Origin of the sequence: Pedobacter cryoconitis (genome assembly GCF_014200595.1) — a bacterium.
Lineage (GTDB): Bacteria > Bacteroidota > Bacteroidia > Sphingobacteriales > Sphingobacteriaceae > Pedobacter > Pedobacter cryoconitis_C.
Window position 1 is genome coordinate 1 of the sequence record NZ_JACHCG010000007.1, and the last position, 115,343, is coordinate 115,343.

General features: G+C 39.5%; 95 protein-coding genes and 2 tRNA genes (1 of these 97 running past the window's edge). 45 read left to right on the forward strand and 52 right to left on the reverse strand.

The genetic code is table 11. The features are described 5' to 3' along the window. The first annotated feature begins 289 nt into the window (after positions 1-289). Both HDE70_RS26070 and HDE70_RS26075 read left to right on the forward strand, forming a co-directional pair. Positions 290-1,270 carry an acyl-ACP desaturase gene (locus HDE70_RS26070; protein WP_183867249.1) on the forward strand — a complete coding sequence of 327 codons (981 nt, stop codon included), beginning with the start codon at positions 290-292 and terminating at the stop codon, positions 1,268-1,270. Positions 1,271-1,536: 266 nt separating this feature from the next. Continuing rightward, positions 1,537-3,192 (forward strand): lectin, encoded by a 1,656-nt coding sequence (locus HDE70_RS26075; protein ID WP_183892296.1) that lies wholly within the window; start codon positions 1,537-1,539, stop codon positions 3,190-3,192. Positions 3,193-3,246: 54 nt separating this feature from the next. On the opposite strand, the gene HDE70_RS26080 is transcribed toward HDE70_RS26075, so the two are convergent. The 11 genes from HDE70_RS26080 to pyrR all read right to left on the reverse strand — a co-directional run bounded on the left by HDE70_RS26080 (position 3,247) and on the right by pyrR (position 19,930). Then, complete coding sequence (locus HDE70_RS26080) at positions 3,247-6,639, reverse strand: methylmalonyl-CoA mutase family protein (RefSeq protein WP_183892297.1); 3,393 nt, start codon at positions 6,637-6,639, stop codon at positions 3,247-3,249. Positions 6,640-6,830: 191 nt separating this feature from the next. Next, positions 6,831-8,489 carry an alkaline phosphatase PafA gene (pafA, locus tag HDE70_RS26085; RefSeq protein ID WP_183867252.1) on the reverse strand — a complete coding sequence of 553 codons (1,659 nt, stop codon included), beginning with the start codon at positions 8,487-8,489 and terminating at the stop codon, positions 6,831-6,833. 47 nt (positions 8,490-8,536) lie between these two features. Continuing rightward, a complete protein-coding gene (locus HDE70_RS26090) occupies positions 8,537-9,823 on the reverse strand; it encodes a bifunctional folylpolyglutamate synthase/dihydrofolate synthase (RefSeq protein WP_183892298.1) in 1,287 nt (428 codons plus the stop codon). A 45-nt stretch (positions 9,824-9,868) separates the two neighbouring features. Next, on the reverse strand, positions 9,869-10,690 hold the full coding sequence (locus HDE70_RS26095) for an energy transducer TonB (RefSeq protein ID WP_111635952.1): 822 nt from the start codon (positions 10,688-10,690) through the stop codon (positions 9,869-9,871). Continuing rightward, positions 10,690-11,091, reverse strand: a complete 402-nt coding sequence (locus HDE70_RS26100) for an ExbD/TolR family protein (RefSeq protein ID WP_068402964.1) — start codon at positions 11,089-11,091, stop codon at positions 10,690-10,692. Before HDE70_RS26100 ends, HDE70_RS26095 begins: the two co-directional genes overlap by 1 nt. Next, on the reverse strand, positions 11,091-11,801 hold the full coding sequence (locus tag HDE70_RS26105; RefSeq protein ID WP_183867254.1) for a MotA/TolQ/ExbB proton channel family protein: 711 nt from the start codon (positions 11,799-11,801) through the stop codon (positions 11,091-11,093). Before HDE70_RS26105 ends, HDE70_RS26100 begins: the two co-directional genes overlap by 1 nt. Positions 11,802-11,803: 2 nt before the next feature. Further along, positions 11,804-13,348: a hypothetical protein gene (locus tag HDE70_RS26110; protein ID WP_183892299.1), complete on the reverse strand. Its 1,545-nt coding sequence runs from the start codon at positions 13,346-13,348 to the stop codon at positions 11,804-11,806. A gap of 74 nt (positions 13,349-13,422) precedes the next feature. Next, on the reverse strand, positions 13,423-15,201 hold the full coding sequence (locus HDE70_RS26115; protein WP_183867256.1) for a TonB-dependent receptor: 1,779 nt from the start codon (positions 15,199-15,201) through the stop codon (positions 13,423-13,425). An 11-nt stretch (positions 15,202-15,212) separates the two neighbouring features. After that, the gene (locus HDE70_RS26120) at positions 15,213-18,233 is read right to left on the reverse strand and encodes a tetratricopeptide repeat protein (RefSeq protein WP_183867257.1); all 3,021 of its coding nucleotides are present in this window, start codon (positions 18,231-18,233) and stop codon (positions 15,213-15,215) included. A gap of 212 nt (positions 18,234-18,445) precedes the next feature. Next, positions 18,446-19,378 carry an aspartate carbamoyltransferase catalytic subunit gene (locus tag HDE70_RS26125; protein WP_111635947.1) on the reverse strand — a complete coding sequence of 311 codons (933 nt, stop codon included), beginning with the start codon at positions 19,376-19,378 and terminating at the stop codon, positions 18,446-18,448. A gap of 3 nt (positions 19,379-19,381) precedes the next feature. Then, on the reverse strand, positions 19,382-19,930 hold the full coding sequence (gene pyrR / locus HDE70_RS26130; protein ID WP_183867258.1) for a bifunctional pyr operon transcriptional regulator/uracil phosphoribosyltransferase PyrR: 549 nt from the start codon (positions 19,928-19,930) through the stop codon (positions 19,382-19,384). 238 nt (positions 19,931-20,168) lie between these two features. Between pyrR and HDE70_RS26135 the strand changes: the two genes are divergently transcribed. Continuing rightward, a complete protein-coding gene (locus HDE70_RS26135) occupies positions 20,169-20,564 on the forward strand; it encodes a thiol-disulfide oxidoreductase DCC family protein (protein WP_183867259.1) in 396 nt (131 codons plus the stop codon). A 102-nt stretch (positions 20,565-20,666) separates the two neighbouring features. Here HDE70_RS26135 and rpsA read toward each other — a convergent pair whose 3' ends face one another. Both rpsA and cmk read right to left on the reverse strand, forming a co-directional pair. Then, complete coding sequence (rpsA, locus tag HDE70_RS26140; RefSeq protein ID WP_111635945.1) at positions 20,667-22,601, reverse strand: 30S ribosomal protein S1; 1,935 nt, start codon at positions 22,599-22,601, stop codon at positions 20,667-20,669. Between the two features lie 159 nt (positions 22,602-22,760). Continuing rightward, entirely contained in the window at positions 22,761-23,447 is a 687-nt protein-coding gene (gene cmk / locus HDE70_RS26145; RefSeq protein ID WP_183892300.1) for a (d)CMP kinase, read from the reverse strand. Between the two features lie 70 nt (positions 23,448-23,517). On the opposite strand from cmk, the gene HDE70_RS26150 reads away from it, so the two are divergent. Beyond that, complete coding sequence (locus HDE70_RS26150; protein ID WP_183892301.1) at positions 23,518-23,940, forward strand: peptide chain release factor-like protein; 423 nt, start codon at positions 23,518-23,520, stop codon at positions 23,938-23,940. 18 nt (positions 23,941-23,958) lie between these two features. On the opposite strand, the gene HDE70_RS26155 is transcribed toward HDE70_RS26150, so the two are convergent. Beyond that, positions 23,959-24,912 carry a lipid A deacylase LpxR family protein gene (locus HDE70_RS26155; RefSeq protein ID WP_183892302.1) on the reverse strand — a complete coding sequence of 318 codons (954 nt, stop codon included), beginning with the start codon at positions 24,910-24,912 and terminating at the stop codon, positions 23,959-23,961. Between the two features lie 70 nt (positions 24,913-24,982). Further along, entirely contained in the window at positions 24,983-27,457 is a 2,475-nt protein-coding gene (gene lon, locus HDE70_RS26160) for an endopeptidase La (protein WP_183892303.1), read from the reverse strand. 276 nt (positions 27,458-27,733) lie between these two features. On the opposite strand from lon, the gene HDE70_RS26165 reads away from it, so the two are divergent. Further along, positions 27,734-28,360, forward strand: a complete 627-nt coding sequence (locus HDE70_RS26165) for a tetratricopeptide repeat protein (protein WP_068402936.1) — start codon at positions 27,734-27,736, stop codon at positions 28,358-28,360. Positions 28,361-28,409: 49 nt separating this feature from the next. On the opposite strand, the gene HDE70_RS26170 is transcribed toward HDE70_RS26165, so the two are convergent. From HDE70_RS26170 to HDE70_RS26180, 3 genes are all read right to left on the reverse strand, one after another. Next, on the reverse strand, positions 28,410-28,940 hold the full coding sequence (locus HDE70_RS26170; protein WP_221302131.1) for a hypothetical protein: 531 nt from the start codon (positions 28,938-28,940) through the stop codon (positions 28,410-28,412). After that, on the reverse strand, positions 28,940-30,460 hold the full coding sequence (gene gpmI / locus HDE70_RS26175) for a 2,3-bisphosphoglycerate-independent phosphoglycerate mutase (protein ID WP_183892304.1): 1,521 nt from the start codon (positions 30,458-30,460) through the stop codon (positions 28,940-28,942). The genes HDE70_RS26170 and gpmI overlap by 1 nt, the downstream gene beginning before the upstream one ends. Positions 30,461-30,575: 115 nt before the next feature. After that, complete coding sequence (locus tag HDE70_RS26180; protein ID WP_183892305.1) at positions 30,576-31,925, reverse strand: alpha-L-fucosidase; 1,350 nt, start codon at positions 31,923-31,925, stop codon at positions 30,576-30,578. Positions 31,926-32,055: 130 nt separating this feature from the next. On the opposite strand from HDE70_RS26180, the gene HDE70_RS26185 reads away from it, so the two are divergent. From HDE70_RS26185 to HDE70_RS26200, 4 genes are read left to right on the forward strand one after another with little or no spacing between them, the layout of a single operon-like run. Next, positions 32,056-32,451 (forward strand): DUF4783 domain-containing protein, encoded by a 396-nt coding sequence (locus HDE70_RS26185; RefSeq protein WP_183892306.1) that lies wholly within the window; start codon positions 32,056-32,058, stop codon positions 32,449-32,451. A 48-nt stretch (positions 32,452-32,499) separates the two neighbouring features. Beyond that, complete coding sequence (nadC, locus tag HDE70_RS26190; RefSeq protein ID WP_183892307.1) at positions 32,500-33,342, forward strand: carboxylating nicotinate-nucleotide diphosphorylase; 843 nt, start codon at positions 32,500-32,502, stop codon at positions 33,340-33,342. 3 nt (positions 33,343-33,345) lie between these two features. Further along, entirely contained in the window at positions 33,346-33,999 is a 654-nt protein-coding gene (plsY, locus tag HDE70_RS26195; protein WP_111635935.1) for a glycerol-3-phosphate 1-O-acyltransferase PlsY, read from the forward strand. Between the two features lie 6 nt (positions 34,000-34,005). Then, positions 34,006-34,833, forward strand: a complete 828-nt coding sequence (locus tag HDE70_RS26200; protein WP_183867268.1) for a M48 family metallopeptidase — start codon at positions 34,006-34,008, stop codon at positions 34,831-34,833. 15 nt (positions 34,834-34,848) lie between these two features. On the opposite strand, the gene HDE70_RS26205 is transcribed toward HDE70_RS26200, so the two are convergent. The 4 genes from HDE70_RS26205 to HDE70_RS26220 form a co-directional block, all read right to left on the reverse strand. Continuing rightward, positions 34,849-36,108, reverse strand: a complete 1,260-nt coding sequence (locus HDE70_RS26205) for an anthranilate synthase component I family protein (protein WP_183892308.1) — start codon at positions 36,106-36,108, stop codon at positions 34,849-34,851. A gap of 78 nt (positions 36,109-36,186) precedes the next feature. Next, positions 36,187-37,464: an adenylosuccinate synthase gene (locus HDE70_RS26210; protein WP_111635932.1), complete on the reverse strand. Its 1,278-nt coding sequence runs from the start codon at positions 37,462-37,464 to the stop codon at positions 36,187-36,189. Between the two features lie 35 nt (positions 37,465-37,499). Beyond that, positions 37,500-37,988, reverse strand: coding sequence for a Fur family transcriptional regulator (locus HDE70_RS26215; RefSeq protein WP_183867270.1), 489 nt, complete (start codon positions 37,986-37,988; stop codon positions 37,500-37,502). Between the two features lie 142 nt (positions 37,989-38,130). After that, positions 38,131-40,338 (reverse strand): RelA/SpoT family protein, encoded by a 2,208-nt coding sequence (locus tag HDE70_RS26220; RefSeq protein ID WP_183867271.1) that lies wholly within the window; start codon positions 40,336-40,338, stop codon positions 38,131-38,133. A gap of 110 nt (positions 40,339-40,448) precedes the next feature. Here HDE70_RS26220 and HDE70_RS26225 point away from each other — a divergent pair, with 110 nt between their 5' ends. The 10 genes from HDE70_RS26225 to HDE70_RS26270 all read left to right on the forward strand — a co-directional run bounded on the left by HDE70_RS26225 (position 40,449) and on the right by HDE70_RS26270 (position 52,911). After that, a complete protein-coding gene (locus tag HDE70_RS26225; protein ID WP_183867272.1) occupies positions 40,449-41,069 on the forward strand; it encodes a DUF4294 domain-containing protein in 621 nt (206 codons plus the stop codon). A gap of 2 nt (positions 41,070-41,071) precedes the next feature. Beyond that, positions 41,072-41,569, forward strand: a complete 498-nt coding sequence (locus HDE70_RS26230; protein WP_183867273.1) for a glutathione peroxidase — start codon at positions 41,072-41,074, stop codon at positions 41,567-41,569. A 38-nt stretch (positions 41,570-41,607) separates the two neighbouring features. Continuing rightward, positions 41,608-42,342, forward strand: coding sequence for a bacillithiol biosynthesis deacetylase BshB1 (bshB1, locus tag HDE70_RS26235; RefSeq protein WP_183867274.1), 735 nt, complete (start codon positions 41,608-41,610; stop codon positions 42,340-42,342). A 55-nt stretch (positions 42,343-42,397) separates the two neighbouring features. Then, positions 42,398-43,759 (forward strand): acyl-CoA dehydrogenase family protein, encoded by a 1,362-nt coding sequence (locus HDE70_RS26240; protein WP_183892309.1) that lies wholly within the window; start codon positions 42,398-42,400, stop codon positions 43,757-43,759. Positions 43,760-43,868: 109 nt separating this feature from the next. Beyond that, the gene (locus tag HDE70_RS26245) at positions 43,869-45,002 is read left to right on the forward strand and encodes a TlpA disulfide reductase family protein (RefSeq protein ID WP_183892310.1); all 1,134 of its coding nucleotides are present in this window, start codon (positions 43,869-43,871) and stop codon (positions 45,000-45,002) included. Between the two features lie 175 nt (positions 45,003-45,177). Next, entirely contained in the window at positions 45,178-45,729 is a 552-nt protein-coding gene (locus tag HDE70_RS26250) for an RNA polymerase sigma factor (RefSeq protein WP_183867277.1), read from the forward strand. Between the two features lie 77 nt (positions 45,730-45,806). Further along, positions 45,807-46,832 carry a FecR family protein gene (locus HDE70_RS26255; protein WP_183892311.1) on the forward strand — a complete coding sequence of 342 codons (1,026 nt, stop codon included), beginning with the start codon at positions 45,807-45,809 and terminating at the stop codon, positions 46,830-46,832. A gap of 91 nt (positions 46,833-46,923) precedes the next feature. Beyond that, the gene (locus HDE70_RS26260; protein ID WP_183867279.1) at positions 46,924-50,217 is read left to right on the forward strand and encodes a SusC/RagA family TonB-linked outer membrane protein; all 3,294 of its coding nucleotides are present in this window, start codon (positions 46,924-46,926) and stop codon (positions 50,215-50,217) included. 10 nt (positions 50,218-50,227) lie between these two features. Further along, a complete protein-coding gene (locus HDE70_RS26265; protein ID WP_183867280.1) occupies positions 50,228-51,592 on the forward strand; it encodes a RagB/SusD family nutrient uptake outer membrane protein in 1,365 nt (454 codons plus the stop codon). A 62-nt stretch (positions 51,593-51,654) separates the two neighbouring features. Beyond that, entirely contained in the window at positions 51,655-52,911 is a 1,257-nt protein-coding gene (locus HDE70_RS26270) for a YdcF family protein (RefSeq protein WP_183892312.1), read from the forward strand. 322 nt (positions 52,912-53,233) lie between these two features. Here HDE70_RS26270 and HDE70_RS26275 read toward each other — a convergent pair whose 3' ends face one another. The 3 genes from HDE70_RS26275 to HDE70_RS26285 form a co-directional block, all read right to left on the reverse strand. Beyond that, positions 53,234-53,638, reverse strand: coding sequence for a hypothetical protein (locus HDE70_RS26275; RefSeq protein WP_183867282.1), 405 nt, complete (start codon positions 53,636-53,638; stop codon positions 53,234-53,236). A 6-nt stretch (positions 53,639-53,644) separates the two neighbouring features. Beyond that, positions 53,645-54,976 (reverse strand): L-lysine 6-transaminase, encoded by a 1,332-nt coding sequence (gene lat / locus HDE70_RS26280; protein WP_183892313.1) that lies wholly within the window; start codon positions 54,974-54,976, stop codon positions 53,645-53,647. A 197-nt stretch (positions 54,977-55,173) separates the two neighbouring features. Further along, positions 55,174-56,052 carry a 1-aminocyclopropane-1-carboxylate deaminase/D-cysteine desulfhydrase gene (locus HDE70_RS26285; protein WP_183892314.1) on the reverse strand — a complete coding sequence of 293 codons (879 nt, stop codon included), beginning with the start codon at positions 56,050-56,052 and terminating at the stop codon, positions 55,174-55,176. A 172-nt stretch (positions 56,053-56,224) separates the two neighbouring features. Here HDE70_RS26285 and HDE70_RS26290 point away from each other — a divergent pair, with 172 nt between their 5' ends. Both HDE70_RS26290 and HDE70_RS26295 read left to right on the forward strand, forming a co-directional pair. Next, positions 56,225-57,253: an RluA family pseudouridine synthase gene (locus HDE70_RS26290; protein ID WP_183867285.1), complete on the forward strand. Its 1,029-nt coding sequence runs from the start codon at positions 56,225-56,227 to the stop codon at positions 57,251-57,253. Positions 57,254-57,260: 7 nt separating this feature from the next. Next, positions 57,261-58,100, forward strand: coding sequence for an aminotransferase class IV (locus HDE70_RS26295; protein WP_183867286.1), 840 nt, complete (start codon positions 57,261-57,263; stop codon positions 58,098-58,100). 8 nt (positions 58,101-58,108) lie between these two features. Here the strand turns inward: HDE70_RS26295 and fmt are convergent, their stop codons facing one another. After that, complete coding sequence (gene fmt, locus HDE70_RS26300; RefSeq protein WP_183892315.1) at positions 58,109-59,017, reverse strand: methionyl-tRNA formyltransferase; 909 nt, start codon at positions 59,015-59,017, stop codon at positions 58,109-58,111. A gap of 114 nt (positions 59,018-59,131) precedes the next feature. Here fmt and HDE70_RS26305 point away from each other — a divergent pair, with 114 nt between their 5' ends. After that, positions 59,132-60,181 carry a DNA topoisomerase IB gene (locus HDE70_RS26305; RefSeq protein ID WP_183867288.1) on the forward strand — a complete coding sequence of 350 codons (1,050 nt, stop codon included), beginning with the start codon at positions 59,132-59,134 and terminating at the stop codon, positions 60,179-60,181. A gap of 7 nt (positions 60,182-60,188) precedes the next feature. On the opposite strand, the gene HDE70_RS26310 is transcribed toward HDE70_RS26305, so the two are convergent. Then, positions 60,189-60,938: a DeoR/GlpR family DNA-binding transcription regulator gene (locus tag HDE70_RS26310; protein WP_183867289.1), complete on the reverse strand. Its 750-nt coding sequence runs from the start codon at positions 60,936-60,938 to the stop codon at positions 60,189-60,191. An 88-nt stretch (positions 60,939-61,026) separates the two neighbouring features. Here HDE70_RS26310 and HDE70_RS26315 point away from each other — a divergent pair, with 88 nt between their 5' ends. Next, positions 61,027-61,578, forward strand: a complete 552-nt coding sequence (locus HDE70_RS26315) for a 5' nucleotidase, NT5C type (RefSeq protein WP_183867290.1) — start codon at positions 61,027-61,029, stop codon at positions 61,576-61,578. A 58-nt stretch (positions 61,579-61,636) separates the two neighbouring features. Here HDE70_RS26315 and HDE70_RS26320 read toward each other — a convergent pair whose 3' ends face one another. Continuing rightward, positions 61,637-61,849 (reverse strand): hypothetical protein, encoded by a 213-nt coding sequence (locus HDE70_RS26320; RefSeq protein ID WP_183892316.1) that lies wholly within the window; start codon positions 61,847-61,849, stop codon positions 61,637-61,639. A gap of 17 nt (positions 61,850-61,866) precedes the next feature. Then, positions 61,867-63,123: an exo-beta-N-acetylmuramidase NamZ domain-containing protein gene (locus tag HDE70_RS26325; RefSeq protein WP_183892317.1), complete on the reverse strand. Its 1,257-nt coding sequence runs from the start codon at positions 63,121-63,123 to the stop codon at positions 61,867-61,869. Positions 63,124-63,228: 105 nt separating this feature from the next. Here HDE70_RS26325 and HDE70_RS26330 point away from each other — a divergent pair, with 105 nt between their 5' ends. Continuing rightward, positions 63,229-64,449, forward strand: a complete 1,221-nt coding sequence (locus HDE70_RS26330; RefSeq protein WP_183892318.1) for an ABC transporter permease — start codon at positions 63,229-63,231, stop codon at positions 64,447-64,449. A gap of 72 nt (positions 64,450-64,521) precedes the next feature. Here the strand turns inward: HDE70_RS26330 and HDE70_RS26335 are convergent, their stop codons facing one another. Continuing rightward, complete coding sequence (locus HDE70_RS26335) at positions 64,522-66,930, reverse strand: alpha/beta hydrolase family protein (RefSeq protein WP_183892319.1); 2,409 nt, start codon at positions 66,928-66,930, stop codon at positions 64,522-64,524. 183 nt (positions 66,931-67,113) lie between these two features. On the opposite strand from HDE70_RS26335, the gene HDE70_RS26340 reads away from it, so the two are divergent. Further along, positions 67,114-68,418: a DEAD/DEAH box helicase gene (locus HDE70_RS26340; protein WP_183867295.1), complete on the forward strand. Its 1,305-nt coding sequence runs from the start codon at positions 67,114-67,116 to the stop codon at positions 68,416-68,418. A gap of 70 nt (positions 68,419-68,488) precedes the next feature. On the opposite strand, the gene HDE70_RS26345 is transcribed toward HDE70_RS26340, so the two are convergent. The 5 genes from HDE70_RS26345 to mnmD all read right to left on the reverse strand — a co-directional run bounded on the left by HDE70_RS26345 (position 68,489) and on the right by mnmD (position 73,356). Further along, the gene (locus tag HDE70_RS26345) at positions 68,489-69,394 is read right to left on the reverse strand and encodes an Rpn family recombination-promoting nuclease/putative transposase (protein WP_183892320.1); all 906 of its coding nucleotides are present in this window, start codon (positions 69,392-69,394) and stop codon (positions 68,489-68,491) included. 117 nt (positions 69,395-69,511) lie between these two features. Further along, positions 69,512-70,318: a nucleoside triphosphate pyrophosphohydrolase gene (mazG, locus tag HDE70_RS26350; RefSeq protein ID WP_183892321.1), complete on the reverse strand. Its 807-nt coding sequence runs from the start codon at positions 70,316-70,318 to the stop codon at positions 69,512-69,514. An 88-nt stretch (positions 70,319-70,406) separates the two neighbouring features. Beyond that, complete coding sequence (locus HDE70_RS26355; RefSeq protein WP_183892322.1) at positions 70,407-71,519, reverse strand: AI-2E family transporter; 1,113 nt, start codon at positions 71,517-71,519, stop codon at positions 70,407-70,409. A 92-nt stretch (positions 71,520-71,611) separates the two neighbouring features. Beyond that, positions 71,612-72,568, reverse strand: coding sequence for an aldo/keto reductase (locus HDE70_RS26360; protein WP_183892323.1), 957 nt, complete (start codon positions 72,566-72,568; stop codon positions 71,612-71,614). 98 nt (positions 72,569-72,666) lie between these two features. After that, positions 72,667-73,356, reverse strand: a complete 690-nt coding sequence (gene mnmD / locus HDE70_RS26365) for a tRNA (5-methylaminomethyl-2-thiouridine)(34)-methyltransferase MnmD (protein ID WP_183892324.1) — start codon at positions 73,354-73,356, stop codon at positions 72,667-72,669. Between the two features lie 75 nt (positions 73,357-73,431). Here mnmD and HDE70_RS26370 point away from each other — a divergent pair, with 75 nt between their 5' ends. Then, positions 73,432-74,448, forward strand: coding sequence for a hypothetical protein (locus HDE70_RS26370; protein ID WP_221270643.1), 1,017 nt, complete (start codon positions 73,432-73,434; stop codon positions 74,446-74,448). Positions 74,449-74,502: 54 nt separating this feature from the next. On the opposite strand, the gene HDE70_RS26375 is transcribed toward HDE70_RS26370, so the two are convergent. Continuing rightward, positions 74,503-76,542, reverse strand: coding sequence for a M13 family metallopeptidase (locus HDE70_RS26375; protein WP_183867301.1), 2,040 nt, complete (start codon positions 76,540-76,542; stop codon positions 74,503-74,505). A gap of 344 nt (positions 76,543-76,886) precedes the next feature. Here HDE70_RS26375 and HDE70_RS26380 point away from each other — a divergent pair, with 344 nt between their 5' ends. The 3 genes from HDE70_RS26380 to HDE70_RS26390 are packed head-to-tail and all read left to right on the forward strand — an operon-like array spanning position 76,887 to position 82,314. After that, entirely contained in the window at positions 76,887-79,040 is a 2,154-nt protein-coding gene (locus tag HDE70_RS26380) for a S9 family peptidase (RefSeq protein ID WP_183892325.1), read from the forward strand. Positions 79,041-79,044: 4 nt separating this feature from the next. Beyond that, complete coding sequence (locus HDE70_RS26385; protein ID WP_183867303.1) at positions 79,045-79,590, forward strand: GNAT family N-acetyltransferase; 546 nt, start codon at positions 79,045-79,047, stop codon at positions 79,588-79,590. A 51-nt stretch (positions 79,591-79,641) separates the two neighbouring features. After that, a complete protein-coding gene (locus HDE70_RS26390) occupies positions 79,642-82,314 on the forward strand; it encodes a valine--tRNA ligase (RefSeq protein ID WP_183892326.1) in 2,673 nt (890 codons plus the stop codon). Between the two features lie 497 nt (positions 82,315-82,811). Here the strand turns inward: HDE70_RS26390 and HDE70_RS26395 are convergent, their stop codons facing one another. Beyond that, the gene (locus HDE70_RS26395) at positions 82,812-83,273 is read right to left on the reverse strand and encodes a type I restriction enzyme HsdR N-terminal domain-containing protein (protein WP_183867305.1); all 462 of its coding nucleotides are present in this window, start codon (positions 83,271-83,273) and stop codon (positions 82,812-82,814) included. 54 nt (positions 83,274-83,327) lie between these two features. On the opposite strand from HDE70_RS26395, the gene holA reads away from it, so the two are divergent. Beyond that, complete coding sequence (gene holA, locus HDE70_RS26400; RefSeq protein ID WP_183892327.1) at positions 83,328-84,353, forward strand: DNA polymerase III subunit delta; 1,026 nt, start codon at positions 83,328-83,330, stop codon at positions 84,351-84,353. A gap of 83 nt (positions 84,354-84,436) precedes the next feature. Then, complete coding sequence (locus tag HDE70_RS26405; RefSeq protein WP_183867307.1) at positions 84,437-84,841, forward strand: EVE domain-containing protein; 405 nt, start codon at positions 84,437-84,439, stop codon at positions 84,839-84,841. Here HDE70_RS26405 and HDE70_RS26410 read toward each other — a convergent pair. After that, positions 84,838-86,028, reverse strand: a complete 1,191-nt coding sequence (locus HDE70_RS26410) for a sodium:proton antiporter (RefSeq protein ID WP_183867308.1) — start codon at positions 86,026-86,028, stop codon at positions 84,838-84,840. The two genes, HDE70_RS26405 and HDE70_RS26410, sit on opposite strands and share 4 nt — an antisense overlap. A gap of 24 nt (positions 86,029-86,052) precedes the next feature. After that, positions 86,053-86,574 (reverse strand): acyl-CoA thioesterase, encoded by a 522-nt coding sequence (locus HDE70_RS26415; RefSeq protein ID WP_111635595.1) that lies wholly within the window; start codon positions 86,572-86,574, stop codon positions 86,053-86,055. A gap of 76 nt (positions 86,575-86,650) precedes the next feature. On the opposite strand from HDE70_RS26415, the gene amyA reads away from it, so the two are divergent. Then, a complete protein-coding gene (gene amyA / locus HDE70_RS26420; RefSeq protein ID WP_183867309.1) occupies positions 86,651-88,141 on the forward strand; it encodes an alpha-amylase in 1,491 nt (496 codons plus the stop codon). A 9-nt stretch (positions 88,142-88,150) separates the two neighbouring features. Here the strand turns inward: amyA and HDE70_RS26425 are convergent, their stop codons facing one another. Both HDE70_RS26425 and HDE70_RS26430 read right to left on the reverse strand, forming a co-directional pair. Beyond that, positions 88,151-89,419, reverse strand: a complete 1,269-nt coding sequence (locus tag HDE70_RS26425; RefSeq protein ID WP_183867310.1) for a DUF5103 domain-containing protein — start codon at positions 89,417-89,419, stop codon at positions 88,151-88,153. Between the two features lie 7 nt (positions 89,420-89,426). Then, entirely contained in the window at positions 89,427-91,337 is a 1,911-nt protein-coding gene (locus HDE70_RS26430) for an ABC-F family ATP-binding cassette domain-containing protein (protein WP_183867311.1), read from the reverse strand. A gap of 157 nt (positions 91,338-91,494) precedes the next feature. On the opposite strand from HDE70_RS26430, the gene HDE70_RS26435 reads away from it, so the two are divergent. Next, on the forward strand, positions 91,495-92,523 hold the full coding sequence (locus HDE70_RS26435) for a quinone-dependent dihydroorotate dehydrogenase (protein WP_183867312.1): 1,029 nt from the start codon (positions 91,495-91,497) through the stop codon (positions 92,521-92,523). 103 nt (positions 92,524-92,626) lie between these two features. On the opposite strand, the gene HDE70_RS26440 is transcribed toward HDE70_RS26435, so the two are convergent. From HDE70_RS26440 to HDE70_RS26450, 3 genes are all read right to left on the reverse strand, one after another. Beyond that, positions 92,627-92,809: a spore protein gene (locus HDE70_RS26440; protein WP_068402833.1), complete on the reverse strand. Its 183-nt coding sequence runs from the start codon at positions 92,807-92,809 to the stop codon at positions 92,627-92,629. Positions 92,810-92,847: 38 nt separating this feature from the next. Further along, positions 92,848-92,918 (reverse strand) — tRNA-Cys (locus HDE70_RS26445). Between the two features lie 49 nt (positions 92,919-92,967). Next, positions 92,968-93,717 carry a TrmH family RNA methyltransferase gene (locus tag HDE70_RS26450; protein ID WP_183892328.1) on the reverse strand — a complete coding sequence of 250 codons (750 nt, stop codon included), beginning with the start codon at positions 93,715-93,717 and terminating at the stop codon, positions 92,968-92,970. Between HDE70_RS26450 and HDE70_RS26455 the strand changes: the two genes are divergently transcribed. Next, positions 93,708-96,083: a BamA/TamA family outer membrane protein gene (locus tag HDE70_RS26455; RefSeq protein WP_183867314.1), complete on the forward strand. Its 2,376-nt coding sequence runs from the start codon at positions 93,708-93,710 to the stop codon at positions 96,081-96,083. The two genes, HDE70_RS26450 and HDE70_RS26455, sit on opposite strands and share 10 nt — an antisense overlap. Positions 96,084-96,142: 59 nt before the next feature. Here the strand turns inward: HDE70_RS26455 and HDE70_RS26460 are convergent, their stop codons facing one another. From HDE70_RS26460 to HDE70_RS26470, 3 genes are read right to left on the reverse strand one after another with little or no spacing between them, the layout of a single operon-like run. After that, a complete protein-coding gene (locus HDE70_RS26460) occupies positions 96,143-96,673 on the reverse strand; it encodes a hypothetical protein (protein ID WP_183867315.1) in 531 nt (176 codons plus the stop codon). A gap of 43 nt (positions 96,674-96,716) precedes the next feature. After that, the gene (locus HDE70_RS26465) at positions 96,717-99,035 is read right to left on the reverse strand and encodes a patatin-like phospholipase family protein (RefSeq protein WP_311676446.1); all 2,319 of its coding nucleotides are present in this window, start codon (positions 99,033-99,035) and stop codon (positions 96,717-96,719) included. A 32-nt stretch (positions 99,036-99,067) separates the two neighbouring features. Further along, complete coding sequence (locus tag HDE70_RS26470) at positions 99,068-99,556, reverse strand: TspO/MBR family protein (RefSeq protein WP_183867316.1); 489 nt, start codon at positions 99,554-99,556, stop codon at positions 99,068-99,070. Between the two features lie 92 nt (positions 99,557-99,648). On the opposite strand from HDE70_RS26470, the gene HDE70_RS26475 reads away from it, so the two are divergent. Next, positions 99,649-100,203 carry an acyl-CoA thioesterase gene (locus HDE70_RS26475; RefSeq protein WP_183892329.1) on the forward strand — a complete coding sequence of 185 codons (555 nt, stop codon included), beginning with the start codon at positions 99,649-99,651 and terminating at the stop codon, positions 100,201-100,203. 14 nt (positions 100,204-100,217) lie between these two features. Here HDE70_RS26475 and HDE70_RS26480 read toward each other — a convergent pair whose 3' ends face one another. Next, positions 100,218-100,988 (reverse strand): DeoR/GlpR family DNA-binding transcription regulator, encoded by a 771-nt coding sequence (locus tag HDE70_RS26480; RefSeq protein ID WP_183867318.1) that lies wholly within the window; start codon positions 100,986-100,988, stop codon positions 100,218-100,220. Positions 100,989-101,272: 284 nt separating this feature from the next. Here HDE70_RS26480 and HDE70_RS26485 point away from each other — a divergent pair, with 284 nt between their 5' ends. From HDE70_RS26485 to HDE70_RS26500, 4 genes are read left to right on the forward strand one after another with little or no spacing between them, the layout of a single operon-like run. Continuing rightward, positions 101,273-102,859, forward strand: a complete 1,587-nt coding sequence (locus HDE70_RS26485; RefSeq protein ID WP_183892330.1) for a glycerol-3-phosphate dehydrogenase/oxidase — start codon at positions 101,273-101,275, stop codon at positions 102,857-102,859. 43 nt (positions 102,860-102,902) lie between these two features. After that, positions 102,903-104,417: a glycerol kinase GlpK gene (gene glpK, locus HDE70_RS26490; RefSeq protein WP_183867320.1), complete on the forward strand. Its 1,515-nt coding sequence runs from the start codon at positions 102,903-102,905 to the stop codon at positions 104,415-104,417. 24 nt (positions 104,418-104,441) lie between these two features. Further along, positions 104,442-105,170 carry an MIP/aquaporin family protein gene (locus HDE70_RS26495; protein ID WP_183867321.1) on the forward strand — a complete coding sequence of 243 codons (729 nt, stop codon included), beginning with the start codon at positions 104,442-104,444 and terminating at the stop codon, positions 105,168-105,170. 40 nt (positions 105,171-105,210) lie between these two features. Further along, positions 105,211-105,987 carry a hypothetical protein gene (locus tag HDE70_RS26500; RefSeq protein ID WP_183892331.1) on the forward strand — a complete coding sequence of 259 codons (777 nt, stop codon included), beginning with the start codon at positions 105,211-105,213 and terminating at the stop codon, positions 105,985-105,987. A gap of 285 nt (positions 105,988-106,272) precedes the next feature. Here the strand turns inward: HDE70_RS26500 and HDE70_RS26505 are convergent, their stop codons facing one another. Then, positions 106,273-106,641, reverse strand: a complete 369-nt coding sequence (locus HDE70_RS26505) for a hypothetical protein (RefSeq protein ID WP_183892332.1) — start codon at positions 106,639-106,641, stop codon at positions 106,273-106,275. A gap of 152 nt (positions 106,642-106,793) precedes the next feature. Here HDE70_RS26505 and HDE70_RS26510 point away from each other — a divergent pair, with 152 nt between their 5' ends. From HDE70_RS26510 to HDE70_RS26520, 3 genes are all read left to right on the forward strand, one after another. After that, a complete protein-coding gene (locus HDE70_RS26510; protein WP_183892333.1) occupies positions 106,794-107,039 on the forward strand; it encodes a DUF3253 domain-containing protein in 246 nt (81 codons plus the stop codon). Positions 107,040-107,155: 116 nt separating this feature from the next. Further along, on the forward strand, positions 107,156-107,743 hold the full coding sequence (locus HDE70_RS26515) for a Crp/Fnr family transcriptional regulator (RefSeq protein ID WP_183867325.1): 588 nt from the start codon (positions 107,156-107,158) through the stop codon (positions 107,741-107,743). A 250-nt stretch (positions 107,744-107,993) separates the two neighbouring features. Continuing rightward, a complete protein-coding gene (locus tag HDE70_RS26520) occupies positions 107,994-108,752 on the forward strand; it encodes an SDR family NAD(P)-dependent oxidoreductase (protein WP_183892334.1) in 759 nt (252 codons plus the stop codon). 232 nt (positions 108,753-108,984) lie between these two features. On the opposite strand, the gene HDE70_RS26525 is transcribed toward HDE70_RS26520, so the two are convergent. After that, positions 108,985-109,056, reverse strand: a tRNA-Arg gene (locus tag HDE70_RS26525). 199 nt (positions 109,057-109,255) lie between these two features. Between HDE70_RS26525 and HDE70_RS26530 the strand changes: the two genes are divergently transcribed. The 3 genes from HDE70_RS26530 to HDE70_RS26540 are packed head-to-tail and all read left to right on the forward strand — an operon-like array spanning position 109,256 to position 113,767. After that, positions 109,256-110,146, forward strand: a complete 891-nt coding sequence (locus HDE70_RS26530) for a UbiA family prenyltransferase (RefSeq protein WP_183892335.1) — start codon at positions 109,256-109,258, stop codon at positions 110,144-110,146. Further along, positions 110,143-112,695 carry a PEP/pyruvate-binding domain-containing protein gene (locus HDE70_RS26535; protein ID WP_183892336.1) on the forward strand — a complete coding sequence of 851 codons (2,553 nt, stop codon included), beginning with the start codon at positions 110,143-110,145 and terminating at the stop codon, positions 112,693-112,695. The genes HDE70_RS26530 and HDE70_RS26535 overlap by 4 nt, the downstream gene beginning before the upstream one ends. Position 112,696: 1 nt before the next feature. Further along, positions 112,697-113,767: a hypothetical protein gene (locus tag HDE70_RS26540; RefSeq protein WP_183892337.1), complete on the forward strand. Its 1,071-nt coding sequence runs from the start codon at positions 112,697-112,699 to the stop codon at positions 113,765-113,767. Here the strand turns inward: HDE70_RS26540 and HDE70_RS26545 are convergent. Together HDE70_RS26545 and HDE70_RS26550 are read right to left on the reverse strand one after the other, a co-directional pair. Continuing rightward, positions 113,760-114,920 (reverse strand): aminoglycoside phosphotransferase family protein, encoded by a 1,161-nt coding sequence (locus tag HDE70_RS26545; protein ID WP_183892338.1) that lies wholly within the window; start codon positions 114,918-114,920, stop codon positions 113,760-113,762. The genes HDE70_RS26540 and HDE70_RS26545 overlap by 8 nt on opposite strands. A gap of 5 nt (positions 114,921-114,925) precedes the next feature. Beyond that, positions 114,926-115,343, reverse strand: the 3' end of a protein-coding gene (locus HDE70_RS26550; protein ID WP_183892339.1) for a DUF3419 family protein. 692 nt of this gene lie beyond the right edge of the window; the window shows 418 of its 1,110 coding nt (coding positions 693-1,110); its start codon lies beyond the right edge, outside the window — the gene reads right to left on this strand; its stop codon occupies positions 114,926-114,928.

Genomic DNA, 115,343 nt, shown 5'->3' on the forward strand with positions numbered 1-115,343 from the left:
GATGGTACTGCGGTAACACGTGGGAGAGTAGGTCGGTGCCAAATCTTAAAGAAAGCCTGTAGGAAACTACAGGCTTTTCTTGTTATAGGACATTTCTAAATGCATTTATAACCTTTTTTTATAACAATCAGACCCTTTCATACGTTGTATGAACAGATCCACGAAATTCTTTAATAATTTAACCTTATGCAATAACATTTTTTAAGCTTAATCTGCTATTAAATGGTGTCAGAAAGGCATTATGAAATAATTTTGGTTATCTTTGGTGTTAAACTAAAACACACATATAATGAGTTTTTTTGCTGAAAAAAGACGGGAAGTAATGCTTCACATTGAGCAATATATGCTTGATATGATGGATACTTACCTGAAACCGATTGATACTAATTGGCAGCCAACTGATTTTTTGCCTGTTTCTACCAGTGATACTTTTATTCAAGACATAAAATCCCTTCGCGAAACTGCAAATGACCTTTCATACGATCTTGTTGCCGTGCTAATTGGCGATACTATTACAGAAGAAGCTTTACCTACTTATGAATCATGGTTATCCATGGTTGATGGTATTTCAAGAAATGAACAGGGTGGTTGGATGAAATGGGTACGTCACTGGACTGCTGAAGAGAACAGACATGGAGATTTGTTAAACAGATACCTTTATTTATCAGGTCGTGTTGATATGCGCCAAATGGAAATCTCTACGCAATATCTGATTGCTGATGGTTTTGACATTGGTACTGGACATGATCCTTACCGTAACTTTATTTATACAAGTTTTCAGGAACTTGCAACAAATGTATCTCACCGCAGAGTAGCTTCTTTAGCTAAAAAAGACGGTGATACTTTACTTTCCAAAATCTGTGGTGTCATTGCCTCTGATGAAGCAAGGCACGCCAAGGCTTATAAAGACTTTATGTCTAAAATCTTTGAAGTAGATCCTAGTGAAGCTATGATTGCTTTCGAAGATATGATGCGGATGAAGATTGTTATGCCTGCTCACTTCCTGAGAGAAATGGGGATGAAAATGGGACAGACTTTCGGTCACTTTACTGATGCTGCACAACGCCTGGGTGTTTACACAGCAGTTGACTATGTGGAGATCATGCAGCAGCTTATTGTAGAGTGGAAAATAGAAAGTATGCAAGACCTGAATGAAGCAGGTGAAAAAGCCCGTGATTATATCATGGCTCTGCCAAGCCGCTTATTACGTGTTGCAGAGAGAATGAAGACTCCAACAATGGATTACAAATTCAGCTGGATACACGCTTAATGCTAAAAACAAAATAATTCCGATACTAACCGTAGAAGAACATCGTATAATAAGAAAGGCCCGGATTATCCGGGCCTTTCTTATTATACGGCTCTTTTATGCTAATTTTTTATTTAAGTGAATTTATGTTATTGTTTATAGATTAACTATTTGTCTATATAAGAATTATGTTTTTATGTTATTTTCTTGTTGTATATATTTATGTCGTCAAATGTCTTATTTGATTAATCCATATCTTCTATACTATTTAAAACGCAAAATTAAACATGAAACGTTACTTAATTGCCGCAGCTGTTTTTCTTTCTGCCTGTTCTAAAAACACGATGCCTGATCCTGAATCTGGTATTGCTGATTCCAAAGTTAATCATGCAATTGTACACTCTGCCCCAGGTGACGTTGTGGGTAAAATTACAGTCGGATACCAGGGATGGTTTTCCTGTGCAGGTGATGGCTCACCATTTAGCTTTTTCTGGTGGCACTGGGCTCAGGGTAATAATTTTCCTACTGGTGAGGCCAGTAGTATTGGAATTAAGTCGTGGCCTGATATGCGCGAGTTTACTACTTCCTTCCAGACTGGTTTCCCCAACCTGAACAATGGTCAGCCGGCAAAGTTATTTTCATCTTATACAGATCAAACCATGGACACTCATTTCCGCTGGATGGAAGAGAACGGTATTGATGTTGCAGCGCTTCAACGCTTTAATCCTGCCGGTGGTGAAGGGCCTATGCGTGATGCAATAACTGCAAAAGTAAAAACTGCTGCTGAGGCTCACCATCGTAAGTTCTACATTATGTATGATGTAAGTGGCTGGGATGGCATGTCAACACAAATTAAAGCAGACTGGAATAATAAAATGTCTGCGTATACTTCTTCCTCAGCGTATGCTGTTCAAAATGGTAAACCTGTTGTTTGTATTTGGGGATTGGGGTTTAAAGACAATAGCCGCCCGTTTTCGGCGGAAGAATGTCTGGATGTAGTCAACTGGTTCAAAAGTAAAGGTTGTTATGTAATCGGTGGAGTGCCAGGTCGCTGGAGAAGTGAAAATGAACACCGTCCAGGTTTTGAAGCCGTTTATAAAGCACTGAATATGATTACGCCCTGGATGATTGGAAATATAGGTACTATTGAAGATGAAGATAGATTCTATCAAAATACTGTGATGGGTGATCAGGCTTACTGTGATGCAAATGGTATTGATTATCAGGCTTGCATATTACCTGGTGATTTACAGGAGCGTCAGCGTCAGCACGGTGAATTTATGTGGAGACAGTTTTATAACAGGGTTAAAGGTGGCGTACAGGGAATATACATCTCCATGTTCGATGAGTTTAATGAAGGGAATCAAATTGCTAAAACTGCTGAAAATAATTTTATGGTGCCGGCGGGTTCAAAGTTTCTGGGGCTGGATGAAGATGGTGTAGTTTGTTCTTCTGATTATTACCTGAGGCTTACTAATGATGGCGGCAAGATGCTAAAAGGGATTATCCCGCTTACCCCAAACAGACCTACTGAGCCTGTCAAAGGTGGTGGCCAGGTTTATTTACCACCATTTGGTCAGACTGTAAGTATCATGGGCTCAAATGGTGCTTATGTAAGTAGTCAAAACGGCGTTAATCCAATGAATTGTGTGAATAAAGTAGCTGGTGGATGGGAGTTATTTACAATCGTAAATGCTGGCAATGGCAAAGTTGCATTAATGAATAATGGTAAATATGTATCCTCAGAAAATGGCGCAGGGAGTATTACTTGTAAACGGACTGCAATTGGTATCTGGGAGCAGTTTACTTACACGAAGAATCTGGCTGGCGAGGTAACTTTTATGGGAAGTAATGGTAAGTTCATTTCTTCAGAAAATGGACTTCAGGCAATGACCTGCAAAAATGCAGTTGCCGGGCCATGGGAAAAATTCAAGCTTAATTAACAGCTGTTAAACTTTATGAAGCGCCTGTATCATTTAAATACAGGCGCTTTTTTATTACATATTTCTTCTGTATTGTCCGCCTACCTCATACAAGGCATTGGAAATCTGTCCAAGGGAACAAATTTTGCAAGCTTCCATTAAAGCTTCGAAGGTATTTCCTCCGGTAATGGCTATCTTTTGTAATTCCTTCAATGCTGCTACTGTATGGTCTGCATTCCTTTTTTGGAATTCATCCAAAGCAGCAATCTGAAATTGTTTCTCTTCTTCCGTTGCCCGGATAATTTCGCCGGGAACAACTGTTGGTGATCCGTTTTTATTTAAGAATGTATTTACACCTACAATCGGATACTCTCCGTTATGTTTCAAGGTTTCATAATACAAACTTTCTTCCTGGATCTTACCACGCTGATACATAGTTTCCATTGCTCCTAAAACACCACCGCGGTCATTGATCCTTTTAAATTCAGCTAATACAGCCTCTTCCACCAAATCTGTTAAGTCTTCAATAATAAAGGCACCTTGTAATGGATTTTCATTCTTAGCTAATCCTAATTCTCTGTTAATGATCAGCTGGATCGCCATTGCCCTTCTTACAGAATCTTCTGTTGGTGTGGTAATCGCCTCATCATAAGCATTGGTATGCAGTGAATTACAGTTGTCATAGATCGCATATAAGGCCTGTAACGTAGTTCTGATATCATTGAAATCAATTTCCTGCGCATGCAAAGATCTGCCTGAAGTCTGAATATGATATTTAAGCTTCTGTGAACGGTCATTTCCTTTATACTTGTTCTTGATCGCCTTCGCCCAGATACGTCTGGCTACGCGGCCTATTACCGCATATTCAGGATCTATTCCATTAGAGAAGAAGAAAGATAAGTTAGGCGCAAAATCATCGATGTGCATGCCTCTGCTCAGGTAGTATTCTACAAAAGTAAACCCGTTACTTAAAGTAAAAGCCAGTTGAGATATTGGGTTCGCACCGGCCTCGGCAATGTGATATCCTGAGATAGAAACAGAATAGAAATTTCTTACTTTCTCATCAATAAAGTATTTCTGAATATCCCCCATCATCCTCAGCGCAAACTCTGTAGAGAAGATACAGGTATTTTGTGCCTGGTCTTCTTTAAGAATATCTGCTTGTACTGTACCGCGAACAGTACTAATCGCATAGGCACGAATTTTAGCATAAACATCGGCTGGTAAAACCTGGTCACCTGTTACGCCCAGCAGTAATAAACCAAGTCCATTATTACCTTCCGGCAAAACACCACTGTAAACAGGTCTTTTAATTTTCTTTTCTTTATAGATTTGAGTTATCTTCTCTTTAACCTCGTCTAACAGTTCATGTTCGATAATGTATTTTTCGCATTGCTGATCAATGGCCACATTCATAAAGAAGCCTAACAACATAGGGGCAGGGCCATTAATTGTCATGGAAACAGAGGTCGATGAAGCACACAGATCGAAACCTGAATACAATTTCTTCGCATCATCCAGTGTCGCAATACTGACCCCTGAATTCCCTATTTTACCATAAATATCCGGTCTGATATGCGGATCTTCACCATACAGGGTTACCGAGTCAAATGCAGTGGATAAACGGTGTGCAGGTTGTCCAAGGGATACATAGTGGAAACGTTTGTTGGTTCTTTCCGGGCCGCCTTCTCCGGCAAACATTCTGGTTGGGTCTTCTCCATCACGTTTCAGTGGAAATACACCTGCTGCATAAGGGAATTCACCAGGTACATTTTCTGTTAATAACCAGCGCAGGATATCTCCCCAGTCTTTATATCTTGGCAGAGAAACTTTAGGGATTTTAAGCTGTGATAAAGATTCATAGAATAATGGTTGTTTAATTTCCTTATCCCTGACTTTATATACAAAGTATTCTTCTTTATATTTTTGAACAGTTTCTGGCCATTCTCGCAATAACCTGCGGCATTGTCCATCTAATTGTTCCTCTAAGTGATTATAGATGTCCTTCAGTGAAGTTTTTAAAGGTTCTGTATCTTTCCCTTTCTTTGTAGACTTTTCGTCTTCACAAAGCTCCAGGACACCACTCAGCTGATAAAGCTTTCTGGCAATACCGCTTTGAAGGTCAACCCATTCATTATAAGCCTGGCTTGATTCTGCAATTTCTGCCAGATATCTTGAACGGTCTGGTGGAATAATGTAGATTTTCTCTGATTGACCTGCTGTCATCAGCATCCTTGCTTTGAAATCTGTTCCAGTGCGTTCTTTAATCTTCGCCATCAGGGCAGTAAACAGGTTGTTCATTCCGGGATCATTGAACTGAGAAGCCATCGTACCAAATACTGGAATGGTATCATCTTTCGCTTCAAACAGGTTATGATTCCTTTTATATTGTTTGCGGACATCACGCAAAGCGTCTAAGGCTCCGCGTTTATCAAACTTGTTAATAGCTACCAAATCGGCAAAGTCAAGCATGTCAATTTTCTCCAATTGTGTTGCTGCACCAAATTCCGGTGTCATCACATATAAGGAAACGTCGCAATGCTCTGTGATTTCTGTATCAGACTGGCCAATACCAGAGGTTTCGACAATGATCATATCATAACCGGCAGCTTTACAGATATCAATGCTTTCCTGTACATTGACAGATAAAGCTAAATTGGCCTGTCTTGTGGCCAGTGAGCGCATATAAATCCTTGGATTATTAATAGCATTCATCCTGATCCGGTCACCAAGTAATGCACCGCCTGTTTTTCGCTTGGAAGGGTCAACAGAGATAATCGCTAAAGTTTTATCCTTGACTTCCATCAGGAAACGTCTCACCAGTTCATCTACCAGTGAAGACTTTCCGGAACCACCAGTACCGGTAATCCCTAATACAGGGGCCTGGCTTTTGCTGGTCAGCACTTTCAATTCATTGACGAATGTTTGCGCACCCACAGGATCATTTTCAGCTACAGTAATTGCAGAAGCAATACTTCTCACCTCTTTGCGGGGAATCATCTCCAATTCATTGGTAATCGATTTGGTCGTAATGAAATCAGTTTGCTCCAGCATATTATTGATCATTCCCTGTAAGCCCATTGTCCGGCCATCGTCAGGAGAGTAGATCCGGGTAATCCCGTAAGCTTGCAGTTCGGCAATTTCGACAGGTAAAATCACGCCACCTCCACCTGCAAATATCTTGATCTTTGTAGCTCCTTTTTCCTGGAGCAGATCATACATGTATTTGAAATATTCAAGGTGCCCGCCCTGATAGGAGGTCATAGCTATACCTTGGACATCTTCCTGGATCGCACAGTTGACAACTTCCTCTACAGATCTGTTGTGACCGAGATGGATAACTTCCGCTCCTGAAGATTGCAGAATACGGCGCATGATATTTATCGTTGCATCGTGTCCGTCGAAAAGGGCCGCTGCTGTTACAAAACGAATTTTATTTTTGGGTACGTAGCTCTTAATTGGTTCCATTAAAGAAATTATATTTGGTCAGTAAAGTTAATAAAAACTATATAGCAAGTTTGATTATTGAAAGTCAAAATAATATATAACTGCTGATCTGTTAGCTTTTAAAATATATAAGGCACAAAAAAAGACAAACCCTGGCTGGACTTACACAATTTTTTCAAATTATGAGTGCGGAGAGCGTTTGTCTTGTTATTTTATTGATGCGTAAGCTCTGTAATAGGTTCCCCTACACAGCCGCTTGGCATTTGAATATGAAGCATTGCTGCTATGGTAGCTGCAATATCTGTCATGTGATGTGTTTGATTGGTTTTTCCGGGCTTGACATTCCAGCCCATAAAAACAAGCGGGATATGTGCATCGTATGGATTCCATGCACCATGTGTGGTTCCTGTTTTTCCACCGTCAAACCAGTTTGGCTGTAAAATGAAATAGATATCTCCGCTGCGACGTGCATTGTATCCGTTAGTAATCATTTGTTTTTGGACAGCAGTCAATGTGCTTTCCGAAATACGGGCTAAGTCTACAGCATCAGCGAATCCTTCAAGCGTCCTTAAATACTCAATAGAAGCAGATTTCATCGCTGTGAAATCGATTTGTTTGAAATCCGGGTTCTGGTGGTTGAAGATAATCTGGTTGTTCATAGCTAACAACACAGGCTTTTTAATCTTAAATTTGCTTTCCAGATAGGTATTCAAACTGGTTACAATAGCTTTATCATCTACTACGCCACCTGGCAGTTTATTTTCTTTCATAAATCCAGGAACGTGTGCTGCACCATGATCTGCTGAAAGGAATAAAAGATAATTTCCTTTACCTACTGTTTTATCCAGATAATTGAAAAAGTCTTCCAGATCTTTGTCCAGACGCAGGTAAGTATCTTCTGCCTCGATTGAATTCGGCCCGTATTGATGACCTATATAATCAGTCGAAGAACAGCTTACTGCTAAGAAATCGGTAATGTTATCCTGACCCAGATCTTCTGCCCTGATCGCTACTTTGGCAAGGTCAAGTGTAATTGTATTTCCGTAAGGAGTACTTCTGATCATGTCATAGTTCTTGCCTGCGTATAGTTTTAAAGGGTGAGGGAAAGTTGGCGTTTGTTCTCCTTTGGTTTTGCCTTCATAGTCTTTATTATCAGCTGTGCTTTGTGTATAGCTTTCAATTGGATAAAGTGTATTCCAGTTTTGCTCATAATATTTGTTGGCCATTTTCAGCTTATTGTAATCCTGTACCCAGGCTGGAAGCTGAGACATGTAATAAGTACTGGTAATCCAGTCGCCGGTTTGTCCGTCGTACCAGTAAGCGCCATTTGGGGTATGACCAGCCGGAAGGATTGATCCACGGTCTTTTAAGGAAATACCGATTACTTTACCTTTGAAATTTGTAGCCAGACGCAGTTCATCTGTGATGGTACTGCTTAATAAATTTTTAGGCGACATCATACCTGCTCTGGTGGTTGAGCCTACAGAAACTACTGAAGTATCTTCTGTACAGTAAACGTTTCTGTTTAATTGCGGGTCATACCAGTCATTGCCAACAATTCCGGTAATTGCAGGTACAGAACCTGTATAAATACTAGAGTGCCCAACGGCAGTATAAGTAGGGGTATAAGGGATGAATGTATTTTCAGCTGAAAAGCCGTCGTTGATCAGACGTTTGAAACCTCCGTTTGAGTATCTGTCATAATAACGGTAAAGGTAGTCCCAGCGCATTTGATCGACAACTAATCCGATCACAAGTTTCGGGCGGTCAATGGTTGCAGGATAAGTTCCTGTACTGTTTGTTTTTTTCTGTGCTAAAGTCACTGTGCACAAACAACAGAGTGCGGTAAATAACAGGTAAGTTTTCTTCATCAGGGATTTATTACATTATTTTATAGGATATGAAGCTTGAATAAGCTTTAAAGAACTTCTGCAACCACGAAGGTACTTCCGCCAACAAAAATCAGATCATCGGCTTCGGCAGTCGCTTTAGCTGCGTTCAAAGCTAAGGTTACTGTTTCGAAAACAGGGCCTTGTAACATAAATTTTGCCGCTTCTTCTGCTAACTGATGTGCAGGCATTGCTCTTTCCAGATCAGGCTGACAGAAGTAGTATTTTGCATTTGCCGGGAGCATTTCCAGTACACTGGTCACATCCTTATCGCCCAGCATCCCAATTACGATATGTAAATTGTGATATTCGGTCGCATTGATATTTTCCAGTACTTCCTGGATACCTGCAATATTATGCCCGGTATCACAAATAATTAAAGGATTTTCCTGAAGGGTTTGCCATCTGCCTTGTAAACCAGTGATTTCAACGGTATGGGCCAGACCGCTGTATACGGCTTCATCAGGGATATCAAAGCCATTCTGATTTAAAGTTAATACGGATTGTATGACTGTTAATACGTTTTTTAGCTGATAGAATCCGCTCAGATCCATTACAAGATCTTTAAACAGACAGGTATCTTTTTTATAGACTGATGTTTTGAGTAGTCTGCCTTCGCGCACGGTATCCTGAACACGCAGCTCAGTATTGGCAAAAACCAATTCACTTGCTGTTTCTTTGGCTTCCTCTATAAATACCTGTGCAATTTCTTCTTGTCTTTCTCCGATTACAGCGGGTACACCCGGTTTGATAATCCCTGCTTTCTGACCAGCAATTTCAAACAATGTATTGCCTAATAAATTGGTGTGGTCGAAACTGATATTCGTAATTACTGATAATTCCGGATGAATGATATTTGTAGAATCTTTTCGACCGCCAAGGCCTACTTCAATAATAGCTACATCAACTTTTTCTGCCTCGAAGTAAGCGAATGCCATTGCAACGGTTACCTCGAAAAAAGAAGGACTGATAGATTCGATCAGGTCTTTTTCCTGTGCGGTGTAGTCAATGACGAAACGCTCGGTCATCATCTCACCATTAACTCTGATCCTTTCTCTGAAATCTTTTAAATGGGGAGAGGTATATAAGCCGGTTTTATAACCAGCTTTCTGTAAAATAGCCGCAAGCATATGGGAGGTAGAACCTTTCCCGTTTGTACCGCCTACGTGTATAGTTTTAAATTTATCCTGAGGGTTTCCCAGGTTTTCACACAGCACGATCGTGTTGTGTAAATCCTTTTTCATTGCTGCTGCACCGATACGGGTAAACATTGGAAGTCTGCTGTACAGGTAGTCCAGGGTCTCTAAATAAGTCATTGAAATGATTTGCTAAGGGTACAAAAGTATCAAAGAAACCGGATTTTATTTCACTTTAAAATTAAAAACTACCACACCTACCTGAAGGTCAGGTGCTGATTCAGATTGGTTGAGACGTGCACCCATTACAGCTGCTTTACATTTTGCCCAAAGGTCTAAATCCTGCAAGGTTGTTCCTCTTACACCAGGGGTGGCATCAACTACGATCCCTTGTTTATTAATACTGATCCTGACTGCTATTTTACCCGTTTTCTGGCCGTTGTCCTGAGGAGTAACCAGGTTTGTAAAACGTCTTAAAGCAATCGGTGTGCCTCCAAAACCAGAACCGCCTTCTCCATAGTTGTTGGCAAGCGGATCTCCGTTCACTGAACCCTGATTACCAGGTGTAGTGCCGGTCCCGTCTCCCTGACCATTTCCTTTATTGGCTTTACCTTTATAAAGTGCATTCTGATTGACTGCGGGTTTGGCTGGTTTATCAACAACCTTAGTCGCAACAGCAGGGGTAGAAGGTTTAGTGTTTTTCTTGGTACTGATACTTACTGCTTCTTCGTTGTCTTGTGTAGTGATTTCCTTATCTGTACTTTCTACTGATTTGACAGGCGTAACCACTTTTTCCGGAACTACCTTGTCAGGAAGCTGCTTGTTTGCATCCGGATCGGCAGAAGGTTCTTCGATACTGGTATAATCCGTACCCATTCCCTCTACAGAAGTACCATAATTAACTACCATTCCGCCCATACCTGCTTCTTCAACAGGTTTGAAAGTCCCGATAGCAATAAAAAAGCTTAATATCAATAAACCAGCCATGATCGCGGTGGATATTGCTACGGCTTTAGGATAATTATTTTCTTCTTTATGGTAAGTCATTATTTTTTTGGTTCTACAGCTAATACAACTTTCAGTTTCAACTGATTGGCTACATCAAACACTGCCATAGTATTCTCAATGGAAACTCCTCTGGCAACATACAGTACAATTGTCAGGTCCGGAGATGCCTTTTGATAGGTTTCAATACTTGCTTTCATCTGATCCAGTGTGACTGGTTGTTTCTCTACAAAATAAGTCAGATTATCATTAATAGAGACCGTCACTGTTTTCTGAGCAGCAGATTGCTGTCCGGATTCAGAACGTGGAAGAAGTAGTTTTACGACCTGCGGATTCACTGCTGCCGAAGCAAGCAGGAAGAAAAGCATCAGGAAAAACATGATGTCATTCAGCGCAGAAGTGTGTACCTCAACAGTTCCTTTATTTCTTTTGCGTAGATTCATTATTTACCTGGTTCCTCTAATAGATCAATAAATTCTAATGCGTCGGTTTCCATTCTCAGGATGATCCTTTCTACCATTGCATTCAGGATATGGTATAATACATATGCGATAATACCTACAATCAGACCTGTTGCTGAAGTAATCATTTTAGTATATAAACCACCAGATATAGTTCCGATCTCAATAGCACCTTTTACAGATACATCATGGAAAATTGTAATTACCCCGATAATCGTTCCTACGAATCCTAACATGGGTGCGATACCTGCAATAATACCTAAGATACTGATATTCTTCTCTAATTTAGAGACTTCCAGTTTACCTACATTTTCAATTGCAGCTTCAATATCCTTGATCGGACGGCCAATACGTCTAAGACCTTTTTCCAGCATACGGCCCAAAGGAGAATTCGTATTTCTGCATAAAGCGATCGCGTTTTCCAATCGGCCTTCGTGGATATATTGTTTGATCTGAAGCATCAGATTAGATTCTGTTTTAGAAGATTTTCTGATAGTCAGATAACGTTCTACGAAGATTACCAAACCAGAAAAAGCAAGGAATGCAAGTGGGAGCATAACCCAGCCACCCTTCATTAATAAATCAAAGAAGTGAAGTTCCTGAGGTGCAGCAGCTACAGCCTGGTTTGCGGCGTTGGCGGTATCTGTTAAATGGTGTACTGTATCTGTAGCAACCTGTAGCAAAGTGATCATATTTATTGTTTGTTTTTATAAATGTATATTCCGGGTATCTTTAGTTTTTTTGATAGTTTCTCCAATTCAAGTTTGGCTGATTCCTCATCTTTTAACGTTGCAATACTCATCTTTAGTCTTTTTCCCGACATATTGGTGACAACTTTCGCAGTAATACCGCTTCTTTTCATCAGCTCAATAAACCTGTCTGCTTCTTTCTGATCGTGCATGGAAGCGCCTATAATTTCATAAACAACAGCGGTATCACGTACTGGAGCAACTGCTTTTTTCACAACTGAGTCTTTCTTTGCAGCGGCAGTAGCAGCGGCCGAAGGAGTTACGGAAGGTGTTGTTTTTTTAGCGGTATCTGGGGGTGTTGTAATTGAGTCAGATTTATATCTTTCCTGTATCGGACGCTTAACTGGTACTTCCGTTTTTGGAGTTGCAAAAGGGCTATTCGCCAGTATTCCGCTAAACCATTCTGGTTTCACGATATAAGCAACAATCATCATGATCACTAAAATCAGTAAACCAAGTATGATTTTTAAATATAAAGGGGTAGTTTTAGGCAGCTCTTCCTCTTCTTCAGGGGTGTAAATTTCTTCATTTTTATTGTAAAAAGGAGCTGGCTCAGTCGTTTTAGTATTATCTTTAATATTCCAGATCACTTCTTCCTGTTCAGTAATCGTAGCTTTTTCAACCGGAGATTTAGAACGGTAGAAATTCAGGGCTTCAATTTCTGCGCGAAGTTGTTTTTCATCTTTGCGTGGCTGACCCGGACTATCAGGAATAAAGTTCTCGTGATCAGGAACAACAGTTTCTATGGCTGGTTCCTGAACCGGGGTAACCGGAGGAATTGTTTCTGTGACAGGAGTTTCTACAGGAGTTACCGGAACTTCTACAGGAGCTGTAGTCTGTTCTTCTTGAACAGGAGTTATTTCTTCTGTTGTAGCAGCTGGTTCTTCTACAGGAGGAACAACTGTTTCTTCCTCTTCAGAAGTTTCTGTCTGATCGGGAACAACCGGCGTTTCAAATGGTAATGCTTCTTCTTCGGAAGCAGCCGGAGTTTCTTCTTCAACAGGAGTAACTGAAGATACTTCCTCAGCAGCCGGAGCCTCTTCTACTGATGGTGTTTCAGGCATGATCTCTTCGGCTGAAGGTTCCTGCTCTGCTTTCACAACTGGTAAACCATAAAAATCAAAACCGTAATTCAGTTTCTCAGCAGGTTCAAAGTGTACTTCATCATCAGCTTTATATAATTTCCCGAGTTCTCCAAAATCGGCTTCCTGCTGATTATTTAATTGCTGTAAAATACCAGTGCTGAATTCATCAATAAAGTAGTTGGCAGTATCAACTGATACATTCCTTTTTTTACTGATGAATTCGGCTAATATTAGCTCTTCCTTAACTTCAGGCGTAAAGTCAATAATATAACTGGGAGGTACGAATGAATGCGTTTCGGCATCGTACCTTCCCGGTAATTTCTTTTTATAGAGCGTTCCCAGTCCGGAAACCCCTACAGTTTTACGGGTTTGAATAAGTTCTGAGAGGTAAGATAAGATATCCATTCTGGTAAAAATAAATTTAAATTCCGTATCAACCAATTATAATTGTAATTGGCTGGATAAATCCCTTCAGGCTCTTAGAACGAATAACTGATTCCACCAAATACATTTACACCAATCGCCTGGTAATATAAGTATCTGCTGTATTCTTTATTTAACAGGTTATTTGCTTTAACGAATGCTGAGAATTTGTTGTTGATCTTATAGTTAGCACCAAGTCCTAAGTCTACATAACCTTTCACATTCACTACTGTTTCGTTATTTGTGTCAGGAATGGTGTAAGGAGCGCCTGGTGCCGCTTTATAAATTTTTGCATTTGAGGCATCCTGAATAGCTACAGCAGCAGTAAAGCCTAATTTGTCTGTTACATTATACAACAGGTCTGAACTTATACGTAACTGAGGTTTGAACCAGCTATATTGTTCTGAAGCTGGTTTATAATCTTCTACGTTGATTTTACCAGTCCATTTTAACTGATCGCTCACCTGTACAGAAACTTCACCTTCTAAACCTAATAATTTCATCGTTCCGAAATCATAGATCACATCAAACTTGTTGAAGTCCGTAAAGTTGTTCACGAAAAGTGGCATGTCAGTGATTTCCTTACGGTATACTCTTGCTTTGTAACCAAAACCAGGGCCACCTGTACCTTTAATACCTGCACTGAAACTTAGTTTCTCAATAGAGTTTTTAATGGCAATATTGCTATTCAGGAATGGGTTTTCATCCGTGAATTCTTTCATAGAATTTCTGTTCACGTCTCCTTTGATCTCTCCAAAAATCTGTAAGTAATCAGGAATAATAGTGAAGTCTGCGGTTACAGCAGGGAAGATTCTCGATTTAGAAACGGTACCAAACTCCTGAACGAAGTTAATTCCTGCGGTAATTTTAATTCCACTGGCCTGTAAACGGATATATGGATTTAAACGCAATAAATTGTTAGTTACACTGGTCAATACATCTTTCGTATTTCCAAACTCTCCCGAAGCAGCCAGACCAAAGTTGAAACTGCTGATCCTTTTATTTAAATAACCGTTGATGACAACTGAGTTTTCACTGGCAGATAACTGATCACCCCAGATATAGCCATTTATTTTAGCTGCATAACTTAGCGCATCTTCATCTTCACTGTGTTTGTTGACAACCTCAGCTTCTGCTTCAATAAAGTTGAAAGACTGTTTTCCAGGATTTGGATTTCTTAATGGATTGGTCTCATCATAACCATAGAAATAAAGGCCTTTTCTCTCGTAATTAATACGTCCGCTGAATATCGCTTTTTCACCTATACTGCGGCCGAAAACACTTAATTGTTGCTGGTTGAATTTCTGTCCGTTTAATTTTCCCGACTGACTGAAGTGTCTGAAAAAACCACCTGCCTGAAAATCTTCAGAACGGCCCATATTGATATAAGCTTCACCTAAAACTGTGCTGGCAGAACCAAAAGCCCCTTTTACATAGTTATTGACAATTTCTGTTTGTTTTTCTGCCGCAACTTCTTGTGCATATAACTTATCAATGTCAGAATTAAGCTCCAGTTTTCTATCAGTTAAGCTGTAATTGAAACGTGCTTTGTAAGTTTTAACATCGTTCAAATCCGGGCTTCTTCTGAGTTTAACCGCTTCGGCCAGAATTGGCTTATAAGGTCTTACTACTTCAATTTCTTCGGTTACTTGTTTATCGTCATCATTTTTATCGGCTACCTTTTTATCCGCAACTTTCTTTTCTGTCGCTTTCTTCTCGGTAGTCTTCTTTTCAGTTGGTTTTTTCTCGGTCGGTTTTTTATCCTGAGCCTTAATGGTCAATGTACCCGCAGTCAGTAAAAAAACAGTTGTATATAATAATTTGTTGAATCTCATGGTGCTTTGTCTTATTTAATTTTTTCTAATTTCTCTTTGGCAGTAGCGACAATTTCATCTTTACCGTCATAGTTATCAATAATACTTAAGAGCGTACTTTTCGCTTGCAGTTTGTCTTTTAATGCGACATAATTATCTGCCAGCAGGATAAACGCTTTTGCCACCCAGTAATCGTAAGAAGGCATGTTATTGACTAAATCAAAACAAGTTTTCTGAGATGTTTTATAGTCATGTTTATTATATTGAATTTCTGCCAATGTATATTTTGCTTCAGCAGCTGCCAGTGTTTTTGTTTTAGCGACTACATTGGCAAATGATTTTACAGCCATTGTTGTATCTGCTTTTAACAAGTAAGCTTTACCAGCATACAGATCTGCACTGTTCACTTCTTCTTCAGAAGCTTTGTCAGATTCTTTGGTCAGCAATACATATTTCAGCATATCATCCGGCATATTCAACGCTGTATAAGCCTGAAGCAGGTTGTTGATAGCGAAAGAATAATGCGATTTGTAATCTGCTGATGTTTCCAGTCTTTTCAGGTAAACAATCGCCTCATTGTATTTCTTCTGTGCTAAGAATAATTTAGAAATACTAACCAGTGAGCGTTCTGTGTAATCACTTGTCCAGTCATTCAGAATGAATTCGTAATCTGCAATTGCGTCATCCGGACGGTTCAGTTTTACCAGCGATTCTGCTCTGATAAACTTCGCTTCTTTGGCATGTATCGATTTCGGATACTTATCAAAGTAAGCATTCACACTTTCTACTGTTCCTTGCGCATCGCCTTTCAGGTAAGTGTTTTTGGCTGCTGAGAAAACAATATTGTCCTGCTCTGCTACAGTATAATTACCGATAGGCGTAGTGTTTGCATAAGCAATAAAGCCATTGGCATCGCCACGGTCTACATAGATATTTTTGATAGATTCCAAAGCTTGTTTGGCTTCTTCAGTACTCGCGTAATCATTGATTACTTTCTTGAAAGATGCCAGTGCTTCTTCGTCTTTATCCTGGTTATATTGTACCAGTCCGATAGTAACCAGTGCTCTTGGTACATAACTGCTGTTTGGGTATTTACTGATTAAAGCAGTCAGGTCAGTTTTTGATTTATCCAGGTCACCTTTATTGAAATAAGTGTAGGCAATTTCAAAACCTGCATCATCTGCATAGTTTGAAGAAGGGAATTGTTGTAACAAGCTGCCCATTGTAGCAATCTTGGTATCATCCTGTCCCTGTAGTCCCTGGATCATTCCTCTCTGGAACAAAGCATAATCTTCTCCGGTAGATTTGTTGGTGATGATTCTGTTATAGTAAGTTAAGGCATTGCTATAACTTTTGCTCACAAAGTATGAATCGGCTAAACGCATAGTTGCATCAACTACGGTGTTTTTGTCTTTATCATTTCCATTCAGGAAGCGTTCGAAATAAGTGGCTGCTTTCGCATATTTTTCATCTTCGAAGGCTGCATATGCCAATGCATAATTCGCGAAGTTGTACACTTTGGTTTTATCTGCGTCAGGCATCGCAAGGAATTTTTCGAATGTTCTGACTGCTTCTCCGTACTTCCGTAATTCGTACATGGCTTCTGCCATCCAGTAAGTACTCAAAGCATGAATCTCCGGATCATTAGGAATTGCATTGGAACGCTGGAACATAGAAAGTCCGTTCGGGAAAGCACGCTCATTATAGAATTCCAGACCTCTGAAGTATAATACCTTTTGATAAGCTTCCAGTGCTTCTGGTGATTTATTCTGAATAGGTTCTAAAATATCAATCGCAGCCTGGTAGTTTTTACTGGTCAGCAAAATTTCACCTAATAAAGTTTTAGCGTCGTTGATTTTACGGGAAGATGGGAATTGCTTTAAGAAGCTCTGTGTAGATTCCAGTGCCTGCTGATTGAAATCAAGTTCATAACTTAATCTCGCATAGTTAATCCAGGCATCTTCCTGAGTTACTTTGTCGAATTCAAGACGTGATGCTCTGAAGAAAGCGCTTCTTGCTTTTGATTTATCGCCCAATTTAATGAAAGCACGTCCTAAGGTGTGCATTCCACTTTGCAGATACACATCATCTGTAGTTAACTGTTCTAATATACCTACAGATTCTCTGTACATTCCTAATTCGAACAGGGAGTAACCGTACTGATAGATAAAGAGGTTGTTTTTTGTTTTAGTGTTACCGCTTTTGGTATAAAAATCACTGAAATACAGCGCTGCATTTTTATAGTCTGATTTAGCGAAATAAGAAGCTGCAATCAAACTCAGCATTTCTGCTTCAAATTGTTGCTTTGTATTTTTTAATACCGGAACAGCGTAGCTGATTACATCATCATAACGCTCATCCAGATAATACATGGAAGTGATATAATAAGGATAACTTGCTTCGTAAGTTTTTGAACCTTTCAGTTTTTCAAAATTACTCAGGGCTGTTTTGTATTCTTTATTCAGGTAATTGATATAAGCGAAATAATAAGTTGCACTTTCCTGAAAAGGGCCGTCAACTTTTTTTACTGCTTCAAATAAAGGTTCTGCTTTTTCTATATTTTTCAGTTCGAAATAAGAATAAGCTTGTTTGAACTGGTATTCTGTTCTTTGTTTCTGAGAAAGGGTAGAAGGATCAGTTTTTTCAAACCAGTCCAGTGCTTTCTGATAGTTTTTTTGTGCGAAGTAAGATTTACCTACGTGGAAGTAAGCTAATTTAGTATTCGGATTTAAAGGGTAATCTTTAATGAAGGTTTGAAACAGGCTTTCCGCATCACGGTTACCTAATTCCAAAGCACAGACAGCGGCATAAAACTTTGCGTTTTCTTTCAATAAAGAAAGTTCAGCATTACTTTCCTGAGCTGTTCCTGGTTTTTGTCTTAGCTGTTCAACCAATCTGAATTGCTGGGCTGCTGCGACATACTTTTCGTTTTGAAGCAATTCAAGGCCCGTCTGATAGTTTTTATTGAGGTTTACTAACGCACTTACCTGCGCATAACCTGCGGTAAGGTTACCAGCTAATAAAAGCGGAATAAAAAAGTATTTTTTCTTCATTGGTGTTTAATTTCTTTAAGCGGTTATGAAACTAACCCGGGCTACCACGATTTAAAACGCGATAAACTCATGATAGTTGCAATGATTTCAAATATGGTTGCTGCTAATATAATTATTGTAATGTGTCTTATTAACATAAGAAGTTAACAAGTGTTGATAACACTGTTTAACGATAATTCGGCCGGAATGGTATAAAAGAAAAGATCTGAAGACTAATCTCTCTGAGAAGCAAGCAGATAAAGTACAGCCATTCGGATAGCTACCCCATTTTCTACCTGGTCTAAAATAATCGATTGTTTACTGTCAGCGACATCACTTGTAATCTCCACACCTCTGTTAATGGGGCCCGGGTGCATGACAATGATTTCTTTGTCCAGGTTATCCAGGATCTGTTTGTTCAGCCCGTACATCATGGCATATTCTCTTAAAGAAGGGAAGTATTTGATGTCCTGTCTTTCGAGCTGAATACGCAGCATATTGGCCACGTCGCACCAGTTGAGTGCTTTGATCAGATCGTGTTCAACCTTTACGCCCAAACTTGCGATATGTTTTGGGATCAGCGTAGTCGGGCCGCAAACCATCACCTCTGCACCCAGCTTTTGCAGGCAGAGTATATTCGAGATGGCTACTCTTGAATGCAGGATGTCTCCGACAATCACAACTTTCTTGCCTCTTACCTCACCTAACTTCTCGCGTATCGAGTAAGCGTCCAGCAATGCCTGCGTAGGATGCTCATGCGCGCCGTCTCCGGCGTTTACAATCTGCGCGTTGATATGTTTGCTCAGAAAGACTCCTGCGCCTGCGTACGGGTGCCTCATGACTACCATATCCACTTTCATGGCCAGGATATTGTTCACCGTGTCAATCAGTGTTTCTCCCTTGCTTACAGAAGAGGAGGAAGCTGCAAAATTGATCACATCAGCAGAAAGTCTCTTTTCTGCCAGTTCGAAGGATAGTTTTGTTCGTGTTGAATTTTCGAAGAAGATATTCGCAATGGTAATATCACGCAATGAAGGGACTTTTTTTATCGTCCTGTTAATGACGCCCTTGAAATTATCCGCAGTCTCAAAAATCAATTCAATATCATTCAGGGTAATATCTTTAATGCCTAAAAGATGTCGTGTTGATAGTTTTTCTGCTGCCATTTTTTATTTATTTCGGTCTGATAATAATATTACTTTGTCTTCTCCTTCTGTCTCTTTCCAGCTCACTTTTACCATTTGGGAATCCAGACTGTCTACCTGCTGCCCGATATAATCAGGTTCAATAGGTACATGTCTTGAAAACCTCCTGTCGATGAGTACCAATAGTTCTACTCTGGCCGGTCTGCCAAAAGCAAGCAATGCATCCAGTGCAGCCCTGATAGTACGGCCTGTCCAGAGTACATCATCAATCAGAATGACGTTGCAGTCTTCAATGATAAAGTCTATAGTATTGCTGTTTGCGGAAACAAGCCCGTCCTTTCTTCTAAAGTCATCTCTGAAGAAAGTGATGTCAAGATTACCTTTTCTGATATTCTTGTTTTTAAGGGTTTCTGAAAGTTCTTGTTTGATTCTGTCTGCGAAGTAACTGCCACGGGGCTGTATACCAATGAGTACGGTATTAGAAAAATCGTTGTGATTCTCAATTAATTGATGACAAAGTCTCTTAATTGTGATTTGGAATTTTTTACCGTCTAGCAGGGTTCTCTTTTGCATTGACAAATTGATTAGGCAAATATAAAAAATCGGATTGAATTATGTACCCGCAATTTTAATTAATTTCAATGAGCTTCGGCGTTTTAATTGTAAAATAATGCTAATTGCCTGATTTATAGACCGGCGAAGAATATAATTCAGGAGACTAACAATTTCGCAATTATTAATGCAGATTTCCGTTACTATTAATTAGACGCTATAAAGCGCTCAAACCCTTGCTAATTCACTAAATTGCACTATGCAGCATGCTATAATATTCTTTGACGGTGTTTGTAATTTATGTGCAGGCTCTGTTAAGTTCGTCATTAAAAGAGATAAAAAAGACAGCTTCAGGTTTGCTGCCTTACAAAGTGATATTACTCAGCAGCACCTCGGCCCATTTGGTTTATCACTCAGTGAACTCAGCAGTATTATCCTGTTGGAAAATGGAAGGGTTTATCAACGTTCCACGGCTGCGTTACGTATTGCCAGGCATTTGAGTGGCGGCTGGCCATTGTTATATGTTTTTATACTCGTTCCTGCTTTTATCCGCGACTTCGTTTACAATCAGATCGCAAAACGCAGATATTCGATCTGGGGCAGAGAGGAGAGCTGTATGGTGCCTACAGCCGAATTGAAAGCTAAGTTCCTGTAATCTTATTGGATATTGTATTATAGGACCTGACCTCGAAAATTTACCGTATAAAAAAAGGGTGTCTTACAAAAGACACCCTTTTCTATTATATAAGCCTGAAGATTATTTAGCTTTGTTTTTGCTTTCTTCGCCTTCCATTTGCTCTTTCAATTGTGCAAGAACACCTAGATCACCAAGAGTTGATTTCTCAACTGAATCTTTAACTTTTTTAACTGCATTGCTTGAAGCTTTAGCATCTTTTTTCTTAGTAGCTCTTTCTTCAGCAGCAACTTCAGCTTTAGCCTCTTCCCAGATACGGGCGTGAGAAACAACGATACGTTTAGCATCTTTGTTAAACTCAATGATTTTGAAATCATTAGTTTCTTCAGCTTTGATAGTAGTACCATCTTCTTTAGCCATGTGTTTAGTTGGAACGAATCCTTCTACACCATATGGTAAAGCAATAACAGCACCTTTATCAGTTACTTTAACAACAGTTCCCTGGTGAATTGAATCTAACGTGAAGATAGTTTCAAAAGTATCCCAAGGGTTTTCTTCTAATTGTTTATGACCTAAGCTTAATTTACGGCTATCAACGTCTAATTCTAAAACAACTACGTCTAATGTATCACCAACTTTAGTGAATTCGTTAGGGTGGTTAACTTTTTTAGACCATGAAAGATCAGAGATATGGATTAATCCATCAATACCTTCTTCAATTTCCACGAATACACCGAAGTTAGTCATGTTTTTAACTACAGCAGTATGTTTGCTTCCGATAGGATATCTTTCAGCAACATTTTGCCATGGATCTTGCGTTAATTGCTTAATACCTAAGCTCATTTTGCGTTCGTCTCTGTCTAAAGTTAATACTTCAGCTTCGATTTCATCGCTAACTTTCAAGAATTCCTGTGGGCTGCGTAAGTTTTGAGACCATGACATTTCTGAAACGTGAATTAAACCTTCAACGCCAGGAATGATTTCTAAGAATGCACCGTAATCAGCTACAGTAACGATTTTACCTTTAACTTTAGATCCAACAACAAGGTTAGTATCTAAACTTTCCCATGGGTGTGGAGTTAATTGTTTTAAGCCTAATGCGATACGTTTTTTCTCGTCATCAAAGTCAAGAACAACAACGTTGATTTTCTCATCTAAGCTCAATACTTCTTTTGGATGCTCTATGCGGCCCCATGAAATATCAGTAATGTGAAGTAAACCGTCAACACCACCTAAATCGATGAATACACCGAAGTCAGTAATGTTTTTAACAGTACCTTCTAATACCTGACCTTTTTCAAGTTTAGATACGATCTCAACTTTTTGACTTTCTAAATCGTCTTCGATTAAGATTTTGTGTGATACGACAACGTTTTTAAATTCGTGGTTGATTTTCACAACTTTGAATTCCATTGTTTTACCTACATAAACATCGTAATCACGGATCGGTTTGATGTCGATCTGAGAACCAGGTAAGAAAGCTTCAACACCCATGATGTCAACGATAAGACCACCTTTAGTACGGCTTTTAACAAATCCGTTGATGATTCTGTCATTGTCAAGGGCTTCGTTGATAGATTCCCAAGATCTCTGAGTTTTAGCTCTTTTACGAGATAAAATCAATTGACCATTTGCGTCTTCCGGAGCTTCAACAAATACATCAACTGTGTCACCGATTTTCAAATCAGGTGTATCACGGAATTCAGAAGTTGATACTAAACCGTCAGATTTAAATCCTACGTTTAATACAACGTCTTTATTGTTGATTGATACAACAATACCGCTGATAATTTCACCTTGATTGATTTGATTGAAAGTATCGGTATACATGTCTTCAAACTTTTTACGGTCTTCGTCAGAGTATTTTCCGAAAGCTTTATCGTCTGCATCCCAGTCAAAATCCTGATCTGGTGTTGCTAGTGATGATTTGATCTGTTCGATCGACAATGAATCTGCTTCAGATTCAATGGTTTCTTTTTCAGTCAGACGAGCGTCTGCACCTTGTAATTCGGCTTTTTTAGCCTCTAATTCTTTTTCTGCTACTTGTTTTTTTGCCATTAATCATTTAATCTCCTTTTCCCTTTAGGGATTGCAAAGATAGAAATTAATATTTTTAAAGAAAGAATTTTTTAATAAATGTTGTTGATTTTGAACAGTTTGCCTTGTTTAATATGTATTTTGAATGACAATCGGGCATTAATTCCCCGGATTCCGCTTTCAGGCCAGTTGCGGAATGTATGGGGTAACTTTATTTAATGCGAATTCAAGCTGTTCTGCCGGCGTAATTTCTGTATTGTCCAGAATGATAGCGTCTTCAGCACGGATAAGCGGGCTTTCTTTTCTTGTGGTATCTGCATAATCACGGTGTGCAAGGTTCTCAAAAACATCTTCCAGAGACGTTGTTGTATCACCTTTACTTTGTAATTCTTTGAATCTTCTTTCTGCTCTGACTTTAGGGTCTGCGGTCATGAAAAGTTTAACCTGCGCATCCGGAAATACAGTAGTACCGATATCACGGCCATCCATCACAATGTTCTTGGATTTACCCATACGCTGCTGCTGTTTCACCATTTCCTTACGGACCTGTTTCAGTGCTGAGATTTCACTGACAGTTTCAGAAACCGGCATTTGTCTGATTTCCTCCGAAACTTCTTCGCCATTTAAAGTAATGTGCGATTCATAATCTCTGGAATGGAAGTTCAGTTCAATGTGCTGAAGGGCATCGGTTACTGCTGCCTCGTCACTCACATTGGTATGATTGCGTATAAAATATAAAGTCACTGCTCTGTACATTGCACCACTATCAATATAGATAAAACCTAATGTTTTAGCTAATGCTTTTGCCAGCGTACTTTTACCGCATGAAGAATAACCATCAATGGCCACAACTACATTTTTTCTCATATGGATGCAAATATACTGTTTTGAGGCTTTTTTAAAATACTATTAAAGAAAAAGAATTATTTTTGCGCTTATGTATAAAGACAGAAAAGAACTTGTAAAATCGCTCACCTTTAAAACTTCCAGGAGTGGGGGTAAGGGTGGCCAGAATGTTAACAAGGTTTCCAGTAAAGTAGAAGTGATCCTTCATGTGGAGTCTGCGGAATTTTTCACTGCCGCAGAGAAATTATTGCTTGCAGAGCGCCTTGCAAACCGGATTGACACAGAAGGTAATCTTCATGTAGTGTCTCAGGAAGACAGAAGCCAGCTCGTTAACAAAGAGCAAAGTATTATCAAATTGATGGCATTGCTGAAAACCGGGCTTCATGTAGACAAGAAAAGAAAACCGACACACACGCCGAAAAGTGTAATCCTGAGAAGGAAAAGTGACAAAAAATCAATTGCAGTAAAAAAAGAGAACAGAAAAAAGCCAGGTATGGATGCCTGGCTAAATTAATTTATTTACGTTCGGTGGTTACCTGAATCTGTAAGATACCGTAACTGATCCCCACTGATGTGCTCTTGCAGTACTTTTAATTTCCTTCGTTTTAAATATAACGCCAAAATCCGCAGTAAAACGATCTACACTGTAATCTATCCCCAATTGCTGCGCAAATACAACAGGTTTCTGACTAAAAGTTACCGGGCTGTTGTTATTAAACATACTTCCTTCGATAGTTGCATCATAAGCTACCACGTTTAACTGGGGTTTAGCATAGAAAAACATTTCTCTTTTGACCAGTGATTTAGTTTTTGCATTATTGCCGATAGCCGCATGTGTATAAGCTGAATTAAACAGCTGATTCAGGTTACCTGTTCTGAAAAGTAGTCCTGCACCTGCACCACTAAAAGTCGTTCCCAGGTTTGCATAACCTTCAAAAGATAATTCGACTGCATTTCCTGCGGTACGTGTCAGTAGTTTCGTGTATTGTGCAGAAAGATTAATAGCCAGTTCATTTTTAATCTGGTAATCCCATCCGCCAACGTCATAGAAGCCAAATGTTTTATGCAATAATTTCTGACCAGCTTCGCCCAGAGAATTCTTTCCGGTAGTTCCGATCTGTGCACTTGCAGTGATCACACTTTCGTCACTGTAAAACCAGTTCATCGTGCCGCCAACATATAAGTATCCAGCGAATGGACGATCTTGTGCAGCCGGATCGGGTGCATAGCCGGAATAAGGGTTAAACATCATTTGTCCAACACTGATTTCATAGGTTTTCTTTTCCAGTCCGGCTTTTAGTTTTGACTGGTCTGTTGCGTGACGGAAGTACAGGAACAATCCGTTAGTGTAATAACGGTCAGAGCCCTGACCCAGATAAGAATCGTTATCGCTTTTAAAACCAACCTCATTTTTAAAAGATTGCGAATAAGCAAAAGAAGAGCAGAACAATAAAATGAATAGGATTGAATATCCGGTATACTTCATGTGGATTATAAAAAAAAAGCTCCGGTTATTCCGGAGCTTTAAATATAGGAGTTAAAATTTATCTGCGCAATTAGTTTGCGGCTACTGGTTTGACTTTGATGGTCAGATCCTGAGGATCTTTAACCTGATCTTTCATCAGTGCCAGTTCAATTACTTCTTTCATTTCAGTCACATAATGAAAATTAAGATCCTTGATATAACTTTCTTTAATTTCCAGAATATCCTTACGGTTGGATTTGCATAAGATGATATCCTTGATGTTTGCTCTTTTCGCCGCAAGAATCTTTTCTTTGATCCCACCTACTGGCAGAACTTTACCACGTAGTGTAATCTCACCTGTCATGGCTAAATTAGATTTCACTTTACGTTGTGTAAAGGCAGAAGTCAAGGCAGTAAGCATAGTAACACCAGCTGAAGGGCCATCTTTTGGTGTCGCACCTGCCGGAACGTGTACGTGAATATCCCAAAGATCAAACAACTGGTTATCAATACCGAATAAAGCAGCATGTGCTCTCAGATAAGCCAGTGCAATAACAGCTGATTCTTTCATCACATCACCCAGGTTACCAGTCAGCGTTAACTTTCCTTTTCCAGGGCTAAGACTTGCTTCTATAAACAGAATGTCACCACCAACCTGTGTCCAGGCCAGTCCGGTAACTACACCCGCAACTTCATTGCCTTCATATAAGTCTTTGTCGTAGATAGGGGCACCTAAAATGCGTTCCACATCTTCCAGCGTTAAAGCAGGCTCGTAAGTTTCTTCCATCGCAATTTTAGTTGCGACACCACGAACCAGTGAGCCAATCTTTTTCTCTAAACCACGGACACCCGATTCACGGGTATAATCTTCAATTACCTTTTCAATCAGACTCGGTTTTAAAACAATATCTTTTGTTTTAATGCCATGCTGTTCTTTTTGTTTTGGTAAAAGATATTTTTTAGCAATTTCTATTTTTTCTTCAATTGTATAGCCATTCACCTCAATGATTTCCATACGATCCAATAAAGCTGGCTGGATTGTACTCAGTGAATTGGCTGTAGCAATAAACAATACATTGGACAAATCGTAGTCTGTTTCCACATAGTGATCATTGAATGCACTGTTTTGCTCAGGATCTAATACTTCTAATAAAGCGGAAGAAGGATCTCCTCTGAAATCAGAACCAACTTTATCAATTTCATCCAATACAAATACCGGGTTAGCAGCACCTGCTTTTTTGATAGATTGAATAATACGGCCTGGCATTGCACCAATATAGGTTTTTCTATGTCCGCGGATTTCAGCTTCATCTCTGATGCCACCTAATGCCATACGGACGTATTTACGGTTCAGTGCTTTTGCGATTGATTTACCTAACGAAGTCTTACCAACTCCCGGAGGGCCTACCAAACAGATGATTGGCGCTTTCATATCGCGTTTCAGCTTCAAGACAGCCAGATATTCAATTATACGCTGTTTTACTTTCTCCAGTCCGAAGTGATCTTTGTCTAATACTCTTTGTGCACGTTTAAGATCGAAATTATCTTTAGTGAAATCATTCCACGGTAAATCAAGTAACAATTCAAGATAATTGATCTGTACAGAATAATCAGGAGCAGCAGGGTTCATTCTTCCCAGCTTTTCCAGTTCTTTACCAAAATGATCTTTGACCTGTATTGACCATTTTTTCTTCTTCGCACGTATTTCAAGGGCTTCATATTCCAGGTCTGAAGAGTTGCCTCCCAATTCTTCCTGAATTGTTTTCAGCTGCTGGTTTAAGAAATAGTCTCTTTGCTGTTTATCTAAATCAACACGTACTTTAGATTGGATCTGGTTTTTCAATTCCAGCATCTGAAGTTCCAGTGTCAGTAATTCCATCACCATTAAAGCTCTTGCCCTGAGATTGTCCATTTCAAGCATTTTCTGCTTGTCTTTGACATCTGCATTCATATTAGAAGAGATGAAATTGATCAGGAAAGAAGTGCTTTCAATATTCTTAAGTGCCATTGCGGCCTCGCTTGGAATATTTGGTGAAAGCTGAATGATCTGTGAAGACATTTCTCTGATAGAAGCTACCAGTGCTTTGAATTCTTTATCTTTTTTATGCTTTGCCTCATTAAATTTACTGATAGTAACTTTAATATAGGGCTCAGACTGTACCTCTTCAATTAATCGGAAGCGTTGTTTTCCCTGGATGATCACAGTGGTATTACCATCAGGCATTTGCAGCATTTTAATAATATGTGCTACAGTACCGACTTTATTTAACTGCTCAAAGGTTGGATCTTCAATGGATACATCAAGCTGAGAAACCACACCAATAATTTTGTCACCTTTATAGGCTTCTTTTATCAGTTTTATAGACTTGTCTCTTCCAACGGTAATTGGGATGACAACTCCAGGAAATAATACCGTATTTCTCAATGGAAGTATGGCAAGTATTTCAGGGGTTTCTTCGTTATTCATCTCATCTTCATCCTGTTGGGACATCAAAGGGAAAAATTCCGTATCTTCATTTATGATGGGTAGTGCATTGCCAAAATCAAACTGATCTTTTATACTCATTAATAGGCCTTTCTAGAATAAAAAAACGACAATGTGACAGTCTGCCGCTTATAAAAATTATAATTATATATTGGTGGGTATAATTTCAACTCCTGTGCCAAACATTGAATATCGGTTTTTATCTGTTAAAAAGTCAGAATATGCAAAATTATTTGACTGGTGTATCATATTTTCCCTTTTTGAACGTTTACCCTTTAAATATCAATAAATGATACGTAAATTATGGGTAATAATACCTATCATTTTATATCTTTATTCTTTATTAAATAAAATTTGATGAACTACATTAAAAAAGCGCTTATACTATTTTTGGTTGTTTCTGCCAATGCCGCTTTCGCTCAAAGCGGAAGTTACGATAAATTAGGAATGCAGGCAATGATGAAAGGCGATTATAAAGGGGCCGTTGCTCAGTTGGAAAAAGCCGATTCTAAAACCCCAAATAATCCAAGCGTATTAAAGATGCTGGGATATTCTTATTTTCAATGTGGTAATTTTGAGAGTTCTATTGAAACCTACAGCAGGCTGATCACTGTAAAGCCTTCTGACTATTCAGCTTATTACTATAGAGGCAAAGCAAGACAGAATGTGGCCAATGATCCGAAGGAATCTTTGAACCAGATGCGTGATACATTCTATCAGTCGGCGATTAAAGACTTCACTAAAGCAATTGAGATCAACGGAGAAGAGGATACGCAATTGTTGCAGAACAGAGGTTTAGCTTATAAGGATTATGCAATTTATAAATCTTATAAAATTAAGAAACGTGTAGATAAAGATGCTTGTATTGTCTTGTTTAACAATTCAGTTGCAGATTTCCAGAAAGTCTTAACTGTTCAGCCTTTGCGTAAGGACATCATCTCTTTGATAGACTACGTAAAAGCACAGGTTGCAAGTCTGAAATAAACATTATTTAAGGAAGCATAAAAAGCCAGAGATTAATCTCTGGCTTTTTTTATTTGAATCTTCCTGTAATTACATAACTTTTTCCATTCAGCAATTTAATATGCTGAGTCTTCTTCACCTCATACAAGCTATCGGGAAAATAGGAAAGCGTATCATTTGAAGTATATAAAGAATTGGTATTGCTGATCAGTAGTTTTATGCCGTAAATTTTACCGTTTCTATAATTTACAATAAGCGATTTTACGGGTACTTTTTCATTGTCAGAAAGGTAAGTTTCTGAATCTTTAGCCTTTTCTGTTGTAAACAATCCCTGCCAGGCAGATTTATTGATGTCAGCATCAGAAAAAGAGGACAATTCTTTTGGCCAGTCTGCAATCTTCAGTTTTTTACGCTCTGAAGCTTTGTTTACAATAACGGTTTTGTCGATCTCAGGATTTAATGCCGTTAAACGTTTCGCCTCTTTCGCTATATAATCCTTCAGATCGAAATAAGCCAAAGGCGTATTCTTGTTTTTGGGCGCTGTAGAAGTACAGGCCGCAAAAACTAAAATACTTAAAGAAAGGAATGACAGTTTCTTCATTATATCAATTCATTTCCTGTCATGATCGCAGGTTTTTCAATTCCCATTAACTTCAGGATTGTAGGTGCAATATCGCCTAATTTACCATCAGCAATAGCCGTATATTCTGTACCTACTAAAATACAAGGAACCAGGTTAGTGGTGTGTGCGGTATTTACAGAGCCATCGTTATTCAGCATATATTCTGAATTACCATGATCTGCAAGAATGATGAAAGAATAGCCATTTTCAAGACCTTTGGTAACGACTTCCTGTGCGCAACGGTCTGCGGTTTCCACAGCTTTAACAACAGCTTCAAATACACCAGTATGACCTACCATATCCGGGTTTGCAAAATTCAGACAAATAAAATCTGCCCAGCCTGTTTCCAGCTCTTTAGTGATTGCATCGGTAATTCCCTGGGCACTCATCTCTGGTTGAAGGTCATAAGTAGCTACCTTTGGAGAAGGCACCATGAGTCTTTTTTCGTTTTCGAAGGCCAGTTCTCTGCCACCAGAGAAAAAGAAGGTTACATGAGGATATTTTTCCGTTTCCGCAATACGGATCTGGTTTTTATGATTTTTCTCTAAGATTTCTCCCAGTGTTTCTGTCAGGTCATCTTTAGTGAAAATAACTTTTACATCTTCAAAATTCTCATCATAAGTAGTCATGGTAACATAGTACAATGGCAATTTATGCATCTCAAATTCAGGATAGTCATTCTGGGTCAGGGCAGCAGTAATTTCTCTGCCACGATCTGTTCTGTAATTGAAGCAAATAACTACGTCATCAGGAGCAATAACGGCCACTGGCTGATTGTCTGCCCCGGTAACCACGATAGGTTTAACGAATTCGTCAGTAATGCCATCAGCGTAAGATTGTTCGATCGCTTTTAAAGGATCTTGCGTATGCAACCCAACCCCTTTAGTCATCACATCATAAGCCTGTTTAACACGTTCCCAGCGTGAATCTCTGTCCATCGCATAGTAACGGCCAATTAAGCTGGCTATTTTACCTGTAGAGGTTTTTAAATGTGCATCCAGTTCTTTAATAAAACCAAGTCCTGAATTCGGGTCTGTATCCCTGCCATCTAAAAAGCCATGAATGAAAACGTCCTTAAGTCCCTGCTCATTTGCTGCATCACATAATCCTTTTAAATGATTGATATGGGCATGTACACCACCATCAGATACTAATCCGATAAAATGAACAGCTTTATTGTTTTTCTTTGCATAATCAAAAGCGTCAACTAAAGTCTGATTGGTTTGAATAGAACCATCGCTGATTGCTTTGTTAATTCTTCCCAGTTCCTGGTAAACTACTCTTCCAGCACCAAGGTTCATGTGTCCAACTTCAGAATTACCCATTTGTCCGGCAGGTAAACCTACGGCTTCACCAGATGCCTCCAGTTTTGAATTCGGATAGTTTTTCAGTAAAGAATCAAAGAAAGGTGTATTTGCTGCGTAAGCGGCGTCTGAATCATCTTGTTTTCCGTAACCCCATCCATCAAGAATGAGGAGCATCACTTTTTTATTATTCATTTAAATTGAATTGATATTTCGCTGATAAATAATGTCAAACAAATATAACTCTTATTGATTTTGATGAAGCATCTAATTGTAATTTATACACTCGCCTGATCTTGATTACTGAAATTTAGTTTTTCATAGTTATTTTTATCACCTGGATTCCTGTGCAAGGCTCAGCTAATATTTTGGGTAATTGCAGTGCAACCTGGTTGTTTGCCGCTTTGGTGAATTGAACAGGCATATCCGATTCTAATAACTTACAGTCTTTAATTGCCGATACCGGAAAAGGTAAAACAAGCTGGTCTGAACCTAATGGTTTGGCAATACTTGCATAGATGTATTTTTCTCCATTCGCAGCTGTCTTCTGCGTCAGGTAAACGTCCTGAATAGCTGGCGCATCTACGTGTGAGGCCCCATAAACTGCTTCACCGTTTGCAGTGAGCCAGCCACCCATTTCACGTAACCGCTGAATAGCTGCCAGTGGAATTTCTCCATTTGGCTTAGGGCCAACGTTTAACAGGTAATTACCGCCTTTAGCTACATTGTTCACTAAATAGCCAAGCATTTCATTTGCGGGCTTCCAGTTGTAATCTTTGGCATGCCATCCCCAGGAATTGACCATGGTTGCAGCAGTTTGCCAGGGTCTGGTTTGTAGTTTTTCCGGGTAGGTATTGTCCATCATTTCCAGAAAATCGATATCATCTCCAGGGTTAAGGTAAGAAATGCGGCCATTGATTAAGCATTTAGGGCTTTCTTTTCTAATTAGTGCGATGAGCTGATCACGTCTTTTGTCAGAAATAAATGTCTTCTCCTGTTCATCGCCCCAGGTATCAAACCAGAACATGTCGGGATTGTAGTTGTGAATAAGTTCAGAAACCTGTGGCAGACATTTCTCGTTCCAGTATTTTTCGAATTGTGCGTCTGTTTTCCGTGGCAGCCATTCGGGGGTTGCACCTCCGGGGTGTTCCCAATCTTCGCAATGAGAATAGTAAAATCCGAATTTTAACCCATACTTTTTGCAGGCTTTAGCCAGCTCTCCCAGGATGTCTTTTTTATAAGGGGTACTGCCAATATCATAGGTAGAAACTTTTGAGTCCCAAAGTGAAAACCCGTCATGGTGTTTAGCGGTGATGACAAAGTATTTCATCCCTGCATTTTTAGCTTCAAATATCCATTTGTCGGCATCAAAGTTAACTGGGTTAAATTGTTTGACCAGCGCCTGATATACTTTGGCCGGCACTTCCAGTCTTTGTTGTGCCCACTCTGCATACCAGCCGTCCGCATGTTTTAAAGTAGTGTCTGGTAAGGTATGCCCGTTATAACTTCCTTCCAGAATACTATAAAGGCCCCAGTGGACCATCATTCCGAATTTGGCCTCTTTAAACCACTGGCCACGCTCTGTATTGTTGATTTGTGCTTTGGTTGTAGCGAGCAGTGTGAAGGTTATGAAAATTACGATCGCTGATTTTTTTAACATCTGAATATGTATTTGGTTAAAGATCAATACCTAAGTTACTGCTATGTTTGAAACTCTTGTATAGCTTATTGGCTAATTACTAATCTTTAATGGCATAATTTGTGTGCGGAATAATTGTTATCTTTAGAATATGATTAGACCCATACTTTCGACATTGATTTTTTTGACCCAGTTATTCCATCCTGGATTAATTCAAGGAGATATTGTTGATGCTATATCGACTTTATTCAAGTCTGCGAATTCAAAGGAAATCAGTAAAAATTTTTCCCCGTCTGTAGAGCTGACTATAAATGAGGAAGAGGATGTATACACTAAAGCACAGGCCGAACAGATACTCAGAGATTTTTTTACTAAAAATGCGCCGGTGAATTCGACAGTTGTACATCTGATCAATACCAATCCTAATTATCGGTTTGGCATCCTGTCACTGAGCACAAAAAGCGGCAAATTCAGGGTGGCAATTACGCTGAAAAAAACAGCTAACACCTTTTTTATCACCGAATTACGAATTGAACCTGATAAATAGTAATGCAAATTTAGGTAAAAATGCTATTTTTGATCTAAAATACATGTTTTGGATAAGAAATTAATAGACCTATTTATAAAAAATGCGATCGCTGAAGACCTTGGCGATGGCGATCATACTTCTATGTCTACCATCCCTGCCGGAACAACCGGAAAAGCCAGGCTATTGGTTAAAGAAGATGGTATACTTGCCGGCGTAGAACTTGCAATGGAGATTTTCAAACAAGTAGATTCCACACTTCAGACAGAGATTTTCCTGAATGATGGGGATGCCGTGAAATACGGAGATATTGCCTTTACAGTTACTGGTAGTTCTCATGCTATTTTGCTGGCCGAAAGACTGGTATTGAACTGCATGCAGCGAATGAGCGGAATTGCAACCAAAACTAATCATGTGGTTCAATTGCTTTCTTCTTATCACACTCAGATTCTGGATACCAGAAAAACGACTCCCGGATTAAGATATCTCGAAAAATGGGCAGTTAGAATTGGCGGTGGGGTAAACCACAGGATCGGTTTGTATGATATGATCCTGATCAAGGATAATCATGTGGATTATGCAGGTGGGATTTCGAATGCAATTACAGCCGCAAATCAGTATCTTGCAGCTAACGGTAAAAAACTTGAAATAGAAATTGAAGTGAGAGACCTGGAGGAATTGAGCCAGGTGTTGAATACAGGTAAGGTAAATAGGATTATGCTGGATAATTTCAGCTTTGCTGACCTTAAACAGGCTGTAAAATTGATTGATCATCAGTTTACTACAGAAGCGTCTGGTGGGATTACCGAAGAGAATATAACTGAATATGCAGCTTGCGGAGTTGATTTTATCTCCATGGGTGCATTGACCCACTCAGTTAAAAGTTTAGACATGAGTTTAAAAGCCTATTAAGGTATGATATCTATCTACTCTATTTCTGCGGTTATTTTAGCCTATCTCTGCGGGTCTATACCTACGGCAGTTTGGATCGGGCAGGCTTTTTATGGTATTGACGTTAGGGAATACGGAAGTGGTAATGCCGGTGCAACCAATACTTTCCGTGTGTTGGGTAAAAAGGCGGGTATGGCAGTAATGACTATCGATATTGCGAAAGGATACACTGCGACCAAGCTTGCCTATTTTATAGGGCTGTCTGTAACCGGACCACACAACTCCTCACAATTTGTTAATTATGAACTTGCACTGGGTGTAACGGCGGTAATGGGACATTTGTTCCCGATTTTTGCTGGTTTCAGGGGTGGTAAGGGGGTGGCTACGCTTTTTGGAATGATTTTAGCAGTTAACTTCCCGGCTGCTATGCTTTGTGTTCTTGTTTTTGTGGTCGTATTGCTGGTTACAAAATATGTATCTCTAAGCTCTATATGTGCAGGATTTACCTTTCCCTTAGGAATTGTTTTTGTGCTGCATTCCACAATTAAGTCTGAAGTTCTGTATGGGATGTGTGTCTGTATCCTGATATTGGTTACGCACCAGAAAAATCTGGAACGCTTACTTAAGGGCAAGGAATCTAAAGTGTATCTGTTTAAAAAGAAAACAAATACTAACTAAAAACCGATGAAGAAATTAACGTTACTGGGTATTGCTGCTGTAGTATCTATGACTTATGCATGCTCTACAGTTCCCCTGTCAGGGAGAAACAGAATAAGTTTTGTCAATGAAAGTGAAATGCAGACTGCCGCTGCACAGAGTTATACTACACTTTTAAAGGATCCGAAAACTAAAATATTAAATAATGCTGATGCTCAGAGAGTCAAACAGATCGGGCAGAAGATTGCGGCAGCAGTAACGAAATATATGAATGCCAATGGTTATGCTGCGCAAATCCAGGGCTTTCGCTGGGAATTTAACCTGATTGACAGTAAAGAAGTAAACGCATGGTGTATGCCGGGTGGTAAAGTTGCGGTGTACTCCGGTATTTTACCTGTAGCTAAAGATGATGCAGGCCTTGCCACAGTAATGGGGCATGAGATTGCACACGCTATAGCACAACATTCTTCAGAACGCGCTTCAAAAGCAGCATTAGCTCAAGGTTTGGGAGGTTTAGTAGGTGCTGCGGCTGGTAGCCAGTCTGAAACTACACAAGCTGCTATCAGCAAGATCTACGGGGTTAGTGCGCAAGGATTTTACCTGTTGCCTAATTCAAGGACTCAGGAATTGGAAGCTGATCACTTAGGATTGATTTTTATGTCTATGGCTGGTTACAATCCTTCAAGTGCAGTTAGTTTCTGGCAGAGAATGGCTGCGGTAAGTCAGAGTTCACAGAAACCACCTGAGTTTTTAAGTACACACCCTGCCGATGGTACAAGGATCGCACAGATTCAAAGAGACTTGCCAGAAGCACAAAGATATTTTAACTCTCCTACGGGAAAGCCAATCAGATAAGATAAAAAAGGGTCGCTAATGCGACCCTTTTAACGTTTTAATCATTGCTGAAGCTTTCAGCATACATTCTTCATATTCGGCTTCTGCGGAAGAAGCAAAAGTTATTGCTCCGCCTACCTGGAAGGATAGATATTTCTTTCCCTCATTGTACAGGATGCTGCGGATCACCACATTGAAATCAAAATCCCCTTCAGGATCAAAATATCCAAAAGCACCTGAGTAAATTCCTCTTCTGCTGCATTCTGTGTCCTCTATTAATTCCATCGCCCTTACTTTCGGGGCGCCTGTCATAGAGCCCATCGGAAAAGCATTTTCTATAGCCTCTACTGGATGGAGTTCAGAACTAAGCTGACAGCTTATCGTAGAAATCATCTGGTGCACCTGTGGGAAACTGTAAATTCCGAAAAGCTCCTTTACTTTAACTGTTCCAGGTACCGCACTTTTTGTCAGATCATTTCTCACCAGGTCTACGATCATTACATTTTCAGCCTGTTCTTTAATATTGTTCTTTAAATCGATCTTAATCTGTTCATCTTCCCGGGCATCGGGGCTCCGCCTGGCAGTCCCTTTAATTGGCTGGGAAGTGAGCAGGTTGCCGCGTTTGCATAAGAAACGCTCAGGACTTGCGGAAAGGATATATTTTTGGTCCACCTTAAAGAATCCTGAAAATGGGGTAGGGGATAGTTTATTTAAATTGAGATAGACCTCGTAAGGATTGATGGATGCATTTTCCGCAAAGAATTCCTGGCAGAAATTAACCTCATAAATATCGCCCCTTGCAATGTGATCTCTCAATTCGTTGACCTTATTCAGATAAGTTATCCTGTCCATTTTGGGCTCCAGCTGCAAAGCAGGGGCAGGTTTTACAGGAGTCTGCGTAATCCCATTAATGGTTTCCAACAAATCTACAGGCCCTGCCAATACCTCAATATGGCCATTACTGACCGCAATCAGATATGCTGGTACAAAAAAGAAAAGGTCCGGAAAATCAAGTTTGTTTTCTTTGCCGGAAACCAGCTCTTCTATCTCGTTTTTAAGGTCATAGCTTAACAAACCGAATAACCAGCCCGGATGAGCTTGAGCAAACGTTTTCAGTGCCTTAAAAGCATTGCCTGTGGGAACACTTAGCTGATGTTCAGTGCCTGCGGCAAGCAGAAAGTCGTATTTGGAATAAGGATCAGTGTATTCATTTGAATCAAAACAACAGCAGACTTCAAACTGATCTGCCCATTGTAAAGCTTTTTGTTTAAATGAAATTAGTTCCTGGGAATTCATTGTATTAAAAAATTGGTTTCAACACGTTTAAATAAAAAAAGGCGGCACCAGGCCGCCTTTTATATATGAATTGATCTCTTAAGGAAGAATCAAAGTTTGTACTCTGTCCGGACCTACAGAAAGGTATCTTACCGGTACTTCTAATTCTTTTTCTAAGAAAGCGATATAAGAAGCAAGCTGAGCAGGGATCTGATCAACTTCAGTGATTTTAGTAATATCAGTTTTCCATCCTTCAATTTCTTTCAGAACTGGATTTGGTTTGATGGTGATGATGTCATACGGCATGTAATCAATCTTCTCTCCATTGTGCTCATAATGTGTACAAGCGTAAATGGTATCAAATCCACTCAATACATCAGCTTTAGTCATCACCATTTCGGTTACACCATTCAGCATAATTGCATATTTTAAAGCAGGAAGGTCGATCCATCCGCAACGGCGTGGTCTTCCGGTAGTAGCACCAAATTCGTGTCCTACCTGACGCAGGTTTTCACCAACTTCATCTTCCAGTTCGGTAGGGAACGGGCCGCTTCCTACACGTGTGCAGTAAGCTTTGAAAATTCCGATTACACTTCCGATTTTGTTTGGCGCAATACCTAAACCAGTACAAGCACCGGCAGTAGTTGTATTTGAAGAAGTTACGAAAGGATAAGAACCGAAATCAATATCCAGTAATGTACCCTGTGCACCTTCAGCAAGAACTTTTTTGCCTTCTTTAAGGTAACCGTTTACAAAGTGCTCGCTATCTACATGAGGAATAGTTTTGATAAACTCAATAGCCTCGAAGAAAGCAGCTTCTTTTTCTGTCAGGTCATACTCAAAGTTATAATGAGAAAGTAATTCCTTGTGTTTAGTAACCAGCTTGTTGTAACGCTCTTTGAAATCAGGTAAGGTAGTATCACCAACACGTAAACCATTACGTCCGGTTTTATCCATATAAGTCGGGCCAATACCTTTCAGTGTAGAACCGATCTTATCTTTACCCATTTTCTGCTCATTTGCAGCGTCTAAAAGCTGGTGAGTAGGAAGAATCAGATGTGCTTTACGTGCGATCACCAGTTTGCCATTGGCAACAGGATCATGACCAGCAGTTTTCAGGTTATCTAATTCTCTTTTTAAAATGATGGGATCGACCACCACACCATTACCAATCAAATTCATGGTGTCTTTGTTGAAAATACCAGATGGAATAGTATTTAAAACAAACTTTTTGCCATCAAACTCTAAGGTGTGGCCGGCATTCGGTCCGCCTTGAAAACGAGCTATCAAATCATATTGCGGACATAATACGTCAACAATTTTTCCTTTGCCCTCATCGCCCCATTGCAGGCCAAGAAGCACGTCTACTTGCGTCATTATTTTAATTTAAGAAAAGATTATAATTGTGTTGTTTAACTTGCGTGTTTAATATCCTCTTTTTGTTTAATGGATGCTTTAGCTGAACAGTCAAAGCAGATACCGTATAAGTTTAAAGAGTGATGTTTGATTTCGAATTTCAGCAGGTCACCTACCATGCTCTGAATCTGATGGATCCTTGGATCGCAGAATTCAACAACTTTACCGCAATCAATGCAGATTACATGATCATGCTGGTGGTAGCCATACGATTTTTCGAACTGGGCCATGTTTTTCCCAAACTGATGTTTAGTCACCAGATCACAGGAAACAAGTAGCTCCAGTGTATTGTACACGGTAGCCCTGCTTACTCTGTATTTCTGATTTTTCATATGGATGTAGAGGGTCTCTACATCGAAATGATCATCTCTGGAATAGATTTCTTCTAAGATGGCAAAACGCTCAGGCGTTTTTCTCAGACTTTTATTTTCGAGATAAGCTTCGAATATTTTTCTAACCAACTCGCTGTTATGGTTTGTAGACATAGTTTTAAAACTCCTCTCAAAGGTATCATTTTTTATATAGAACGCGATGAAACTGTTTAAATTTTATCTGTTTATTGCTTCATTTTGACTCATAAGCAATTTAAACAGATAAACTTAAACAGTTTTTACAGCATTATCAATTTTAAGCGTCAAAACGGGTTACCCCTGTTACCCCTTTGACTTCCAAAAGATTTTTGATCAGGTTGTCCAGGTGCTCTTTATCGTTGACAAAGATCATAATCGAACCATCAAAAATACCATTATCAGTGTCCACAGTAATAGAACGCATATTCACCTTAAAATCACCAGAAATTACTTTGGTAATATTGTTAATCAGCCCTACATCATCAATTCCAATAATATGCAGCCCGGTCAGGAACGTAAGCTCCTGTTGTTTGTTCCATTTCGCTTTCACCACCCGGTAACCATAATTGGCCATCAGTTGTGCTGCATTCGGACAATTGGTACGGTGTATTTTAATTCCCTCACTTACGGTAACAAAACCAAATACGTCATCACCAGGGATAGGATTACAACAAGCAGCAAGCGTATAGTCAATTTTCTGAAGGTCTTCACCAATCAGCAGGATATCAGATTCAGGGCCTTTTACTTTACTTAATAAAGCTTCAATCTGCTGTCCGTCATTGCGCTCAACGCCTCTGTTCTCAATTTCTTTTTCACTCGCCAGGTATTCTTTCAGATCTTTTAATTCAATCTTTCCGGTAGCCACAGCAATGAAAAGTTCCTGTGTAGAAGTCAGCTTGAAGAAATAGCTCAGCTTATTCAGGTTATCTGTATTGTAAGTAATCTTTAAAGATTTCAGCTTGCGTTCCAAAGTCTCTTTGCCGCCTTCAGCAATCTTTCTCTTCTCTTCTTTTAACGAAGACTTGATTTTTGACTTTGCTTTTGCCGTAACTACGATGTTCAGCCAGTCTTCCTTAGGGACCTGTTTACCAGAGGTTATAATCTCTACCTGGTCACCGTTTTGCAGTTTATAAGAAAGTGGTACCAGTTTATGGTTCACTTTCGCGCCAATACATTTAGCACCTACATCGGTATGGATCTCAAAAGCAAAATCCAATGCGGTTGCACCTAGTGGTAATTGTATTAATGCTCCTTTTGGGGTAAAGATGAAGATCTCATCCGAAAAAAGGTTCATTTTAAAATCATCCAGGAAATCCAGTGCATTGGCTTCCGGATTGTTCAGCATTTCTCTGACTTTCAGGATCCACTGATCCAGTCCGTTGTCATTGCTTGATTCTTTATATTTCCAGTGTGCCGCAAAACCTTTCTCTGCAATCTCATTCATGCGCTGGGTACGGATCTGTACTTCAACCCACTGGCCTTTTGGCCCCATTACCGTAGTATGCAAAGATTCATATCCGTTTCCTTTTGGAGAAGATACCCAGTCGCGTAACCGATCCGGATTGGGACGGTATAAATCTGTCACGATAGAATAAGCCTTCCAGCAATCAGCTTTCTCATTTTCAGGCGAACTGTCCAGGATAATCCGGATGGCAAAAAGATCATACACTTCCTCAAAAGGAATGTTTTTCTTTTTCATTTTATTCCAGATCGAATGGATAGACTTTGGCCGGCCATAGATACTTGCCACAAAACCCTGTTCTGCTAATATTTCATTGATCGGATCAACGAAATGTTTAACAAAAAGTGTACGTTCTGCCTTTTTCTCATTCAGTTTGGTTGCAATAAATTTATAAGTATCCGGCTCCAGGTATTTCATGGAAAGATCTTCCAGCTCAGATTTTATCGCATACAAACCCAGCCTGTGTGCTAAAGGAGCATACAGGTAAATCGTCTCAGATGCGATCTTCAACTGCTTATGCCTTGGCATAAAATCCATCGTCCGCATGTTATGCAGGCGGTCTGCCAGTTTAATTAAAATTACCCTTACATCATCCGCCAGGGTCAGCAGCATTTTCCTGAAGTTCTCGGCTTGTAAAGAGCTGTTATAATCAAAAACACCGGCTATTTTAGTCAGTCCATCAATGATTTTGGCAGTTTTCTTTCCAAATTCTCTTTCAATATCTTCGAGCGTGATCTCTGTATCTTCAACCACATCGTGCAAGAGTGCACAGACAATAGATGTTGTTCCGAGCCCGATTTCCTCAGCAGCGATTTGAGCCACAGCAATTGGGTGATAAATATAAGGTTCACCAGATTTTCTGCGCATATCTTTATGACTTTCAAGGGCCATATCGAATGCTTTTCTGATTTCTTTTTTATCTCCTTTTTGTAATGTTGGCTTACAGGCACGCAAGAGGGCACGGTATCTCTTCAGGATTTCTTGCTTTTCCGCTTCTAAATCAATCACTAAGGTATTCTTCATTTGTATTATTTTCGTAATAATTATAGCTTGTTAATCGTTTAAGAATATATTAGATTTAGTTATAAACCTAATGTATTAAATTTGCTTTAACTTCGTGGGAGTATAAATTTATGAAATTTTGCAGTTTATTTATTCTGTTATTTGTCATTATTGCCGTAGGTGAACTAAAGGCCCAGGAAAGTTCTGTGCCTGTGAAGTTTCCTGTCAAAGGCAAAAATGATACCATCAGAGTAGCCTCCACGAATGAAGATGGTGAAATGATACCGTGGATTCCTCTGAATGAGGTAGTTATCTATGGTGCCAGAATTTTTAAAACTCCCGCAGACCGTGCTGCCTTTAACAGGCTCCGTTACAATGTACTAAAAGTTATGCCTTATGCCCTTTTTGCAAAAAGAAGGTATGAGCAACTGGAACGTGATCTTGCCGTAACCACGGACCGTAAAGAGCATAAAAAGCTTGTAAAAGCCTGTGATGCTGAAATCAAAAAAATGTTTAATACAGAGATCAAGGAACTGACAATTACGCAGGGCCAGATTCTGACCAAGTTAATTGATAGAGAAGTAGGACGTACCACTTACGAAATTGTCAAAGAAACACAAGGAGGTGTAAAAGCCTTTATTTACCAGTCTGTTGCAAGAGTAGTAGGCCATAATTTAAAAAGCACTTATAACGCTGAAGAAGAAAGGGATATAGAATCTATTATTCAGTCTTCAGGTTTTTATCATCAATAAACATGGAAGAAAACCCTCAAAGTATTTACCAGTTTAATGCAAAACTAATCGATGGAAAAGATAAAAAATTAGCAGACTATAAAGGTAAAGTACTTCTGATCGTAAATATTGCTTCGGCCTGCGGATTCGCCCCTCAATTGAAAGAACTTCAGGAACTTAGAGACTCATTAAGTCAGGAAGAATTTGAAGTTCTCGGCTTCCCTTCCAATGATTTTGGCGGACAGGAACCTTTAGTTGGAACTGCAATCTATGAATTTTGTGAAGTCAACTATGGTGTGAAATTCCCTGTATTTGAAAAAATCATGGTCAGAGGTTCACAAGCAAACCCAATCTATAAATTTTTGAGTAATAAAGACCTCAATGGTCATATTAAGTCTACACCAAGGTGGAATTTTCATAAATACCTGATCAATAAAAATGGTGAAGTAGTGGACTACTTTTTTCCGTTTACCAAACCATTATCTTCCAAGGTCAGAAAGAAAATTCAACGCCTGCTCTAAAGCGGTGAGCGCACGCTCATCAATCATAAAACAAAACAATGAAGTTAGATATATTAGTATTAGCTGTACATCCTGATGATGCAGAACTAGGCTGTTCAGGAACAATTTTAAAACACATTGCCCAAGGCAAAAAAGTAGGAATAGTTGATTTTACCAGGGGAGAATTAGGAACCCGCGGAACAGCTGAAACACGTGATCAGGAAGCTGCGGATTCCGCAAAAATATTAGGCTTGCATGCCCGTGAAAACTTAAGGTTCAAAGATGGGTTTTTCAAAAATGACGAGGCACACCAACTGGAAGTGATCCGGATGATCCGTAAATACCAGCCTGAAATCATTTTGGGCAATGCGATACGTGACCGTCATCCTGACCACGGAAGAGCTGCCTCTTTAGCAAGCGATTCTTGTTTCTTGTCTGGCCTGCCTAAAGTGGAAACGATAGACAACGGTGTAGTGCAGCAAGCATGGAGACCGCGTTTATTCCTTCAATATATTCAGGATACTTATATCAAGCCTGATGTGATTATAGATATCACACCCTATATAGAAACAAAAATCAATTCGATTAAAGCTTTTAAAACACAGTTTCACAGTCCTGAGTTGAATAAAAACCCGGAGCTTGACGGCCCTGCGACTTACATTTCTTCACCTGAATTTTTTGAAAGTGTAATTGCAAGAGCCAGAGAGATGGGAAAACCTATTGGAGCAACTTATGCGGAGGGCTTTACTTCTGCTAAGCTTTTAGGGGTAGATAACCTTTTCGAACTGCGTTAGGGAACAAAATGGGGCTTTCGGCTGTTGTTAGTATAAATCTAACACAGCTTGAACTATGGCCGGTATATTCTCTAAGATAAAAAATGCATACACACTTTTTCAAAGTGTAGATCTCGAAAAACTGGATGCACTATCGAAAAAAGTAGATCTTAAAAAGATAGTGGATTCGGTAGCTGGTCTGGATGAAACCCAGCTTTCCGGTTTAATGAAAATGCTTGGCACTCCGCATAAACAGAAGGAACTGCCACCTATAAACGGAGATTTCTATCATTTAGGAGACACTGCATTAAACGAAGAGGATCGTGCGCTGCAATTAAAAGTGCGTGCATTTTTAGAGAAAGAAGTTAAACCACTGGTCAATGAATACTGGCTGAAAGCTGAGTTTCCCTTTGAGCTGATCCCTAAAATTGCAGAGCTGAATATTTGCGGGCTTACTTATCAGGGATATGGTTGTCCGGGTAAATCAAATGTAATGGAAGGAATGCTGGCGATGGAAATGGCCAGAATAGATACTTCCATGTCTACCTTTTTCGGTGTTCAAAGTGGTTTAGCCATGGGTTCCATCTATCTTTTAGGGTCAGAGGCCCAAAAGCAGGAATGGTTACCGGATATGCAAAAGATGAAAATCATTGGTGCTTTTGGTCTAACAGAACCCGAAGTCGGCTCTGCTGCTGCGGGAGGTTTGACCACTACAGCGAAAAGACAAGGCAGTAAATGGATTCTGAACGGTCAGAAAAAATGGATAGGTAATTCAACATTTTCTGATGTAACGATTATCTGGGCAAGGGACGTGGATGACAATCAGGTCAAAGGGTTTTTGATCAGGAAAGGAAACAAAGGTTTTGCTGTAGAGAAAATGCAGGACAAAATGGCCTTAAGAATTGTACAGAACGGTTTGATTACACTGACCAATTGTGAAGTAGATGAAGAAGACCGTTTACAAAATGCCAATTCCTTTAAAGATACCGCTAAAGTATTAAGAATGACCCGTGCAGGAGTGGCGTGGCAAGCTGTAGGTTGTGCACGTGGTGCCTATGAAAGTGCCCTGGCTTATACCAGAACCCGTAAGCAATTTGGTAAACCTATTGCCTCTTTCCAGCTCATCCAGAATCACCTGGTAGAAATGTTGTCTAATTTAACAGCGATGCAAACTTTATGTTTCCGTTTATCTCAATTACAAGATCAGGGATTGTTAACCGATGAACATGCTTCGCTGGCTAAAGTATTTTGTTCTTTGCGGACCCGCGATGTCGTGAGCAGGGCGAGAGAAGTAATGGGTGGTAATGGGATTCTGCTTGAATATGATGTGGCCCGTTTTGTAGCTGATGCAGAAGCCATCTATTCCTATGAAGGAACTAAAGAAATCAACTCCTTAATTGTTGGCCGTGCCATTACAGGATTTTCTGCTTTTGTTTAATATACGTTAAACAGAAATAGTTCGTTATATTTTGGTTACATGTAACTTCCTCCAATATATTACCCTTAATTTTGGATATACAGTAAATAAAACAATTAAAAATACATAAATGAAGAGATTAGTGCTGTCACTATTAATGACTACCCCGGCTTTCGTGTTCGCACAGCAGGGAGATTTTACATTGAATGGAAAAATTGGTGCACTGAATGCTCCGGCAAAAGTATACCTGACTTATAGAAGTGGAGAAAGTGCCGTGATGGACTCGGCAGTAGTTAACGAAGGCGCATTCGTATTTAAAGGAAAAGTGGCCGGGCCTACTATGGCAAGAGTGATTGTTGACCATAAAGGTGAAGGCTTAAAAAAACTGGGAAGATCAGCAGACAATGCTATCGTTTACCTGGAGCCGGCAACTATTAACCTGACTGCTAAAGACTCTGTGAAAACAGTAACGGTTACCGGGTCAAAATTAAATGACGAGAACGCACGCTATATGAAACATATCGCTGCACCGCTTGCTGTTCTGACTGCTATAAACAAAGAATATGGGGATGCTTCTGAAGAAAAACAGAAAGATGAAGCATTCAGAAAATCACTGGAAACCAGATATGATAAAGCAGAAGGAGAAATGAAATCGCTTCAGGCTACTTTCATTAAAGCTAACCCTGATTCTTACTTCAGTTTGCTGGCTTTGCGTGAATTGGCAGGACAAAGTATCAATGTCGCAGAAATTGAGCCAGCTTATAAAGCTCTTTCTGAAAAAGTACGCAGTACCCAGGCAGGAGTTGAATTTGCAACAGCTATCGATGCTGCCCGTTCAACCTCAGTAGGGGTAATGGCACCTGATTTCACTCAGAATGACGTGAACGGTAATCCAGTTAAATTATCAAGTTTCCGTGGTAAATATGTCCTGATTGATTTCTGGGCTTCCTGGTGCGGGCCATGCAGAGCGGAGAACCCTAATGTGGTTGCTGCTTACAATAAATTCAAAGACAAGAAATTCACTATCCTGGGTGTATCTTTAGATCAGCCTGGTAAAAAAGATGCGTGGGTAGCTGCCATTAAAAAAGACGGTTTAGTCTGGACGCAGGTTTCTGACCTTAAATTCTGGAATAACGAAGCGGCTGCACTTTATGGCGTAAGAGGAATCCCTCAAAACTTTTTAGTTGACCCGGCGGGTAAAATCGTTGCTACTAATTTAAGAGGAGAAGAATTGCATGCTAAACTTGCAGAGCTTCTGAAATAGATTTATAAGAGAACTGTTTGATCAGTTCTTTTTGATGATAAAAAGCACTAAGCCCTTTGAAGGGTTTGGTGCTTTTTTTTGTTCCGGCTTGCAGGTCAAGTTAAATTGTTTTTTCTGATAGAATTAATACTATATTTAGGTACAGCTAACATTGACCAGTTAGTTTTGCAAAAAAATGTTGAATTATACTCAGAATATAAAAGAGGGTGACCATATATCTTTTGAGATAGTTTTTAAGCTATGGCATAAAAAAGTCTATGCTTATTTTTTTAAAAAGACAGCTTCCGCAGATCAGGCGAAGGAGCTTACTCAAATGGCCTTTATTAAGCTATGGAACTTTAGGCATACACTGTCCGAAGAACATCCCCTGGATCTTCAGCTGTTTAAAATCGCAAAAACTACTTTACTGGATTACTTTAGAAAACTGGCTAACGAAGAACGTAATCTGAAGCTTTTTTACCATAAAGCAACTGAAGAAATGGTAGAGCATGATCAGAGTTTTGAAACCAAACAACAACTGGATTTAGTTTTAAATGTTCTGCCGCCAACACGTAAAAAGGTTTTTGTATTAAACAGGCTCCATGGCTATTCTTATAAGGAAATTGCAGAACAGCTCTCTATCTCACCCAGAACGGTAGAAAAACACATCTCACTGGCTATGAAACAACTTCATGGTTACTCTTCAATCCCTGCACTCATTTTCCTGATCAGGTTCTTCAATAGTTGATTAAAGGTATTCCGGGCAATTAAAATTTATTTTTCAGGCATTACGGGTTTTGCTCAAATCAAATCGTATTAGTTATTATGAATATGTCAGATGAGCTGCTGAATAAATATTTTAAAGGAACTTGTACACCAGAGGAAAAAATACTGGTGACACAGTATTTGAATGAAACCGATGATTTGCCAGCAAGCATATTCAGCAAAGAGGAATGGGATGAAACTCCCGATGCAACTATCTCTGAAGAAGAAACATCCCAGATGTTTCAGGCCATAAAGAAACAGACTATTGCTAAAGTGCGCCCGGTAAGCTGGCTTAAAATTACCGCTGCTGCTGCAATTGTGCTGACGGTACTGGGTATTGGACTTTTGAGTTTGAACCGGAATCAACCAAAGCCTGGTTTGGCTAATCAGGAAACTCTCCATGCTGAAGTCAAAACAGTTGTCAATTGGAAATCTGTAGTGAATTATACCGAACAAGATCAATTGCTAACATTGCCGGATAATTCTACCGTAAAAATATATCCGGGTGGCGAATTAAGATATACCGTGCCCTTTGTTCAGCATAACAGGGAAATCTATCTGAAAGGAAAGGGATTTTTCGAAGTTACAAAAGATAAAAAACATCCTTTCATAGTTTATGCAAAAGGTGTTTCTACTACTGCTTTGGGAACTTCTTTTACGATTACTGCTTTAGAGAAAAACAAATTGGTTAAGGTACAATTGCATACGGGAAAGATATGGGTAAAAAATGTAGATTCCACAAATCATATCAAACCATTCAGTGAAATCTTGAAGCCAGGGGATGAGTTGGTTTATAATACTTTACTGAATAAAGTAAAGCTTATGGATGCTAAACTACCTCTGAGTAAGCAAAAAGACAGCCCGGCCATATTAAACTTTACGCAGGCGCCTTTAGATGATGTTTTTGCCAGTCTGGAGCAGCATTACCAGGTTAAGATCATTTATAATCCGGCTGACGTAGCGGAAATGTCATTTACAGGCAGTCTGAAATTAACTCAACCTATAGTAACAATACTGGAAGAAATCACCGAACTAAATAAATTAAGTCAAACCAAAACAACCAAAGGTTACCTGATCAGCAAGTAAAATCAAATCAATATCATTAATTAAATAACCCGCTAAATAAGCGTGAAGGGAATCCTTTTGTCAAAAAACAAACCACCAAAAACCATAGATTATGCTTAGAAAATTTACTAAACATCTGTTCTTTTGCCTGCTGCTGATCGCAGTTTCGGTAAAAGCCTGGGCTCAGACTTCTGATATTACCGGGATCGTAAAAGATGAAATGGGGCAGCCCTTAATTGGCGCCACCATACTTTTACAGAATATGAAAACCAATGATAAGAAGGGGATCATGGTGAATAAAGATGGCAAGTTCCTGATCAGCGGGCTGTCTGCAAATGTTCCTTACACTATCAGTGCTTCTTACATTGGTTATGCGACAAAAACGATTAATAACTATCTGCTCAAAGCAGGCGAACAGGCCACGCTGCTGATTCAGCTAAACCCTGATTCCAAAGCTTTATCAGACGTGGTCATTGTCGGGTACGGAAGTCAGAAGGCAAAAGACGTGACCACCTCAATTGCGAGTATTAAAGCTGCTGATATAGAAAATCAGCCTATCAGCAATGCTGCGGAGGCTATGGTTGGTAAGATGGCAGGTGTACAGGTTTCACAAGGCTCTGGCACACCAGGAGGAGCATTGTCCATTAAAGTAAGAGGAGTAGGGACGATCACCGCAGGTTCCAATCCTTTGTATGTTATTGACGGCGTGCCAATTTCCAATGACAATATCAACACTTTAAACACTAATGACATTGCTTCTATTGAGGTACTGAAAGATGCATCCTCAGCAGCTATTTATGGTTCCAGAGGTTCTAACGGTGTAGTGCTGATTACTACCAAACAAGGTAAGAATGGAGTTTCTACCATCAATGTAAACAGTTATACCGGCTGGCAAACACTATCGCACAAAATCAAAATGATGGATGCCTATCAATATTCTCAAATGGTGCTGGATTCAAGAAACAACTCCTACACAGATGCGATGGATGCCATTAACAGAAAAAACAATGCTTTAGGTTCACCTGCTGTTAATTACAACATCAATGATAGTAATGGCACTCGTTTGTTTAATACTTCGAACAATACTAATACGGTAATTCCACAAGAAATTCTACCTTATCTGCAAGGGCAGCAAGGCTTAACCAATACGGACTGGCAAGATCAGATTTTTAGAGTAGCACCTATACAAAATCATTCTATTTCTGCTGCAGGTGGTAGCGAGCTGCTTAAATATTATGCCTCTCTGGAATACTTTAATCAGGATGGTATCATTATCAACAGTGGTTTTAAACGTTATAGTGGCAGATTAAACCTCGAAGGAAAAAAAGGGAAAGTAAGATATGGTGTTAATTTCAATCCATCGGTCATCAATGAAAAAAGGGTGAATGCCAATGGTGCTTACAACTCGAATGGTGGAGGTATCGTTGCATCCGCCTTGCATTATTCACCTATTTTTCCGGTATATAATCCAGATGGAAGTTATAGCTATGCACAAAACTCGTGGAGTCCGGGAACTATTACAACATTACCTAACAATACCGTAGCAAGCGGAAACGGTGAAACTCAGGCCTGGAACCCGGTTGCTTTAGCTAATCTGCAAAAGGATGATGTGAGTTCTCACCGAATGACAGGAAGCGCATTTATAGAAGCAGAAATATTCAAAGACCTGAAATACAAACTTCAGTTAGGTGCTGATATCTTCAATAGTTCAGAAGATACTTTCAGGCCTTCTACAATCCCTCAATCCAATACTGCCGGTAATCCGTTATCGGAAGCTACAGGCTCTTCCAGAACGATTAAAGAAACCAACTGGTTATTAGAACACACTTTAAACTATAATAAGACAATTGGAGATCATAGTATCAATGCTTTATTGGGCTGGTCTAATCAGAAAGATGATTTAAGTGGAAATTACGCTTTTGCTTCTAAAGGATTTATCAGTGATCAGGTCGAATACCTGAGTGCGGGTCTGGTGACCAATGGAACTTCTACCCGTACCCAATGGGCCTTAGCATCCGGCATCGCAAGATTGCAGTATAGCTACAAAGGAAAATACTTGTTTACCGGTTCAGTAAGAGCGGACGGATCATCTAAATTTGGAAAGAACAACAAGTGGGGGTATTTCCCATCGGCATCCCTTGGATGGAGATTATCAGAGGAAGACTTCCTTAAAAACTCTGAAGCAATCTCTGACTTGAAATTAAGGGCTAGTTACGGTTTAACCGGTAATTTTAATATCCCTAATTACGGATCACAAGGTGCAATGACTAATTATGGTTATGTATTTGGTGGCGCCACTCCATCTGTTGTAAATGGTGCAGCTCCATTTGCACAGCCTAATGATGATTTGAAATGGGAAAAAACAGCACAATTGAATCTTGGATTCGATGCTTCTTTTTTCAAGAACAAGCTGACTTTATCTGTTGATGTTTATAACAGTAATACCAACAATTTATTACTGAATGTACCGGTCCCTATTTCTACTGGTTTTTCTACCGAGTTGAAAAATATCGGTAAAGTAAACAATAAGGGGATCGATGTCAATTTAGGTACACAACAGCAATTTGGCGGCGTGAGGTGGACTGCAAACGCGAACTTCTCGAAGAACATCAATAAAGTTGTAGAACTCGGCCCTGGTAATGCAGACATTATCAAGACTGGATCTGTTGCGAATGCCTATTTCATTACCAGAGTTGGTGAGCCAATTGGTTCTTATTACCTGCCAGTAGTTTTGGGTGTATTCAAAAATCAGGCAGAGGTTAATGCTTACCCGCATTACACAGATACCCAGGGGAATTATGACCTGAATACCTCTAAACCCGGTGATTTTAAATTTAAAGACGTAGATGGTGACGGGGTGATTGATCTGACCAAAGACAGAGAAATTGTTGGAAATTACCTGCCTAAATTCACATACGGCTTTGCAACCTCAGCAGAATATAAAGGCGTAGATCTGAATATCTCTATGCAAGGCGTTTACGGTAATAAAATTCTGAATCTTTCCCGCAGATATTTTGCGAACAAAGAAGGTAACATGAATAACATGGTAAGCTCTCTGGATCGCTGGATGTCAGAAAGCAATTCAGGAAGCGGTCAGGATGTAAGAGCTAACCGTGCCGCAAAAGGCAGTAACGGAACAACCTCTACCTGGCACGTTGAAGACGGATCTTATTTAAGAATCCGCAACATTGCTTTAGGTTATACTTTCCCAACTGATTTAGTGAAGAAGATGACCCTAACCAAGCTCAGAGTATATCTTTCGGTACAGAACCCTTTTACTTTCACGAAGTACTCAGGATACAATCCAGAGGTAACCAACCGATCTGACGCGACGACAAACGGCGAAGACTACGGCGTTTATCCAACCTCAAAAACAATATCCTTAGGTATCAACATCACTTTATAAAATCAGAACCATGAAAAATTATATATACATTCTTATTGGTGGTTTAATGCTGACAGCCACTTCCTGCAAGAAATTCCTGGATTTAAAGCCACAGGATTCCTATACCGAAAATACCTTTTATGTAGATGAGAAAGGCCTTCAGGGAGGCCTGATCAGTTGCTATGATGCTTTACAAACTGATAGCCTTTATGGAAACAATCTGTTGACCCTTGGTGAAATCCGTGGAGACAATGTCACTGACAACGATCCCGGTTCAGGAGCAGGCGTGCGGAATCAAATCGAAGTATTCGCTGAAACTTCGGCTAACAACATCCTTTCCGGCAGCTGGCAAGGACATTATAAAGCTATTTACCGTTGTAATATCATTCTGGACAGGGCGCCTGCCATTGTGATGAATGAAACTACAAAAAACCAGATCATTGCACAGGCAAAATTTATCCGTGCCCTCAGCTACTTCAACTTAACCAGACTCTGGGGGAATGTCCCATTAATCACTAAGGTTCAAAAAACAGAAGAAGCCCGTGAAAACAGCCGTTCCACACCCGCACAGGTTTATCAGCAAATTATGAGTGACCTGACGGATGCAGCAGGGAAACTCCCTGTCTCCTGGTCTGATGCCCAAAGAGGAAGAGCAACCAGTTACGCTGCTTCAGCCCTTTTAGGTAAAGTTTATCTTTATCAAAAGAACTACACAATGGCAGCTTCAACCCTGCAACCCGTAGTTGCTGCAATCTATGCCGGAACTACCTTAGCAACCGTACCACAGACCACCACCTTTCCTAATGCGCTAAAAACCAGTAAAGACATCATCTTTGCAGTTCAATACCTGTCAGGTGGTGTAAAAGAATTTGTAAATCAGGATAACCGTTATAGAAATAACAACAACACCAATATCATTACCCTGCCACAAAGCCTGTTTGAAGCCGGTGATAACCGTAAAGGACTCCTTGCTGTGACGGGTACAGGTGGCCGTCCGGGAAAATTTAATACCCCGCAAGTGAATAACGAAACCAGCAGTGACTTTCCAGTACTCCGTTGTGCAGAAGTGCTATTAATGTATGCAGAAGCCTTAAATGAGACTGCTTACGGAAACGCAGAAGCATTCACAGCACTGAATGCGGTACGTGCCAATGCAGGTATTACTGCGAAAACCCCTGCAACGCTGACCTCGCAGAGCTCCTTCAGAACAGCCCTTTATTTAGAAAGAAGATTAGAACTGGCCTTAGAAGCCGACCGCTGGTTTGACATTGTGAGAACCAATCAAATGGCCACTGTCTTTCCCGGTATTCCAGCCTTCAGAAGTATCTATCCAGTACCACAAGTAGAAATTGATAACGTCAATAAAAAAGACGGCTGGCAGAACACCGGCTACTAAAAAAAATCGTAGCAGTTACCAGAATAACTGCTACGATTTTAACAACTTTAACAAAAAAAACTATGAAAGCTTCTTTCCTGCTGTTTTGCAGCTGGCTCATCACAATTACAGCTATTGCTCAAAATCAAACCCATGGGCCATCCAATCAATACATCCTTCAAAACACGGCAAACCCCGTTCAGTATAAAAACTATTACCTGCTGACCCTATTACAAAAAGATGCCGCGGTAAAGACACTGATCCAAAAAGACCCTATATTCAGCGAACTGCTAAAAAACAAGACAACCACCATCAACGCTGCATTAAAAAACTGCGCAAGCGACATCCCATGTCTCACTACAACAATCAAACTCAGTCCCGAAGAAATAACAGCAGTAAGTAACCGTCTGCAAGCCCTTTTTAAACCAGGAAATGCATTAGCCCTGTTGATTAGCCGCGACCTCATTCCATCTGGCTGTTATAACAGCTATGAAAATCTTAAGCCCGTAGAAATGCTAACCAAAGCCTGGGAACAAGATGCCAATGCCATAAACCATGTCATCGACGTCTACGTAAACGGTCAAAAGCCCAATTACCCGGCCATAGACTCCATTAGTTTTGACCTAAAAGACAAAAACTATCCAGAATTAGTCAATACCAATGCAAAACTGAGCCTGACCCCAAAAAACACCCTATACTTTGAACCCTCCCTGCAATTTGCGTTAACCGCATTGGAAATCAACGAAAGAAATGATGCTGCCGATTACGAGCCCATGACCAGCACTGTAAACAAAGCCGCTCTTTCTTCCATTAAAAACACAAACTTCAAAGCCTATCCTTATACCCTGATTCTTGTACCCGGAGAAGGGCCCGAAGAACACGATACCGAACTCAGCGCAGGAGGGATGCTTCGCTGCCGTCTTGCCGCAGAACAATACCAAAAGAAAGCAGCACCCTACATTATGGTTTCCGGTGGGAGAGTGCACCCCTATAAAACAAAATATAGTGAAGCTTACGAAATGAAGAAATTTCTGATGCAAACCTTACAAATTCCAGAAAGTGCTATCCTGATGGAACCACATGCCAGGCACACCACTACTAACCTGCGTAACGCTTCAAGACTCATTTATCGTTACCACATCCCAATGGAACAACCTGCACTGGTTGTAACTACTAGATCACAAAGTATGTACATCAGTGATATCATGCCTCAGCGCTGTATCAAAGAACTAGGGTATGAACCCTACAAAGCCGGAAAACGTTTATCAGACAACGACCTTGAATTTTATCCGAATATCAAATCCTTACAAATAGATTTTGATGAACCCATGGACCCGTAGGGTTCATCAAAATTTTTCTCCTTTAGGCCCCTTCTATCGGAGGGAGTTCCAATTATTTCTTCTATCAGTTTCTTCTGTCCGGTTGCTGTATATTTTTTTCTTTTAAGCTCCTCCTGTTTTTTTTCTCAACCAAACACGAAACAACCCAAATCCATCCATTTCTCTAACATCTAAGCGGATTTCCAGGAAGGGAAAACTATTAGAAAAACAAAAACCACCCTGCTATATTTCTGACATGTTTAATCGCTTTTCGCGGTTAAATCCGTCAGAAATATAGCAGGGTGGTTTTTGTTTCTATCTTTCCTGGAAAACCCCTCAGATCCTAGTTAAATGGCCGTTTGGTAATACTCGTGTTCCCCATGGCGCTTTTCTCGTACAACCCCACACAACTCCTATCGAACGAACTATCAAAATTCACCTTTCCAGCCCCTAACTCCGTCGGTACCTTACTACCTTCCAAAAAATAATAAACCTTTGTATTCCCACCCTTATGATGCGGCTTATAATTCCCATAAGTTTCCATTTCCGACCAGATCGTATCCTTCACCGTAACCGCGAAAACATACTGAACCGGTCCCGTATTATTCTCATTTCTATACTGGGCAACCTCCTTGAAACCAGCCTTAAGATCGCCCGCACCAGGTTGAAAAAACGTGCCCTTCAACATCCAGCCCACTAAAACCACTACAAGAACCCCCAGGAAAATATTAATCTTTGTATTGCGCATTCTATCCTATAAATCAACTAATACCTTATGCATAACCTCTAAACCCAGATCAATATGACTCTTCTCCATAATCAATGCAGGGCGGAAACGAACCGTTTGCGGCCCACAACCCAGGAACATTACATTATGCTCCAGACCCTTCTGAATAAACGCATTACGCATCTCACCATTCGGGAAATCAAAAGCACAAAGCAAGCCCTTGCCTCTAACATTACTAATCTTATCATACTTCTGAGCTAACCCTTTCAGGTTCTCCTTCAAATATCCACCAACACTGGCCGCGTGATCGCACAATTGATCTTCCTCAATAATCTGAAGAATCTTTGTTGCTCTCACCATATCAACAAGGTTACCACCCCAGGTAGAATTAATCCTTGAAGGAACGCGGAAAACATTATTCTCTATCTCATCCACCTTATTCCCCACTAATATTCCGCAAACCTGCATTTTCTTACCAAAAGCAAGAATATCAGGACGTGCTTTTTCACTATAATGCTGATGGCACCAGAACTTGCCCGTTAACCCGACACCAGTTTGTACCTCATCATAAATCAGGAAAGCATCATTCTCATCAGCAATGCCGCGGAGTTGAACTAAAAACTCTTCACGTAAATGATTATCACCACCCTCAGACTGGATTGGCTCAATAATAATCGCACAGATCTCATCCTTATAATCGGCAAAAGCCTGTTTCACCTGGGCAATAGAAAGCTCTTCCGTGCTGATTGCCGTTGCTAAATTATCATGCTCCAGCGGGAACTTTACCGTAGGAATAGAAACCCTTGGCCAGTCAAACTTGGCGAACCATTTAGTCTTGTCTGGTGATGTATTTGTTAAACTTAAAGTATAACCAGTTCTGCCATGGAAGGCCTTTTCGAAATGGAGTACTTTAAATCCTTTTTCTTCTTTGTGACCCTTCGCAAAATTTTTCTGAACCTTCCAGTCCATTGCAACCTTAATCGCATTTTCAATAGCTAATCCGCCACCTGCAATAAAAAAAGCATGAGGAAGATAAGAAGGGATACCAATCGCGCCAAAAGTTTTTACAAATTCTGCATACTGCTGCGTATACACATCAGAATTTGAAGGGTTTGCCATTGCCGCCTGCAACAGATTTTGTGTAAAAACAGCATCATTAACCATTTTTGGATGATTATATCCAAGGGGAACAGATGCGAAACAAGTAAAGAAATCCAGTAATGTCCGCTTGTACTTTGAGTCGTAAATGTATGCTCCCTGGCTTTGTCCCATGTCATAGGTTAAATCAAATCCGTCAGCTAAAACGTGCTGACTTAAAATCTCATTGACCTGATCAGGAGCTACAGTAAGTTGGTACATAATTCTTATATTTTGGTTTATCCAAATTTAGTAAAATGCCCCTGAATAACAAGTTTGGGGCATATTTTGCCTAAAAAACCAAAAACAAGGTTTAAACTGTTTAAAGTATGATTTTGAGAGAAAAATATTTTTAACGTCACAAATGTTAATAATTTTCATGACACCTCTCAGACAGATTCGTGTTACCAAAGGCAGATTTAGTCTTTTAATTTATCTTTCATTCCCATGATCCCCAATAATCCGCCAGTATGCAAAGCCACAATTTTTTCCTCCTTCGTAAAATAACCCTTACATGCTAAATCGTTAATCGAGAAAAACATTTTGGCCGTGTAAACAGGGTCGATCAACATTCCATGTTTAGCCGTAAAACCTTTAATAAAGTCCAGCAAACCGGGGGTAGTTTTCGCATAACCACCAAAATGATAATCCGTATGTAAAATCAATCGTGGATCGTCCGCAGATACATATCCGCTCATTTCTTCCCTGATAAACTCACCACCCTTTAGGACAGGGATCACATGGAGTTTCGTTTTTAAACCCGCTTTTTGAATGCCTTGTAATAAGCCTGCCGCCGTTGTACCAGTTCCAGCTGCACAAAAAAGATGAGCTGTATCTTGCGGAAGCTCAGCAATAATTTCAGCACAACCCAGCACTGCCTCAGCACAAGCACCACCCTCATCAATAAAATAAGTGTCAGCGTGCTTCGCCGAATATTCCGCATAACAGGCATGTTTCTCCTTATAAGCCCCCCTGTCGATAAAAATCAGCTCCATTCCATATAAAGAACAAAGCACGAGCATCTCATTGTTTACCTTTTCACCCCTCACAAAAGCTGTAGCTTTTAATCCTGATCTCGCAGCTGCGGAAGCAGTAGCCACCAGGTGATTCGAATAAGCGCCGCCAAAAGTGACCAGGTGTGTTTTTCTTTTGACTATCACATCCTGTAAAATATATTTCAGTTTACGCCACTTATTCCCCGAAATATAAGGGTCAATTAAATCATCCCGTTTGACCCATAACCCAGATAAATACGAATGTTTTAACTGCTGTAAAGGGCTGTGTAAATCTGTAAACATGAACAAATTTAACGCGTTTAGCTTAAAATTAAACTATAAACAATTTTATCGGCTAAATTTCAACTTTTCTACAACTTAAAGATTAGTTTTGTAAAATGGAATTATTATAGGGTCTGCTCTCCTAAAGAGTGTCAGGCTGTGTATTTGTCCATAACATTTGATAAAATAAATAATGGAAAACAATAACAACGGACTGGAATTAGAAGAGCAGGATTTATACGAACATTTTAATATTGTTGTAGACAAAGGGCAGTCCTTATTGCGAATAGATAAATTTTTGATGCACCGTATGGAGAATGCTTCAAGAAATCGCATACAAAATGCGATTGAAGCAGGGAATGTACTGGTGAATAAAGCCACTATAAAAGCTAGCTATAAAGTTAAACCAGCTGATGAGATTTCGATCGTGTTTCCCCATCCGCCAAGAGATACTGAAGTTTATCCGGAAGATATCCCATTGGATATCGTTTATGAAGATGATGATTTACTGATTGTGAACAAGGTTGCAGGAATGGTTGTACACCCCGGGTTTAACAATTATACAGGAACACTGGTTAATGCGCTTGCTTTCCACTTTGAATCCTTACCACAATTACCAGGTAATGAAGGCAGACCAGGATTGGTACACCGTATTGATAAAGATACTTCGGGACTGCTGATTATCAGTAAGAACGAAATTACGATGACCAAACTGGCCAAACAGTTTTTTGACCATAGTATCACCAGAAAATACCTGGCATTGGCCTGGGGTGATATTAAAGAAAATGGTACAGTTTCCGGTTATATTGGCCGTAGTGCCAAAAACAGGATTGTTATGGACGTTTATGACGAAGAAGACAAAGGAAAATGGTCAGTTACGCACTATACTGTTTTAGAACGTTTAGGCTATGTAACTTTAATTAGCTGTCAGCTTGAAACAGGTCGTACACACCAGATCAGAGCTCACATGCAGCATATTGGTCACCCATTATTTAACGATGCGAATTACGGCGGAGATAAGATCCTTAAAGGAACAACGTTTACAAAGTATAAACAATATGTAGCCAATTGCTTTGAGATGTTACCGCGACAAGCTTTACATGCGCAGACTTTAGGCTTTATACACCCGACTACCAAGGAATATATGGAATTTGAAGCCCCATTACCTCCGGACTTTGATTCTGTACTTAACAAATGGAGAAACTACATCGCACAGCCATAAGAATTTAATGCAACAAGAATATATTTTACATAACGATCAATTCATTGCGATAGACCAAACTATCCTGACAGCCAAAAACAGAGGCTTCAGGTATGGCGACGGGCTGTTTGAATCTATGCGGATGTCTGGTGGTAAACTGAAGTTCGCCGAATTGCATGCTGATCGTTTGCAGGCGGGGATGAATGCACTTAAAATGGAAGGCGGGATTCTGTTTGATGATTATTTCCTGAAACAGAAAACCGCTGAACTTTGTAAGCGCAATAAACTAAAAGATAATGTGAGGTTCCGTTTATCTGTTTACCGGGAAGGCGATGGACTATATACGCCAGATAGTAACAAATCGGGTTATGTACTGGAAGCAGGTCCGCTTGCTACAGGAGGTTATGAACTGAATAAAAAAGGGCTGATTATCAATGTTTATGATGAGATCACTAAACCGATTAATAAACTTTCCACTTATAAGACCAGTAACTCGTTACTTTATGTGATGGCGGGCTTATATAAACAACAAAACCGGTTGGATGAAGCTTTTATCTTAAATCAACACGGCTTTCTTTGTGAAAGTATCAGTTCTAATGTTTTTGTGATTTACGATAAGCAGATTTATACTCCAGCACTTTCCGAAGGATGTATTGCCGGGGTAATGCGTAATGTAGTCATGAAAGTGGCTAAAACCAACCAGATCCCTGTGATAGAAGCACAAATTAATCCCGAAGTTTTAAATGAGGCAGACGAGGTGTTTATTACCAATGCTACATCCGGTATCCGATGGGTGATGGGCTATGGTAAAAAACGATATTTTAATGAGATAACCAAGTCTTTAAGTTCTTTACTCAATGCGTTATAGCTATTTAGCTATAAACGCATTCCTCTTAAAAATTCATCAACCATCATTCTTTTTTTACCTTCATACTGTACATCCAATAAAGAGATATAACCATCCTGAGCAGCAAATTTTAAATAGTTTTTACCGTCGGTTATAAACATACCCGGGCTTACTGAAGGAATTGTTTCTTCAAACCCTGCTTTAAAAATCTTGATTGTTTTTTCATTTAATTCTGCAAACGCTGTAGGATATGGACTAAGCCCCCTGATCAGGTTATAAATTGTTTTTACAGAATTGTTCCAGTCCACTTTGCAGAATTCTTTGAAGATTTTAGGGGCATGTTTTAGCTCAGCAGAAAAAATCTGAGGTTGTTCTTTATAGTCATTGGCTTCAATTGCTTTTACTGTTTTAACTAATAAACCAGCACCAGCATCCATGAGGTGATCATGAAGATCGCCAGCTGTATCGTCTTCAGCAATTGGCACTGTCTCTGAGAAAATTACATCCCCGGTATCGATTTCATGTTTCAAAAAGAAAGTAGTGACTCCGCTCTCTTTTTCTCCATTGATGATTGCATGATTGATTGGCGCTGCGCCGCGATATTGTGGTAAAAGAGAGCCATGCAAATTAATTGTTCCTTTAGCAGGCATATTCCATACTACTTCCGGTAACATACGGAAAGCCACCACCACATGCAAATCTGCATTTAAGGCTTTCAGCTCTGCGATGAAATCGGGATCTTTTAATTTCAACGGTTGCAATACATTTAAACCTTTTTCTACAGCATATTTTTTAACAGCGCTTTCCTGTAATTTCTGACCTCTCCCTGCTGGTTTGTCCGCTGCGGTAACGACTCCTATGATGTCAAATCCGGCCTCAGCTAATGCATTTAAAGAAGCAACGGCAAAATCTGGCGTTCCCATGAAAACTATTTTCATATGTGTTTGTTTGGTTTATTTGTTATCAAATTATTGTAAGGCCATGATGGTTAAGCATCCTGTCTTTCTTTAGCAAAATAACTAAAAATTTAACGCATATTTTGTTTAATCTATATGGTTCAGACTTCAGAAGAAATTAAAGAAATTGGTTTGGTATACGTTACTGACAGTATGCCTGGTCTTTACCGTAAAGGAAAACCTGGAAAGTTTTATTACGAAGATCATAATGGTCAGCGGGTAAAAGAGGAGGCGCAGCTGGAAAGGATTAAAGCACTGGTATTACCACCTGCATGGACTGAGGTCTGGATTGCCGCAAAAAAGAATGCTTATTTGCAGGCAACGGGGCTGGATGCAGCAAAAAGAAAACAATACCGTTACCATACCAAATGGACTTCCCGGAGATCTGATCTTAAATATTACCGGTTACTGGAATTTGGGAAAGCTTTACCGCAAGCCAGAAAAAGAATTGCGAAAGACCTGAAAAGGCCTGTGTATGATGAAAAAAAGGTTTTGGCTATTTGTGTACAACTGATGCAAAAGACGCTCATTCGCGTTGGTAATGAGGCTTATGCGCAGCTTTATGGTAGTTATGGTTTATCTACTTTGAGAAACAAACATGCTAAAATAAATGGGAATGTACTCCAGTTAAAATTTGTGGGTAAAAAGGGGGTAAAGCAAGAAGTTGCGCTCAATGATAAGAACCTCGCCAAAATGGTCAAAAGCTGTATGGAGATTCCCGGACAAGACTTGTTTCAATATTATACAGCCGATTCAGAACGCAGGGCGATAGATTCAGGAATGATTAATAATTATATCAAAGAAATTACAGGGAGTGATTTTACGGCTAAAGATTTCCGTACCTGGGGTGGTACACTGGAAGCCTTAAGACAACTGGCTATTTGTACAGGCAATGTGGAAGAAGAACGGCCTAAGAAAAAGATTGTTACCGAAGTTATGAAATGTGTGGCCAGTAAGTTAGGAAATACGCCTGCTGTCTGCAAAAGTTCCTATGTATATCCACTGCTGATCGAAGCTTTTGAACAGGATCAATTGTTAAAGTATATGAAGAAAATACATACCACTAAACCCGATACTATCCAGGCGATGGAAAATGATGAAAAAGTCCTGATGAAGTTTCTTAAAGCAGTACAAAAGAAATTATAGCTGAATTTTATTCTAATCTGATGCCCAGGTCACGATAACTCTTCAGGTTTTCATGCTGAGGATCTGTATCTGTAATAATGATGTCAAGGTCACTGGTACTGGTGATATAATAGGGTTCTGTGGTATCAAGCTTTTCAAATGTAGCAATCGCGATCACTTGTTTAGAGGTTTCGACCATTGCTTTTTTAATCTGGCAGTCTTCATAGCTAATCCCCGTAACCCCGGAAATCAGATCAATACTGCATATTCCAAGAAAACAGATGTCCGGACGGATACCCCGGATGGTTTGTATGACTTCAAAACCTGTTGTTGAAAAAGATGATTTATTTAATCTGCCACCTAGAAAAATAACTTCAATAAAAGGGTGATCTTCCAGTACAGTAGCTACCGGGAAGCTGTTCGTAATTACTGTAATTTGCAGATCTCTGGGTAAATGTGTTGCAATGGCAAGTACAGAAGTCCCTGAGTCGAATAAAACGACCTGGCCGTTTTTAATCAGCTTAATTGCTTTTTGCGCGATGATTTCTTTATGTGACACATCATAATGTTCTCTTTCCCGAAAATGCTGCGGGATAGGGGAACGGGAAATAGCTCCGCCACGCACTGCTTTTAACAATCCCTGATCTGATAATTCTTTAATATCACGTCTCACGGTGTCTTCAGAAACCTCTAATAGGGTGCTTAAATCTCCTAAAAGTACTTTTCGTTCTTTACGAATATGCTCAATAATCAGTTGTAATCTTTCGGCCTTAATCATCTTAGTTGCAAATATACAAATAAAAACTATTGTATTATTGCAATATATTGCAACTTATCGCTATATTTGTTGCAATATATTACGAACTATGAATAGAGATAGAAAAACAATAGCCATTGATATGGATGGAGTAATTGCCGATACAGAAGCACAGTTTATGGATTGGTATGAAAAAGAACACGGAATACGGGTACCAAGAGAAGAGAGACTGGGTGTGCCGGAGCCTGATGGATTTCCTGACAAGACTGCAATCAGAAGGTATGTTTATACACCAGGCTTTTTCAGGACAATTCCTGTAATGCCGGGTGCAATTGAAGCGGTAAAAACATTAATGGAAGATTATGAGGTTTTCATCGTATCTGCTGCAACAGAATTTCCACAATGTTTATCAGAAAAGCTAGAATGGTTAAATGAATATTTTCCTTTTATCAGCTGGACAAACATTGTTTTATGTGGCGATAAGAGTATTATCGATACCGACTACCTGATTGATGATCATTGTAAAAACCTTGACTTTTGTAAAGGAAAGCCAATTATGTTTAACGGATCGCATAATGTAAATCAGTTACACCATACCCGGGTAATGAATTGGGATGAAGTATTGGATTTGTTTGAGAAAGAAAGGCTTTCAGCCGTATAAATCTTTTGATATGCCGGAATAAAGATAAAACCTCCTCCCAATTTGGGAAGAGATTTCTTTATGCATCTTTTTCAGGTGCTTTTTTTATAGATTCAACGGGCTGTTCCTCCCGTTCTCTCTTTTTTGCGGGATTCTTAAACTGAGGTTCATCTTTATTATAATCTTCATCCTCTGGTTTTTTTACGGCTTTATTTCCTTCATCAACCTCAGGAATAGGTTCTTGAAAGTTGCTGCTTGGTTTTTCATTTTTTCTTTTAGGGTCCTTGTTCATCACTGATCAGTTTAAGGTTAAGGATACAACAAGTATTTCTTGCGCATCTTTTTATACTGACTTAATCCTGGTTCCCAGCTTGCCCTGATTTCTTTTTCAGATTTGCCTGCAATAATTTGCTCTTTTAAGCTATAAACTCCAGCAAGCTTATCAAAATTATTCATTTGCTTGCTGAGCTTGAAGTTGAAAAAATCTGCTTTATCTGGATAAGCCTGGTACAATTCAATAAGCCACTTAAGGTTTAACACCTTATCTTTCCTAAGGTTTGAAATATTATAATTTCTCAGGTCTAAACCATAACATTCCTGATTTTGATGCAAAGGGGTTTCTGCCATTCCTTTGATACTTTTAGGTGTGAAAGAAAAGCTATATTTTCCTTTCAGTGCGGGAGCGCCCAAAACAGTAAATGGAAACTGAGTTCCGCGCCCCTGACTTAAATAAGTTCCTTCAAACAGGCACAGTGTGGGGTAAAGTAAAATAGATTGCTGTGTATTTAGATTTGGAGATGGCTTAACAGGCAAGTCATAAGGCATATCGTGGGTATAGTCCGCTACCTTAATAATCGTGATCTTGCATTCCACTTTATTTTTCAGCCAGCCTTCTCCATTTAGCATTTGTGCATATTCTCCAACGGTCAGCCCGTGGACAATTGGAATTGGTTTCAGCCCAATGCCCGATACCAGTCTGGAATCCAGAATTGGGCCGTCTATATAAAATCCGTTAGGATTTGGTCTGTCCAGAATGATCAGTTCTTTTTTGTTTTCTGCGCAAGCCTGCATCACATATTGCAGGGTATTGATATAAGTGTAGAAACGTACGCCTACATCCTGAATGTCAAAAACCATGATGTCAACATCAGCTAAATCTGCCGGGGTAGGAATTTCGTGTTTACCATATAAGGAAACTGCTTTGATTCCTGTTTTCTGATCGATTGCATCGTCTACTTTGATTCCCGCGCTGGCATCCCCTCTGAAACCATGCTCAGGACCGAAGATTTTGACAATATTTACACCGCGTTTTAAAAGGCTGTCTACAGACGTGGTTTCATTAATCACAGAAGTTGGATTGACAACCATTCCAACCCGTTTTCCTTGAAGCAGTGGCAGATATTTCTCTGTTTGAGCCGCTCCGGTCAGAATTTTATAGTTCGTAATTTTCTGTACTGCTGGTTTCAGGCCGGAACTATCGCTATCATTAATTTTAGAGTTAGCACAGGCTTGCAGGCTAAACATAGCCAGGCAAACCGGGAGTATTATTGAGGAAGATAGTTTCATAAGACCTTTTTTTACTTATTATGGTTGAATTCAAAATCAAATAACCATTTTTGCTATTGTCTGTTTTTATTTAACCAGGCTCTAAGTTACAGTTTATTAAAAATTTTGAATACAGAATATTTCATAGCCAGGCGAATTGCCATTAAATCAGAACGCACATTTTCTAAACTGATCGTCCGTATTGCTATTGCGGGGGTGATGCTGAGTCTTGCGGTCATGATGTTGTCGGTGGCCATTATCAAAGGTTTTAAAACAGAGATACAGGAAAAAGTAAGAGGATTTGTTGGCGATGTCAGGATTTTTAAACTCGATTTAAATAATTCCTTTGAACTCACACCTTTTGTTCCTACAGCCAAAACTTTAGCTGACCTGAAAGAAAATAAGGATATCGCTTATTTTCAGTCCTATGCTACAAAACCAGCTATCATTTCTGCAAATGATGAAGTAGAGGGGATTAACTTTAAAGGAGTAGAACGTAATTTTAACTGGGATTATATCAAGAAACATTTAGTTAGTGGCAGGATCATGGACTTTTCTGACAGTACAAAAGCGACTAAAGAAATTCTGATTTCTTCTTTCACAGCCAACCGGCTGAAGCTTAAAACCGGAGATAGTTTTGTCATGTACTTTGTACAGAATCCTCCCCGCAAACGTCCGTTTAAGATTGTAGGGATTTACGATATCGGGGTAGAGGAAATTGATAAAAGTTTTGTACTTGGAGATATTAACATCATCAGGCGCTTAAATAACTGGCAGCCCAATGAAATTGGAGCGATTGAAATCAAACTCAAAAACTTCTCCCGTTTGCAGGCAGCCTCCGACAAGATTTATTCGTCCATGGAGATTAACCTTAAATCAGAATCTGTTAAGGAATATTTTCCGAATATCTTCACGTGGTTATCCCTTCTGGACGTGAATACCAGGGTATTGCTTGTTTTAATGATGATTGTGGGGGTAATTAATATGATTACCGCTTTGCTGATTATGATCCTGGAAAGAACTAATATGATTGGAATGTTAAAAGCTTTTGGGATGACGGACTTCAGTGTAATGAAGGTGTTTTTATACAATGCCCTTTATCTGGTTGGAATAGGTTTGTTATTAGGGAATATCCTGGGGCTGGGTTTAGGGTTTCTACAACAGTATACGCATATATTCAGGCTGAATCAAGGGTCTTATTACTTATCATATGTGCCTATTGAGTTTCATTTTATTGATGTGCTGATTCTTAATCTGGCCACCATTGTAATTTGTTTTATAGTATTGATCCTGCCATCTTTACTGGTAAGCAGAATCTCTCCGCTAAAAGCGATACGTTTTAAATAACGTTTATATTGAACATAAAAAAGGTTGCAATCTATGAAGATGCAACCTTTTTTATGTTCAATATTTAGTTTTTTATTTTGCGTTTTTCACATATTTATCTAACCATGAATTCATCTCCCACAGGCAGTGTAAGATGTTTTCTTTACCACGGTAACCATGGGCTTCATAAGGTAAGAAGACCAACCTTGTTGTTCCACCATGACCTTTGATCGCATTAAACAAACGCTCACTGTTAATCGGGAAAGTACCTGTATTATCGTCAGAATCTCCATGAATCAATAAAAGCGGGGTTTTAATCTTGTCCGCATAACTGAAAGGGCTCATTTCATAATAGAGTTGTGGAACTTCCCAATAAGTACGGTCTTCATTCTGGAATCCAAAAGGAGTCAGTGTTCTGTTATAAGCGCCACTGCGTGCAATACCAGCTTTAAACAGGTTAGTATGTGCCAGTAAATTTGCAGTCATGAATGCACCATAACTATGTCCGCCTACTGCCATTCTGTTTCTATCTCCAACGCCAAGATCGGCAAGTTTATTGATTGCAGCTTCTGCATTTAGTTTTAACTGGTCAACGAAAGTATCATTTGGTTTTTTCCCTTCCTTCGCTACAATTGGCATTTCTGCATTGTCAAGCACTGCATATCCTTGTGTAACCCAGTAAATCGGGGAACCCCAGCTTAACATGGTAAACCGATCTTTAGAACCTCTGATTTGCGCTGCATCAGCCGCAGAGTTAAACTCACGTGGATAAGCCCAGATCAATGTAGGCAATGGGCCATCTTTAGCTTTGTCATAACCTTTTGGTAAATATAAATTACCTGTAAGATCTATTCCATCAGCACGTTTGTAAGTGATTTTTTCTTTAGTAGTTCCTTCCAGACCTGGGTATGGATTAGTGAAATCAGTTACTGGTCTGTCGGCCATTCTTAGTACCAGGTTTTTAATATAATAGTTTGGTACATCTTTTTGTGACTCTTTTCTGGTTAGCAACACTAACTTGTTAGCATCCAATACATCTACAACATATTCGTAAAAACCTTCTGCACTACGCCAGATAATCTCGTTCTTTTTAGAAGCCAGATCAAATTTCGCCAGGAAAGGTAAATCACCTTTTGGAGAAGAGCCTGTAATATTGTTCATTAATAACTTTGTTCCGTTATCTACAGTCTGTACAACCTGACGGCCAAAAGCATTTTTTTCTGTAACCGGGCTACCTGGGTTATTGTAATTATCAGTCTCATTTAATTCATACAAAGTCTCTATTGTTCCTTTAGTTGGATTATAGCGACTTAATTTGATGGTTTGTTTACCACGAAGTTCTTCTTTAACCAGGGCAAGAGTTTCATTCCCCCAGATGGTTTCACGGTAACGGGTAACTGTTTTAAAAAGCTCTTTAGCTTCACCAGAGAATGGTGCGCTTAAAGCATAGATTGCATCATGAAATGGTACTTGTTTTTTGATCAGTCCGCTGTCCAGTGGTTGTGCCCATGTAATCGTTGCTGCCTGATCAGCTCTCCACTCATAACCGCGGGGAACATTCTGTGTATTGTCATTTCCGGATGGTGTACTTTCTTTAGAAGGTAATTCGGCCAGAACTTTAATCGATTTACCAGACAGATCCGTAATTTTAACAGTCCTGGGAAAACCATAAGCAGGAACCAGGTAAGAGAAAGGTTTACTGACTGTTTCCTGCAAAAGATATTTTTTGTCTGGAGAAACATTGACGTCAGCATACATTGCCGGCTGCCCGATTAAGGTTTGTGTACCGTTTTTATATTGAACTAATTGTGAGGTGGCAAAGAACTCGAATAATTGCTCATCAAATGGGGTTTTAATTAAATCCTGGTAGGTTGGGTTTGGCGCAGCTTTACCAATATTCTGTTGTATAGAAGGTCCCTTAGGCATTAATGGTTTAACCGGGATTGCACTGGCTGGTTTTGTAGCTATTCTGTATAAAATGGTCTGGTCATCTACCCAGGTAATTCCACCACCCAAAGTTACATTTAAAGGTTGTTGGTTAATTTTAACCGCTTTTAAGGTTGCGATATCTATAATATATAAATCAACACCTTTTTGAGTGGTCTGTGTAAAAGAGATTTTATTTTGTGAAGGATTCCATGCGGTATTAGCTGCGGCCAGTAAAGCAGGAAGGCCAGTAATTTTAGCGATTTTTCCTGTTTTAATATTTTTCAGTGTAAAGTCGTTAATAAATGTCTGTCTGCTTGGAGAGAAATTATTAGGGTTGATGCGTAATCCTGCGATGCGGAATTCAGGCATTGCTAATTCTTCCACAGAAGGATAAGAGTTTCTCGTGCTGAGCAGCATCCATTCTGCTTTGCTATCAAGGCTCACTGTAGGTGTAGGGCTGGCTAATAAAAGATCGGCAATTGCTTTAGGTGGCAGTTGGTAGTTGACCGCATCTTGTGCAAATACGCTTGTGGCAGCAGTAAATAAAAATAAGGTCAGTAATGTTTTCTTCATATTGATGGGAATTTGTTAATCTGGTAAAACTACAAAATCCAGTTGCCTGATCGGCTTTAATCGTATCAAAATATTGATACAATAGGATTTTAAATCCGATATTTTACGGTTTCGCACAGATTATACCGGATATTGTGCTTATTTCCGTAAATTTGGCGAAATATCAATTTTAACTGAAATACTGTGTCGTTAGATAAATTAAAACTAAGTAAGCCCCTGATTACAGCAATGACTGATGCAGGGTACTTAACCCCCAAAGAAATCCAGGCGAAAACTATGTCTAGAATTCTGGGTGGACAGGATATACTTGCTGTAGGTCCGGAGGGATCAGGTAAAACAACAGCCTATATCCTGGGCGTTTTAATGCGTTTGAAGTATACGAAAGATGATGCGCCAAAAGTGTTAATCCTGGTGGCTGACAAGGATCGTGCAATTGCTGTAATTGATCAGTTTATTTCATTAAGTAAGAACAGAGATCTGAATATTGTTGGTCTTTATGGTACTGGTGGGGTAGAAGCTGAAGTTAATGAATTGGTTTTGGGTATCGATATTGTTGTCGCTACACCAACCAGAGCAAGAGCCATCTATTTGAAACTGGGTTTGAACCTAAGTAAACTTCAGACTTTTATTGTGGATGATGCTGCATTAATTGTACAACAGGGAATGCAATTGCCTGTTTGTGAATTGGCCAGAAGTGCTGGTAAATGTCAGCATTTAGTTTTCACAGAGGTTATTCATGAAAAATTAACTAAAATGACAGATCAGTTCCTGAATTTCCCTACGGTAATTGAAGTAGAGGATTTTGGGGATGCAAAAACTGAAACTGTTACACAGGTTCTTTACCAGGTTCCGAATTATAAGACTAAAGTAAATCTGCTGCGTCATTTATTACGTGATGATGAAGTATTCAATAAAGTGGTAGTTTTTGTAAATTCAAGGCTTACTGCACAAAAAGTAGCTATCAGTATCGCAAGCCCTAAAGAAATGGAGTTTTCTATGTTCAGACCGTTACATTTTGATGAAAATGGTTTTGATGATTTTGAAGATTTCAAACAGAGTGAAGAAGCTAGAGTATTGGTGGTAGCCAATCAGGGTGAAGGCCCGTTGAATCTGGATGGTATTCCTTTTATCTTCCATTTTGATGTACCTGAAGAAAAGGAAACTTTCCTGAGCCGTATTATTAAAAACAACGAGAATCCTGAAGAAGTAGTCGCGATTACTTTTGCTACTGATATGGAGCTTGTTCAAGTGAAAAAGATTGAGCAATCAATTGGCCGGAAACTTGAATTGATGGAGCTGCCGGAAGAGCTATTTGTAGAGAAAACATTAAGAACAAAAGGTTTTGATAAAAACCGGGTGGTCAAAGTTAAAGCTGAAGAACCTGCTGGTGGCGGAGCTTACCATGAGAAAAAAGAAAGCAATTCAAAAAATTATAATTATGGTATTGGCCAGAAGGCCAAGATGACTATGAAGAAAAAACATTCTTAGCCTAATAAAAACAAAGGGGCTTGTTTTCACGAACATGCCCCTTTGTTTTTATAATAATTTCAGTGAAGGGCTACAAGTCTTCGATTTCGCTGATTTGTAAATCAGTAATTTCGGCGATCTGCTGAAAAGACAATCCCTTTTCTTTCATTTTAATAACAGTTTTTCGAACATTCTCTTTGATGCCTTGTTCGATACCTGCTTGGTGACCTTCTTGATGCCCCAATTGGTGCCCCAGCTCTCTGGCTTCGTTAAGGGCGTAATCCAGTACGTTTTGATTATCCCATTTCCGCTTTAAATTGTTATCCCACAACATTTTTTCCTCCTTTGTTAGATTGGTGTATTGAGCAATATTAAATAGTTTTTCAAATACCGGTGTGGCGTAACCAGCTGGTATTTTATCCATGCTGCCCATATTTTTGAGTGCAAACAGCCATTTATCAAGACCAGTCTCTAATTCATCAGCTGTCTTTACAAACTTATGTAATTCTATATAAATATAGCCTGGTTTTTCATAAAATACTTTTCCTGTATTTCTGTCACATAGGTTTATTTCGTGAAAATATTGTTCTTTTGAGAAATCACTGGCGATGGTATCCTCCAGTAAAGCAATCAAAAACACCTCGGTTAACTTATATCCCCACGAACTTCTCTTGCCTTTAGGGGCCTGGTCGCTAATTAAGCGGCTGGTATAAAATAGCGCACGCTGTTTAAAATTCTGCTGCTTGCCCCGCTGTATCTCAATAATAAAATGATCATTGTGATCCCCGGTGCAAAGTAAGTCAAAGATGACCCCACCGTCTTTTTTGAGTTCCCCGGGATGTTCATTCTTATTGTAAATTAAATCTACAATATGCTTTCGGCCATTAAAGACTTCATTCAGAAAATCTATCAATAAATCTTTATTAGAATCACTTCCAAAGATCTTTTTAAAAGCAAAATCTACCAGTGGATCTATATACTTTGTGGTTTGGAACATATAAGTAAGCTTGAAAAATAATTATTATTATTTCTTTTAAGCAAACTTAATTCCCTTTCATGTAATAGTGGTAATTTTTAGTGTAATAGCAGCAACTTTTTCTAATTCTTAAATCAATTATAATTTCTTCGCCTCATTCCAGTACACATCCATTTCTGCTAAAGTCATATCCTGCAAAGCCTGGCCATTATCTTTTGCCTTACTTTCTATATATTGGAAACGCTTGATGAATTTCCTGTTAGTTTTTTCCAAAGCATTCTCAGGATTGATCCCGATAAATCTTGCATAATTGACCAGTGAGAAAATAAGATCTCCAAATTCTGATTCTGCTTTTTCAATATCTATTGCCTCATTATCAACGACATTATACTCATTTTTAAACTCTTGAAGCTCCTCTTCTACCTTTTCCCAAACCTGAGTCTTATTTTCCCAGTCAAAGCCGATCCCTCTTGCTTTTTCCTGAATTCTGCTAGCCTTTACCAAAGCCGGAAGAGAAGCAGGCACACCACCCAATACAGATTTGTTGCCTTCCTTTAACTTAATCTGCTCCCAATTACGTTTGACATCATTTTCATCCTGTACCTCCGCATCGCCATAAATATGAGGATGGCGATTGACCAGTTTATCACAAACACTGTTCAGCACATCTACGATTGTGAAATCATTAGTTTCTGAGGCGATCTTCGCGTAAAAAACAAGGTGCATCATCACATCTCCCAATTCTTTTTTAACCTCAGTTAAATCCCCATCCAGAATCGCATCGGATAACTCATAAGTTTCTTCTATGGTCAGGTGACGTAAGGTCTCCATCGTTTGCTTTCTGTCCCACGGACATTCCGTTCTTAAGGTATCAAGTACAGTTAACAGCCTTTGGAATGCAGTAGAAGGATCGGCTGCGGTGATAGGAGGAATGTGGTTTGGCATGGGATTTTTATTTAATGTAAAGCGCTAAAATAACAAACCCATTCTATTTAAAAGAATGGGTTTGTTATTAAAAAATATTGTAATCCTGTTACTCAGGTTCTTCCAGCTTTATTTTCTTGGTTATGCGGTATACCTTTCGTTTTCGTTCTGGTTTTTCCTGCTCACCGAGTAGAATTCCCCATGGCTTTAACTCATCCACACGGTCAAATATGATTTTCAATATAGCCAGGTAAGGGATACATAAGAACATTCCTGAGATTCCCCAGAGCATTTCGCCGACAACGATCCCTATAAAAGCAAATAAAGCATTGATTTTCACTTTCGAGCCTACCACCAGTGGCATCAGAATATTGCCATCCAGTGCATGTATAGCTACATAAGCTATAAGAACGAACAAAACTTTGGCCGCACCAGCAGTTGCAAAAGTAATCAGCACACTGATCAGTAAAGAAGAGAAAATTCCAATATACGGTACCAGGTTAAAAATACCTGTAATCAAACCGAGCAAGACCGCGTACTTTACGCCAAGTAAAGACAAAACTACAATTGTCAATGTCGTCACAATCAGCATCTGAAGAAACAATCCTAAAATATAACGCTTAATAATGTACTGAATTTGCTCCACTATTTGTTTAACCTTTTCGGCATGCTCCTCTTTAAAAACACTGATCAGAAAAGTAAAAAGAATACGGCGGTAGTTTAAAATAAAGAAAGTAAACAATAAAAGAAAAGCAAGGAACAATAACGTTGAAGATAAAGTCATTAAAGTGGCGCCTAAAACAGTTGCACTGGATGCAAGCGCACTGGTGGCACTATCTTTTAAATAATCAATCTGTTTATGCGCGTTGACATTAAAAGTATGAGAGACCCAAACTTGCAATGATTCAAAAGAATGTATGGCTTGTTGCTTTAGTAAAGGCCAGTCCTGCCCTAAATCAGTGAGTTGGCTGGCCAGAAAGAGCATGATGCAGGCAATAACCGCGATCATGATAATGACAGATACAATAGAAGCTAAACTTCTTTTAAACCTCCATTTTTTCTCCAGGAAATTTGCCAGCGGTAATAACAAGAGTGCTAATAAAAAGGAGGCAAGCAGCGGAGCCAGAAGACTATGACCTAAAATGGCCAGATACCCCAAACAGATAATTGAAAATAAAACCAAAGCAAGTTTGGCGTAAAAAGGAGGAGAGATGTTTTTCATGCTTAGGTGAATTTAATAATAAAGTCTGGCTAAAAACAAATGCCCTGCCAAAATAATTAGCAGGGCATGATAAACAGCTTGTTATTAAAATCTTATTCCCACGCACTGGCAGCATCCAATATAGAGATCACTTCCACATCAAGCCGTAATGCTGCAGCTTTGGTCAGGTTCTTTAATTGCGCTAAACTAGTTACACTCGCAATAGGTGAAGTTACCGATGGTCTGGCCATCAGCCAGGCTAAAGCAACGCTTGCCAGAGAAGAATTGTATTGCTCTGAAACTTCATCCAATGCTTTTAAAATCCTGAAACCTCTCGGGTTCATGAACTCCTTGACCGCACTGCCTCTCTGGCTTTTGCCCAGGTCTGTCTCAGAACGATACTTTCCTGTCAGAAAACCACTGGCCAGTGAATAATAATTGATTACACCAACCTGGTTGTCCAGACAAATCTGTTCCAGCTCTTTTTCAAATCCTTCTCTTTTATATAAATTGTATTCTGGCTGGAAAGTCTGATATTTTGGCAAGCTTAAACGCGCACTAGTCTCCAAAGACTCCTTAAATCTTTCAGTACTAAAATTTGATGCCCCGATCCACCGTACTTTTCCTGCTCTGATCAATTGATCATAAGCCTCAAGTGTTTCCTGTACCGGTGTCTCCGGATCATCATAATGTGATTGATAAAGATCGATATAATCAGTTTTTAATCTAAGCAGAGAAGCATCAACAGCTTCCAGTATATATTTTTTTGAAAGGCATTTTTTTCCGTTTAACTCCATATTACTACCTACTTTTGTAGCTAATATGATTTGATTGCGGTTATTTCTTGCCTTCATCCAGTTCCCGATAATAGTTTCAGACTCACCGCCCTTATTTTCTGGCACCCATCTGGAATATACATCAGCAGTATCAATAAAGTTGAACCCTGCTTCTATAAATCCATCGAGAACTTCAAAAGATTTTTTCTCGTCTAATGTCCATCCAAAAACATTTCCCCCAAACGTTACTGGCGAAACCAGTAAATCTGTATTACCCAATTTTCTTTTATCCATTGTAAATATTTGTTTTTCTTAGTAAGTTGTCTTATCCAAGGTAGCCCTTAAAACAAATCTAAATGGCAAAAGTTCAAGTTTAGTCCGTAATTTGTAAATTAAACCACCGCTTGATCAGCAGGTACTTTAGTTGCACGTAACATTTCACGTTTTCCTGGTGCACCAGGGAGTTTTTCAACCTTCATACCGCAGCTTTTTAAAGCACGTTTTAGTTTTCCGGTAATGGCATAGGTCACAAATATCCCGTTAGGTTTCAGGAAAGAGCAAACATGGCAGATGATCTCATCAGACCACATTTCCGGTTGATGCTGTACCGAGAAAGCATCAAAATATACCAGGTCAAATAGCTTCTCAGCCTTAAAAGCATCCAGCGTAGTATGGGCGATAGTTAGCTCCTGATTCGTATTTAAAGCAGTTGCCGCACATAATGCATTGGCATAAACATTCATCAGGCTATTCCATATTGGCGCAGGTACATATTGATTATATTGCGTAGAGATCAATTCTTCCTTACTTAGCGGATAAGCCTCAATCCCTGTATAATTCAGGGAAAGCCCATGTTCATCTGCATAAGCAGAAGTAAGCAGAAAATTCAGGCCCGTACCAAAACCAATTTCCAGGATAGCTATAGGCTGATCAGGAAAAGTTATTTCGGCTTGTTTGAGGCCGGCATCGATAAATACATGCTTACTTTCCTGTAGTGCGCCATGTTTAGAATGGTAGTGTTCCCCTATGGTTTCGTTATATAAAGTGTTAGAGCCGTCTGCGGTTTGTGTGATGATATTCATTTCTACAAATTTACCACATAAATTCTAAACAAGCTTTGTAGATTAGCGCCAAATTATTAAGATTAAAATACAATTATGAATAAAAAAATCTACCTGATCATTATTGTCTCAATATTTTCAAGTACTATAGCATTCGCACAGGGAAGCCTTGATATCCATTTTAATGGAATGGGTTTTATGGATAACAGGGAGTATAAAGATTACATTTCCAGATCTAATACTTATTCAGGTACCAGGCTTGCCCTTGACCTTGGTTTAAACCTGGACAGCAACAACCACTTCATTGTAGGGGTAAACGGATTACATGAATTCGGTTCCAGCCGGTTTATGAAGGTAGACCCGGTTGCTTATTACAACTATACCAACAAAAACTGGAATTTTAATATTGGTGCATTTTCGAGAGAGGGACTGCTCAGCGACTATCCCCGTGCCTTATTAAATGATACTTTGCGTTATTATCGCCCAAATGTACAGGGGATGTTATTGAAATATCAGAATGAACATTTTACAGAAACGGTATGGATTGATTGGCTGAGTAAACAATCACCAACCGACAGAGAGCAGTTCTTAGTGGGATTATCAGGTAAATACCGTCCGGTAACTACGGGGCCTTTTTATATCACTCATTATTTTCAGCTGATGCACAATGCGTACACCTCCAATGAACAAGCAGGTGACCATATAGAAGATAATGGCGGTTTACAAGTGAAACTGGGATTGGATTTTAGTCACAAGACCATATTGGATTCTCTGACTATTGAAGCAGGAGCCCTGATGTCTATTGAAAGAATCAGGAATGTCACAGACCTGAATACACCAAAAGGATTCGTGGCGAGCGCTTACCTGGGTTACAAACGTTTTGCCTTATATGATGAGTTTTACAAAGGCCAGGGCTCACATATCAATTATGGAGATGGTTTTTATCAGAATAAAACATATAACAGACTTGATTTAATGTTTACCCCTCTGATCTTCAAGAATATCAAAGGATCATTCGTCTTTAGCTTACACAATACCCCGGCAAGGATGAGCAGTCAGCAAGCATTCCGGTTAACCTTTGATTTAGGCAGAAAAGTCTTAACCAGGTTTTAAAACAAAAAAGGCCACTGGGAAATAATCACAGTGGCCTTTTTATTGATCAGCAATTTACCAAAGCCGAATTCTGTCTTCTGGTTTTTTGTATAATTTATCACCAGGTTTCACGTCGAACGCTTTGTACCAGGCATCCATATTTACAGGAGCACCAATAGTTCTGAATTCCCCTGGAGAATGCGGATCAGTTTTGATTAACTGTGCAGCATTATCCGGTAAAATATTACCTCTCCATACCTGAGCCCACGAAAGGAAGAAACGCTGATCAGGTGTAAACCCATCAATTTTCTCTTCAGACTGTCCTTGTTTAGTTAATTTAAACGCAGTATAAGCAGCATTTAAGCCTCCTAAATCACCAATATTTTCACCCATGGTCAGTTTACCATTCACATGAATAGTATCCAGTACCGCGTATGAATCATATTGTTCGCCCAAAGCTTTTGTTTTAGCTTCAAATTTTGTACGATCTTCATCTGTCCACCAATTTCGCAGATTACCATCTTTATCATATTGGCTGCCACTATCATCAAAACCATGTGACATCTCATGACCGATTACTGCACCAATACCACCATAGTTGATCGCATCATCAGCATTAGCTGCAAAGAAAGGGAATTGTAAAATCCCTGCCGGGAATACAATCTCGTTCATTGTTGGACTATAATAAGCATTTACCGTTGGTGGGGTCATGCCAAAACGTTTACGGTCAACAGGTTTTCCTAATTGTGAAACCATATCATTATATCCCCATGTACCTACATTTCTAAGGTTCTGGAAATAAGTTTTCCGGTCAATATTTAATCCATCATATGTTTTCCATTGATCAGGATAGCCAATTTTAGGGACAAAAGCATTTAGCTTAGCCAGCGCTTTTTCCTTAGTCACATCGCTCATCCATTCTAACCCTTTAATTCTGATCTCAAATGCAGTGCGCAAATTTTTGATCATCTCGGTCATGCGTGCCTTAGCTTCAGGTTTAAAGTATTTAGCGACATAAAGTTGTCCTAATAACTCACCGATAGATCCGTCAGTTTTAGAAGACATGGTCTGCCATCTTGGAGTCTGTACTTTCTGACCTGTTTGTGCCTGATTAAAGGCGAAAGTTGCTTTTACAAAAGGAGAACTTAAATTCGCTGCTGAATTTTTAAGAATATTCCATTCCAGGTAAGTTTTCCAGTCTGAAACAGGTACAGAAGTCAGCATGTCATTCAGGCTCACAAAAAATTTAGGCGCACCTACTAAAACAGTATCCTGTCCTTTAACCAAAAGTTTTGGTAACGTTGCAGCCCAGTTAATATTTGGTGTCGTTTTGCTAAAATCAGCAATTGTAAATTTATTATAAGTCTTATAAGGATCACGCATTTCAAGACGTGACATTTGAGCTTCAGCAAGCTTTTTCTCAATAGCCAGTACTGTATTTGCTTTTTGTTTCGCATCCGTTGCAGAACTGCCTGTCAAGGTAAATAAGGTAGTCATGTAATTCAGATAAGCCTCACGGATTTTTAAGGTTCTGCTGTCATCTTTTAAATAATAATCACGGTCAGGCAAAGTTGTTCCGCCCTGACCAAGTTGTGCTACATACTTATTTACATTTTTCCTGTCCTGACCTACATAGAAACTATACATCGGAGCTCCGATACCAGAAGTGCGCATAGTGATAACTTCATCCAGTATACCTTGTATATCTTTAAGCTTGTTAATTCTGGCAAGGTCAGCTTTAATAGGTGTATAGCCTAATTTTTCAATAGTAAGGCTATCCATTGCAGCTGCATAAAAATCACCTACACGTCTTTTTACGGATCCAGCTGGTGCAGAACGATCTGCTGCGGCATCTTCAACAATGCCTTTCACTGCATTAATATTAAAATCTCTTAATTCATTGAAACTTCCCCAGCGTGTTTCCTTGGCAGGGACAGGATTGTTTTTAATCCACGTACCGCTGGCATATTCGTAAAAATCATCTCCGGGTTTTACCGTAAGATCCATATTTGCAGGATCAATAAACTTTGTAGGAACTTTTTGTGCATAAGAAGAGTAGCTTGCAGCTAATATTCCTAAGACCGCAAAATAGTTTTTGAGGTGTTTAGTGTTCATCAGTATTGATTAGTAAGTCAGTTAGTCCGCTCAAAATAACAAATGAGATTAATAAAAGCTTATTCTAATGAAAATATTACTGAGTAGCCGGATATTTGCCGCTATTTATTGAACCAATAATACAGTTTGGTCAGGCCGAGTTTCTTAATGATTAATCCCGGAAGAAGGAATACTTTGATCGTTTTCATAAAATATAACCAGATGAATTAATTACACTATTAACATAATTTAACATTTATTATTGTGCAGATCTGAAATAATAGCTTATTGATACATTTTCCAAATCGGGTAAAATTCATCCCGCTAAGCCATAATTGCTATATTTGGCCATCAAATTTAAATCAATGAAGAAACTAGTTTTATTCGCCGTATTGCTTTCTGCCTCCGTAATTGTAAACGGTCAGCAGAAAAATCTGAGCATGACAGATGCCATGTTCAATTCACGTACGACGCTTGCCCCTCAAAAATTAAAGAATCTGCAATTCCTCTACGGAAAAGAAGATTATGTATATAGTAAAACTGTAAATGGTGAAACAGCCTGGTTTACAGGAAATGCGGCAGGTAAAGAAGAAAAGCTATTGCTGAACTTAACGCAACTGAATCAAAAGCTGCGTTCTGCGAAGTTGAATACCTTGAAAACAATGCCTGATATTACTTTTAATCAGGGAGCAGACTGGATTATTCCTGTGAATGGAGCATCCTTAGCTTATAATCCGGTGAAAAACAGTTTCACCACTTTGATGGACAGTAAACTGGCTGGTCAGAATAAAGCAGAAAGAAGCGCTGCCGGATATACCGCTTACCTGGATCATTACAATTTATTTGTGAATGATGGTCAAACGGCAAAACAAGTAACCACCGATGGAACAAGCGATATCGTTTATGCTTCATCAGTACACCGTGACGAATTTGGCATTTCAAAAGGGACCTTCTGGAGTAATCAGGGTAGACAGCTGGCTTTTTACCGGATGGATCAAAGTATGGTTTCAGATTATCCAATCATTGACTGGACCACCCGCCCGGCAAAAAACATCAATATTAAATACCCAATGGCTGGAGATAAAATCCATGAAGTAACTGTAGGTATTTATAATGCAGCGACCCAAGCCGTTGTTTATCTTCAAACAGGAAAGCCGGCAGAACAATATCTGACTAATATCGCCTGGAGCCCGGACGACAAATTTGTTTATATCGCTGTTTTAAACCGCGGACAAAATCATATGGAATTCAAACAGTTTGATGCGCAGACTGGTCAATATGTAAAAACGCTGTTCGAAGAGCGGGATGAGAAATATGTAGAACCACTTGTTCCCGCGTTATTTCTGAAAAATGATCCTCAGCAGTTTATCTGGCAAAGTAACCGTGATGGATGGAATCAATTGTATTTATACAATACCAACGGTAAACTACTTAAACAACTCACTAAAGGGAACTGGGAAGTTACTGAAGTCAAAGGCTTCGATGCAGCCGGTGAAAATTTATTTTATGTATCTACAGCAGAATCTCCGATTACCAGGAACTTATATGTAGTGAACATCAAATCTGGCCAGTCGAAAAGAATTACCTCAGGTTTTGCAGTGCATAAAACAGAAATCAGTACTTCAGGAAATACGGTACTTGATAATTTCAGTTCTACAAAAAATCCAGGTACTGTTGAACTGCTGGACGTTAAAAAAGGAGCTAAAAAACAGCTCTTTCAATCGGCAGATCCATTGAAAGATTATGCTTTGGGTGCGTCTTCTATTTTTACGATCAAAGGGAAAAAAGGCGATCCTATCTATTGTAATTTATTCAAGCCTGTTGGGTTGGACAGCACAAAAAAACATCCCGTTGTAGTTTATTGGTATGGCGGTTCGCATGCACAATTAATTCTTGACCAGTGGAATGGAGGAGGAAGTAATTACTGGTTCCAATACCTTGCAGAGCAGGGATTTGTAGTCATGGTGATTGATACCAGGGGAAGTGATAACCGTGGAAAAGCGTTTGAACAGGCTATGTTTAGAAAAGTAGGTGATGTACAGATGGAAGATATGATGTCTGCTGTAGATTATCTGAAAGGATTGTCTTATACCGATGAAAAAAATATGGGCTTGTTTGGCTGGAGCTTTGGTGGATTTAATACAGTAGATTTTATGGTGAACCACCCTGGTGTTTTCAAAGCAGCAGTAGCTGGCGGGGCCGTAACAAACTGGAATTTCTATGAAGCGATGTATACAGAACGTTATATGGATACACCTAAGGAAAACCCTGAAGGTTATGCAGCAACTGATCTGACTAACCAAATTCAAAAACTAAAAGGTAAATTATTGCTTATTCATGGATTACAGGATAACGTTGTGGTGCAGCAGCATACTGTCGATCTGGTAAAAAAGGCAGTAGATAGCAATGTACAACTGGATTATATGATTTATCCGGGACACGAGCACAATGTATTGGGTAAAGACAGAACGCATCTTTATCAGAAAGTAACAGATTATTTTATGCAAAATCTTAAATAAGAGCATGGTAGTATTGAAATTTTTTACGGAAAGACTAAAACTAAGATTAGTGGAAATGGCTGATCTTGAATCGATTCATGTATTGCACCATTTGGCTGAAACAGATCAGTATAATACTTTGGGTATTCCTAAAGATCTGGAAGAGACTAATATCATTGTAGATGGCTGGATTAATGACCATCAGAAAAAAACGATTAAGAATTACACATTTGCTGTGGAATTTGAGAAAGGTGGTTTTGTTGGGCTGGTATCTCTTAAGCTGTCCTCTTCTAAATTCAACAGTGCAGAAATATGGTATAAGATTAACGTAGATTTCTGGAATCAGGGTTATGCTACAGAAGCAATCAGGGCAGTGATCAGGTTTGGATTTGACCGCCTGAAATTACACCGTATTGAAGCTGGCTGCGCAGTAGAAAATTTAGCTTCTATCCGTGTATTGGAAAAAGCAGGGATGACCCAGGAAGGCAGAAAAAGACAAATTTTACCTTTAGTTACCGGCTGGATGGATAGCTTTGAATACGCCATTCTGGACGAAGAGTGGAAAGCTTAAATATTTTCCGCTAAAAACCTTATTTTTGCATTTTAATCAGCAACCCTATAAATGAGCATTTCGACTAAATACGATCCCGCCGAAACCGAAGACAAGTGGTACAGCTACTGGCTGTCAAAAAAGTTCTTTCATTCTGAACCAGATGAACGTGAACCCTATACAATTGTAATTCCTCCGCCAAACGTCACCGGAGTATTACACATGGGCCACATGCTCAACAATACAATTCAGGATGTCATGATTCGCCGCGCACGTATGCAAGGTAAAAATGCATGCTGGGTTCCTGGAACTGACCATGCTTCTATTGCTACTGAAGCTAAGGTAGTTGCCATGCTGAAAGAAAGAGGCATCAGCAAAAAAGATCTGACCAGAGAAGAATTCATGGCCTATGCATGGGAGTGGAAAGAAAAATATGGTGGTATTATCCTGGATCAGCTGAAGAAACTGGGCGCAAGCTGCGACTGGGACCGGACGCGTTTCACGATGGAAGAAGATCTTTCAGAGTCTGTAATCGATTGTTTTATTGAGCTGTACAAAAAAGGGAAAATATACCGCGGTGTTCGTATGGTCAACTGGGATCCGGCTGGTAAAACTGCCGTTTCTGATGAAGAGGTAATCCGTAAGGAAGTGAATCAGAAGTTGTATTATATTAAATATTCTATTGCTCCTGCCACAGGTGCAGATACTGAATTTTTAACGATTGCAACTACGCGTCCTGAAACAATTATGGCTGATGCAGCAATCTGTATCAATCCGAATGATGAGCGTTATGCGCATTTGAAAGGTAAAAAGGTATTTGTTCCTTTAATCAATCGCGAGATTCCGGTTATTGAGGATGAGTATGTAACAATGGATTTTGGTACGGGTTGTTTAAAGGTAACTCCTGCGCATGATCTGAATGATTATGAGCTGGGCGTGAAACATAAACTTCCGGTAATCGATATCTTAAATGATGATGGTACTTTAAATGAGCTTGCTGTTATTCTGGTAGGTGAAGACCGTTTTATTGCCCGTAAAAAAATTGCTGTATTGCTGGATGAGGCTGGTCATCTGGAGAAAGTAGAAGATTATAAGTCACAGGTAGGGTTCTCTGAACGTACTGACGCTGCCATTGAGCCTAAGCTTTCTTTACAATGGTTCTGTAAAATGGACGAAATGGCCAAGCCTGCTTTAGCTGATGTGCTAAATGGTGATGTGAAGCTTATTCCTGAGAAATTTGTGAATACTTACCGTCATTGGATGGAGAACGTAAGGGATTGGAATATCAGCCGCCAGTTATGGTGGGGACAGCGTATTCCTGCCTGGTTTGATGATAAAGGGGATTGGGTTGTTGCCAAAACTAAAGAAGATGCTTTAAATGAATTTTTAAAGCTTAAAGATATTGATGGTAAATTTACTGAGGAAGAAGCGAATGGATTTAAGCACCAGTTGTCTGCTTTTATCAGACAGGACGATGATGTATTAGATACCTGGTTTTCTTCGTGGTTATGGCCGATGTCGGTATTTAACGGATTGAAAGATCCTGGAAATAAGGATATTAATTATTACTATCCTACGAATGATCTGGTTACTGCCCCTGAGATTTTATTCTTCTGGGTAGCGCGTATGATTATGGCAGGTCACGAGTTTATGGGTAAAAAGCCATTTACAAATGTATACCTGACCGGTATTGTACGTGATAAATTGGGTCGTAAAATGTCTAAGTCATTGGGTAACTCTCCTGATCCGATTGGTTTGATTGAGAAGTATGGTGCGGACGGTGTAAGAGTAGGAATGCTGTTATGTTCTCCTGCTGGTAACGATTTGATGTTCGATGAGAGTTACTGTGAGCAAGGAAGGAATTTTGCGAATAAGATCTGGAATGCTTTCCGTTTAGTGAAAGGATGGGAGGTTGATGAGACTTTAGCAAATCCTAATGCGCAGGCTATTTTATGGTTTGAGAATCGTTTCAATGAGGCGTTAGCGGAGATTGAAGATAATTATAAGCAGTACCGTTTGTCGGAGGCATTAATGACAACTTATAAGTTGGTGTGGGATGATTTCTGTGCATGGTATCTGGAAATGGTAAAACCTGTTTATCAGCATCCGATTGATCCGGTTTCTCTGAAAGCAACGATCGGTTTCTTTGAAAAGATTTTAAGTTTATTGCATCCGTTTATGCCGTTTATTACGGAAGAGTTGTGGCATGATGAGATCTTTGGTACCAAAGGGGAGATGGATTGTATTATTGTAGCACCTTATCCTGTTGTGGGGCCTGCTGATTTAGCTTTGTTGAAGGATGTCGAAGTGGTGAAGGGGATTGTTGCTGAGGTACGTAATATCAGAAATACGAAACAGATTTCTCCGAAAGAGGGTTTGCCTTTGAGTGTGAAGGTTAATTCTTCTTTAGCCTATGATAAATGGTTAACTATTATTTCTAAGCTGGCAAATATTACTGAGGTAGATTTTGTGAGTGATAAGGTTGCAGGTGCTGCTGGTTTCATGGTTGGAAATGATGAGTTTTTTGTACAGCTGAATGAAACGATTGATGTGGATGCGGAACGGTTGAGGTTGAATGGAGAACTTGAGTATTTGCAAGGGTTTTTGAAATCGGTTGATGCAAAGCTGAGCAATGAAAGGTTTGTACAGAATGCGAAGCCAGAGATTATTCAGAATGAAAGGAATAAGAAGGCTGATGCGGAAGCTAAAGTGAAGATTATTCAAGAGTCTCTTCTGAGTTTGTAAAATAAAAAAGGGAGGGGCGTTTTCCTTGCTTACGGTGCGAAGAGCATCCGGGGCAAGGAAAACGCCCCTCCCTTTTTTATTTTACTTCCTGCAATTTGAAATGGAACAATTTGTTTGATGTTTAGATTTAAATATATCTGGATGTATTGATGTCTTTGTTGTTAAACTCTTTTGTGCTTGAGTTGGTGATGTATAAAGGTGTATATGTTTTTAGACATATAGATATCTTTATGTTGTTGATATCAGGCTTAGGGAAATTATTCCTTTTTTATTATGGTGAAGCCTGTTTTTATCTAATGTATAGATATCTGTATATATATGTGTCTATGTTTCTTTGATCGTAGATGTCTTTGGTTTTGGATACTTTTGAGTCTATATTTCTGTATATCTATATTTTTAGATGTACAGATTCTTACATATATAGATATCTATAAGTCTTGATTTAAGGTTGTTGCTATTGGGAAACAAGTATATGTATTGCAGTATGAAAAGAATAATTACAGCAAAGAATATTCAGGGAGTTCTTCAATAAATAAAAATTGAGAAGCGGCATGATCGATTTGTGCATAGCAATGCTTCAGGCCATTAGTCACTACAAGCCATTTGGCTTTGTGTACTGAGTTATATCTGGCAGCCTGATCAAATACACCCTGAGAGATTTTAATGGAGGGAGCTTTGCACTCTATCACCATGATTCTTTCTCCACTGGTGTTAAAAATAACAATATCGGTTCTTTTTTGAAGTTGATTCAGGTTTAGTCCGCCTTCAATTTGTATCAAAGACCTTGGGAATTTTTTATCATTTATCAAATAATGGATAAAATGCTGCCTTACCCATTCTTCAGGGGTTAAAACGAGATGTTTCTTCCGCACTTCATCAAAAATAAAGTACTGCTCTTCTTTCTGGGTTATCCGGAAAGGATGCTGCGGTAAGTTCAATGCTGTAGGTGTAAATGCCATTTGTGCAAAAATAACCTTTAAAAATTAGTAATTAGCCGTTACATTTGGATAATTATGACTGCTGCTGATATTATCAAAGACCTCAAAGCTAAAAAATTCAAGCCTGTTTATCTTTTGCATGGTGAAGAACCCTATTATATCGACCAGATTATTCACTATATGGAAGATCACATATTGAATGATATGGAGAAAGGTTTCAACCAGACTGTATTGTACGGTAAAGATACAGATATGGCCACGATTTTAAATGCAGCAAAACGTTATCCGATGATGTCGGACTATCAGCTGATCGTGGTGAAAGAGGCGCAGGATCTGAAGTGGTCTAAAGAGACAGAAGGAAGCAGCAAAGAGGCTGAGTTTATTCAGAATTATTTTGAGAAGCCGCTGGACAGTACCATTCTTGTGCTGGGGTATAAATACGCGAATTTTGATAAACGTAAAAAGATATTCAAATCAATTACTAAAAGCGGAGTTGTCTTTCAGTCTGATCCAGTAAGGGATTACAAACTGGCACAGTGGATTGAGGAACTCGTGAAGGGGATGGGGGCAAAGATCGCCCCGCAGGCATCAGCCCTGATGGCGGAGTATCTGGGTGCTGATTTATCTAAAATATCAAATGAGCTGGAGAAGTTATTGTTGAATATCAGTAAAGAGACTATTATTGATACTGATCTCGTGCAGCGTAACATTGGTATTAGTAAAGAGTATAATGTTTTTGAATTGCAGAAGGCACTGGCTTCACGTAATGTGCTGAAATGTAATCAGATTATTAATTACTTCGCTGATAATCCGAAAGCCAATCCAATGGTGATGGTCATGGCAAATCTAAATAGCTACTTCTCGAAAATCCTGAAATATCATTATTTGCAGAACAAAGGTGACGCAGCCAAAGAACTTGGTGTAAATCCTTATTTTGTAAAGGACTATGAAACTGCGGCCAGAAATTATAACCTCAATAAAACATTTGATATTATCAGTTTGCTCAGAGAGTATGATTTGAAGAGTAAAGGAGTGGACAGTACAGGTAATATTACAGACGGAGAATTATTGAAAGAATTATTGTTTAAGATGATCCATTAGCCTTACAAAGATTAGACAGACTGCTTTTAATTTTGTCTTATTTATTTAACCACATATTCTTTCTCTTTTATTAGTTTTGACTAATGAATTATTTCTTAGTCAAATCAGAACCTTTTAAATATAGCTGGGAACAGTTTAATAAAGACGGAAGAACCTTTTGGGACGGTGTACGTAACTATCAGGCACGCAATAATCTCAAATTGATGAAAGAGGGAGATCTTGTTCTTTTTTATCATAGCAATGAGGGCAAACATGTAGTCGGAGTTGCCAAAGTAGTCAGAGAGTTTTATCAGGACCCAACTACTGATGATGCGAACTGGGTGGTTGTAGATCTTGTGCCTGTAGAAACTTTGAAAAATCCGGTCACTTTAGAGCAGGTCAAAGCTGAAGAGAGCCTGAAGGACATTTCCTTAGTCAGACAAGGCCGTTTGTCAGTGATGGAGTTAAAAGCTACTGAATTCGATAAGATCCTGGAAATGGGCAGCTAGGCAGGGACTTCTGCTTTCACCATTTTTTTACTGGCCAAAAGGCCTATGCTCATCACTAAACTTGACCCTAATACCACAAGGAACAAGAAGGAAGTACCGATCTCCGGCAGTCGTAATGACGGAGGTAGGTTATAATATAATAAAATACTGATCAGTCCGCGGGGAGCAATGACGCTCTCCGTTCCACTGTTCTCTTTTCTGAATAACTTTAAATAAATGATCCTGATCAGGTAAATAGTCATCAGAATGAAGACGCCGTTCATCAGGGTAATCCCATTGTTCAGCTCATAGATATTCATGGTGAAACCAAAGATTACAAAGAAAAAGGTGCGGATAATAAAAGCCGTTTCAGCTGATAATTGATGCAGCTGTTCCAGATCCTTTGATAAATTCTTATAGATAAACATACTTCTGAAATAGAAATGTTCAATTGCATCTGCATTGTTTAAGAACAATCCAAAGGAAAGTACCAGTACCAACGAGGATAAATGATAAGACTGGCCTACGGCATACACAAGGATCAGGATGGAAATAATCAGGAAGAACTTGATATGATGGGAGATTTTCCCCATCAAATACAGCAGTAAGATGCAGGAGATGATGGACAGGATAATAATCAATAGCGTGCTCAGGCCTAATCCTGTGAAAGAAGAAATAGAGATATGTGGATTGGTTACTGCAAAATTGAACAATATAATTCCCAGGATATCTGAAAACGAGGACTCGTAGATAATAAATTCCTTGCTTTTACCGGTCAGCGCAGCGGCAGAAGGAATGGCAATTGCAGAACTGATGACGCTAAAAGGAATCGCATTGGTAAAACAGCGGTAGAAATCCTGCCCGGTAATCTGGTAAATAATAAACGTGATTGCAGAAACCGTTGCAGCCAGAATAAAAAAAGCGGAGAGAAAAGCTCCTCTGATCAGCTTATTCTTTTCCCGCTCATATTTTAATTCCAGTGCTCCTTCAAAAACAATTAAGATCAGGCCTACTGTACCCAGCGTAGGTAGTACTTTTAAAAAATCAAAAGTCTGAATGTGCAGCTGATCCACCAGAACATGCAAACCGATTCCCAGTAGCAAAAGCAGTAAAACCGAAGGTAGCTTTGTTTTGCTCGCTACCAGATCAAAGAGATAAGAAAATATGACCAGTCCGCTCAGAATAATCAATGTAGTGTACGTGGTCATATTATTCGTTTAAATGGCTTCCTGCTATTCGTTGAAGAATAAAGCCTTTAGTTCAATAGCGTCATTCGCTTTCATTTTGCCGGCTAAGATCAAACGTAATTGTCTTCTTCTTAATGCACCTGCATATAATTCAATCTCATCTTCTGTTTCAGGTAACAGTTCAGGAACAGGAATTGTTCTGCCACTCTGATCAACTGCTACAAAAGTATAGTAAGCTTCATTGGATTTAACACGGGTTCCTGAAGGAATGTTTTCGGCCCACACATCCATACGCACTTCTACAGAAGTATGAAAAGCACGGGTTACTTTCGCTTCAATCGTAATTACATCACCTAATTTAATAGGCTGTTTGAACGATACATTATCTACTGAAGCAGTAACGACAATCCGGTTACAGTGTTTTTGTGCTGAAATCGCAGCAGCGATATCCATCCAGTGCAGTAACCTGCCACCCATTAAATTGTTTAGCGTATTGGTGTCATTGGGTAGAACCAATTCGTTCATAATTGTGAACGAATTTTTAGGATTTTTTACTATTGTGCTCATATTACTGCAAAAGTAAACAAAATGTGAGACTTCATGTTATGCTATTGTTTCCACCTAATTAATAAGCAGTTTATATATGAGTAACCAAACGCTGATCCAGTATTTTCACTGGTACTATGACGAAGAACAAAAATTATGGCAAAAAGCTACAGAACAAGCTCCTGCGTTAAAAGAAATCGGGATTACCGGCGTTTGGTTCCCGCCATCCTATAAATCTACAGAAGGTGCAGATTCTGTGGGTTATGATTGTTACGACCTTTTCGACTTAGGAGAATTTGATCAGAAAAACAGCGTGCCGACTAAGTATGGAACGAAAGATGAATATCTGCAAGCCATTAATGCTTTACATGAACAGCAGCTTATGGTACTCGCAGATGTAGTCTTTAACCATAAAGCAGGGGCCGATGAGCTGGAAAAAATACCTGTACGCAGAGTTGCTGAAGATAACAGAGAAGAATATACTTCAGATGTTTTTGAAATTGAGGCCTGGACAAAGTTCACTTTCCCCGGTAGAAAAGGGAAATATTCTGAGTTTATCTGGGATAAAAGCTGTTTCAGCGGAATCGACTGGGCTGAGAATTTACAGGAAACTTCTATATTCTCTATACAAAATGAGTATGGAGAAGGTTGGGAAGACGTACCTTCTGATGAATTGGGTAACTATGATTACCTGATGTTTAATGATATTGAATTCAGGAATAAGGCTGTTCGTGAAGAGTTGAAGCGTTGGGGAGAATGGTATTATGAAACCACAGGGGTAGATGGGTTCCGTTTAGATGCTGTTAAACACATAGCGACAGATTATCTGAAGGAGTGGCTTGATCACATGAATGCAAAGTTTGATAAGCAATTCTTTATTATAGCTGAAAACTGGGTAGTGGACGATGTGATGAAATTGAGGAGTTATATTGACCTGACTGAAGGTAGAATGCAATTGTTTGATTCGATGTTACATCTTAACTTCCATACCGCAGCTGATGCCGGCGATACTTATGATCTGAGTAAAATATTTGAAAATACGCTGGTAGAATCTCATCCGCAACTGTCGATTACATTTGTCGATAACCACGATTCACAACCACTACAGGATCTGGAGACCTATGTTGATTTCTGGTTTCGTCCATTGGCTTATGCCTTAATCCTTTTAAGAGAACAGGGGATACCTTGCGTATTTTATACGGATTTATACGGCGCTAAATATACAGATCATGATGATGAAGGGAACGAGGCAGAAGTTGAACTGGTTGCACTGGAAAGCCTTCCTTTAATGACTAAGCTGCGCAGGGATCTGGCTTATGGTTTTCAACGTGATTACCTGGATCATCCTAACTGTATCGGATGGACAAGAGAGGGAATACCAGAACTTGAAAATTCGGGTATTGCAGTAGTATTAAGCAATGGAGAACAAGGGACTAAGAAAATGGAAATGGGGATGGGACATGCCGGCAAAACATTCATCGATGTATTGGGCTATAGAAAAGAAGAAATAACGATTGATGAAAACGGCTGGGCTGAATTCTTTTGTGAAGCCGGAAGTGTTTCTGTCTGGATTACAAAAGGTATTTAAAAACGTATATTATTTTTTCTGCAGATTATTAAACAGGCTGTATCCGATGAGTTCGTCCCATCTGCTGCCTGGTCTGCGGAAATATACGAAAGCCTGGTAAGTGTTTTCTGTTTCAAAGAAAGAGCCCTCCAAAACGGTACAGTCTACATTTCCTGTGGTATTATCTTTCCAGACATACTGATAATCATATAAACCCTGTTTTAAATACATACTGCCATAATATTTCTTTTTAGCAGCTACATAACTCAGTTTATTCCCTTCAGTAAGCGTGAAATTATTAAACCTGCCAACTACATAAATATCGCCATCTTTACCAGGGGCAGCCGTATTTAAGCTGAATTGAATGTGTCCGTAATCGCTATCAGTATCATTGTCTATGTTATCCTGATTGCGAATAAAAAACGCGCCGTTCTCATCAATTTGCTGAGTGTATTTGGGCGCTGTGCCATTCACATCTGTAAATAAAACTACGTTATTGGTACTATCTGTAAACAGATCCTGTACATGTTCCCCTTTGTAACGCACGCTGCGGAAATCAAATTTCCTGAATTCATTACTGCCCATGAAATTATTTCCGTCCAGATCATTATAAATCAGTGAACCTGGTTTAACATAAGTAGGTTTGGTATTCAATTTTGCAGTTAGCGGATTGCCATTCTGCATCAGCACCAATTTAATATCCTGATAAGGGTTCTGAATTGGATTGGTGTGAAGAATGTTAATGTTTATTTTCTGGTGGCTGAATCTTAAAGCAACATCATTACTGGGAACAACCTCAGACTGAATATTAACCTGCGGGTCAGTGATATAAAAGCGCTGTGACAGTACGGGCCTGTTCACGTCACCATTTTCATAAACTTTTAACAGATAATTACCTGAAATCTTAGGCTTAATCTGATCATTAGGGAAAGTAAGAGAATAATGGGTGAATTTTTGAAGTGTTTTAGAAGAATAAGCATAGTCAATAATGCGGTCTTCATTCATACCGTCCAGGTAATCCAGTACAGATAAATTAGAAGACTTCCAATCATACGTACAATGTTCTACCGTGTACCAGTAGTTTTTACTTCCGCCTCTCAGGTCATCAAAAGAAAAACTCAGTTTTTCTGAAGTTCCTAAAGCCAGGACCGGGATAGATTGCTCTTTTTGTGTATTGTAAAGCTGTACAGTTTTGATTTGCGGAGAATAAACTTGGTTATCGTACGTAAATTTCTGCTGTGCCTGCAAAGTTTGCAGGCTAAACAAACATAAAAAGAGCAATATTCCGGTTCTGATCATTTTTTTATTATTCTAATTCCATGATTTCTGCTGCAAGATTTTCCCACTTACTCTGGGCAGTATCTAACAACTGTTTTGCACTCTGATATTTTTTATTGGCTTCAGCAAGTTTTGCCTGATCTGAGTAAACTGCTTCATCAGCAAGTTCATTTTCAATCGTCTTTACATTCTTTTCTAACTCAACAGTTTCCAGTTCGACTTTCTGTAACTGATCATTTAGTTTTTTCAATTGCTGCTGACTGCTTACTGTAACTGGTTTCGGTTCCGCTTTAGCTTTCACTTCCTTTTCCTGTTTTACAGGGATGCTTTTGGCAACTGGAATTTCTCTTTTACTGTTCCAAACTTCATACTCTGCATAAGTTCCAGGGTATTGTTTGATTTGCTCTTCTTCAATAAACCAGATTTTGTTGGCTACATTATCTAAGAAGTACCTATCATGGGATACCGCAATGAATGTTCCTTCGAACTGTTTCAAGGCCTGGATCAGGATATTTACCGATTGTATGTCCAGGTGATTCGTTGGCTCATCCAGAATCAGGAAGTTAGAATCTGTCGTTAATGATTTCGCTAAAGCAACCCTTGATTTCTCACCTCCGGAAAGGACTTTAATTTTCTTAAACACATCATCTCCTGTAAAAAGGAAACAACCCAGAATAGAACGGAGTTCAGTATCTGTATGTTTAGGAGCGAAAGCCTGTAACTCTTCCAGAATCGTGTTACCCAGGTGTAAAGACTCCAGCTGATGCTGCGCAAAGAAAGTAGTCGTTACATTATGTCCTGTTTCACAAGATCCTTCGAAAGCTTCCACGCCAGCAACCATTCTCAATAAGGTAGACTTACCCTTACCGTTGGCACCAATTAAAGCAATTTTATCTCCTTTTTCAATGACAGCTTCTGCATTTTCCAGAATGTCAATGTTAGGGTATCTCTTTGTTGCATTCTCAATGCGGATTACGTGACGGCCAGAAGGCTTGGTAAACTTAAAGCTGAAGTTTACAGTTGGGTTATCATCATCCACGTCATCTACACGTTCCATTTTATCCAGCGCTTTCATGCGGGACTGTGCCATTTTAGCTTTACTCGCTTTAGCTCTGAAACGTTCAATCAGTTTTTCTTCCTGCTTGATTTTAGCCTGCTGATTCTTGAACTCTCCTTTTTGGATTTCTCCACGTAAAGACTTCTCTTCCAGATAGTAGGTATAGTTACCAGCATAGGTCGTTAATTTTCCTTTGCGGGATTCCACTGTACGGTTTACAATTTTATCCAGGAAGTACCTATCGTGAGATACAATTACAATCGCGCCTTCAAATCCAGCCAAGTAAGTCTCTAACCATTTAATGGAAGGTAAATCCATGTGGTTGGTCGGCTCATCCAGTAACAGGATATCGGGAGTCTGTAACAGAATCTTCGCAAGCATTACACGCATTCTCCATCCTCCGGAGAAAGTGTTCAGCGGACGGTGCTGATCGGTTGTGCTGAATCCTAAACCTGCAAGGATCTCATTTGCTTTATATTCAATATTATAACCATCCAATGCTTCAAACTCCTGTTGCTTATCGCTCAGTTTGTTTAATACCTCTTCAGAATAATCTGTTTCTATCTTTTTTAAGAGTTCTTCAATTTCATCATGTATCTGGTTCTGGCGCTCAAAAGCCTCCATGGCCACATGTAAAATGGTATGGTGAGATTCATATGAAAGCAAATCCTGGTTCAAATAGCCTATTTTTAAATCTTTAGACATTGAAATTGACCCGGATGAGGGTGCGTATTCTCCTACTATTATTTTTAAAAGTGTAGATTTTCCAGTTCCATTGGCACCAATAAGGCCAATTCTTTCTCCCGGTTTGATGTGCCAGTTCGCCTCGTCGTATAAAGCCCGGGAACCTATAAGGAATGTTAAGTCGTTTATCGAAATCATGTTGGGTGCAAAAATACAATTTTTAGGCGCATATTGTTTGAACACAGTGCATATAGCAGAGGATTTCTACGTTTTTATTACAAGTTCATGCAAATTTTGTCCCAAAAGATGAATACAGCAATTGTAATCCTATGAAATCGTTCCTATCTTCGCACTCATGTATCGTTTAATCAAGCCTTTATTTTTCAAATTTGACCCGGAGAAAGTTCATTACTTCGTAGTCCAGCGACTAAAATGGTTCCATGAACACTTCCCTTTAGGTAAAACTATCATCAGAAGTAGTTTTGATATTCATATCAAAGGACTGGAACGTGAAGTTTTTGGTATCAAATTCAGAAATCCAGTAGGCCTTGCCGCAGGGTTTGATAAAAACGGAGAATATATCGAAGCGTTAAGTGACCTTGGGTTCGGATTTATCGAAGTAGGGACGGTAACGCCTTTGCCTCAGCCGGGAAATGATCAGCCGCGAATGTTCCGGCTAACTGAAGATGAAGCGATCATCAACAGAATGGGGTTCAACAATAAAGGGGTAGATACCCTGGCAGAACGTTTACGGGTATTGAAGCTGAAAGATAAAAGTATCGTGATTGGCGGGAATATCGGTAAAAATAAAAATACACCGAATGAAGATGCTGTTTCTGATTATGTGAAATGTTTTGACCGTTTATTCGATGTGGTAGATTATTTTGTAGTCAATGTCAGTTCTCCAAATACGCCGGGCTTAAGAGCTTTGCAGGAAAAAGAGCCGTTAACCTTACTGCTTAAAACTTTACAGGAGCGTAACCATAAGGATGGGATATCCAGGCCTATTTTATTAAAAATTGCACCTGATCTGACTAATGAGCAATTGGATGATATTGTAGAAATCGTGATGGAAGCTGGTATTGCGGGCGTAATTGCGACGAATACTACTATTGACAGGTCAGGTTTAACCACAGCGGCAGAAATAGCGAATGAAGCAGGTGGTTTAAGTGGTAAACCCTTAACCGTACGTTCAACAGAGGTGATCAGGTATTTATCTCAGAAATCAAATAAGGCATTCCCGATTATAGGTGTAGGAGGGATTCATTCTCCGCAGGATGCTAAAGATAAAATTGAAGCGGGTGCTTCACTGGTACAATTGTATACCGGTTTCATTTACGAAGGTCCGGGTATTGTGAAAAGAATCTGTAAAGCATTGGTTTAACAACCAATGCTTTTAAAAGAATAAAGCCTGCTTGAAAAATGACAGGCATAAAAAAACCTTTCTGATTTCAGAAAGGTTTTTTTTATGCTTTTAACTTTAGAACTTATGCTCTTAAAGCCGCAGAAAGCTGATCTAATAAAAGATTGTTTTTAGCTAACTGATCTTTTTTAGGTTGTTGTGAACGACTACCTAATTCAATGTTTGTAGCTAGTTTCAAAGTTTTAACCTCTAAACGTGAAGTTGTTTTATTCTTTCTGTCTTTTCTTTTTAGTCTTGTAACTGCCATGGTCTTAACCTTTAGTTTTTTTATTTAATATAAATCTGAGGTCGAGAGCGGATTCGAACCGCTGTACGAGGTTTTGCAGACCTCTGCCTAGCCACTCGGCCACTCGACCTGTTTTGAATTCAGGTTGCAAAAATAGCAATTAATACTTAACCTGCAATTTATTTCTGCAAATTTCTACTAATATCTGCACAAAAGATTGCTGCCGACACCGCAACGTTCAATGAATCAGCCTCTCCAACTCTTGGAATCGTTACCGGATTATTAATTAAAATTTTCACTTCATCACTCACGCCCTGTCCTTCATTGCCTAAAATGACAAGGCCTTCAGTTCCCCATTTTGTTTCATAAAGACTATTTCCATTCAACATTGCACCAAAAACCGGAAGTTTAATATCTTTCAACCAGACCGGCAGCTCCTGGTAACTCACATTTACCCTGCACAAAGAACCCATGGTTGCCTGTACAGTTTTCGGATTATAAACTTCAACCGTGTTCAAAGAACAAATTACGTTTTTAAATCCAAACCAGTCAGCGGTTCTGATAATTGTCCCAAGGTTCCCCGGATCCTGTATGCCATCCAGGACAAGAGAAAAATTATTTTGCAAGGTACTTTTATCAAAAGCAGCAGTTTCAGGGATATGAACCAGTGCCAGAATGCCTTGTGGGGCCTGCAAAGTACTAATCTTCTCTAATTCGGCGTTGTTTACTTCAAATAACTTTATATTTGAAGGTAATTTAGGTAGTAAAGACTGGTATTGGGCCAGAAAATAGATACTATGAATCTGGTAAGCTGAAGGAATGAATTCTACTATTGATTTTATTCCTTCAATAATAAATAGCCCATGCGCTTTGCGGTACTTTTTTTGATGTAACGATTTTATAAAACTTATCTGAGACTTTGAAAGCATATCCAATTTGTAAAAAGAAATTCCAGTTTCCCGCAATATTACTATTTATTATTCTTTTTGCTGCTGCCTGTTCCTCTACAAAATTTATTGAGAGCAATCAATCCATAGTAAAAGTAGTTGAAATAGATAGTATTCCTTCCAGGTATAAAGAAGAGGCAATGAATTATATTCAGAAAGATATTCGTCCTGCATCCCGCCTGGGGATCAATGTTGGGCTGTACAATATTTTTTACACCTTATTCAAAACAAAGGCCGTAGGTAAAAAAGCACCTGTGCTGGATAGTACACTGGTAGAAATTTCCAGAGGTCAGGTAGAAAAGTATCTGATGAGTAAGGGTTATTTTATGGCGAAAGTCAGATCAGAGATTAAAGTGAAAAACCAGCGGGCACAAGTCGATTTTATCGCCACTCCAGGACCGGCCTTTTTTATAGGAAAAGTAACGACCACTATTCCTGATCCGGCTGTCAGAAAGCTGTATAAAGAGGATAAATCGTTTAATAGTCACTTGCACGAAGGCGTTCAATATGACGATGACTCGCTTTCAGTTGAGCGGGAGCAGATTTATACGATGATGAAAGAGCATGGTTATTATGACTTCTCCAGGCCTTATGTAAGGTTTGAGGTTGATTCTACCCTAAATAAGAGTCGGGCAAATGTAGCGCTGTTTATCGATACTCCTGCCAATAAGGGAAGTCATACACAATATATGATCGGAGAAACCAATATATTGGTTGCACCTTCGACCGAAGGCTTTACAGATTCAATCACCTTAAATCCACGGATTTTCAGAGGCATACGATATACTGATTTGTCGAAACGTTTCAGGAGAAACCCAATTGTCAGGTATGATTTTCTAAAACAAGGAGATGTTTATGATGTCAATAAAGAGACTTTAACCTATGACCGTTTATATGAACTGAACGTTTTTAAAAACGTGAAGATCGAATATGTAAAATCCAAAGACAGTGCAAATATTCTGAATCCGCTGATTCAGTTAACTCCACAAAAGCGGATGAGTAACCGGGTAGAGGGGGAGGTTCCTTTTAATGCCGGTACAGTAGGATTTACCCTGAGTAATACTTATACGAATAATAATATTTTCAGAGGGGCAGAGCGGTTTGAATTTCAGGTAAAAGGTGGCCTTCAGTCCAGGATCGGGCAGGGCGGTTCCTTATTCAGTGATATTTACCAGCGTGATTTCTCTGTGAGTGCTAACCTGGCAGTACCGAGGCTGATGGTTCCATTTAGTATTCCGATGATGGGGAAAAATGGAATGCCAACAACCACGTTTTCTACCAGTTATATTTACTCGCTGCAAAAAGATTTCTTTGTACGCCGTGCATTACTGAATTCCATTACCTATGAATGGGTGGAGACGAAGTCGAAACTGCATTCCTTTACACCGCTTAATTTTGAATATAGATTTGGAGGGTTATTAATTGATACGAACACTGTAGATGGAAAAACTACTTTTCTGAATAATATTTATAATATCAACCTGCTGACCAGAAAAGATCTGACCATCGGGATGAAATATGCCTATTCCCTGAATGCCAATAAACTGCTGCTTAATAAAAGCTTTATTTATTTCCGGGGAAATATAGATATCGCCGGTAATATGCTGGATGGGATTTCCAAAATTATTGATACCAAACATGATCCTTCCACAGGAGATTATGCGAAAATTCTGGGTTTACCTTTTAATCAGTATGTGCGTCCTGAAGTTGATATACGCTGGTATAAAAGTTTAGGATTGGACAGGCAGTTTATCGCGCGTATTAATGGAGGTGTTGGAGTTGCTTATGGTAACTCGGTAGCCGTTCCTTTTGAAAAGTTATTCTTTGCGGGTGGTGCCAGTGGGGTGAGAGCGTGGCAAGCCCGAACATTAGGCCCCGGTAATTATAACCGCGGAATCAGCTTGCCTACAGAACAACAACGGAAAATCTCTTATGGTATAGATCAATTGGGGCAGATGCACATTGAGGCCAACCTGGAATACCGTTATAAATTAATTGATAACTTTTTTGGTGCGAAACTTAAAGGTGCTGTATTCCTTGATGCTGGTAACGTATGGAATATATCTCCCGGCAACCCAAATCCTGAGACCTACTTTAATTTTAAAAACCTGGGCAATCAGATTGGTGTAGGTACCGGCGTAGGGTTCAGATATGATTTACAGTATTTTGTATTCAGGTTTGATGTCGGTTTGAAGTTGAGAGATCCTCAGTTTGAACCAAAAAATCAGTGGGTAATTGAGAAGTTATTTAGCGGAAGGAAAGAATTTCAGGATGCTTATAAACTGGCTAACAGTCCGGATACTTACCGGTTTTTCCAATACAATTTTGGTATAGGGTTACCATTCTAAACAACATAAAAAAAGGGGTGTATCCAAAAGATATACCCCTTTTTTATATCCATATAATATTAAAAAGCCCTTTTTAAAGTATCAAATGTGGTTTCAAAGAAGGTCGAAAGATTCAGCCCGTTACTATGGTTAAAGTAGATAAAGATCAATAAAATAATCACTGCATAAATAATCAATTTCCTGAAGGCAAAAGCAATGAAAACCAGTAGTACAGGGAAAAGAATCATCCAGATGCTATTGATCGTAAACGGGTTCAGGCTTCCGTCTTTTTTATAGATGTAAAGCAATTTGCTGTGTGTGCCTTTATCATTCTGATGTTTTACATAAACGAAAGATGATTTGTCAATTTGTAAAGGTAAAATAGCTACACCATCATTAAACTTTAAGGTTTGTGTGAAACCGCTAACCGTAAAGGTATACAGGCCATTGATCTTTTCCAGCGGACGATCAAGCGAGTCGGCAGCAATAATAGCCAGTTTGCTGTTTTTGAGTAAGCTTTCTTTAACGATGAAATTGTCGATGTCTGACTTTTGGGCATAGCCGGCGCTGGAAATCAGCAGGAATAATAAACAGTAATATATTGTTTTCATTGGTCTTGATATGGGTTTATCCAGGAGCAGGCACCTTATGGTTTTACTCAATGGAGCGTTTGTTGTAAATGAGATACCCCAAATGTAGTAAAACGCCGTTTCTTTTTATCGGATCATCATATAAATTATAACTCAGGCTGACCGGGCCCACTGGTGTATGGTAAACAAGGCCTGCGGTTCCCGCATAATGAATATGATTAAATGTAGGGCTGTTTTTTACATCCTGAAACCCATTCTGGGTAATTTCCTGGTAAGGTAAAAATAGAAAAGCTTCTACTCTGAGATCCAGATTTTTACGGAGCTTGTAGATGTTTTTCAAGCCTCCTGCCACATAAGTACTTGCTCTGAATTTCTCCAGGAATAAAGACCTGCTGTCCTGTAACGGATAAAATGCTGGTGCGACCAGCAGCGTGGAATAGTAATTTGAAAACAACGGCTGATTGGATATTACACCTTCTACCAGGTAGCCAAGAGTGTATTTGCCTTTGTGAAAGAAATAATTTTCATCGCTCAGTTTGGCATTAAACCAGGCTCTGTGTTTTTCATTTTCTTCTATATCTGTTGAAACCCCGCTATTCCTGGAGATATTGCCGGGCGTATAAGTTTCCACACCATTGAAATAATTAACACTGAGCAGGAAATTCCTGCCCCGGGTAGCATACTGTTTCCGGTTAAAAGTATTCTGTTCAAAAGCTACCGTAGTTCTGGATCCGTTGAAAACAGTTTTATCTAAGATGTCACCAATATTAAAGGAATTGGTAGGACTATAATGGTCATTGTTGTTGATGAATGAAGTGCTGAGCGTGATCCTGGTATTGCGGTTCAATGGGATCCCTGCTTTAAGTTCAATCTTTCTGTCCGACTGCTCAATATAAGTGGGGTGCGGATTTTCAATAAAAATCTGGCTCGTATTATAGAAGTTAAAGTGATTATAAGTCATTTCGCCGCTTAAAAAGAAAGGTAATTTTGAAGGATAATCAATACGGCCATTGAGTTGAACAGACTCGTAAAAACGACCCGAATAAAAGTTCGTACCGAAAGTATAAGCCTTGCGGTCGAGATAGTTATACTGCAAACCAAGGAACACGTTACTAATTGGCCGGCTGGAAATATTACCACCAAAATCAAGTTTAAAGCTCCTTTTGGGTTTGGCTACGATGCCGAAAATATAACTATCAGATTCCGGGTTGTAAGTTATCTTTGGGTAAATAGTTTCGAAAGTTTCATCTGCTACCAGTTTATAATAACCCTGTTTGATATCTGCCAGGTTAAAGGTTGGTTTATCGCTTTTAAACAGACGTTCGATATAGCGTTTCTGCTGACTGTTCACACCCGTCACCTTCACATCGCTAAATACCAGCTGCGGCTTTTTATTGTTGAAAATGCTTCTTTTAAGCGCGAGTTCTTCGGAGCTGACCCTGCGTTGTACCGATTTCAGGATTCTGGGCATATCAGCCATCGTTGCATCATATCCTTGCTTAATCAGTTCGGCAACAGGGCTGAAGTTACTGGAACTAAAATCCTGCAGATCGGGTTGGATGTAGATTCCATTTTTACCAACTAAAGTAGAATCTGATTTAGATAAAAACATGAATAGCATCAGCCTGTTGATCAGGCGTTCATCCCCGGTTTTTGGATACTCCTTAAAATTTTTGGAAGACACATTTGCGCCGATAATATAATCGGGTTTGAACTCTTTTTGCATTACATCGGCAGGGAAATTATTATATAACCCACCGTCAAATACATATTTATTGTCCAGTTTAATTGGTCTGTAGATCATCGGGACAGTCATCGTAGCCCTTACAGCCTCGGCCAGACTGCCACTTTTTACCGTGATACTGGTTTGTGAAAATATATCAGATACCATGCAGCGGTAAGGCACAAAGAGATTGTTGAAATTATCTTTGGCTATGGCCGATGCTTGTGATAACAATTCAATTAAAGCGAAGTTTAAAGGGATGTCATTCACCAGGTTAGACCGGAAGTTTACCCGTAAAGCTGTGTCGATAGAAAGTTTAGCCGTAATCAAAGAAGCATTGATACTGCTTTTCTGAAAGAAGAAACTATAGTCACTTTTAAACCTGCCGCTTACCCAATCCTGAAAATCAGTAGTGAGTGCTATTTTTTCAATTTGTTCCGGAGAATAGCCCGATGCATAAAGCGCGCCTACAATTCCACCCATTGAAGTTCCGGTGATATAGTCAATCGGAATATGATTTTCTTCGAGTGCCTTCAATGTTCCGATATGCGCCAAACCTTTAGCCCCGCCTCCACTGAGAACTAGTCCAACCTTTTGCGCATTGGCCTGAAATGTGCAAAAACAGAGTAAACCGAGAAAGATTTTCTTTAAGCAGATCACTTTCCTAAATTACAGGTTTTCTTTTAGAAGCGCTAGTTTAACACGTAAATATTATAAGTAAGCAGCGTTGCAAAACTTACCCATAAAAAGTAAGGGATGTAAAGTAAGCCTGCGGTTTTGTCAATCTTATAGAAAACTATGCCATTCACCAGGATGGCTGCAAGCAAGAAGATCATCTCAATCAGCGCGGCACCGATCAGCTGATGGTAAAAGAATAAATATGACCAGCATAAATTCAGAATCAGCTGGATAAAGTAAAATGCGATCGTTCTTGGCAGATGTGTAATCTGTGCTCTTTTATTCCAGACCAGGTAAGCAGAAACTCCGGTCAGGATAAATAATAAAGACCATACTGGAGGAAATAGCCAGTCAGGCGGGTTAAAAGATGGCTTTTCCAGAAAAGGGTACCAGGATTTGATTGTCTTTTGCGTAATGTATCCCCCGATGGCACCAAAGGTTAACGGAATGAGCATATTGATCAGGAACGGAACAAATTTAAAGCGGCTTTCGGTGCTTGTCATGTACAAGTATTTATTTTCCTTCCGATCAATAATCATGCCCGCCAGATTTGTCTGTTTTACAAAAAAGGCTAAATTGCAATCAAAAAAACAGCATGTCAGAATATAAGCCCGTTGCAAGTTCCCAGGTTACTTTAACAGAGCTGATGATTCCTTCTTACTCGAATTTCGGAGGTAAAATACACGGAGGTATTATCCTTGGCTTAATGGACAAAGTAGCCTACGTTTGTGCTGCAAAACACGCCGATGGATACTGTATTACAGCCTCTATTGATGTGGTTGATTTCCTTGCCCCGGTAGAAGTAGGGGAGATTGTTTCTTTGATGGCTTCGGTCAACTATGTAGGAAGCAGTTCTATGATTATCGGCATCCGGGTCATTTCAGAAAATCTTAAAACCCATGTAATCAAGCATACCAATACCAGCTATTTTACGATGGTAGCTATAGGGGAGGATAATAAGCCTAAACAAGTTCCTGCATTGCTTTTGAAAAACAGAGAAGATATCAGGCGTTTCTTTCAGGCGATGAACAGGAAAGAGCTGAAGAACACTTATAAGAAAGACGAAGCTAGGTTAAAGCAAACCGCCTATGAACACCATAGCTTTATGGACGCGCTAAGCAGAGAACGTTGTAAAGTTGAACTGGAATAAAATTCCCCTGAATTTTATTCCCTGACAATGGTCACGCTGATCCCTTTGTTCTCCATTAATTTAACCAGTGCCGGTGATATACCGTCATCGGTAATGACATGTTGAATCTGATCCAGAGAACAGATCTTTCCTAAGCCTCTTTTTCCCATTTTAGAGCTGTCTGCCAGTACAACTGTAATCTGTGCAGCATTGATCATCTTTTGATTCAGTCGTGCTTCCATCAGGCTGGTTGTAGTCAGCCCGGTTTCAATATCAATTCCATCTACCCCTAAAAATAAGATGCTGCAAGACACGTCTTCTAAAATCTGTTCCGCATAAGGCCCCATTACGGAAGATGAATTTTGTCTTAACTGACCGCCAAGCTGTAAAACCTCGACATGTAAATGGTGTGATAGTTCAAGGGCAACATTTAACGCTGAAGTTACTACAGTCAGATGTTTCTCTGGATGTATAGCTCTCGCTAAGGCTAACATGGAAGTTCCTGAGGCAATAATGATAGAATCATTGTGACCAATCATATCGGCAGCTGCTTTAGCGATCTGTCTTTTTTTATCTGCATGGATCTGCTCTTTTTCCGCAACTGGTTTATCATTGGTGTAGGGGTTCGTTTTGGAACCTCCGCCATGGGTACGGAAAAGTAATTTCTTATCTTCCAGAAGCTTCAGGTCCTTACGGATAGTAACATCAGAAACTCTCATTTGTGTGCTTAGTTCCTGTACATTGACAAAACCTGTTTCCTGAAGTTTCTTTAAAATTAGCTGATGTCTTTCGGTGATACTCTTCATTCCGGTTTAGTTGTTTGGAGGTTGCGTTAACCAAAAATAAGAAAAAACCGGAAGTTTTTTCAGTTTAAGACCTTATATATTTCACCTGATGTTTCGTTTTGTTTCGGTTTCAGGTTATTGTTTTCTTCTCTTTGTAGATAAACATTCTTTATATGGTGTTTTTGAGAGTTTATGAAATAAATAAAGGTTCTTATTGATTTTTATTTGTTTTGAAATGTTTTATTTTATAAATTTGATATAGAAAGCGAAACAAATCGTTAGCTCATATAAGGAGGCCGTTACACATGAACACAAATAGAAAAGAACTCATAGGAAATATTGTTGATCCGGAAAAGGTTTGGGATGTAATTGTAGTTGGTGGTGGAGCAACAGGCTTAGGTGCTGCGCTTGATGCAGCCAGCCGGGGTTATCAGACCTTATTATTAGAACAAGCTGATTTTGCGAAAGGAACATCCAGCCGGAGTACCAAATTAGTCCATGGAGGCGTGCGCTATCTGGCGCAGGGCGATATCGGACTGGTTAGGGAAGCCTTATATGAACGTGGTTTACTTTTAAAAAACGCAGCCCATTTAGTGAAAAACGAATCATTCATTATTCCAAATTATGAATGGTGGGGCGGTGCTTTTTATACTATAGGATTAACATTATATGATTTGCTGGCTGGCAAACTGGGCTTCGGCCGTGCCAGACATATCTCTAAAAAAGAAGTCATCAGCAAACTTTCTACTATACAGCCTGAACATTTATACGGAGGAGTAGTTTACCACGACGGACAGTTTGATGATTCCCGTCTGGCGGTTAACCTTGCGCAGACTAGTCTGGAACAAGGGGCTACGATTTTAAATTATATCCGCGTCACGAGTTTAATTAAAGACGCGCAGGATAAAGTTGCCGGTGTTGTGGCCACAGATATAGAATCTGGCGTTACTTATCAGCTGAAAGGTAAAACGGTCATTAATGCGACCGGTGTATTTGTAGATGATCTTTTACAAATGGATAAACCGGGTAAAAAACCACTGGTCAGATCAAGTCAGGGTGTCCATTTGGTGATTGAGCGTTCATTTATGCCAGGTGAAGATGCGATCATGATTCCTAAAACGGATGATGGCAGGGTTTTATTTGTTGTGCCATGGCATGATAAACTGGTTGTGGGCACTACAGATACCCCATTAGATCAGCATAGCCTGGAGCCGGTAGCGTTAGAGGAAGAAATTGAATTCATTATGCGTACAGCAGCAAAATACCTGGTTAAAGCACCAACCCGTAAGGATGTGCTGAGTGTATTTGCAGGTTTGCGCCCTTTGGCAGCGCCAGAAGACGGATCTTCTAAAACAAAAGAAATTTCGAGAAGTCATAAACTGATCGTAACTACATCCGGGCTGATTACAATTACTGGTGGCAAGTGGACAACTTACCGCAGAATGGGTGAGGACACGATTAATAAAGCGATAGAAGTTGGTAAATTACCAGTCCGTCCTACCAAAACAAAAGAACTTTCTATTCATGGCAGCAAAGCAGATGTAAACCGCAATGATCACCTTTACATTTACGGAAGTGATGAAGCGGCCGTGTTAGCCTTGGGAGATGAAAATCCAGCCTGGAAAGAAAAGCTGCATGTACGTTTACCTTATCTTAAAGCCGAAGTTGTCTGGGGTGTCAGGCATGAAATGGCACGTACTGTGGAGGATATTTTAGCCAGAAGAGTAAGAGCATTATTCCTGGATGCACGTGCTGCGATTGATATGGCGCCAGCTGTAGCCAAGCTGGTAGCGACAGAACTTCAGTATGATGAAACCTGGGAAAAAGAGCAGGTTAAAACTTTCAGAAAACTAGCTCAATCTTATTTATTAGAACCTTACACGCCTGAATAGAAAATACTCAGCGTCAATTAAACCAATATAAATCAATAAAGTTATGGAAGATTACATTTTGGCTCTGGATCAGGGCACAACGAGCTCTCGTGCAATTATTTTTGATCATAAAGGACAGATTAAATCAACGGCACAGAAGGAATTTACCCAGATTTTTCCACAATCAGGATGGGTAGAACATGACCCGAATGAAATTTGGTCTACGCAGGCCAGTGTAGCGGCAGAGGCAACGGTGAAAATAGGGATCAACGGTTCTAATATCAAGGCAATTGGTATTACGAATCAACGTGAAACGACCATTGTATGGGATCGTGAAACTGGTGAACCTGTTTACAATGCGATTGTCTGGCAAGACAGGCGTACCGCAGAATTCTGTGATCAGCTTAAAAAAGATGGTAAGACTGATATGGTCCGTGCCAAAACGGGATTGGTAATTGACTCTTACTTTTCAGGTACAAAAATAAAATGGATTCTTGATAATGTAGAAGGCGCGCGTGACAGAGCAAATAAAGGAGAGCTGGCATTTGGAACAGTAGATAGCTGGCTGGTCTGGAAATTTACAAGGGGCCATGTACATGTGACCGATATTACCAATGCAAGCCGTACCATGTTGTTTAACATCAGAACGGAGGAGTGGGATGATGAATTACTGGAAATGCTGGATATCCCAAAAAGTATGCTCCCTGAAGTTAAACAATCCAGTGAAATCTACGGAGAAACGACCACCACTATTTTCGCTTCAAAAATACCGATCGCCGGAATTGCGGGAGATCAGCATGCTGCGCTTTTCGGACAGATGTGTATTGAAAAAGCCATGGTTAAAAACACTTATGGAACCGGCTGTTTTATGCTGATGAACATTGGTGATGAATTCATGGAATCAAAAAATAACTTATTGACTACAGTTGCCTGGAAAATTAACGGTAAAATACAATATGCCTTTGAAGGAAGCATCTTCATTGGAGGAGCAGTTGTACAATGGCTCCGTGATGGCTTAGGTGTGATTAAAAAATCTGCTGATGTAGAAAAACTGGCTGCAAGTGTTAAAGACACGCAGGGAGTTTATTTTGTCCCTGCATTTGCTGGTTTAGGTGCGCCTTACTGGAAACCTGATGCAAGAGGTACTATTGTAGGACTGAGCAGAGGCAGTACATCTGCACATATTGCGCTTGCTGCACTGGAATCTATAGCCTACCAGACCAGGGATGTTTTAAAAGCAATGGAGGCTGATGCTGGAATGGAAATTAAAGAATTAAGAGTCGATGGCGGGGCAACTGCAAACGATCTGCTGATGCAATTTCAATCTGACTTGCTGAATTGTAAAGTGATCCGTCCGAATGTAGTGGAAACTACAGCTTTAGGAGCTGCTTATTTAGCGGGATTAGCAGTTGGTTTCTGGGATAGCGTAGAAGAGATTCAACAGTTATGGAAGTCTGAAAAAGAGTTTGTTCCTACAGGAGATCAGACGGTGATTAAAAAGGGGATTAAGAATTGGAAGAGAGCTATTCATGCTGCACAAAGCTGGAATGAAGAGTTACCTGATGCAGATTCAAACTAATTATTCACCTTTAATTTTACCAGAATGACTCCATTCATAGCAGAACTTATAGGTACAATGTTACTTATACTTTTAGGCGATGGCGTAGTAGCCAATGTCGTATTAAATGATACTAAAGGAAATAATAGCGGGTGGATGGTTATTACCACTGCCTGGGGACTGGCAGTTTTTGTAGGGGTAACAGTTGCCGGCCCTTATAGTGGTGCGCATTTAAATCCTGCGGTCACTATCGGTCTTGCAATAGCCGGAAAATTTGCCTGGGCAAGTGTGCTCCCTTATATAGCTGCACAGTTAATAGGAGCGGGGATGGGTGCATTCCTGGTTTGGGTGATGTATAAAGACCATTTTAACAAAGACAATGATCCGGCAGCTATGCTGGCCTGTTTTTGTACCGGCCCTGCTATCCGTAATTACACTTCAAATATAACCAGTGAAATTATCGGTGCATTTGTATTGGTATTTACAGTTTTCTATATCACCGGAGCTGAAATTACACCCACTAAAATACCTGTTGGTTTAGGCTCTGTCGGAGCTGTTCCTGTTGCTTTTCTGGTTTGGGTGATTGGCCTTTCATTAGGAGGGACTACCGGATATGCGATTAACCCGGCACGTGATCTGGCGCCCAGAATTATTCATGCTTTAGTACCTATCAAAGGGAAGGGCACCAGTGACTGGACTTATGCCTGGATTCCTATTCTCGGTCCGGTTGTGGGGGCAGCGATAGCAGCTTTTCTTTATTTACAGCTTCACTAATCAGCAGTTAAACAAAACAGAACTTCTTAAATAGATTTTTATGAAAATGATTTATAAAGGTAGCCTTGGGGCTATACTAGGGCTATGCCTTTGCCTTTCTGCGGTGGCTCAGGACTTGACAACGCCTAAAACTGATACTGTCGCAGTGAAAAAATATAAACCCTTTAATGTGAATCTGCAAGTGCGTAATTTATACTTGTGGCGCGGATTTAAGGTTTCAAACAGTCCGATCACTGATGTAGATATGCATTATACCACTAAGGATGGAAGCTTTTCTGCTGGTTTTTGGGGCGGGGCCGGTTTTAACGGGGAATACAAGGAATTCGATTATTATGTGAGTTATGTTAAAAAGGGTTTTAACTTTTCGGTTTGGGATATTAACAACGTAACGGATTTCCCTAATGCTAACCTGTTCGACTATAAAAGAGCTACTACTTCCCACTTTATTGACGTAACTGCCGGATATCAATTCGGAGACGCCTTTCCGATCAGTATTAACTGGAGTACAATTGTACAAGGCAGAGATACGCATGTAACGAGTAATGGAAGTCTGGCTAATAATTATTCCAATTATGTGGTGCTTGATTACAGAGTCTGGAAAGAGGAAGGAACGAATGTCCATCTTTTCGCAGGTGGCGGATTTGCGTTTGGCAGAGATGAAAATTTTTATGGTTCTAAACCCAATGTTGTCAATGCTGGTGTCACCTTAAATAAAGACCTGGTAGTTTTCAGTCACCATATGCCAATTGCAGCAACTGCAATGTTTAGCCCTGAGCATAATTACGGGGCGATCCAGTTAATCGTCAACGCGTTCTAACAAAAAATCTTTTTTTCCTGTAAACACAAAAAACCAGCCGGAAGGCTGGTTTTTTTGTAGTGTAAAATATATACATTACTGTTGTGTGTGTTCCATAGGTAGATGATTCACAATTCAATATTAAGCTTATCAATTGACTTATCATTTCATTATTACACCAACACCCGTTTCCCCTACGTGAATGTGCTAAATAATTGATATTTATGTTGATAAATCGATAATTTTAAGCGCAAAGTGGTAACATTCGTGGGTTTTGTTACATGAAATATTTGGAAGATTCAGATTTTATCGTGGTATGGTCACTGACATCCTCCCATCTTTAGTACCTCCAAAAAAGCTATTGGAACGTTTATCCAGTTTCTGACCTTTAAATTTGATGATGATTTCGCAATCACAGAACATGGTGTATATGATATCAATTTTGTCTCCCGGAAGAACATCTTCAGTTTCGTAATCTCCCGTTCTTCTCTCGCGGACGCTTAATATATTTTTTGCTGTTCTGTTATTAAAAACGTCAATGACATAAGGGTCTCTGGAATTATAAGGATCATTGTTGCTCACTTCTACTTTTAATCTATTGGAATTCAAGTCTTCTTTTTTGCATCCGGTCAGAAAGAATAGCAGGATGGCTGAAATTGTAATCAGGTATTTCATTGCGTGTATAAATTGTAATTAATGTGTTTTGATTACAATAAAGACGATAAATGTGTGAATACCCCTATATCTATTGGTAAAGCTTTTAAGGCAGCACGTGAAGCAGGTCTTTAAAATACCTTCTTGTAAAATATCTATCTTTGTTAAGACATATGCAACGGCAAACAGATATATTACACACCATTTTGTCCATCGCTATACAGCGGGGGCCTGAAAAAAGTACATGCCCATCTGAAATTGCTCGCATGCTATTTCCTGAAGACTGGCGAAAACATATGAAAAACGTAGTCGACGCGGCTATTGATTTGCATAATCAAGGTAAAGTTGTGATTACACAAAAGGGGATACCAATTGATGTGAATCAGATTAGGGGCCCTATCCGCATTAAAATTATTTGAACTTCATGTTTTGCAATGAAGTAAACTTAAACAAACAGTCTTAATTGGTGATTTACGATGTTTTTTTCTTTTATCAGGCAGCTTGAGTAAATTGCGGATAATTATATAATTGAACTATGTCCAATTTTGAAGTGTTTTTCGATTACATTCAGGAAATATCAGGCAAACTGCTTTCAGAGAATGATAAACATTTGTTGATGGTACATTTCAAGCCAAAAAAACTTCGAAAACGGCAATACTTTTTACAGGAAGGAGACGTATGCAAATATATAGGGTTTGTTATCAAAGGATCTGCCAGGACCTTTACAGTAGATGAAAAAGGGCATGAACATATACTGAAATTATCTGTGGAAAATTGGTGGCTGGCCGATTTTGAAAGCTTTTACCTGTTAACGCCAAGTCGCTTTAATATTGAAGCGCTGGAAGATTTGGAGGTTCTGCAATCAACCAACACCCAAATTGAAGAGTTTCTTAAGCATATACCTGCCTTTTCAGCGATGGCGAACGTAATCAATCAAAATTACACCATTGCAAACCAGAAAAGAATGCAAGCTGCTATGAGTTATACGGCTGAAGAGCGTTACGAGGATTTGATTAGCAATTATCCGCATTTTCTAAAACGGTTCCCGCAAAATATGATCGCTTCTTATCTGGGTTTATCCCGGGAAACCTTGAGCCGGATAAGGAAAAACTCTTTTAAATAGATATTTATCTTTCAACTCAAATATGCAGTTGTAATCTTTCTGACTTTCTGCTGCCTGGTTTTTTCAGGTGTCTTAAGTTTCTTTTATACAATTAGTTATCCGATGAACGTGATTCAGATCACAACCATGGATTATCATAAATCACAGGCATTTAGTGATTCATGTCAATTAACAATTCGTTAAGGGGCTGCATCTTTGGATATACTTCAGAGCGGAAAATATGCCTGAAGAATATTAACAATTAGAAATCATGAGTATATTAGAAAACAAAGTAGCGGTAGTTACAGGTGCAGCAAAAGGAATAGGTGCGTCTATTGCAAAACACTTTGCAGCAGCAGGCGCAAAAGTAGTTGTGAATTATGCCTCAAGTAAAGAAAGTGCAGACAGGGTGGTTAAGGAGATAACTGATAAAGGAGGCCTGGCCATTGCCGTACAAGCCGATGTCTCGGACCAAGCCGATGTGATCAGGCTATTTGAAGAAACCAATACGGCTTTCGGCCCGTTGGATATTTTGGTAAATAACGCGGTCCATCAGGGATACTTACCTGTTGAACAGATATCGGTGGCAGCTTTTCATCAGCATTTCAACGTCAATGTTCTGGGGCCTATATTGACTATCCAGGCATCGTTAAAAGCATTTGGCGATAAGGGCGGCAATGTCATCAATATCAGCTCGGGTGCAAGCAAATACCCTCTTCCGGGCGCCTCGTTGTACTCTGCCACTAAAGCGGCATTAGACGCTATTACGATTGCATTATCGAAAGAACTGGGTGCAAAGAACGTTCGTATCAATTCTATTTTGCCGGGTGCGACGGATACAGAAGGTGCGGCTAGCGCAGGTGTAACCTCTGGCAGTGATTACGAAAAGATGTTTATTGCCAAAACACCGCTTGGCCGCAGAGGTCAGCCCGAAGATATTGCGAAAGCTGTAGTATTTCTTGCTTCCGATGACGCAGCCTGGATTACAGGTGAACAAATTAGCGTTTCGGGTGGAATGTATGGTTTTTAAAATCTATAAAAAGAATAAAATTGCTTGTTAAAGCCTGTCCTTTGATGGATTGACGAGAATGAAAGCTACCCAAAGCAGTGGCGATTTACTGTAATTGGTACTGAGAATAAAGCGAAAATTTTAAACAACACACCATAATTGAGGCCCCACTACTAAATAGTAAGGGGCTTTTTTATTTTGGAAATGCTTAAAATAAAAAAGGGATACAATTTTAAAACTGTATCCCTTTTTGTGTCCCTGAAGGGATTCGAACCCCCATCGTTGGTACCGGAAACCAAAATTCTATCCATTGAACTACAAGGACATTTCGGCAAATATATCAATTTGATTCATTTATTCTGAATTCTCCTGAAAAATAGATGCTCAAATTGTTTAAATCGCACGAAATAAATTGTTACCGATATCAAAAACAACATTTGAAATATCAGTTTCTACATTTTCTGCCCCGCTCCCAAAATTAACTTTACATCAATAGCTTATTATTCATCTTAATAATTCAGAAATTGAAAGTAAAAAATGTACTTGCTTATTTCAAGCAAAGGTTCCCCCCGGTAAATATGGTATTGTTTGCTATTCTATTTATAAACGTATACTCCATAGCCTCCTATTTTTCTTCCCAGCCCATAAACTTCAGCGTTAAAATTGGTCTGGGTATCATTGCTTTTATCTCTTTCTTTTTCAGGCTGCGGGTATTCGATGAGGTTAAAGACTATAAAATTGATCAGATCAACCATCCGGACAGAGTATTGCAATCTGGCCGCGTCACCTTAAACCAGTTATTTCTGCTCTCTGCCATACTCACGGTCTCAGAACTGGTCTGGAGTTACTGGAATGGGCCATTAACCTTAATCTGCTGGCTGGTAGCTGTAGGTTATAGTCTATTGATGCGCTATGAGTTTTTCATCGGCTCATTTTTAAGCAAGCGGCTATTGTTATATGCCTGTACCCATATGGTGATTATGCCATTTGTGATGGTCTGGATATGGTCTGCATTTAACTCTGATCTGCATCATACGGCATTGTATTTATTAGCGGGTATCAGTTTACTCTGCGGATTTAGTTTTGAACTTGCCCGTAAAATCCATGCTCCGGCAGCGGAAAGAGAAACCGTAGACTCTTATTCCAAATCTCTGGGCTATGTGACTTCGATCGTTTGCGTCTTGTTGGTTTTACTGATCGGTGTAATCGTACAATGCCGGATATTATACACTATCCAATCAAATTTATGGACGTACATCACCATTTGCCTGTTATACCTGGCGATAGGCTTCCTCTTTATTAAAGTTGTTAAACGGCCGGACGAAAAAAAACTTCGCCTTGCCGAACTGCTGGTCTCTTTATTTATGGTGATCAGCTATATCTCTGTAATCATTGAAATACATCTCAAATCATGATAATCTACCCTGTTAAAAATGTGCCCGGATATACGATCGGAGGTAAAGCAAAAGGACTGCTTAAATTATTGGAAGCTCAGGTTACTGTACCCGATTTTTTAGTACTCCCTGCGGAGAACTTTGATCCTATCGTTAAAGCAAAGGATGCAACTACAGTATCCATATTAGATCAGCTGCTGCGTTTTACACTCAGCAAACCGGAAGAAGAAAAATTACGTCAGATTTTATCCGGATGGGACTTCCCCAACCGGAGTATAATTGTCCGTTCTTCAATTGCCGATGAAGATGGAACACATGATGCATTTGCTGGTATCATGAGCTCTTATATGAATCTGAGAAATTATGAGGATGTCATTGAAGCCGTAGGAAAATGTGCTGCCAGTGCGTATTCGGCTGAAGCCGTAGCCTACAGACAGTACAAACAATTATCAGCTGTGGCAAGACCAGCGGTAATCTTGCAACAGCAGATCGATGCGGACGCCAGTGGGGTTGTTTTTTCAACCTATCCGCAATATCCACAGGAAATGGCTGTTCATGCAGTCTGGGGGCTGGGAGAGGGCCTGGTTAACGGAGAACTCGACCCTGATGAATTTTATCTTTCCAAAAAAGACGGAACAGTCGTTCATCAAAAGATAGCACTAAAAGATAAACTTTATCAGATGCACGATGAAAAAGGTATTCAGCTGCTGGATGTGGAAGAGGATAAACAACAAATACACAGCCTGACCGAAGAACACCTGCGTGAAATATTTACGATTTCAACCCGTCTGGAGAAAAGAAACGGTCATCCGCAGGATATAGAATACGTGATCTCCAGGAATAAACTTTACTTCGTTCAATCCCGTCATATTACCCAGGAAATCCCGGATGTAATTGTCTATGACAATTCAAATATCCAGGAAAGTTATTGTGGGGTAACTACGCCTTTAACTTTCAGCTTCGCTCAGCATGCCTACGCAACGGTTTATTTCCAGACTATTATTCTGTTAGCTATTCCTGAGCAGGTCATCACGACTTACACACCTGTTGTCAACAATTTACTCGGACTGGTTCAGGGCCGAATTTATTATAATATCAATAACTGGTACCGTTGTTTGCAGCTATTTCCTTCTTTTAAACAGAATAAAGAAGATATGGAGCGCATGATGGGGCTGGAAGAGCCTGTTGACTTTATTACCGATACGGAAAAATCCTTCACTGAAAAACTCAGCATGATCTTTCCAACCTTTTTTAATCTATTAAGGTTGTTCTCTGCTTTTAGAAAACTAGAGAAAAGTGTAGCTGAATTTCATAGCCACATCACCAAACACTACGAGCGGTTTTACAAATTGCCAGGTGCATTTGCTAATCCTGTACAGTTGCTGGAAGAAAAAAATCTGCTGGATAAAGAGCTGATGGGCAACTGGACTACCCCGATTATCAATGATCTGTATGTGATGATGATGAACGGGAAAGTAAGACGTAAACTACTCAAAGCAGGTATTTTGGATACTGATGAATTTCTAAGCAGGTATTTAGCAGGTAACCAGGAAATCGAAAGTGCCCAACCTGCGATATTGATGCAAAAACTTTCTTTAAAAGCGATGGAGCAGGAGGCACTGAAAGCGCTGATTATTCTTTTGCCTGATGATGTGCACATGCAAATTAAAGCGCAGTTTCCAGCATTTTACAAAGAGGTGGAAGGTTTTATCCATGTCTATGGTGACCGTACTGTAGGAGAGTTAAAACTGGAAACGATTACAATGCGTTTGTCGCCTAAAATCTTTTATAGTTACCTGCGCAATTATCTGACCACGTCTAACTCTTTTCAAACCTCAGCTTTGTCTCATTTACATGAATCGGCAGTAAAAGATCTGGAAGAGAAACTTAAAGAGCATTCTGTATTCTTTAAAAAGACAGTCTACAAAAGTCTGGGTAAACTGCAAAAGTCAATTCAATACCGGGAAGCCTTGCGTTTAGAAAGAACAAGACTTTTCGGGATGTACCGTACTTTATACCTGGCTGCGGGTGAATTATTGAAGGAGAAAAAAGTATTGACGGAGGCACGTGATATCTTTTATCTGACTCAGAATGAAATAGAAATATTATTACTGGATAAACCAGGATTTGAAATCGCTGGTGTGATAACGGAGCGGATAGCCACATTTGAACAATATAAAAAGGAAGAAGTGGCCGCTCAGGTTACGATCCCGCCTTTACGCAGTACTAAACCAGAGCCCGTAGATGAAGATCCTTCTGTTTTGCGGGGTACAGGCTGCGTTCCCGGTCAGATTACTGCGGAGATCATTGTAATAGACGGGCCGGATAGCGATTTGGATGTGAGTGGTAAAATTGTTTGTGCTTTACGTACAGATCCTGGCTGGGTGGCACTTTTCCCGACTTGCAAAGGCGTACTGATTGAAAAGGGATCTGCTTTATCCCACTCCGTTATTTTGCTGAGAGAATTTGGAATCCCGGCGATTATCAATATTCCGGGGCTGACCAAAAAGTTAAGCAGCGGGCAACAAATCAGTATGGATGGTTCAACCGGAGAGATTAAATTATTATAAAATGGGCTTAGTCGAACGTATTGTCTATAAAGGCTCCATCCCTGATAGTTTTTTCACTGTACCGGGGAAGATTTATGAAGAATTAACCATTAAATTAACAGAAGACAGGGCAATGATTGCTGCCCTGTTCAAATTAGAGGCAGAAAAAAACGAGATCATCATCTATACAGACCATCAGCATATCCGGCTGGTGGGTATATTCCCCCACAACGAGGACGCTGCTTATTTTGGATTCTGGGAATCTGCTGATGATCTGGCACTCAATATCGAAGCATTCGGACTACTGGAAAGCGATACCAGTGTAAGGAAGCTGGCTAGTATGACCGGGCCAATCAACTTTAATACTTATAACCGGTACCGCATCCGGGCGGGCAGTTTACCAAGCTGGAACAGATTTGATAGTGAACCAGTTAATCCAGTTTATTATTCCTCTCTTCTGGCTCAGGTGAATTTTAAAGAAAAGCTGACCTTCGAAAGCCGGTACATTACCCAAAACACACTTCCGGTACTTTATGCTGATTACGCAGCCTTAATGGATGAGCAAAGCAAAATTCCTTTTGAAGTGATTGCTTTAAACGAGCAGAGCTGGATGCAATATGAAAAGGAATTGTTTGAGCTGATTGAAATCGTTTTTAATCAAAATCCTTTTTATAAAGCGATCTCTTTTGAACAGTTCCGCTTGCTGTACGGCACTAAATTCCTGCGTAAAATCTGCCCTCACAGCTCGGTTATCTTAATAGATCCGCAGAGCGGAAGGCTGGCTGCCATGAGCATTTGTTATCCGGATTATCAGTCCTTGCCTGCAACCGCAGATGGCTATGACTTTAACAGGGATTATCCACTGCTGAAAAAGAGAAGATTATTAGGAAAGACAGTTGGGGTGCACCCTGATTTCAGAAGACAGGGATTAATGAATTATATCTGTACACATTACATCAGGGCGGCGAACCAATATTATGAAGACACTATTTTCTGTTTGATGCGCTCAGACAATTATTCAGTACATTTTACTGACCATACACCGTATGAATCAGTAAAATATATCCTGTATGAGAAAGAATTGGTTAGTTAAGGCTGTGTCCTGAAATCGCGTCAAAAAAGCTATTCACTACGCGGGGGAGAAATGGATAAGGGCTCACACTGTGGCCCATCATATACAAACCCACGCGGTGGATACCAAAATCTAAAGTTGCCATATACAGCTCCTGATGAAAAGAGGGAGCTGAATTATATTTTCCTGTTAGCCTGGCCAGTTCTTCCCGGTAATATTCAGTATACGCATAACGCTGATCATACCTGTCCTGATCCAGAATAAAGCATAAGAATTCTGCCAGATCATACTGAGGGATGTGGAAGGTCGCAAGTTCCCAGTCATATAAACAAAATTCGATCTCACCGTTTTGAGTTTTAAAGCAACTGTTTCTTGGATTAAAGTCGTTATGGACCAGGGTTTTCGGTAGCTTTTCCAGTTGTTGCCAGTAATTTGGGATTTCCTGTATAGCGTTGCGCATGGTTTTTACCCTTAAAGGATCATAAAGCTCCGGGAACTTATCAGCAGCATTGTTTAATAAAGCATTCCATAAAGGAAGCAAGTCTGTCATTTGCTGTAAAGAAGGGGCATCTTTCCATATTTCAAGGTCTACATTTTCCACTTTATTCAACATCTTGCTATGCCAGGCTGCCATCTGCTTTAACGCAGATTTGATATGCTGATCGCTCCATTTTTCAGGCGCCATGACTGTGTTCAGCAAATCCACATCATCCAGATATTCCATTAAGATGATGTAAATGTTCTCCTGTTCATTGGTATACAGGCCGTAAATGACCGGCGTGAATAATGGATGCAGCTTTTTATAAATCTCCTGCTCTTTTAAATGGGTATAATAAAAGCCTGTTAAATGCTTAAACTGTTCGTAAACACTATTGAGCTCGCCTCCGCATAATTGCGAAAGCATATTCAGCATATTCACAATTTCCTGACCATGAGGTTTGATTTTCATGACCATTCTCTTGCTTTGCGGCAATCCATTGAGCGTGTAATTGACTTCCAGGCCAAAATGACCAATGGTGCTTTCTGTTTGCGTAGCGGTAAGGGCTACCAATATACTGGCTGAATTATCTACGTCCAGCAAGGTAATGTCCTGCACAGCGATAGTCTGGTCAGGAAACTGGTCTTGCATGATTTGCTGAACAAAGGTGGTGTTAAGATAATCGGTGGTTTTCATGGTCTTTAGGTTAGATGTAATGACATAACCGGAACAAACTGTATTTGTACTTTATTCTTGAAGTAAAAACAGCTTTCCTGTGATAGATTTTGACTTTCCAGTTTGATCCGGTTTGCTGATGGAAAGAAATTCTCTCCCTGGATATTAAGTAAGTTCCAGAAGATCAGCTGTAAATCGCGCTCCGGATGTTTAGCCAGAGACAAACAGACTTCCTGGAATTCTTCATGACTGATGTATTCAAAAATATTAGACAGACTGGCTTTTGTGATCTTCAAACCGGGTGCTGATAAAAGATATGCTATTGCTTCTCCCTGGATAACCTGCAACCTGTCCATGTTTTCTCTCAGCTTGCTATAATTTTCTCTTCTATAACATGGAGGCAGCACCTGATCTGGAAGATCTTGCAGACCAAAAAAGATAAAA

Bases quoted from the DNA above. Each gene is read 5' to 3' on its own strand.
- HDE70_RS26135 (WP_183867259.1), top strand. From the start codon at position 20,169: ATGCAGCATGCTATAATATTCTTTGACGGTGTTTGTAATTTATGTGCA.
- HDE70_RS26220 (WP_183867271.1), bottom strand. From the start codon at position 40,338: ATGAAGAATACCTTAGTGATTGATTTAGAAGCGGAAAAGCAAGAAATC.
- mazG (WP_183892321.1), bottom strand. From the start codon at position 70,318: ATGCCAAACCACATTCCTCCTATCACCGCAGCCGATCCTTCTACTGCA.
- HDE70_RS26305 (WP_183867288.1), top strand. From the start codon at position 59,132: ATGGTTCAGACTTCAGAAGAAATTAAAGAAATTGGTTTGGTATACGTT.
- HDE70_RS26210 (WP_111635932.1), bottom strand. From the start codon at position 37,464: ATGACGCAAGTAGACGTGCTTCTTGGCCTGCAATGGGGCGATGAGGGC.
- HDE70_RS26265 (WP_183867280.1), top strand. From the start codon at position 50,228: ATGAAAAATTATATATACATTCTTATTGGTGGTTTAATGCTGACAGCC.
- HDE70_RS26480 (WP_183867318.1), bottom strand. From the start codon at position 100,988: ATGAAGAGTATCACCGAAAGACATCAGCTAATTTTAAAGAAACTTCAG.
- mnmD (WP_183892324.1), bottom strand. From the start codon at position 73,356: ATGAATATCATCACACAAACCGCAGACGGCTCTAACACTTTATATAAC.
- HDE70_RS26095 (WP_111635952.1), bottom strand. From the start codon at position 10,690: ATGACTTACCATAAAGAAGAAAATAATTATCCTAAAGCCGTAGCAATA.
- HDE70_RS26345 (WP_183892320.1), bottom strand. From the start codon at position 69,394: ATGTTCCAAACCACAAAGTATATAGATCCACTGGTAGATTTTGCTTTT.
- HDE70_RS26285 (WP_183892314.1), bottom strand. From the start codon at position 56,052: ATGTTTACAGATTTACACAGCCCTTTACAGCAGTTAAAACATTCGTAT.
- HDE70_RS26440 (WP_068402833.1), bottom strand. From the start codon at position 92,809: ATGGCAGTTACAAGACTAAAAAGAAAAGACAGAAAGAATAAAACAACT.
- HDE70_RS26430 (WP_183867311.1), bottom strand. From the start codon at position 91,337: ATGATTTCGATAAACGACTTAACATTCCTTATAGGTTCCCGGGCTTTA.
- glpK (WP_183867320.1), top strand. From the start codon at position 102,903: ATGGAAGATTACATTTTGGCTCTGGATCAGGGCACAACGAGCTCTCGT.
- HDE70_RS26155 (WP_183892302.1), bottom strand. From the start codon at position 24,912: ATGAAGTATACCGGATATTCAATCCTATTCATTTTATTGTTCTGCTCT.
- HDE70_RS26510 (WP_183892333.1), top strand. From the start codon at position 106,794: ATGCAACGGCAAACAGATATATTACACACCATTTTGTCCATCGCTATA.
- plsY (WP_111635935.1), top strand. From the start codon at position 33,346: ATGATATCTATCTACTCTATTTCTGCGGTTATTTTAGCCTATCTCTGC.
- HDE70_RS26255 (WP_183892311.1), top strand. From the start codon at position 45,807: ATGAATATGTCAGATGAGCTGCTGAATAAATATTTTAAAGGAACTTGT.
- HDE70_RS26410 (WP_183867308.1), bottom strand. From the start codon at position 86,028: ATGACCACGTACACTACATTGATTATTCTGAGCGGACTGGTCATATTT.
- HDE70_RS26395 (WP_183867305.1), bottom strand. From the start codon at position 83,273: ATGGCATTTACACCTACAGCATTGAACTTACCGCAGCATCCTTTCCGG.
- HDE70_RS26460 (WP_183867315.1), bottom strand. From the start codon at position 96,673: ATGAAAACAATATATTACTGTTTATTATTCCTGCTGATTTCCAGCGCC.
- HDE70_RS26545 (WP_183892338.1), bottom strand. From the start codon at position 114,920: ATGAAAACCACCGATTATCTTAACACCACCTTTGTTCAGCAAATCATG.
- HDE70_RS26540 (WP_183892337.1), top strand. From the start codon at position 112,697: ATGGGCTTAGTCGAACGTATTGTCTATAAAGGCTCCATCCCTGATAGT.
- HDE70_RS26165 (WP_068402936.1), top strand. From the start codon at position 27,734: ATGAACTACATTAAAAAAGCGCTTATACTATTTTTGGTTGTTTCTGCC.
- HDE70_RS26520 (WP_183892334.1), top strand. From the start codon at position 107,994: ATGAGTATATTAGAAAACAAAGTAGCGGTAGTTACAGGTGCAGCAAAA.
- HDE70_RS26450 (WP_183892328.1), bottom strand. From the start codon at position 93,717: ATGCTTTCAAAGTCTCAGATAAGTTTTATAAAATCGTTACATCAAAAA.
- HDE70_RS26390 (WP_183892326.1), top strand. From the start codon at position 79,642: ATGAGCATTTCGACTAAATACGATCCCGCCGAAACCGAAGACAAGTGG.
- HDE70_RS26315 (WP_183867290.1), top strand. From the start codon at position 61,027: ATGAATAGAGATAGAAAAACAATAGCCATTGATATGGATGGAGTAATT.
- HDE70_RS26270 (WP_183892312.1), top strand. From the start codon at position 51,655: ATGAAAGCTTCTTTCCTGCTGTTTTGCAGCTGGCTCATCACAATTACA.
- HDE70_RS26215 (WP_183867270.1), bottom strand. From the start codon at position 37,988: ATGTCTACAAACCATAACAGCGAGTTGGTTAGAAAAATATTCGAAGCT.
- HDE70_RS26170 (WP_221302131.1), bottom strand. From the start codon at position 28,940: ATGAAGAAACTGTCATTCCTTTCTTTAAGTATTTTAGTTTTTGCGGCC.
- HDE70_RS26415 (WP_111635595.1), bottom strand. From the start codon at position 86,574: ATGAGCACAATAGTAAAAAATCCTAAAAATTCGTTCACAATTATGAAC.
- pyrR (WP_183867258.1), bottom strand. From the start codon at position 19,930: ATGCAAAAGAGAACCCTGCTAGACGGTAAAAAATTCCAAATCACAATT.
- HDE70_RS26185 (WP_183892306.1), top strand. From the start codon at position 32,056: ATGATTAGACCCATACTTTCGACATTGATTTTTTTGACCCAGTTATTC.
- HDE70_RS26275 (WP_183867282.1), bottom strand. From the start codon at position 53,638: ATGCGCAATACAAAGATTAATATTTTCCTGGGGGTTCTTGTAGTGGTT.
- cmk (WP_183892300.1), bottom strand. From the start codon at position 23,447: ATGAGAAAAAATGTAGTTGTGGCCATTGATGGTTATTCTTCATGCGGT.
- gpmI (WP_183892304.1), bottom strand. From the start codon at position 30,460: ATGAATAATAAAAAAGTGATGCTCCTCATTCTTGATGGATGGGGTTAC.
- HDE70_RS26355 (WP_183892322.1), bottom strand. From the start codon at position 71,519: ATGAAAAACATCTCTCCTCCTTTTTACGCCAAACTTGCTTTGGTTTTA.
- HDE70_RS26290 (WP_183867285.1), top strand. From the start codon at position 56,225: ATGGAAAACAATAACAACGGACTGGAATTAGAAGAGCAGGATTTATAC.
- HDE70_RS26500 (WP_183892331.1), top strand. From the start codon at position 105,211: ATGAAAATGATTTATAAAGGTAGCCTTGGGGCTATACTAGGGCTATGC.
- HDE70_RS26180 (WP_183892305.1), bottom strand. From the start codon at position 31,925: ATGTTAAAAAAATCAGCGATCGTAATTTTCATAACCTTCACACTGCTC.
- HDE70_RS26245 (WP_183892310.1), top strand. From the start codon at position 43,869: ATGAAGAGATTAGTGCTGTCACTATTAATGACTACCCCGGCTTTCGTG.
- HDE70_RS26225 (WP_183867272.1), top strand. From the start codon at position 40,449: ATGAAATTTTGCAGTTTATTTATTCTGTTATTTGTCATTATTGCCGTA.
- lon (WP_183892303.1), bottom strand. From the start codon at position 27,457: ATGAGTATAAAAGATCAGTTTGATTTTGGCAATGCACTACCCATCATA.
- HDE70_RS26380 (WP_183892325.1), top strand. From the start codon at position 76,887: ATGAAGAAACTAGTTTTATTCGCCGTATTGCTTTCTGCCTCCGTAATT.
- HDE70_RS26080 (WP_183892297.1), bottom strand. From the start codon at position 6,639: ATGGAACCAATTAAGAGCTACGTACCCAAAAATAAAATTCGTTTTGTA.
- HDE70_RS26495 (WP_183867321.1), top strand. From the start codon at position 104,442: ATGACTCCATTCATAGCAGAACTTATAGGTACAATGTTACTTATACTT.
- HDE70_RS26435 (WP_183867312.1), top strand. From the start codon at position 91,495: ATGTATCGTTTAATCAAGCCTTTATTTTTCAAATTTGACCCGGAGAAA.
- HDE70_RS26375 (WP_183867301.1), bottom strand. From the start codon at position 76,542: ATGAACACTAAACACCTCAAAAACTATTTTGCGGTCTTAGGAATATTA.
- rpsA (WP_111635945.1), bottom strand. From the start codon at position 22,601: ATGGCAAAAAAACAAGTAGCAGAAAAAGAATTAGAGGCTAAAAAAGCC.
- HDE70_RS26100 (WP_068402964.1), bottom strand. From the start codon at position 11,091: ATGAATCTACGCAAAAGAAATAAAGGAACTGTTGAGGTACACACTTCT.
- HDE70_RS26205 (WP_183892308.1), bottom strand. From the start codon at position 36,108: ATGAATTCCCAGGAACTAATTTCATTTAAACAAAAAGCTTTACAATGG.
- HDE70_RS26230 (WP_183867273.1), top strand. From the start codon at position 41,072: ATGGAAGAAAACCCTCAAAGTATTTACCAGTTTAATGCAAAACTAATC.
- HDE70_RS26335 (WP_183892319.1), bottom strand. From the start codon at position 66,930: ATGAAGAAAACATTACTGACCTTATTTTTATTTACTGCTGCCACAAGC.
- bshB1 (WP_183867274.1), top strand. From the start codon at position 41,608: ATGAAGTTAGATATATTAGTATTAGCTGTACATCCTGATGATGCAGAA.
- HDE70_RS26320 (WP_183892316.1), bottom strand. From the start codon at position 61,849: ATGAACAAGGACCCTAAAAGAAAAAATGAAAAACCAAGCAGCAACTTT.
- HDE70_RS26200 (WP_183867268.1), top strand. From the start codon at position 34,006: ATGAAGAAATTAACGTTACTGGGTATTGCTGCTGTAGTATCTATGACT.
- HDE70_RS26120 (WP_183867257.1), bottom strand. From the start codon at position 18,233: ATGAAGAAAAAATACTTTTTTATTCCGCTTTTATTAGCTGGTAACCTT.
- HDE70_RS26240 (WP_183892309.1), top strand. From the start codon at position 42,398: ATGGCCGGTATATTCTCTAAGATAAAAAATGCATACACACTTTTTCAA.
- HDE70_RS26125 (WP_111635947.1), bottom strand. From the start codon at position 19,378: ATGGCAGCAGAAAAACTATCAACACGACATCTTTTAGGCATTAAAGAT.
- HDE70_RS26075 (WP_183892296.1), top strand. From the start codon at position 1,537: ATGAAACGTTACTTAATTGCCGCAGCTGTTTTTCTTTCTGCCTGTTCT.
- HDE70_RS26385 (WP_183867303.1), top strand. From the start codon at position 79,045: ATGGTAGTATTGAAATTTTTTACGGAAAGACTAAAACTAAGATTAGTG.
- HDE70_RS26515 (WP_183867325.1), top strand. From the start codon at position 107,156: ATGTCCAATTTTGAAGTGTTTTTCGATTACATTCAGGAAATATCAGGC.
- holA (WP_183892327.1), top strand. From the start codon at position 83,328: ATGACTGCTGCTGATATTATCAAAGACCTCAAAGCTAAAAAATTCAAG.
- HDE70_RS26475 (WP_183892329.1), top strand. From the start codon at position 99,649: ATGTCAGAATATAAGCCCGTTGCAAGTTCCCAGGTTACTTTAACAGAG.
- pafA (WP_183867252.1), bottom strand. From the start codon at position 8,489: ATGAAGAAAACTTACCTGTTATTTACCGCACTCTGTTGTTTGTGCACA.
- amyA (WP_183867309.1), top strand. From the start codon at position 86,651: ATGAGTAACCAAACGCTGATCCAGTATTTTCACTGGTACTATGACGAA.
- HDE70_RS26090 (WP_183892298.1), bottom strand. From the start codon at position 9,823: ATGACTTATTTAGAGACCCTGGACTACCTGTACAGCAGACTTCCAATG.
- HDE70_RS26470 (WP_183867316.1), bottom strand. From the start codon at position 99,556: ATGACAAGCACCGAAAGCCGCTTTAAATTTGTTCCGTTCCTGATCAAT.
- HDE70_RS26295 (WP_183867286.1), top strand. From the start codon at position 57,261: ATGCAACAAGAATATATTTTACATAACGATCAATTCATTGCGATAGAC.
- HDE70_RS26405 (WP_183867307.1), top strand. From the start codon at position 84,437: ATGAATTATTTCTTAGTCAAATCAGAACCTTTTAAATATAGCTGGGAA.
- HDE70_RS26110 (WP_183892299.1), bottom strand. From the start codon at position 13,348: ATGGATATCTTATCTTACCTCTCAGAACTTATTCAAACCCGTAAAACT.
- HDE70_RS26535 (WP_183892336.1), top strand. From the start codon at position 110,143: ATGATAATCTACCCTGTTAAAAATGTGCCCGGATATACGATCGGAGGT.
- fmt (WP_183892315.1), bottom strand. From the start codon at position 59,017: ATGAAAATAGTTTTCATGGGAACGCCAGATTTTGCCGTTGCTTCTTTA.
- HDE70_RS26360 (WP_183892323.1), bottom strand. From the start codon at position 72,568: ATGGATAAAAGAAAATTGGGTAATACAGATTTACTGGTTTCGCCAGTA.
- HDE70_RS26260 (WP_183867279.1), top strand. From the start codon at position 46,924: ATGCTTAGAAAATTTACTAAACATCTGTTCTTTTGCCTGCTGCTGATC.
- HDE70_RS26105 (WP_183867254.1), bottom strand. From the start codon at position 11,801: ATGATCACTTTGCTACAGGTTGCTACAGATACAGTACACCATTTAACA.
- HDE70_RS26070 (WP_183867249.1), top strand. From the start codon at position 290: ATGAGTTTTTTTGCTGAAAAAAGACGGGAAGTAATGCTTCACATTGAG.
- HDE70_RS26505 (WP_183892332.1), bottom strand. From the start codon at position 106,641: ATGAAATACCTGATTACAATTTCAGCCATCCTGCTATTCTTTCTGACC.
- HDE70_RS26370 (WP_221270643.1), top strand. From the start codon at position 73,432: ATGAATAAAAAAATCTACCTGATCATTATTGTCTCAATATTTTCAAGT.
- lat (WP_183892313.1), bottom strand. From the start codon at position 54,976: ATGTACCAACTTACTGTAGCTCCTGATCAGGTCAATGAGATTTTAAGT.
- HDE70_RS26115 (WP_183867256.1), bottom strand. From the start codon at position 15,201: ATGAGATTCAACAAATTATTATATACAACTGTTTTTTTACTGACTGCG.
- HDE70_RS26485 (WP_183892330.1), top strand. From the start codon at position 101,273: ATGAACACAAATAGAAAAGAACTCATAGGAAATATTGTTGATCCGGAA.
- HDE70_RS26425 (WP_183867310.1), bottom strand. From the start codon at position 89,419: ATGATCAGAACCGGAATATTGCTCTTTTTATGTTTGTTTAGCCTGCAA.
- HDE70_RS26250 (WP_183867277.1), top strand. From the start codon at position 45,178: ATGTTGAATTATACTCAGAATATAAAAGAGGGTGACCATATATCTTTT.
- HDE70_RS26325 (WP_183892317.1), bottom strand. From the start codon at position 63,123: ATGAAACTATCTTCCTCAATAATACTCCCGGTTTGCCTGGCTATGTTT.
- HDE70_RS26310 (WP_183867289.1), bottom strand. From the start codon at position 60,938: ATGATTAAGGCCGAAAGATTACAACTGATTATTGAGCATATTCGTAAA.
- HDE70_RS26150 (WP_183892301.1), top strand. From the start codon at position 23,518: ATGTATAAAGACAGAAAAGAACTTGTAAAATCGCTCACCTTTAAAACT.